The 115,343-nt window shown below is 44.6% G+C and carries 99 protein-coding genes, 9 tRNA genes and 1 riboswitch (1 of these 109 running past the window's edge); of the genes, 45 read left to right on the plus strand and 63 right to left on the minus strand.

Features of this window, described 5'->3' with window-relative positions; all coding sequences use genetic code 11:
- Positions 1-617: 617 nt before the first annotated feature.
- The 13 genes from AACS00_RS00590 to AACS00_RS00650 all read right to left on the minus strand — a co-directional run bounded on the left by AACS00_RS00590 (position 618) and on the right by AACS00_RS00650 (position 16,221).
- Positions 618-2,306 (minus strand): ATP-binding protein, encoded by a 1,689-nt coding sequence (locus AACS00_RS00590; protein ID WP_110168155.1) that lies wholly within the window; start codon positions 2,304-2,306, stop codon positions 618-620.
- Between the two features lie 31 nt (positions 2,307-2,337).
- Positions 2,338-3,651, minus strand: a complete 1,314-nt coding sequence (locus AACS00_RS00595; protein ID WP_219968435.1) for a DNA cytosine methyltransferase — start codon at positions 3,649-3,651, stop codon at positions 2,338-2,340.
- Between the two features lie 19 nt (positions 3,652-3,670).
- Entirely contained in the window at positions 3,671-4,045 is a 375-nt protein-coding gene (locus AACS00_RS00600) for a hypothetical protein (protein ID WP_110168156.1), read from the minus strand.
- A 177-nt stretch (positions 4,046-4,222) separates the two neighbouring features.
- Positions 4,223-5,824, minus strand: coding sequence for a Tn7-like element transposition protein TnsE (locus AACS00_RS00605; protein ID WP_110168157.1), 1,602 nt, complete (start codon positions 5,822-5,824; stop codon positions 4,223-4,225).
- On the minus strand, positions 5,782-7,329 hold the full coding sequence (locus tag AACS00_RS00610) for a TnsD family Tn7-like transposition protein (RefSeq protein ID WP_110168158.1): 1,548 nt from the start codon (positions 7,327-7,329) through the stop codon (positions 5,782-5,784). Before AACS00_RS00610 ends, AACS00_RS00605 begins: the two co-directional genes overlap by 43 nt.
- Positions 7,330-8,976 (minus strand): AAA family ATPase, encoded by a 1,647-nt coding sequence (locus AACS00_RS00615; RefSeq protein WP_110168159.1) that lies wholly within the window; start codon positions 8,974-8,976, stop codon positions 7,330-7,332.
- Positions 8,973-11,063 (minus strand): Mu transposase C-terminal domain-containing protein, encoded by a 2,091-nt coding sequence (locus tag AACS00_RS00620; protein ID WP_110168160.1) that lies wholly within the window; start codon positions 11,061-11,063, stop codon positions 8,973-8,975. Before AACS00_RS00620 ends, AACS00_RS00615 begins: the two co-directional genes overlap by 4 nt.
- Positions 11,047-11,874, minus strand: coding sequence for a TnsA endonuclease C-terminal domain-containing protein (locus AACS00_RS00625; RefSeq protein WP_110168161.1), 828 nt, complete (start codon positions 11,872-11,874; stop codon positions 11,047-11,049). The genes AACS00_RS00620 and AACS00_RS00625 overlap by 17 nt, the downstream gene beginning before the upstream one ends.
- Positions 11,875-11,967: 93 nt before the next feature.
- On the minus strand, positions 11,968-12,267 hold the full coding sequence (locus AACS00_RS00630; RefSeq protein WP_110168162.1) for a hypothetical protein: 300 nt from the start codon (positions 12,265-12,267) through the stop codon (positions 11,968-11,970).
- Between the two features lie 82 nt (positions 12,268-12,349).
- Positions 12,350-12,646 carry a hypothetical protein gene (locus AACS00_RS00635; protein WP_110168163.1) on the minus strand — a complete coding sequence of 99 codons (297 nt, stop codon included), beginning with the start codon at positions 12,644-12,646 and terminating at the stop codon, positions 12,350-12,352.
- Between the two features lie 46 nt (positions 12,647-12,692).
- Positions 12,693-13,367, minus strand: a complete 675-nt coding sequence (locus AACS00_RS00640) for a RipA family octameric membrane protein (RefSeq protein WP_219968437.1) — start codon at positions 13,365-13,367, stop codon at positions 12,693-12,695.
- A 176-nt stretch (positions 13,368-13,543) separates the two neighbouring features.
- The gene (gene glmS / locus AACS00_RS00645; protein ID WP_110168164.1) at positions 13,544-15,376 is read right to left on the minus strand and encodes a glutamine--fructose-6-phosphate transaminase (isomerizing); all 1,833 of its coding nucleotides are present in this window, start codon (positions 15,374-15,376) and stop codon (positions 13,544-13,546) included.
- Between the two features lie 83 nt (positions 15,377-15,459).
- On the minus strand, positions 15,460-16,221 hold the full coding sequence (locus AACS00_RS00650; protein WP_110168165.1) for a DeoR/GlpR family DNA-binding transcription regulator: 762 nt from the start codon (positions 16,219-16,221) through the stop codon (positions 15,460-15,462).
- Positions 16,222-16,650: 429 nt separating this feature from the next.
- Here AACS00_RS00650 and pykF point away from each other — a divergent pair, with 429 nt between their 5' ends.
- Entirely contained in the window at positions 16,651-18,063 is a 1,413-nt protein-coding gene (gene pykF, locus AACS00_RS00655; protein WP_072668992.1) for a pyruvate kinase PykF, read from the plus strand.
- Between the two features lie 106 nt (positions 18,064-18,169).
- On the opposite strand, the gene AACS00_RS00660 is transcribed toward pykF, so the two are convergent.
- The 3 genes from AACS00_RS00660 to AACS00_RS00670 all read right to left on the minus strand — a co-directional run bounded on the left by AACS00_RS00660 (position 18,170) and on the right by AACS00_RS00670 (position 21,876).
- Positions 18,170-20,011, minus strand: a complete 1,842-nt coding sequence (locus AACS00_RS00660) for a sensor domain-containing diguanylate cyclase (RefSeq protein ID WP_110168166.1) — start codon at positions 20,009-20,011, stop codon at positions 18,170-18,172.
- A 127-nt stretch (positions 20,012-20,138) separates the two neighbouring features.
- Entirely contained in the window at positions 20,139-20,837 is a 699-nt protein-coding gene (locus tag AACS00_RS00665) for an oxidative stress defense protein (RefSeq protein ID WP_072668994.1), read from the minus strand.
- A gap of 142 nt (positions 20,838-20,979) precedes the next feature.
- On the minus strand, positions 20,980-21,876 hold the full coding sequence (locus tag AACS00_RS00670; RefSeq protein WP_110168167.1) for a LysR family transcriptional regulator ArgP: 897 nt from the start codon (positions 21,874-21,876) through the stop codon (positions 20,980-20,982).
- 120 nt (positions 21,877-21,996) lie between these two features.
- On the opposite strand from AACS00_RS00670, the gene AACS00_RS00675 reads away from it, so the two are divergent.
- A complete protein-coding gene (locus AACS00_RS00675) occupies positions 21,997-22,626 on the plus strand; it encodes a LysE/ArgO family amino acid transporter (protein WP_110168168.1) in 630 nt (209 codons plus the stop codon).
- Between the two features lie 77 nt (positions 22,627-22,703).
- Here the strand turns inward: AACS00_RS00675 and mscS are convergent, their stop codons facing one another.
- The 5 genes from mscS to AACS00_RS00700 all read right to left on the minus strand — a co-directional run bounded on the left by mscS (position 22,704) and on the right by AACS00_RS00700 (position 29,433).
- The gene (mscS, locus tag AACS00_RS00680) at positions 22,704-23,567 is read right to left on the minus strand and encodes a small-conductance mechanosensitive channel MscS (RefSeq protein WP_110168169.1); all 864 of its coding nucleotides are present in this window, start codon (positions 23,565-23,567) and stop codon (positions 22,704-22,706) included.
- Positions 23,568-23,784: 217 nt separating this feature from the next.
- Entirely contained in the window at positions 23,785-24,861 is a 1,077-nt protein-coding gene (gene fbaA / locus AACS00_RS00685; protein WP_072668997.1) for a class II fructose-bisphosphate aldolase, read from the minus strand.
- Positions 24,862-25,013: 152 nt separating this feature from the next.
- Positions 25,014-26,177: a phosphoglycerate kinase gene (locus tag AACS00_RS00690; RefSeq protein WP_072668998.1), complete on the minus strand. Its 1,164-nt coding sequence runs from the start codon at positions 26,175-26,177 to the stop codon at positions 25,014-25,016.
- 149 nt (positions 26,178-26,326) lie between these two features.
- Positions 26,327-27,352: an erythrose-4-phosphate dehydrogenase gene (gene epd, locus AACS00_RS00695; RefSeq protein ID WP_072669068.1), complete on the minus strand. Its 1,026-nt coding sequence runs from the start codon at positions 27,350-27,352 to the stop codon at positions 26,327-26,329.
- Positions 27,353-27,477: 125 nt separating this feature from the next.
- The gene (locus AACS00_RS00700; protein WP_110168170.1) at positions 27,478-29,433 is read right to left on the minus strand and encodes a TonB-dependent receptor domain-containing protein; all 1,956 of its coding nucleotides are present in this window, start codon (positions 29,431-29,433) and stop codon (positions 27,478-27,480) included.
- Between the two features lie 142 nt (positions 29,434-29,575).
- Here AACS00_RS00700 and AACS00_RS00705 point away from each other — a divergent pair, with 142 nt between their 5' ends.
- Positions 29,576-30,478 (plus strand): LysR family transcriptional regulator, encoded by a 903-nt coding sequence (locus AACS00_RS00705; protein ID WP_110168171.1) that lies wholly within the window; start codon positions 29,576-29,578, stop codon positions 30,476-30,478.
- 46 nt (positions 30,479-30,524) lie between these two features.
- Here the strand turns inward: AACS00_RS00705 and tkt are convergent, their stop codons facing one another.
- A complete protein-coding gene (gene tkt, locus AACS00_RS00710) occupies positions 30,525-32,522 on the minus strand; it encodes a transketolase (protein ID WP_110168172.1) in 1,998 nt (665 codons plus the stop codon).
- A gap of 432 nt (positions 32,523-32,954) precedes the next feature.
- Between tkt and metK the strand changes: the two genes are divergently transcribed.
- The 7 genes from metK (at position 32,955) to ruvX (ending at position 38,533) form a co-directional block, all read left to right on the plus strand.
- The gene (gene metK / locus AACS00_RS00715) at positions 32,955-34,109 is read left to right on the plus strand and encodes a methionine adenosyltransferase (protein WP_110168173.1); all 1,155 of its coding nucleotides are present in this window, start codon (positions 32,955-32,957) and stop codon (positions 34,107-34,109) included.
- Positions 34,110-34,202: 93 nt separating this feature from the next.
- On the plus strand, positions 34,203-34,706 hold the full coding sequence (locus AACS00_RS00720) for a SprT family zinc-dependent metalloprotease (RefSeq protein ID WP_110168208.1): 504 nt from the start codon (positions 34,203-34,205) through the stop codon (positions 34,704-34,706).
- Between the two features lie 73 nt (positions 34,707-34,779).
- A complete protein-coding gene (locus AACS00_RS00725; RefSeq protein WP_110168174.1) occupies positions 34,780-35,481 on the plus strand; it encodes an endonuclease in 702 nt (233 codons plus the stop codon).
- Between the two features lie 260 nt (positions 35,482-35,741).
- Positions 35,742-36,473: a 16S rRNA (uracil(1498)-N(3))-methyltransferase gene (gene rsmE / locus AACS00_RS00730; RefSeq protein ID WP_110168175.1), complete on the plus strand. Its 732-nt coding sequence runs from the start codon at positions 35,742-35,744 to the stop codon at positions 36,471-36,473.
- Positions 36,474-36,487: 14 nt separating this feature from the next.
- Positions 36,488-37,444 (plus strand): glutathione synthase, encoded by a 957-nt coding sequence (gene gshB / locus AACS00_RS00735; RefSeq protein WP_072669005.1) that lies wholly within the window; start codon positions 36,488-36,490, stop codon positions 37,442-37,444.
- Between the two features lie 39 nt (positions 37,445-37,483).
- A complete protein-coding gene (locus AACS00_RS00740; protein ID WP_110168176.1) occupies positions 37,484-38,047 on the plus strand; it encodes a YqgE/AlgH family protein in 564 nt (187 codons plus the stop codon).
- Between the two features lie 60 nt (positions 38,048-38,107).
- Positions 38,108-38,533, plus strand: a complete 426-nt coding sequence (ruvX, locus tag AACS00_RS00745) for a Holliday junction resolvase RuvX (RefSeq protein ID WP_004396054.1) — start codon at positions 38,108-38,110, stop codon at positions 38,531-38,533.
- A gap of 2 nt (positions 38,534-38,535) precedes the next feature.
- Here the strand turns inward: ruvX and AACS00_RS00750 are convergent, their stop codons facing one another.
- A complete protein-coding gene (locus AACS00_RS00750) occupies positions 38,536-39,642 on the minus strand; it encodes a PilT/PilU family type 4a pilus ATPase (protein WP_110168177.1) in 1,107 nt (368 codons plus the stop codon).
- A gap of 10 nt (positions 39,643-39,652) precedes the next feature.
- On the minus strand, positions 39,653-40,690 hold the full coding sequence (locus AACS00_RS00755; protein WP_110168178.1) for a type IV pilus twitching motility protein PilT: 1,038 nt from the start codon (positions 40,688-40,690) through the stop codon (positions 39,653-39,655).
- Between the two features lie 27 nt (positions 40,691-40,717).
- Here AACS00_RS00755 and AACS00_RS00760 point away from each other — a divergent pair, with 27 nt between their 5' ends.
- From AACS00_RS00760 to hemW, 6 genes are all read left to right on the plus strand, one after another.
- Positions 40,718-41,431 carry a YggS family pyridoxal phosphate-dependent enzyme gene (locus tag AACS00_RS00760; RefSeq protein ID WP_110168179.1) on the plus strand — a complete coding sequence of 238 codons (714 nt, stop codon included), beginning with the start codon at positions 40,718-40,720 and terminating at the stop codon, positions 41,429-41,431.
- Positions 41,432-41,516: 85 nt separating this feature from the next.
- Positions 41,517-42,335 carry a pyrroline-5-carboxylate reductase gene (gene proC / locus AACS00_RS00765; protein ID WP_110168180.1) on the plus strand — a complete coding sequence of 273 codons (819 nt, stop codon included), beginning with the start codon at positions 41,517-41,519 and terminating at the stop codon, positions 42,333-42,335.
- 52 nt (positions 42,336-42,387) lie between these two features.
- Positions 42,388-42,945, plus strand: a complete 558-nt coding sequence (locus AACS00_RS00770) for a YggT family protein (RefSeq protein WP_072669012.1) — start codon at positions 42,388-42,390, stop codon at positions 42,943-42,945.
- Positions 42,945-43,238 (plus strand): DUF167 family protein YggU, encoded by a 294-nt coding sequence (yggU, locus tag AACS00_RS00775; RefSeq protein WP_110168181.1) that lies wholly within the window; start codon positions 42,945-42,947, stop codon positions 43,236-43,238. Before AACS00_RS00770 ends, yggU begins: the two co-directional genes overlap by 1 nt.
- 92 nt (positions 43,239-43,330) lie before the next feature.
- Positions 43,331-43,936 carry an XTP/dITP diphosphatase gene (locus AACS00_RS00780; RefSeq protein ID WP_072669013.1) on the plus strand — a complete coding sequence of 202 codons (606 nt, stop codon included), beginning with the start codon at positions 43,331-43,333 and terminating at the stop codon, positions 43,934-43,936.
- The gene (gene hemW, locus AACS00_RS00785) at positions 43,930-45,099 is read left to right on the plus strand and encodes a radical SAM family heme chaperone HemW (protein WP_110168182.1); all 1,170 of its coding nucleotides are present in this window, start codon (positions 43,930-43,932) and stop codon (positions 45,097-45,099) included. Before AACS00_RS00780 ends, hemW begins: the two co-directional genes overlap by 7 nt.
- A 57-nt stretch (positions 45,100-45,156) precedes the next feature.
- Here hemW and glsB read toward each other — a convergent pair whose 3' ends face one another.
- The gene (gene glsB / locus AACS00_RS00790) at positions 45,157-46,077 is read right to left on the minus strand and encodes a glutaminase B (RefSeq protein WP_072669015.1); all 921 of its coding nucleotides are present in this window, start codon (positions 46,075-46,077) and stop codon (positions 45,157-45,159) included.
- Between the two features lie 224 nt (positions 46,078-46,301).
- The gene (trmB, locus tag AACS00_RS00795) at positions 46,302-47,021 is read right to left on the minus strand and encodes a tRNA (guanosine(46)-N7)-methyltransferase TrmB (RefSeq protein ID WP_110168183.1); all 720 of its coding nucleotides are present in this window, start codon (positions 47,019-47,021) and stop codon (positions 46,302-46,304) included.
- 209 nt (positions 47,022-47,230) lie between these two features.
- On the opposite strand from trmB, the gene mutY reads away from it, so the two are divergent.
- The 12 genes from mutY (at position 47,231) to AACS00_RS00855 (ending at position 51,232) form a co-directional block, all read left to right on the plus strand.
- A complete protein-coding gene (mutY, locus tag AACS00_RS00800; RefSeq protein WP_110168184.1) occupies positions 47,231-48,286 on the plus strand; it encodes an A/G-specific adenine glycosylase in 1,056 nt (351 codons plus the stop codon).
- Between the two features lie 20 nt (positions 48,287-48,306).
- Positions 48,307-48,582, plus strand: a complete 276-nt coding sequence (locus AACS00_RS00805) for an oxidative damage protection protein (protein ID WP_004396066.1) — start codon at positions 48,307-48,309, stop codon at positions 48,580-48,582.
- A 95-nt stretch (positions 48,583-48,677) separates the two neighbouring features.
- Complete coding sequence (gene mltC, locus AACS00_RS00810) at positions 48,678-49,808, plus strand: membrane-bound lytic murein transglycosylase MltC (protein WP_072669018.1); 1,131 nt, start codon at positions 48,678-48,680, stop codon at positions 49,806-49,808.
- A gap of 109 nt (positions 49,809-49,917) precedes the next feature.
- Positions 49,918-49,993, plus strand: a tRNA-Phe gene (locus AACS00_RS00815).
- Positions 49,994-50,046: 53 nt separating this feature from the next.
- Positions 50,047-50,122, plus strand: a tRNA-Thr gene (locus tag AACS00_RS00820).
- Between the two features lie 6 nt (positions 50,123-50,128).
- Positions 50,129-50,204, plus strand: a tRNA-Phe gene (locus AACS00_RS00825).
- Positions 50,205-50,216: 12 nt separating this feature from the next.
- Positions 50,217-50,292 (plus strand) — tRNA-Asn (locus AACS00_RS00830).
- A gap of 439 nt (positions 50,293-50,731) precedes the next feature.
- Positions 50,732-50,807 (plus strand) — tRNA-Phe (locus AACS00_RS00835).
- A 53-nt stretch (positions 50,808-50,860) separates the two neighbouring features.
- Positions 50,861-50,936: transfer RNA gene (locus AACS00_RS00840), tRNA-Thr, on the plus strand.
- A 16-nt stretch (positions 50,937-50,952) separates the two neighbouring features.
- Positions 50,953-51,028 (plus strand) — tRNA-Asn (locus tag AACS00_RS00845).
- Between the two features lie 36 nt (positions 51,029-51,064).
- A tRNA-Thr gene (locus tag AACS00_RS00850) sits at positions 51,065-51,140 on the plus strand.
- A 16-nt stretch (positions 51,141-51,156) separates the two neighbouring features.
- Positions 51,157-51,232 (plus strand) — tRNA-Asn (locus tag AACS00_RS00855).
- A 134-nt stretch (positions 51,233-51,366) separates the two neighbouring features.
- On the opposite strand, the gene djlA is transcribed toward AACS00_RS00855, so the two are convergent.
- Positions 51,367-52,221 (minus strand): co-chaperone DjlA, encoded by an 855-nt coding sequence (djlA, locus tag AACS00_RS00860; RefSeq protein ID WP_072669019.1) that lies wholly within the window; start codon positions 52,219-52,221, stop codon positions 51,367-51,369.
- Positions 52,222-52,367: 146 nt separating this feature from the next.
- Between djlA and lptD the strand changes: the two genes are divergently transcribed.
- From lptD to apaH, 6 genes are all read left to right on the plus strand, one after another.
- Positions 52,368-54,725, plus strand: coding sequence for an LPS assembly protein LptD (gene lptD / locus AACS00_RS00865; protein WP_110168185.1), 2,358 nt, complete (start codon positions 52,368-52,370; stop codon positions 54,723-54,725).
- 103 nt (positions 54,726-54,828) lie between these two features.
- Complete coding sequence (gene surA, locus AACS00_RS00870) at positions 54,829-56,124, plus strand: peptidylprolyl isomerase SurA (RefSeq protein WP_110168186.1); 1,296 nt, start codon at positions 54,829-54,831, stop codon at positions 56,122-56,124.
- Positions 56,114-57,103 (plus strand): 4-hydroxythreonine-4-phosphate dehydrogenase PdxA, encoded by a 990-nt coding sequence (gene pdxA, locus AACS00_RS00875; RefSeq protein ID WP_110168187.1) that lies wholly within the window; start codon positions 56,114-56,116, stop codon positions 57,101-57,103. The genes surA and pdxA overlap by 11 nt, the downstream gene beginning before the upstream one ends.
- Positions 57,104-57,116: 13 nt before the next feature.
- On the plus strand, positions 57,117-57,932 hold the full coding sequence (gene rsmA / locus AACS00_RS00880) for a 16S rRNA (adenine(1518)-N(6)/adenine(1519)-N(6))-dimethyltransferase RsmA (RefSeq protein ID WP_110168188.1): 816 nt from the start codon (positions 57,117-57,119) through the stop codon (positions 57,930-57,932).
- A 67-nt stretch (positions 57,933-57,999) separates the two neighbouring features.
- Positions 58,000-58,380 (plus strand): Co2+/Mg2+ efflux protein ApaG, encoded by a 381-nt coding sequence (gene apaG, locus AACS00_RS00885; RefSeq protein ID WP_072669024.1) that lies wholly within the window; start codon positions 58,000-58,002, stop codon positions 58,378-58,380.
- Positions 58,381-58,390: 10 nt separating this feature from the next.
- Positions 58,391-59,206: a bis(5'-nucleosyl)-tetraphosphatase (symmetrical) ApaH gene (gene apaH / locus AACS00_RS00890; RefSeq protein ID WP_110168189.1), complete on the plus strand. Its 816-nt coding sequence runs from the start codon at positions 58,391-58,393 to the stop codon at positions 59,204-59,206.
- Here apaH and folA read toward each other — a convergent pair.
- The 6 genes from folA to rplU form a co-directional block, all read right to left on the minus strand.
- The gene (gene folA, locus AACS00_RS00895; RefSeq protein WP_110168190.1) at positions 59,203-59,703 is read right to left on the minus strand and encodes a type 3 dihydrofolate reductase; all 501 of its coding nucleotides are present in this window, start codon (positions 59,701-59,703) and stop codon (positions 59,203-59,205) included. The genes apaH and folA overlap by 4 nt on opposite strands.
- A 22-nt stretch (positions 59,704-59,725) precedes the next feature.
- Positions 59,726-60,199, minus strand: coding sequence for a threonine/serine exporter family protein (locus AACS00_RS00900; RefSeq protein ID WP_161425480.1), 474 nt, complete (start codon positions 60,197-60,199; stop codon positions 59,726-59,728).
- Positions 60,200-60,201: 2 nt separating this feature from the next.
- Positions 60,202-60,963 (minus strand): threonine/serine exporter family protein, encoded by a 762-nt coding sequence (locus AACS00_RS00905; RefSeq protein ID WP_110168192.1) that lies wholly within the window; start codon positions 60,961-60,963, stop codon positions 60,202-60,204.
- Positions 60,964-61,093: 130 nt separating this feature from the next.
- On the minus strand, positions 61,094-62,263 hold the full coding sequence (gene cgtA, locus AACS00_RS00910) for an Obg family GTPase CgtA (RefSeq protein ID WP_072669028.1): 1,170 nt from the start codon (positions 62,261-62,263) through the stop codon (positions 61,094-61,096).
- A gap of 214 nt (positions 62,264-62,477) precedes the next feature.
- Positions 62,478-62,735 (minus strand): 50S ribosomal protein L27, encoded by a 258-nt coding sequence (gene rpmA, locus AACS00_RS00915; RefSeq protein WP_072669029.1) that lies wholly within the window; start codon positions 62,733-62,735, stop codon positions 62,478-62,480.
- 20 nt (positions 62,736-62,755) lie between these two features.
- Positions 62,756-63,067, minus strand: coding sequence for a 50S ribosomal protein L21 (gene rplU / locus AACS00_RS00920; RefSeq protein WP_004396080.1), 312 nt, complete (start codon positions 63,065-63,067; stop codon positions 62,756-62,758).
- A gap of 272 nt (positions 63,068-63,339) precedes the next feature.
- Between rplU and ispB the strand changes: the two genes are divergently transcribed.
- Positions 63,340-64,311: an octaprenyl diphosphate synthase gene (gene ispB / locus AACS00_RS00925; protein WP_072669071.1), complete on the plus strand. Its 972-nt coding sequence runs from the start codon at positions 63,340-63,342 to the stop codon at positions 64,309-64,311.
- A 90-nt stretch (positions 64,312-64,401) separates the two neighbouring features.
- On the opposite strand, the gene AACS00_RS00930 is transcribed toward ispB, so the two are convergent.
- Both AACS00_RS00930 and mdh read right to left on the minus strand, forming a co-directional pair.
- Entirely contained in the window at positions 64,402-65,808 is a 1,407-nt protein-coding gene (locus AACS00_RS00930; RefSeq protein ID WP_110168193.1) for a basic amino acid/polyamine antiporter, read from the minus strand.
- Between the two features lie 534 nt (positions 65,809-66,342).
- A complete protein-coding gene (gene mdh / locus AACS00_RS00935; protein WP_072669031.1) occupies positions 66,343-67,275 on the minus strand; it encodes a malate dehydrogenase in 933 nt (310 codons plus the stop codon).
- 419 nt (positions 67,276-67,694) lie between these two features.
- Here mdh and argR point away from each other — a divergent pair, with 419 nt between their 5' ends.
- From argR to AACS00_RS00960, 5 genes are all read left to right on the plus strand, one after another.
- On the plus strand, positions 67,695-68,165 hold the full coding sequence (gene argR / locus AACS00_RS00940) for a transcriptional regulator ArgR (protein ID WP_072669032.1): 471 nt from the start codon (positions 67,695-67,697) through the stop codon (positions 68,163-68,165).
- Positions 68,166-68,544: 379 nt separating this feature from the next.
- Positions 68,545-69,513 carry a TAXI family TRAP transporter solute-binding subunit gene (locus AACS00_RS00945; protein WP_004396086.1) on the plus strand — a complete coding sequence of 323 codons (969 nt, stop codon included), beginning with the start codon at positions 68,545-68,547 and terminating at the stop codon, positions 69,511-69,513.
- Positions 69,514-69,824: 311 nt separating this feature from the next.
- Complete coding sequence (locus AACS00_RS00950) at positions 69,825-72,407, plus strand: TRAP transporter permease (protein ID WP_110168195.1); 2,583 nt, start codon at positions 69,825-69,827, stop codon at positions 72,405-72,407.
- Positions 72,408-72,475: 68 nt separating this feature from the next.
- Complete coding sequence (locus AACS00_RS00955; RefSeq protein WP_072669035.1) at positions 72,476-72,913, plus strand: universal stress protein; 438 nt, start codon at positions 72,476-72,478, stop codon at positions 72,911-72,913.
- A gap of 118 nt (positions 72,914-73,031) precedes the next feature.
- Positions 73,032-73,433 carry a DUF2061 domain-containing protein gene (locus AACS00_RS00960; RefSeq protein ID WP_004396088.1) on the plus strand — a complete coding sequence of 134 codons (402 nt, stop codon included), beginning with the start codon at positions 73,032-73,034 and terminating at the stop codon, positions 73,431-73,433.
- Between the two features lie 25 nt (positions 73,434-73,458).
- Here AACS00_RS00960 and AACS00_RS00965 read toward each other — a convergent pair whose 3' ends face one another.
- The 27 genes from AACS00_RS00965 to AACS00_RS01095 all read right to left on the minus strand — a co-directional run bounded on the left by AACS00_RS00965 (position 73,459) and on the right by AACS00_RS01095 (position 105,798).
- Positions 73,459-74,250: a glycosyl hydrolase 2 galactose-binding domain-containing protein gene (locus tag AACS00_RS00965; RefSeq protein WP_110168196.1), complete on the minus strand. Its 792-nt coding sequence runs from the start codon at positions 74,248-74,250 to the stop codon at positions 73,459-73,461.
- A gap of 136 nt (positions 74,251-74,386) precedes the next feature.
- Positions 74,387-74,809, minus strand: coding sequence for a ribonuclease E inhibitor RraB (gene rraB, locus AACS00_RS00970; protein ID WP_004396090.1), 423 nt, complete (start codon positions 74,807-74,809; stop codon positions 74,387-74,389).
- Positions 74,810-74,942: 133 nt separating this feature from the next.
- On the minus strand, positions 74,943-76,388 hold the full coding sequence (gene tldD, locus AACS00_RS00975; RefSeq protein ID WP_110168197.1) for a metalloprotease TldD: 1,446 nt from the start codon (positions 76,386-76,388) through the stop codon (positions 74,943-74,945).
- A complete protein-coding gene (locus AACS00_RS00980) occupies positions 76,385-77,218 on the minus strand; it encodes a carbon-nitrogen hydrolase family protein (RefSeq protein WP_110168198.1) in 834 nt (277 codons plus the stop codon). The genes tldD and AACS00_RS00980 overlap by 4 nt, the downstream gene beginning before the upstream one ends.
- Before the next feature lie 17 nt (positions 77,219-77,235).
- A complete protein-coding gene (locus AACS00_RS00985) occupies positions 77,236-81,102 on the minus strand; it encodes a YhdP family protein (RefSeq protein ID WP_110168199.1) in 3,867 nt (1,288 codons plus the stop codon).
- Between the two features lie 12 nt (positions 81,103-81,114).
- The gene (gene rng, locus AACS00_RS00990) at positions 81,115-82,584 is read right to left on the minus strand and encodes a ribonuclease G (protein WP_072669040.1); all 1,470 of its coding nucleotides are present in this window, start codon (positions 82,582-82,584) and stop codon (positions 81,115-81,117) included.
- Between the two features lie 22 nt (positions 82,585-82,606).
- Complete coding sequence (locus tag AACS00_RS00995; protein ID WP_110168200.1) at positions 82,607-83,173, minus strand: Maf family protein; 567 nt, start codon at positions 83,171-83,173, stop codon at positions 82,607-82,609.
- Entirely contained in the window at positions 83,170-83,658 is a 489-nt protein-coding gene (gene mreD, locus AACS00_RS01000) for a rod shape-determining protein MreD (RefSeq protein ID WP_072669042.1), read from the minus strand. The genes AACS00_RS00995 and mreD overlap by 4 nt, the downstream gene beginning before the upstream one ends.
- Positions 83,645-84,535, minus strand: a complete 891-nt coding sequence (mreC, locus tag AACS00_RS01005; RefSeq protein WP_110168201.1) for a rod shape-determining protein MreC — start codon at positions 84,533-84,535, stop codon at positions 83,645-83,647. The genes mreD and mreC overlap by 14 nt, the downstream gene beginning before the upstream one ends.
- Positions 84,536-84,712: 177 nt before the next feature.
- A complete protein-coding gene (locus tag AACS00_RS01010; protein ID WP_072669044.1) occupies positions 84,713-85,756 on the minus strand; it encodes a rod shape-determining protein in 1,044 nt (347 codons plus the stop codon).
- Between the two features lie 159 nt (positions 85,757-85,915).
- Positions 85,916-89,908, minus strand: a complete 3,993-nt coding sequence (locus AACS00_RS01015; protein WP_339373273.1) for a DUF6701 domain-containing protein — start codon at positions 89,906-89,908, stop codon at positions 85,916-85,918.
- A gap of 565 nt (positions 89,909-90,473) precedes the next feature.
- Positions 90,474-90,932, minus strand: a complete 459-nt coding sequence (locus AACS00_RS01020; RefSeq protein ID WP_110168210.1) for an MSHA biogenesis protein MshP — start codon at positions 90,930-90,932, stop codon at positions 90,474-90,476.
- Complete coding sequence (locus tag AACS00_RS01025) at positions 90,907-91,686, minus strand: type II secretion system protein (RefSeq protein WP_110168202.1); 780 nt, start codon at positions 91,684-91,686, stop codon at positions 90,907-90,909. Before AACS00_RS01025 ends, AACS00_RS01020 begins: the two co-directional genes overlap by 26 nt.
- Positions 91,686-92,261 (minus strand): prepilin-type N-terminal cleavage/methylation domain-containing protein, encoded by a 576-nt coding sequence (locus AACS00_RS01030; protein ID WP_110168203.1) that lies wholly within the window; start codon positions 92,259-92,261, stop codon positions 91,686-91,688. The genes AACS00_RS01025 and AACS00_RS01030 overlap by 1 nt, the downstream gene beginning before the upstream one ends.
- Positions 92,251-92,733, minus strand: coding sequence for a pilus assembly FimT family protein (locus AACS00_RS01035; RefSeq protein WP_110168204.1), 483 nt, complete (start codon positions 92,731-92,733; stop codon positions 92,251-92,253). Before AACS00_RS01035 ends, AACS00_RS01030 begins: the two co-directional genes overlap by 11 nt.
- Positions 92,734-92,850: 117 nt before the next feature.
- On the minus strand, positions 92,851-93,321 hold the full coding sequence (locus AACS00_RS01040; protein ID WP_072669049.1) for a type II secretion system protein: 471 nt from the start codon (positions 93,319-93,321) through the stop codon (positions 92,851-92,853).
- Positions 93,322-93,368: 47 nt separating this feature from the next.
- Positions 93,369-93,971 (minus strand): prepilin-type N-terminal cleavage/methylation domain-containing protein, encoded by a 603-nt coding sequence (locus AACS00_RS01045; RefSeq protein WP_072669073.1) that lies wholly within the window; start codon positions 93,969-93,971, stop codon positions 93,369-93,371.
- Positions 93,972-94,139: 168 nt separating this feature from the next.
- Positions 94,140-95,360 (minus strand): type II secretion system F family protein, encoded by a 1,221-nt coding sequence (locus AACS00_RS01050; protein ID WP_072669050.1) that lies wholly within the window; start codon positions 95,358-95,360, stop codon positions 94,140-94,142.
- A 15-nt stretch (positions 95,361-95,375) separates the two neighbouring features.
- Positions 95,376-97,100 (minus strand): GspE/PulE family protein, encoded by a 1,725-nt coding sequence (locus tag AACS00_RS01055; RefSeq protein ID WP_072669051.1) that lies wholly within the window; start codon positions 97,098-97,100, stop codon positions 95,376-95,378.
- The gene (locus AACS00_RS01060; protein WP_072669052.1) at positions 97,090-98,223 is read right to left on the minus strand and encodes a tetratricopeptide repeat protein; all 1,134 of its coding nucleotides are present in this window, start codon (positions 98,221-98,223) and stop codon (positions 97,090-97,092) included. The genes AACS00_RS01055 and AACS00_RS01060 overlap by 11 nt, the downstream gene beginning before the upstream one ends.
- Positions 98,220-99,065, minus strand: coding sequence for an ExeA family protein (locus AACS00_RS01065; RefSeq protein WP_072669053.1), 846 nt, complete (start codon positions 99,063-99,065; stop codon positions 98,220-98,222). Before AACS00_RS01065 ends, AACS00_RS01060 begins: the two co-directional genes overlap by 4 nt.
- A 45-nt stretch (positions 99,066-99,110) precedes the next feature.
- Positions 99,111-100,721 carry a pilus (MSHA type) biogenesis protein MshL gene (gene mshL / locus AACS00_RS01070; RefSeq protein ID WP_072669074.1) on the minus strand — a complete coding sequence of 537 codons (1,611 nt, stop codon included), beginning with the start codon at positions 100,719-100,721 and terminating at the stop codon, positions 99,111-99,113.
- 12 nt (positions 100,722-100,733) lie between these two features.
- Entirely contained in the window at positions 100,734-101,051 is a 318-nt protein-coding gene (locus AACS00_RS01075; RefSeq protein ID WP_240004038.1) for an MSHA biogenesis protein MshK, read from the minus strand.
- On the minus strand, positions 101,044-101,694 hold the full coding sequence (gene pilO / locus AACS00_RS01080; protein ID WP_072669054.1) for a type 4a pilus biogenesis protein PilO: 651 nt from the start codon (positions 101,692-101,694) through the stop codon (positions 101,044-101,046). The genes AACS00_RS01075 and pilO overlap by 8 nt, the downstream gene beginning before the upstream one ends.
- Positions 101,694-103,136 (minus strand): PilN domain-containing protein, encoded by a 1,443-nt coding sequence (locus tag AACS00_RS01085; protein ID WP_072669055.1) that lies wholly within the window; start codon positions 103,134-103,136, stop codon positions 101,694-101,696. The genes pilO and AACS00_RS01085 overlap by 1 nt, the downstream gene beginning before the upstream one ends.
- Positions 103,137-103,142: 6 nt before the next feature.
- Positions 103,143-105,134: an RNase E specificity factor CsrD gene (gene csrD, locus AACS00_RS01090; RefSeq protein ID WP_072669056.1), complete on the minus strand. Its 1,992-nt coding sequence runs from the start codon at positions 105,132-105,134 to the stop codon at positions 103,143-103,145.
- Between the two features lie 145 nt (positions 105,135-105,279).
- A complete protein-coding gene (locus AACS00_RS01095) occupies positions 105,280-105,798 on the minus strand; it encodes a single-stranded DNA-binding protein (protein ID WP_072669057.1) in 519 nt (172 codons plus the stop codon).
- A gap of 282 nt (positions 105,799-106,080) precedes the next feature.
- Here AACS00_RS01095 and AACS00_RS01100 point away from each other — a divergent pair, with 282 nt between their 5' ends.
- From AACS00_RS01100 to AACS00_RS01115, 4 genes are all read left to right on the plus strand, one after another.
- Positions 106,081-106,731, plus strand: coding sequence for a LuxR C-terminal-related transcriptional regulator (locus AACS00_RS01100; protein WP_072669058.1), 651 nt, complete (start codon positions 106,081-106,083; stop codon positions 106,729-106,731).
- Positions 106,732-106,928: 197 nt separating this feature from the next.
- Complete coding sequence (gene galU, locus AACS00_RS01105; protein ID WP_072669059.1) at positions 106,929-107,798, plus strand: UTP--glucose-1-phosphate uridylyltransferase GalU; 870 nt, start codon at positions 106,929-106,931, stop codon at positions 107,796-107,798.
- 144 nt (positions 107,799-107,942) lie between these two features.
- Positions 107,943-110,768, plus strand: a complete 2,826-nt coding sequence (uvrA, locus tag AACS00_RS01110; protein ID WP_072669060.1) for an excinuclease ABC subunit UvrA — start codon at positions 107,943-107,945, stop codon at positions 110,766-110,768.
- Between the two features lie 107 nt (positions 110,769-110,875).
- Complete coding sequence (locus AACS00_RS01115; RefSeq protein ID WP_110168205.1) at positions 110,876-112,648, plus strand: PglL family O-oligosaccharyltransferase; 1,773 nt, start codon at positions 110,876-110,878, stop codon at positions 112,646-112,648.
- A gap of 117 nt (positions 112,649-112,765) precedes the next feature.
- Here the strand turns inward: AACS00_RS01115 and AACS00_RS01120 are convergent, their stop codons facing one another.
- Positions 112,766-113,893, minus strand: a complete 1,128-nt coding sequence (locus AACS00_RS01120) for a pyridoxal-phosphate-dependent aminotransferase family protein (protein ID WP_072669062.1) — start codon at positions 113,891-113,893, stop codon at positions 112,766-112,768.
- Between the two features lie 221 nt (positions 113,894-114,114).
- Positions 114,115-114,291, plus strand: a riboswitch (Lysine riboswitch).
- Positions 114,292-114,401: 110 nt separating this feature from the next.
- Here AACS00_RS01120 and lysC point away from each other — a divergent pair.
- On the plus strand, positions 114,402-115,343 hold the 5' portion of the coding sequence (lysC, locus tag AACS00_RS01125) for a lysine-sensitive aspartokinase 3 (protein ID WP_072669063.1). The gene runs 408 nt beyond the window's last position; only the first 942 of its 1,350 coding nucleotides appear in the window; the start codon lies at positions 114,402-114,404; its stop codon lies beyond the right edge, outside the window.

A 115,343-nucleotide genomic window follows, 5' to 3' on the forward strand; every position in this document is an offset into this window, starting at 1 on the left:
GCTGTGATAAGACCCTGAGTTTCGCCTTCGATAGAGATATAACATGGAGTTGGCATTGCAAATTCCTTATTGTGTGAATAAACGCGACGCACATCGTCGCAATATGCAACACCAACAAAGCAAGGAGTATGCCAAAAATAAATTCGAACAATTTCAAACAGTTAAAAAACAGCCAATTTAAGCTGAGCAAGATCTTGCCCAGCTGGGCAACTTTTTGCTCGCCCGGGCAAGATCTTGCTTGCAGAAATGTAGAGAGATAACCATATTACCCAGTGTTATCTGACACTATACTTTGTATCCTTCCACATTAGCCAACTCACCCAAAAGGATATACCCTTCCTACTTGAAGCTTTATTCCTCTCCTACATCAGCTGTGGGAGTAGAATTAAGTATCATACTGATGGTTTTCTGAAGCCGCTATCTACAAGGGGCTTAAATCTTAGTATAGAAAATAAAGTTTCATACTAAATCAGTTTCAATACTTGTCCGGTTTAAAAATTTAAGTAATAAAGTTTCATACTAAACAATTCTTTTCTGCTTCTTCTTATCAAAATTGAGTAATAGATATTCGTATCTGACAGCCATGTCAAGACATTTAGCCGTTAGCAATTAGAGCTTTAATCGTTACCTGTATCCATTGTCCATTTAACTAACTCTTGGGTATTGATCAACAGCGTATCCAGTCTATCTTTAGTTGGCTTGCTGTGCCCATGGGAAGCAAGGTTCGTAATATCTATCAATTCATCATTAGACAATGTATTGAGAGATCTTCTTAAAGCTTTCCACCTTGACCCAGAAACTAAGTTTTGATTTGAATGTAGATATTTGAGTATCGCTGCAATGCCTTTTTCAGAAAAATTGTTAGTGTATATATCAGGATGGGAGACTTTTAATTTTTCATGAACAATTTTTTCCAACACGACTCGATAACAAAGAGCAAAAGACCACATTTTATCTATTAAATATAAATCAATAGCTTCTTTCGCTATATCCTCAATAATAATAGAGTTAGGAGTTTTTATAGTGTGAAGAATATCAACAGGCTGGGTATTTTTTGGATTTGAACTTTTAGTATCATTCTGTCCACTATTACCGGATTTATAAGGAGCTTTTGATTTTGTGTTTTTATTCTTACTAGATTTGATTTTTTCGTTCTTCATTTCAAGAAGTGTAGAGTCCACTTCATCCTTGGAAGAGCAAGCGATGACTTTGTTTTCCTCTTCATAAGTAGGTCTATGAGCCTCTGCTTGATCAATATAATTTTTTACTGTTGGGTGTGCTTTCAGAATTTGAAGAAGCCTCATTTCGTCAAAGTTGAACTTTCCTTTTGTATGTGAAATTTCTTGACCATCGAGGTGTAATTCCATATATATTTTTGATGGTGCAGCTTTATTCTGTGACCCCAACAAAAACTTTGGTCTGTACTCCTTCGTTGAACTTCCCTGAATAAGTCTATTATACCTAAACAAAGCCAAACCTGGATTACTAGTTTGACTTGCCTTATCTCTAACTGTAATAAAACCATTTACAGGCATTCCATTAAATTCAAATGAAATATTTTCTTTCCATACTTTAGATTCTCCATATTTAAAAGCAATAGTTTCAGTCGACCAAGAAGGTTTGGTTAGATAAGCCGTTGGATAGTCTAGTGGTTTAGGTTCAACTCGAGGAGTTTGATTCATTAAATCAGCAGAAGTATCATCTAAAGTAAATTTAATCTTAAGAATTTTTTCTCTATAGATAAAAATCTGATATGTATCATGTAATTGAGTACATGCCGATATTACTTCTTCCTGAGAGATATCTCTTAGTTTTCTTATTGAGATTACCACACCATTTTCATCATCTTTACCAGCTTTCTTTACTTCTACATCGACATTTTTTTTGTTTTTTTCAATAAGCTCATCTAAGTTGAAATCAAGACTATATACCTGATCTTCGCCAAATGGATAAGTTCTCAAATCCCACTCTCGTCCCAACCATACAGACGCAGCTTTCATACCAATACCAAACTCATGAAGGCTCTGCCGTTCAGGTTTGAAACCAGGCTTCATAGCTATTTGCAAACCTTTAGAAGTAATTCCAACGCCATTATCTTTTACTATTACATGTTGAGAGTGCTTATCTTTCAAAGAAATATTAATTTCAATTTTAAGGCAGCCAATATATTTTTTCACTTCTTCATCAGCGTCCAAATATGCCTGAAGAGAGTTATCTATATATTCTGATAAAGCACCCGCAAGATCATAAGGATAACTTCTCAATAAATTGTACATAGGCATATCTGGAGAAACATCAATTTTCATAGTTAATCCTCTATCCAATATCTGACATTATTTAAATTGCATATTTAATATTTAAATTTTTCGAAATTAATTCTACTACTTTGGCATTTACAGCATTACCTAATGCCTTAAATGATTTAACCATTGTAGAGGGTAAATTAGGTAATTCATGCAAGTTCTGCAACTTTGCAGCCTCAAGGGGTGACATATAGCGATTATACTTGGGTATAACAGGTATCTGAGTTGGGGTCATTGATATTAGAGATGGTGCAATATAAGGTTTTAACACTCGAATTCCTGAAGCTCTAAACTGCACAAGATGCTTGTAAACATCCAAGTTATCATGCTCTCCCCTCCACTCAAGTATCTGCCAACTATTGAATTCCTTGTTATTATTAGCAGTCCATTTATCGCATACGTTTTTATTTTCTAAGTACAGTTTTCTAGAATACTCAACCGATTGAACTAACCAACCTGAAACAGACTTATTCTTTCTCGTATAGCTTGGTAAAAGTTCTAGTACCTCTTTCCATGTTTTACATTCAGATAAGTCTGTTCCATATGCTCCTTTATATTTTTTTAATTCTTTAAGAGTTAGATTGCTAAAATCAAATGGATAAGTAGCCCCAAATTCAGGGGCAACAATCGATGTAGAAACCAATCTACTAATGTTTAGCTTAGACAGAAGACTCTGCCAATTTTCTAATAGCTCTACTTTTTTCTGCTCTAATTTTTTATGCTCAAGATTATTATCTAGTATATCTAATAATGAATCAGATTTTGAATTATTAACCTCGGGCCATTCAAAATCGCCTACATCTAAATCATGACGAACAGCTACAATAAATATTCTTTTACGGTTCTGAGGAATACCGATATCCACAGGAGAAATAACCTTGTGGTATAATACATAACCGATATTTTCAAATGACTCTGTTAAATGCTTCCAAAAGCTACCATCAGCTATAGTTATTACATTTGGTACGTTTTCAAGTACGATAAATTTGGGGCAGTGGTAGTTTGCAATTCTTATTACATGATCAATTAGCCGACCTGACTCCGGGCATTCTGCTCCTTTTTTCTTACCAGCAAGAGAGAAAGGCTGACACGGAAACCCTGCACAAATCACATCATGTGGCGGTATTTCTTCCTCGACAGCTTTGGTTATGTCACTATGAGGCACAATTCCATAGTTCTGCTCATATAGCTCTCTTAATGCTGGTTCTATCTCACAAGCAAACACACACTCATGCCCATTTTTAGCAAAACCAGTGTGAAATCCTCCCAGACCAGCAAATAAGTCTATAAATGTCATTTTCTTATTATGCAGAGATGAAAACTCATACTTATCTGAAATGCTCCCCATACGATGCTCCTTGTAATCCTTAAACTGACGCTATATTTGCAATATTGAGTAGTAATGATTTGATTTGATTTCTTAATTCCGGCCTATCAGTGGCCACCTTTTCTACTTTTTCAAACTCTTTTTCAAAATGCATAAACTTGATTTCAGATTCATAGGGTTCAACCCCTAAGAACTCGCAAAATTTTGCGACACGTGAATTGACAATCTTGAACTCACAGTTTTTTATCCGATAAACAAAATCTTTGTTAATTGCAGATAATAGACCTGAGTCTATCTCCCTGCCATATCGACGATTAAACCTTTCAACACAAAGTCTTAGCGTAAGTTTCTGTTCAGACATTGCAACACAGACATCCTTACTAATCTTTGCACAAGGACGAAATATTTTATCCATATTTGTCTCAAATTTATAAGAATACATTCATATTATTTCGCATAAAATTGAGACAGTCAATACAAAACAGACCAAAATACAAACAATAAGCGCAAAAAGTCAGCTCATATAAGCTGATTACTAGTTCATTTGGTTAGGCATAAGGAAGTGGTGTAATTTCTTGATAAAATGACAAAGTCAATCAAAATTGACTAGAAACAGACAGATTCGTCGGGCCCAAGAAGATCTACTTATCGGATCAATCTTCCCTCGATGCTTGGACTTCGGATGATTCACCCCGGAAAAGTTACCTTCCCCGCAGATTTCATGCAGATAGCTTTGAGGCCAGCGTAACGATCCTCTAAGCAATTGTTTTTCCAGTTCGATTACTTGCTCCTCCAATCGTGAAGCATCTTTCAGCCTGATAATCATGGTAGACAATGACTTCTCAGCATCCGAGGTATCCACTTCGAGGATATGGCAAGTATGTGCCTTATGCATAACTTCAATAACGGCCATGCATCGAGGATTCGCATCGTCGGCCAGCATATGCTTTTTACAGCGCGGCAATTTGGGCAACTTTCTTAAAGGGTAGCGTCGAACCTGACAACCATGTTCTGTTTCAAGCAAGTCGATCATCTGAAAGAAACAGGCAAACTTATTCTCATACAAATGTGCGTCATCGGTTTGGTCATCGACGATGCTCCATTCTGCTCCCGGCATCGTTCCGGTTACATCGCCGTCATTAGAAGAGAGTTCGGATGAAGCCTGGCTGGGCTGTCCATCATCCGGCTTACCATGAGGCGTTATTTTTACTTTGGATGGCAATCGGTTGGTCTTGAAGCCTGTTTTGAAGGACAGATAGACCATATCCGATTCCAGAGCCATTCGGCTCACATCCAGACTGGCACTTTCCAAATCATTCAACAGGTGTTCATCGGGACGTTCTGCTGACCGGCCATAACTTCCGCCACCTTTGCCACTGACTTGTCGTTCGAAGTCCGGATGATGAAAATCAATCTCCTCCGGCATCGCTGACGGCAAGTCATCTACCCGGAGAATTTCCCAGACAAAAAAGCTATTCGTTTTTCTATCATCCCAACCGGTCACCTGCAATCGGGTTCCGGCCAAAGATGGCGGCTGAAACGAAAAGTCCCAGAGCTGATATTGCCCCTGAACCCGATGCTCTTGCATCATTTGTCGGTGAATACTTTCGAAAGAATACCTAGCTTCAGGATCGATTAATATCCAGCTCAGAAACCGCCGGCACCGATCATCGTTAAACGACTCCAGCGGATAAGTTGCCGTCGGCATCACGTCGATCCGCCATTTTTCATCATCCTCTAGGACATTGAAATCAGAGGAAAGCACATCATGCTCCAAACTGATACGCGACAGATAGTTGTCGTGAAAAAACAAAACACGGGCCAGTTCGAACTGAGGCAGATAAAGCTGTTTCCCATCCGGCAGAATGATCTCAAAACACCATTGTTCCCGGTTTGCGACCGAATTCATCGCCTGAATCGCCGCACACTCGGAGAGCTGTTTTCTTTGCCACAATGTTGCATCTTCTATCGTAAACGACAGGCGTTTCCCTTTAGCAATATCATTCTGTAGCGAACTGAGCGGTTTAAAACGGCGGATCAACGGCGCACCGGTGATACTGACCGAAGGCCGCTCTGACTTCTTCGATAACGTCAGATTGATTCCCCAGTATTTATTCCGCTTTTTACGAAAGAGCGATCCGACCCCGAGCACTACCGCATCTTCGGGGATATGTTGAAATCGATATTCTCCCATAGACCTTCCGTTACTCCTTTTAGAAACCAACCTGCCAGAGGTGTTAACCGTTCTTCGCTGAGACCGGCAGAACGCAGCAACCGCCAACGCATCCAAGGGCGTTGCTGCCGGGACAAAGATAACGCCGCATTCGTCAATCGCCGAATCTGATACTCACCAACCGATTCGGTATACCCATTCAGAAACAACCTGGTACGGGGCAGTTTGTCCAAATGTTTTTCCAGCAAACTGGCCACCATTTTCGAACGATGGATGTAATACGCACGCGACAACCGGGGAACAGTTAAATCATCCCGGACATCCGGTAACAGCCTCATCAATTGGCGCACACAAACTTTATCCCGGAGTTGCCAGTCAACCCGTTGATTTACTGTTACATGGGAACGCTGGTAACGCCGGTTGATTCTGAGCAACCATGTTCGATCATGACGATACAACCACGCATACAAAGCACCACTATGGTGTTTTCTGGCCCGTTGACAGCCATCTGTCTTCAGCCGAATCAACCAGTCTTTGCGCCGCTCGCGGATATTGGCTTCTTCCTGTCGGTAAGTCGAAACAATCAATTGAGGTTTGAGCTGATACTGTTTCACCAGAACCAAGACCGATTCAGGATGAGGTTCTTCTCCCGACAACGCCGTGATCATGACCAGATGCTGTAGGAAACTGAACGACTTGCGATGTTTCCTCAGTATGGCCCGGCTCCAGGATGTATCGCTGCTCGTCAGTGCCAAACCATGCTTCTCCAGCCATTGAGGCGACCAATACCGGTTAACTCTGGCTGTTACATCCTGATGTAAAACATGGCTTCCCCGTCGGCAATCTGCCGAATGAGCCAAGTCCAGGTAAAAACAGCTCCATTGATAGCATGTCGGAGAAACCTGAGGATGAAGAGACAATAATGCTGAAGCAAATCTTGTCACGGCCTCAGATTCGGGCCGGTAGACTTCGCAGTCCCGATCCTCCGAATGAACTTCGGGTATCAAATAGGCATGTCGGTGTTGATGAGGCACCGTTCCGGAGACTCGCAAAGCTACCCCATGTTCGGGACAGATATCTGCACCACTAACCTGCCAGAGACGTTGCCAGTAGATTTCTCCGCAATGACGGGCCTGTTCGGCAACGCACTGAGGACAATAATGAAGCGTGCGCAGTGCTTTAACTCGCGAAGCCACCAAACCGAAAGCTGCATGAATAGCACCTTTCGATGCTCCCGACATCCATCTGATCCCGGACTGCCGTTTCGATTCCTCAATGAACGGCGCATAGAGTGGAAACAGTGTGTGCCGATAGATAAGAGAGACAACATCCAAGCTTAATGCTTCAGGATAATGCGCTGCGATTTGAGCAAGACGACAAGGTAAGTCAATGGTCGCAACAACTCGCCGATCACCATAGATTTCATCCAGCAACGCTTTCGGTGATTCGATACCATAGTGAAGTCCTGCTCTTGCCAGCAGGCTATAAATCAATTCTTCAGGATAGGGACATGGCAATCCGAGCATCTACACCGCCCATTTGTCCGGATGCTGCAAATCCAGCATTAAGCCATGATCCCGCACGGTCTGATACATCGTCGCCTGATCTTTCTGAGCATATAAATAGCGTAAGTCCTGACTTTCCAACGTATGCCAATCTTTGGCTTTGACCGGATTCACCTTATTTGCTTTGGGTGGTGTAGCAACCGGCTTTGGCCGCTCGTCATACCAAGCCAGAACCAACGGCATCATCTCCCGCAATGTCAGATCCGGCTTCTCCTGAAAGACTTTCTCAACCAGCGGGATCAGCAATTCGGACTGACAATCCATCTGGATCAACATCTGATAAAGTCGCATTGCCTGTTGATTCCGATTGAACGGAAGCTCGGCTTCTTCAGGCAATTGAATAATCTTACGATGTAGCGTCAGCAGCTGTTTATCGATATCTTCCACTCTCAAATCCGAATAGCGGGAAACCATTTCCGGATCACCCCGACGCATGGCATCCAGCATCGGATGAACCGGCTTTAACTCATCATTGTATACAGCCCGCAACAGCTTCACCGTAATGCGTTCCAGCCCGCTCGCTATTGCACGGAGCTGGGCAAGCACAAACAGTTTCACCACAATATCGAGTACGCCCTGAGAGAGTTCATACCAACAGTCACGGATCTCTTCGCTCAGAACCTCATACCGCCGTTGCAACCACTGATAACGCCATAACTTATTGGTGAAAGCCTCCCACTCGCTTTTACTGTTCGGCTGCTCTGAAAATTGCGGCATCGGCTGCCAGTACAGAGAGCCGAGCCCGGTACTTCGTCTTGCCGACTGAAGCTCAACCTCAAAGATTGGCCGGGCCTTCGGTGTTCCAATCAAAACAGCCGGAACCCCGACGGTATTGACCAGTTCGACGAAAAACTCCAGCATCTGCTCGCGCCCGCCGGAACGACGAATACTGAGCCGCTGAATTTCATCGATGACGAGAACGCCGATTGCCCGATGATTGGCAACCTGGCTCATCAATGCCAGCAACGTCGGAATACCGTGTCGCTTGAGGCCATAAGTCGATTCATAGTTGGTTCCGAGTACCCGATCAACTTCCCGGAAAAAGTTAAGACACAAGCTCTTGAGAGAGCCGTTATTCGGACATTCGATTTTCAGATAGGCAATCTGAAAGAAATTATGCTGCTCGTGATAAATCACCTGAGGATAGGTGGCAAGAATACGGGATAACGTCGAGCTTTTGCCACTCCCGGAACATCCGATCAATGACAAACAACTGGCCGTCGAACGAGCATCCTGAAACTTGAAACTCGTCATATCACCGGACATGATCCGCTCATAGCCGTTTTGCAGATGTTTGTTGAGTGAACCGTCCTGAAGATTTCTCCCGACATAACCACGGCGGATCATAATTGAGATCCGCTCTTCCAACAGTACATGCTGCGCCAATGGCTGAAAGAAATCATCCAACAGCGAAGCAACCCTATGCGCACGTTGACGAGGTGGCAGCAACGTATTTTCCGGCGAGAAGCTCACCGTTCCCTCAAGTCCCTTTTTAAGCTGCTTCAGCTCCATCAACGGCGGTAAAGCCTCAATGAACGGATTTCCCCGATAAGATGGGTTGCCCGTATCCCGATAAACTGCCGTCACGTATTTGTCAGGTAAACTCATTCCTGATCGTCCTCATCGTCAAACAGCTCACTGACAAAGCTGGGATACTGGTAATCTTCTTCCTCGACACCCGGCAAGTAAACGACATCGGCACGTTCCCGTGGTTGACTCGGTTCAGTCGGTTTCCGGTCTTCCCTCTCACTCTCCAATTCAGCTTTTCTGTTTGGCCGGATCGCTGCAATTCGTTCAGGCTTAGAAAACTCGGAAACATCCGGACTTCTTGCTTCGGCCTGCTGAATCTTGTCGATCACCCGACGTTCATGCGCCCGTTTTTTCTCATCCGAAACCACTTTTGATGTCGCCGTCACTGACTTCTGACGAGTCTGTATCTGCCAGACTTCCCAGAAAGAACAGTGAATAAATTCACGCGAACGATCAGAAAGCTTACCCACCCAGAATTCACTTTTCCCTTCCACCGGGAAAAGATAGATCTCATCGGCAATATTCGGATCGTAGGCTACCGTTACTTTCTCCGGGCGAGACGTCGCTTTGCCTCGGTGCATCCATCCGGCACTCATTGCTTCAGCACAAGTGTAATAGAGACCGAACAGGCAAATACCCAAGGGAGAAATCGTCGCTCTTGCTCGAGGCAGCAAACTCAGTCTCAACTCTCTTTCCGGCGCAGCACGCAAACGACCAGTCCGATGCTGAATTCCCCAACGCCAGAGTTCGATCGGCACCGAAGGCAAATCCACCGGCATATCGTCGGAACGGTCATACTTACTCAACACGGCAAACTGGTTGTGGTACAGAATGGAAGAGAGGATGATTTCTTTAAAGTCCGAGATGGATAGCTTTGCATCCAGACGGTAATCTCTGCCGCCCCGTTTCTTTACCGTCGTTCCTGTCACAACACCGGGAGCAAACGGCGTAAAATCGGCCTGTATGGTTTTGAAATTCCGCTCGACGATCCCTTTCGCATCGCCACGATAAGGCGGGGTATTTTCCACTCTGACCGAAAAGCTTTTCTCAAGACTTTCAATCTGACTGCCAAGCAACTCTCCCCGATCGGCAAGGATTGCATCCGGTAACCCAATGACTGGCCAGTCCTGCGCTTCAATCTCGATCCCATATTGATGACAGAGAGCAACCTTGTCCGTCATTGCCGTTTGCAATGCCTGAATCGCTGCTACATAAGACGGATTTTCAAAACCGATATACAGTCCGGCGATCAAGCGACTGAATACATCGACAACGACATAAACAACCGGGCGTCCGACAATCCAGCTCCGGTTGCTATCCGAGACCAGATAGATATCGGCAATGGTCGCATCGATTTCAAACCGGGAGCCGGGACCAAGCGCGTGTAGATTGGCCGTACCTTTAAGTGGCCGAATGTCTTTGTTGTAGATCTTCGGATGTGTCCGTTTGCGGATCATATCAACCTGAGTGAATTCCCGCTGATAGAAATACTTCATCTGCCAGTTGGTCGGAATCTCTGCTTCCGGGACATCCGGGAAATAGGTCTGATATATATCCTTGAAACGGCGGTGTGCATAGGGAAACGTGTACCCTTTGTCGTTCAGCAGATACTTTTGAATCGCTATCCGGAACAGACGCTCGGTAAACTCATCGACATTAACGCCGGCGCCAGGCATATACTTTCTGGGACGTCCGAGTTTCTTCTCCCCGGCCTGACGACGTTTCCCTTTTCCTCCCGAGTTTTTATAGTCGGGCAACAACGCATTAGCGATCTGACCACGCTGCCAGTATTGACGAATCAAACGGTACAAGGTCTGCTTGGTTGTCTTATGCTCTGCCATCACCGCATTGATCGCCTTCGCTCTCAGGTCAGACCGATAGTATGCTTCGCACTGGATAATCGGTTGAATCAAAGCATAATTCTTGTCTCGTTTAACCTGAGCGACACTGCCGTCTTCAGGAACTTCCAATGTCAGATAAACATACGGATCTTCAACCCGGAGTAATGTTTCATCCTCAATCCCCTGATAAAGCGTTTCCGTATCGACCAATACCGGAAAAGCCGATTGATCGTCGATAGAAATCCAGACCAGCTCATCTCCCAACAAGCTCAGAACCCGGAACCTTTCCCGTTCAAACTCAAGCACTTCATTGATTCGAAACATGCCGAGCTCCTATCAGGTGATTCATATTTTCAAGCTGGAGATCCTTGACGAGCAGGCGATGGAATTCCGTCGTCATATCGAAATGGAAACAGCGCTGAGAGAGAAGCTGCCTGATTTCATACAGAGACTGTCCTTCCGGAAGCCGGTAACTGACATCCAGATGCTTGCACAGATCGACAACTGTGCGGTTTGGGGACAACTCGAACTGCGCCGAATAATAAGCCGTTCTTTCCAGCAATAACTCATCGGTCAGCTCATCTCGTTGCGACGGATACAACCAGCCGATGTTTCGAACCATCACCGGTGAAATATCTTTCTCAGTGACCAGAAACCACGGGATTTTCTTCAGCACCCAGTAACGGCGTTCTATTTCCAGCTTTTCAACCACCCGAGGATCTTGCAACGCCTCGGCATATTTACCTTGAATAGCAAATTTAGGCAGTTTGGTATTGAGGCTATTGACCAGAAAATCGGAAGACATATACAGGTCAACACCGCTATCCGCCGGATGCCTGATCCCGTTTTCGTTGGCGATTTGCCGAGTCTCCGAGCGTTCCAAAGGAAACTGTTCGCGGATATCGGTAATTTGAGGGTTCCATTCGAGCGTAAAGAAAATGGCGAGTTCCAGATCGGAAAAAAGGTGATGGATTCGTTGTGTCTTATGACCGAAAACGCGATGAGAACGGCCTTCGGAAGGAACATCCCGAACAGTCAGCCAAGGCTGATAATCAACACCCCGGCCACTTCCCCGGCCTTCTTTGAGCCAGCGTCCATATCGGGTTTCCGACGCCGAATATTTATTTTTTGCCATAAAAAACCGCTATCCCATGCTGATAAAATAAGCATAAGGACAACGGATTGAGTATGCAACTCTATTACTTATCTTCTGTGAAGATCGATAGCATCAACCTTCTCGGTAATATTGATGCTTTCTCTTGGAGTTATGCTTCCAGCTTTTTGCCACATCATAAACATATGCCGGATAGTCGTCCCAGGGATTGGCCAGTGCTTTCCCACGAGCGGCACGAAACTTTACCGGATAACCTTTACATTCAACCAAATGCATGAAGTAAAAGCTTTTTTCTTGTTTGGTACTAAAGTGCTTGTGAGTACCGCTTCGGATACAGGGATAAAAATGCCACAACAAATAGTCCGCAGATTTTCTATCAACAGCGTGTTTGTACTGCTGTTTTAATTTTTTCATATACCCTCCAGGTTTACATTACCTAGAAGGGATCCTCAGCAAAGTAGTACATCTTCTTTCCTTCGGTTTGAACGCTACAGACCTACTCGTAGTCGCAATCTGGACCACCCCATTCGTTCCCTACGGGGCCGCCGAAAGCGCCTTGTAATTTTCTCTGTTTACACCAGGCAACCGCAATTTCATCGAATACATCAGCCGGGATTTCAGCCATAAGCTTCCCGAAAGCTTCCCCGTCGGCATTGGTTGTATAGTTGACTCTGAAATCAACCGGGTTTGCTATCTCAATGATCGCGGGATTATCATTATTCTTCTCAAGCGTCATTTCCTGATATAAACCAAATCCTTGCTCACTCTGATAAACCCATTCTTTGGTGCTCATGTGTTGATACTCCAACTAATCGTTTCTATTAGTGTAACATCAATATTCACTCTTTTATTTTTACATATCGGCCAATAACTATAGGATTTTGAGCTCTCTTATGAGTACGACCAAACTCAACCATTAACAAGCAGCAAATAGCAGCAAAAGTAATTACCACATAGTGAGCATATTCAATAATGTCACCAGAGATAAGGAAATATTTTGATAAAATAGATTTATATAGTGAAAAACCAACGAGAGACACCCAACAAAAAAGAACAAATACTGCTACCCATTGGTTAACTTTTGAAACAGAAATACTCGCAGGACCAGTAACCCATTTGTCAAAGAACGGCATTGGCTTTGGCCTTTCAAGTAAGGTCTTATACAATGGACCAGTGATAGAATTTTCTAGTAGAACCATATGGTTTTCCCAGTTTTCCTGCCAATATTTGCTTCCTCTGCAAGACAGGAACCATGCAAATGTAAAAACAAATCCAATTGAAGCTACAACAAGCGATAAAAAATACTTACTCTCTACCTTAGTTATTTCAGAAGATAAAATTGAAAAGTACCCTGCGAAAGCAACCACAATCAATGCCCAAAAATAAGCAGCTCGTTTCCAATATAATTCAATTTCAAATTTTCGAATATCACACACCTGAGCAAAAGCAGCCTGCAATTTTCTGGAATCCGGATTACCAACATCAAACGTTTTATCATATTGTTTCTGATCCATACTTCTCCACCCAACATAAGACATGAGACGCACATGGTATGATGATATAAAAATGGCAGCAACCATGTCGATTACCGCCATTTCAGGATGATACTTTAATACTTAGTATGAATCTCTATTACTTAGTATGAAACTTTATTCCTCTCCTACATCAGCTCAGCATCATCGAAGCATGATTATTCGACTGTCACTGCTTTGGCAAGGTTACGTGGTTGATCAACATCTGTCCCTTTGATCAAGGCGACGTGATAAGACAATAACTGCATCGGAATCGTGTAATAGATCGGCGCAGTAATAGTACTAACAGGCGGCATAGTGATGATTTTCATCGTCGCATCTTCAGCAAAACCAGCGTCTTGATCGGCAAAGACATACAACAAACCACCACGCGCTCGCACTTCTTCGATGTTTGATTTGAGCTTTTCAAGTAAATCATTACTTGGAGCCACAACAACGACTGGCATATCAGCATCAATCAGTGCGAGTGGCCCATGTTTTAACTCACCTGCCGCATAAGCTTCTGCGTGGATGTAAGAGATTTCTTTGAGTTTTAATGACGCCTCAACGGCAATAGGGTAAAACTCACCACGGCCTAAAAATAGCGTGTGGTGTTTATCGGCAAACTCTTCAGCAATCGCTTCAATCTGTTTTTCACAGCCAAGGGCTTGCTCTATTTGTCTTGGTAAGGCATGCAACGCTTGAACAATTTCAGCTTCTAACGCGCGGTTTATGACTTGCTTTTGTTTGCCCAATGCGGTGACAAGCATGAGTAAAGCAGCGAGCTGAGTGGTAAAAGCTTTGGTTGATGCAACGCCAATTTCTGTTCCAGCACGAGTCATAAAAGCAAAATCAGACTCGCGAACTAAAGATGAACCCGCCACGTTACAAATCGTCATCGCCGCCATGTAGCCTTTCTCTTTCGCTAGGCGCAACGCTGCCAGTGTATCGGCGGTTTCGCCTGATTGAGATAAGGTGATTAATAGGCTATTGGGGCGAGTAACAAATTTACGGTAGCGAAATTCAGAGGCAATTTCCACATCACAGCTCACGCCGGATAAAGCTTCAAACCAGTAACGAGCCGTCATACCTGCGTTGTACGACGTGCCACAGGCGACAATTTGGATGTGTTCGACTTGCGCTAAAATTTCCGCGGCATTGACGCCAATACTCTCGGTGATGACGCTATCGTGAGTGATGCGCCCTTCCATCGTATTGATCAGTGCTGTGGGTTGCTCGAAAATTTCTTTTTGCATAAAGTGGCGAAACTTACCTTTATCACCAGCATCGTGTTCAGCGTTCGACTCAATCACTTCCCGCATTACCTGCTCGCCATTGGCAGCAAAAATATTCACCTCACGGCGAGTCACTTCAGCAACATCGCCCTCTTCAAGGAACATAAAACGGCGAGTCACATTGAGTAACGCCAATTGATCAGAAGCCAAGAAGTTTTCACCCACACCTAAACCAATCACAATTGGGCTGCCTGAGCGAGCGACGACAACTCGGCTAGGATCGGTGCAATCGAGCACGACGGTACCGTACGCGCCTTCCAGCTGTTTAACCGTTTTTTGTACCGCTTCAAGCAAAGTGCTTGCAGAGCGACGCTCCCACTCAACCAAATGAGCAATAACCTCGGTATCGGTTTGTGATTCAAAAACATAGCCACGGTCTTGTAATACGGTTCGCAGTGATGCGTGGTTTTCAATAATGCCATTATGGACCACGGTAATCGTGCCCGATAGATGTGGATGAGCATTAATTTCTGACGGTTCACCATGAGTCGCCCAACGAGTATGGGCAATGCCTGTACCGCCAATGACTTTTTGCTGCTCGACCGCATCCGCTAATTCTTGCACTTTTCCTAAGCGACGTACGCGAGTGAGCGTATTCTCACTATCCACCACCGCAACGCCGGCAGAATCATAGCCTCGATATTCCAAACGACGTAAACCTTCGACTAAAATTTCCGCCACATCACGCTGCGCAACCGCGCCAACAATTCCACACATCTTCACACTCCATTTATTTCGATCTTTTTTCCACCAGTAGATCGCCCGTTAACAGCCATATACTGATGAGTAGATAATCATGTTTACGCTCGAATCACTCGCACACGATGCGATTCAATTTGTTTGAGATAGGCGTCGCTGAGATCGCTGTCCGTCACTAAGACATCAATACAATCCCAAGCCAGCTCTAAGTTGGGGATTTTTCGGCCAATCTTTTCTGATTCAATCATCACGATCACTTCGCGTGATACTTCCGCCATCACTTTGCTTAATCCGGTTAACTCATTGAACGTAGTCGTGCCACGATCAAGATCAACACCATCAGCACCAATAAATAACTGATCAAAGTCGTAAGAACGCAACACAGATTCAGCAACCTGACCTTGGAAAGATTCAGAATGAGTATCCCAAGTGCCACCGGTCATCAGTAGTGTCGGCTCACTTTCTAGCTCATTGAGGGTATTGGCGACATGCAATGAGTTGGTCATAACCACTAAGCCACGTTTATCGTTCAATTGCTGGATCAGTGCTGCCGTGGTACTGCCACTATCAATCACAATTCGATTATGATCTCTGATCAGCTTAGCGGCTTGTTTGGCTAGCTCCATCTTTCGAACCGAAACTTTTTCATTCAATTCATCTGCCATCACTTCTTTTGGCAAAGCGATCGCGCCACCATAACGTCTAAGTAATAGACCATTGGTTTCTAATGAGGCAAGATCCTTTCTAATCGTGACCTCTGAGGTGGAAAACTGCTGAGAAAGTGCTTCGACACTTACCTCGCCTTGTTGATTGACTAAACTGGCGATCGCGTGTCTTCGTAGCTGGGTATTTCGTTTCGACATGAGGTTTGACTTTTTAAGTTTCGATTCGAAACCAATTATAATCACTTCGAAACATTTTAGTCTATTTATTTCGATACAAAAAATTAATAATTAGCGCTAAAACCTTGTTCTAAGACAAGTCTTAAATCGTGATATTGGCAGCATTAGGTGATAGAATTCGCATCCGAAAAGAAAAAAAATTACAGAACTTGACGTAAATTTTTAACCACAATGGCTATTTGTAGACGTTGTGGCTTTGTTTGTGAAATTTCACCTCAGATAAGCAGTCATAAAATGACTAAATCTGTTGAAAGACTTTCAGCTTTAGAGTGAAACAGACTCGTGAAACCTAAGAGGCAAACGGAGACGCTTGCCATTACCGAGAACACTTTAAGGTTAAGCATTACCCTTTAAATTCATCTTAAATTTATTTACCGGAGAGCACTTTCCATGAAAAAGACCAAAATCGTTTGTACGATTGGCCCTAAAACTGAATCTGTAGAAAAACTGACTGAGCTAGTCAATGCGGGCATGAACGTCATGCGTCTTAACTTCTCTCACGGTGACTTCGTTGAGCACGGCACTCGTATCGCCAACTTCCGCAAGGTAATGGAAAACACCGGTAAGCAACTAGCGATTCTATTGGATACTAAAGGTCCTGAAATTCGCACTATCAAACTAGAAAATGGTGATGATGTTGATCTCGTTGCTGGTCAAGAGTTCACGTTTACTACCGATACTTCAGTTGTCGGTAACAAAGACATCGTTGCTGTAACTTACGCAGGTTTTGCTAAAGATCTTGCCGCTGGTAACACTATTTTAGTCGATGACGGCCTGATCGAAATGAAAGTGATTGCCACCACTGAGACTGAAGTGAAATGTAAAGTCCTTAACAACGGCGCACTGGGCGAAAATAAAGGCGTTAACCTACCTAACGTTTCAGTTAACCTACCAGCGCTTTCTGAAAAAGATAAAGCTGACCTAAAATTTGGTTGTGAGCAAGGTGTTGATTTCGTTGCGGCTTCTTTCATTCGTAAGGCAGATGACGTACGTGAAATTCGCGAACTGCTGACTGCCAACGGCGGCGCAGATATCCAAATTATCTCTAAAATTGAAAACCAAGAAGGCGTGGATAACTTCGACGAAATTCTTGAGCTTTCTGACGGTATCATGGTTGCTCGTGGTGACCTAGGTGTTGAGATCCCTGCTGAAGAAGTTATCTTTGCGCAAAAGATGATGATTGAGAAATGTAACCGCGCACGTAAAGTGGTGATTACAGCAACGCAAATGCTAGATTCAATGATCAAAAACCCACGTCCAACGCGCGCAGAAGCGGGTGACGTTGCCAACGCAATCATGGACGGTACTGACGCAGTCATGCTTTCTGGTGAAACTGCTAAAGGGAAATACCCAGTTGAAGCCGTCACTATCATGGCGCAAATCGCTAACCGTACTGATGCAGCATTAAAAGCTGAGCTTGGCTCTCGTTTAGATAGCCCACGTCTACGTATTACTGAAGCCGTTTGTAAGGGCGCGGTGGATACTGCTGAGAAACTAGCAGCACCATTAATTGTTGTGGCAACTGAAGCAGGTAAATCTGCACGTTCAGTACGTAAATATTTCCCAACCGCTAACATTATTGCGGTAACAACCAACAAGAAAACGGCCGCTCAACTCGTACTGAGCAAAGGCGTCACTCCTGTCGTGGTTGATGCGATTGAAAGCACTGATGATTTTTACCGTCTAGGAAAAGAGATTGCTCTAGAATCTGGCTTAGGTAAGAAAGGCGACATCGCGGTGATGGTTTCAGGTGCATTAGTTGCATCAGGTACAACCAATACCGCTTCTGTTCACGTTCTATAATCGTTGCTCGATACCGAGAAAGTGATCAACTAAACGCAAAACGGGGCTGAAATGCCCCGTTTTTTTATCTCGCTAATACCGACACCAAGATTATCTTAACCGATGATTAGCTCTCCTGACTTAAAACAGTCGACACCTGATTGCGCCCCGATTTTTTCGACTCATACAGAGCGATATCGGCGCACTTATAGGAACGTGTCGCATCAAGGGTTAAGTCAGTAATGCCAGCACTGACGGTCACGGATAAATGCGGTTCGGCTTCCACCGCCCCTCTTAATCGCTCAATAATCTGCTGCGCTTGCTCAATGCGGGTCGAGGGCATAATAACCGCGAACTCTTCACCACCAATTCGTGCGATAAAGTCATAACTGCGAAGATGTTGAGTCAGTAAACGCGCCACATCGATGATCACTCGATCACCTTGATCGTGACCTTGTTCATCATTAACACGCTTAAAGAAATCAATATCTAATAACACCAAACAGACAGGATAAGCATTGCCCTCAGCTTGAATACGCTCCACCTGATGAGTAAGCTCTAATTCAAACTTACGTCGATTCCATAGCTGCGTCAGGCTATCTTTCTCACTTAATTCACGCAGCTTATTCTCTAATAGTTTGCGCTCAGAGATATCAACAATTGAAGTAATATAATAACTTACTCGCCCAGCCTCGATAATTCCTTGAATACGTATCAACGTAGTCAACATATCACCTTGCGCAGTAGCGAACTCGACTTCCCCTTGCCAATAATGATCGCTGGTAATTCGCTCTAAGACACTTAATATAAATGGCATGCCGTTATGATAAAGCAAGGTTTTCAGTCCGTTACGGCCGATCGCCCACGCTTTTGGTAACCCCGTCATACGTTCGAATTCATTATTAACCATCATGATTTGATGATGTTTATCGGCGATCATCACCGCGGTCATACCATTTAGTGCTGCGCGTGCAAGCTTACTTTCTATATCGCGTCGATGGTAATGCAACACCATCGATAAGGTCGGTAAAGTAAAAAGCATCACCATGAGCAATACAAATAACCCTTCTTTGATTAGGTCATTTAAATCACGTTCGGCGCGCTGTGCTAATTCTTCCGGAGTTAAATGGACCATCAAATACATCGCTTGATCATCGGTTAATGAAATAGATGCAAAGGCAATTAAATGTCCCTGTTCAAGCTGATATCCCGTATTTGCGGTCTGCATACGTTGCCACGTCAGCGGAAAACGTTGTGCGAGATTATCGTCCAGTATAAAAGGCTTCATTAACGCGTGTTGTGATAACTTATGACTCAAGACAACCCCTTGGTCGGTGACGATTTCGGGTTGTAAATCGCGTTGTAAGCTATAACTGACTCGCTCGGCTAAACGCCAAAGATTAATATCCATCATGATATAGCCGTAACGCAACCCAAACACTTTAACGGGTGTGATGAGCTGCATCGATGGCATCGGATCGGGAGTATTCCATCCCCAAATCCCCACTTGCTCGTCACTGAGCAGCTCAGCAAGTGCAAGTCGTTCACTACTGAGTTGATTGTCCAGTGCATGACTGATCACTTTGCTCGACTCTGTAGCCGAGTACATCACCCCGACATTGGCTTGGCCTTCATTATCAAAAAAGACGATTGAGTTATACCATTTTTGATAATGAGCAACGGACGCAAAAGCCTCTTCGAGTAGACGCTGATTGTTCGGCTCAGGCGAGAAGGCATAGTCACAAGTCGTCTGACTATGACTGAGTAGATGAATGATAGAGAAAAGCTGATCTTGAATATTGGCGTACTCTCTCACACCATAAGAGAGTTGATGAAGCGCTTGCTGAGCGGCGTGATTAATATGATTTTGCTTAATATTTTGATAACGCTGAGCATAATAGAAAACGATGATTGAGGTGGTCAGAGCACAGGCAATGAGAAGAAAAGCAATCGTTCTAGAAAATCTCATAACCCTAATTTTATACACTCAGTCGTTTTAGAATGCGCATTATAACAGCATTTTCTTATTGCTGAACAAAAAACTAGCGAATGTCAATCAAGCGCACCACTGCAATCGGGTGCGCTTGAGGCAAAATTTAATGGGTCAATTTATAAATCACATCGACTCGATCACGGATAACAATGGTTGAATCTTGATAGCTCTGACTCACTTCTGCGCTATCGGCCATACTAACTGAACGCATCATCACCGGCTGAGGGGTGATTGAACTGTATTCAATACGCCATACAGGCCCCAACTTGCTTTGAAAACCAGCCGCTAATGAATTGGCTTTTTGTTTGGCATCTTCAATCGCTGCCATTCTCGCTTGCTGTTGGTATTTGGCTTGTTCACTGACTTTTAGCTGAACGTTATCGACCTGATTAATACCCAAAGCCAACGCTAAGTCTAAGTACTGATTCAAAGCACTGAGTTTTTCCACATCAACGGTGACACTTCTCTGCGCTCGATAGCCAACTAACTCAGGCTGTCCAGACTTTGGATAATGATACTGGGGAGTGAGATACAAATTTGAACTGGAGATATCTTCACTTTTTACGCCAGATTGCTTAAGACTATCGACAAAGTCCGCGACCACTTTATCTACCGTTGCTTTCGCTTGCTCAGCATTCATCGTGGTTTCAACTACCTTAACGGAAAACTGTGCTCTATCTGGTTGAGCAATCACTTCACCATAGCCGGAAGTCACGATATGAGGAAAGTTCATTTGCTGAGCTTGCACACTCACCGCCGTAAGACTGCATAAAACCATAAGCCATTGACGTAGCCATTTCATATTACTCATCCTTTATATGTTGGGAAAACACTGTGATACCTAAATTAACTTAAGTCACTGGACCATCATAAGCCAATATAGAACGATTCACTTGGTATTGCTGATAAACTGACACAGTTTTAACGTATTTATACAAGCATACTTACTGTGGCAAATGTGCCCGAGCATAATCAACAATGCCTGTTGATAACTGAGCTAAAATTCCCGTTTCTAATAGCCAATGATGCCAATAGATCACATTGGTTACGGTTTGCCCAGGCGTCACCTCAACCAGCTCGCCTTTTGCCAACTCATCCTCAATTTGTAAACGTGGAATTAAGCAATAAGCCAATCCTGCTTTTGCAAGGGCAACGAAAGCCTCTGAACTGCCGACTTTATGATTAATTCGCATCTCACTTTGCACAGCGAAATGTTGCTTTAAAAATTGTTTATGCTGGCTATCTTGCATATCAAATGACACCGATGGAGCATGGAGCAGAGTTTGTGCATTCACACCATTCGAAAAATAGCGCGTCATAAAGCTGGGGCTAGCGACACATAAGTAATCCATTTTGCCCAAGTATTCTGCTCGACAACCCGGTAACGGTTGATCATCTAAACTGATCGCTCCCACGACTTCGCCATTCTTCATTTTTTCTATCGAACGAGATTCATCAAGAATAGAGAATTGAAAAGCGACGTTTTCTTTACTCATGATCGGCCGTAAAGCAGGAATAACCCAACTGGCTAAACTGTCAGCATTAGTAGCAATTGATAAGGTGACCGGACGTGCTGAGGTATCATTTAATAACTCTGGCATGGTTTCTTGCTCAAGCAGAAGAACCCGCCGATACAACCCAAGCAATTTTTTGCCTATTAGGGTCGGCTTAGGGGGAGCACTACGCACCAGTGCTGGCTGCGCAATAAATTTCTCTAGTTGTTTGATACGCTGAGAAACAGCGGACTGAGAAATGAATAACTTTTCAGCCGCACGCTCAAAACTGCCATATTGTAAAACCGCATCCAGTGCTTCTATCCATTTGTAATCTAAGCCACGCATTCTTGTCTGTCCTACAGAAAATAAGCCAAACTTATTTTATATTAAAATCATTAATTATACTAATCAAATAACTCTGGGTATCTTGCGACCATTATTTGGCATTCTATTAATGAGACAACTGTGAACTTCTGGATTTTGCTACAAGGCTTCGGACTCGGGGCAACGATGATTATTCCCATCGGAGCACAAAACGCTTACGTTTTAAATCAAGGCATTAAACGTCATCACCACCTAACTACGGCAACCATCTGTAGTGTGTTAGATGTTATCTTTATCTCCTTGGGAATATTTGGTGGCGGCGCATTACTGTCACAAAATGAAAGCTTATTGATTGCAGTTACTTTAGGTGGAATCGCCTTTTTAACTGGTTATGGCTTGTTAGCATTAAAAAGTGCTTTTAAACCGTCGCGACAACAAGAATCATCTTCTGAGATCACGGCGCGAGGTAAACGAACCGTAATTCTTGGAGCATTAGCGGTCACGGTACTTAACCCACATCTATACTTAGATACGGTAGTGATTTTAGGATCGATTGGCGGTCAATTTGAAGGCCATGACAGGATTTCATTTGCCTTAGGAACGATGATCGCTTCCTTTGTGTGGTTTTATTCATTATCGATAGGCGCAGCCAAATTAGGGCCAACCTTATCCAAACCCGCCGTCAAAAAAGGCATCGATCTGGTGATCGCGGCAATGATGTTTACCATTGCTTTTCTATTGGCGAATAACCTTCAGCAATATTGGAACTAAAATAAAAACGGAGGCCAACACCTCCGTTTTTATTTTCTACTGTTCATCAATTTACTCAGCTCAACCAATAACGTCCGTTAGCTGATTTTATTCAAATGAACATCCATTTGTGGGAATGGAATTTCAATACCATTTTCATCGAGCGCTTCTTTAATCTTGTGGGTTAGTTCCCAATAAACGGGCCAGTAATCTGCACTCTCCACCCAAGGGCGAACGATAAAATTAATCGATGATTCACCAAGTTGATGTACTTCAACTCGAACAGCAGGATCTTTTAATACCCGAGGATCGCGCTCAACCACATCACGCAGTACCTGCTTGGTTTTATTCAGATCCGATTTATAAGATACGCCAATCAGTAAATCAACACGACGTGTAGCATGGCGTGAATAATTGACAATTGCGCCATTCACTACCGCTGAGTTAGGTAATACCACCATTTTGTTATCGGGTGTTTTTAAAATTGTCTGAAAAATATGGATAGAATCAACCGATCCAGCGGTTCCAGCCACTTCAATATAGTCACCGGATTTAAACGGACGGAAAGCAACGATTAACACTCCAGCAGCAAAGTTGGATAGCGAACCTTGCAGCGCTAAACCCACCGCTAAACCCGCCGCACCGATAATGGCCACAACGGACGCGGTTTGAACGCCAATACGACTTAATGCGGCAACCAATACAATAATGAATAGTGTGTAACGTACGATGCCTTGGATAAAATCGACAACCGCCTTATCCATCTCTTTTTTCATCAACACGTTTGCTACACTACCTGCAATCGTTTTAACAATCAGGTTACCAATAAACAAAATCAAAATGGCGGAAATAATATTCACACCGTATTGAATCAATAAATCTGAGTTATTGGTTAGCCAATTATTGACCTGATGTAAGCTTTCAACACCAGGAACTTCAAGTCCCACTGACTCATTCGCCATCTTGTATATCCTCTACAATCAATGATATCGATATTCTTTTGGTTTGATGTATACAAAGGAGTGACAACTGCTCTATGTAATATCTCCACACAAAGTATACTTATTTAAATCTCAGCAAACATAAGATTATTCTTTAAACTAGCAGATCTATTTCCTAATCACTAGCTATAAAAAAAGCCGCCCCAACAAGGGCGGCTAATGACTAACTAAACACTAATTACAGTACGTTAACGGCGTTAAGGTCTGCAAAAGCTTTCTCAAGACGAGCCACCATTGAAGTTTGGCCTGCACGTAGCCATACACGTGGATCGTAGTATTTTTTGTTTGGTGCAGCTTCACCAGTTGGGTTACCGATTTGGCCTTGTAGGTAATCGTGGTTTTCCGCTTCGTATTTACGGATACCATCCCATGTTGCCCACTGAGTATCAGTATCGATGTTCATTTTGATAACACCGTAGCTGATCGATTCTTTGATTTCTGCTTCAGACGAACCAGAACCACCGTGGAATACGAAGTTGAGAGAGTTCGCTGGAAGGCCAAATTTCTCAGAAACGTACGCTTGAGAATCACGTAGAATGGTTGGAGTTAATACCACGTTGCCCGCTTGGTAAACACCGTGAACGTTACCGAAAGAAGCAGCGATGGTGAAACGATGGCTGACTGCGCTGAGTTTTTCATAAGCGTAAGCCACGTCTTCTGGAGAAGTGTACAGCTCAGATGAATCCATATGAGAGTTATCAACGCCGTCTTCTTCACCGCCAGTACAACCAAGTTCGATTTCGATGGTCATACCCATTTTCGCCATACGCTCTAGGTATTTCGCACACGTTTCAACGTTTTCTTCTAGAGACTCTTCAGAAAGATCTAGCATGTGAGAAGAGAACAGAGGCTTACCTGTTTGAGCAAAGAACTCTTCGCCAGCATCAAGTAGACCATCGATCCAAGGCAGTAATTTCTTCGCAGCGTGGTCAGTGTGTAGAATCACTGGCACACCGTAAGTTTCAGCAACAGCGTGAACGTATTTTGCACCAGCCACGGCACCAAGGATTTGGGCACCTTGGCCTTCAAGTTTAACGCCTTTACCAACAAAGAAAGCAGCGCCACCGTTAGAGAACTGCACCACTACCGGTGCTTTCACTTTGGCCGCGGCTTCTAGTACTGCGTTGATAGAGTCAGTATTGACAACGTTAACAGCAGGTAGAGCAAAGTTATGCTCTTTCGCTACAGCAAATACTTTCTGTACGTCATCACCAGAAATCACACCAGGTTTTACGAAATCGAAGATCTTAGACATGGATTTGATCCTATTTTTTCTGTCGTTTAAAAATAAAACAGTTAAGTTTACATTCTTGCAAACGTTTGCTCACAACTGGCGCTATTCTAGCAGAATAAATACCCTCGTGCAGCAAACAAGAAAGCGGGAGTTACCCCCCGCTCTCATCGTCGTTATGCTTTCGCGCGTGCTTCTAGCATTTCTACTGCTGGTAATACTTTACCTTCCACAAACTCAAGGAAAGCACCGCCACCGGTTGAAATATAAGACACGTCAGCTTTGATACCAAACTTATCAATCGCCGCTAGCGTGTCACCGCCACCCGCTACTGAGAAGCCAGCCGATTTGGCGATCGCTTCAGAGATACCTTTGGTACCTGCTTCGAAGTTTTTGAACTCAAATACGCCGACTGGGCCATTCCACAAAATGGTTTTCGCGTTAGCAATGATTTCAGCCAATGCTGCGGTTGAATCTGGACCTAAGTCGAAAATCATGTCGTCATCTTGTACTTCAGACACATGTTTAATTTCTGCTGCGGCGTTTTCATCAAACGCTTTCGCACAAGCGACATCAGTCGCTACTGGAATAGAGCACTCTTTCATCAACTTCTGTGCAGTTCCAATCAGGTCCGCTTCGTATAGTGATTTACCCACATTGTGGCCTGCTGCCGCGATAAAGGTATTGGCAATACCACCACCCACCACTAATTGGTCGGCGATTTTAGAAAGGGATTCTAGTACAGTCAGCTTAGTCGATACTTTCGAGCCACCAACGATAGCTACTAATGGACGCTCTGGGTTATCCATCGCTTTACCCAATGCTTCAAGTTCTGCCGCCAATAGTGGGCCAGCACAAGCGATCGGTGCGAACATACCAACGCCATGCGTAGAAGCTTGAGCACGGTGCGCCGTACCAAATGCATCCATAACAAACACGTCACATAGAGCCGCGTATTTTTTCGATAATTCTTCTTCGTTTTTCTTTTCGCCCTTGTTAAAGCGAACGTTTTCAAGAACCACCAACTCGCCAGCGTTCAATTCCAAACCATCAAGATAATCTTTAGCAAGCTTAACGTCGCACTCAAGTGCGTCTTTTAAGTAGTTAACGACAGGAAGTAGAGAGAACTCTTCTGAGTATTCGCCTTCAGTAGGACGACCAAGGTGAGAAGTCACCATTACTTTAGCGCCAGCGGCTAAGCAGTGCTGAATCGTTGGTAAAGACGCAAGAATACGTGCATCCGAAGTCACTTTGCCATCTTTCACTGGTACGTTTAGGTCAGCACGAATAAATACGCGTTTACCTGCTAAATCCAGGTCAGTCATCTTGATTACAGACATGGTTTGTCCTCTCAAATATTGATAAATAAAGTTTTTTGGAAACCCGGCAACCCTGCCGAGCCTAATAATTCTTCAAACTGGTTATTGATATGGAGACCGTCACGATGTATTTCAAGCTCAATACCCGATGGTTCTCCATCATCCTGCTCCTACTCGGATGCTTGCATTGCGAGCGCCGTATCCAGCATGCGGTTCGCAAAGCCCCATTCGTTATCGCACCAAACGAGCATTTTCACCAGCTGCCCGTTGCTGACCCTTGTTTGTGAACCATCAACAATGGCACTGTGAGGATCATGGTTAAAATCGATGGATACCAATGGAGCTTCAGTATAGTCAACAATGCCATCTAATGTACACCGAGATGCGTGTATGATGGTTTGATTTACGTCATTAACTTTCACATTTGTATTTAATGTGACACTTAAATCCATCGCTGTGACATTAACTGTCGGTACACGCACTGAAATTGCCTCAAATTTGTTAGAAAATTTCGGAAAAATTCTTTCAATGCCTTTGTGTAATTTCGTATCAACGGGAATGATCGATTGGCTAGCAGAACGTGTGCGACGTAAATCGGTATGATAGGCATCAATAACGGGCTGATCATTCATCGCCGAATGAATGGTGGTGATGGTACCGGAATCAATACCAAAAGCCTCATCCAAAACTTTTATTATCGGCACAATGCAGTTGGTGGTACAAGAGCCATTTGACACCACGCGGTGCTCAGCAGTCAGCGTTTGATGGTTAACACCATAAATGATGGTGTTATCGAGATCATGACTCCCGGGATGGGAAAAGAGCACTTTCTTAGCACCCGCAGTAATATGGGCTAGGCCATCGGCTTTTGAGCCATAGACTCCGGTACAATCGAGAACAATATCAACCCCAAGATCACGCCAAGGCAGCAGTTTGATTTCGCTAAGATGAAGAATCCGAATCGAATCATAGACACTGGCCTCATGATGAACATAGATATGCTCTTGATCATTAGTAATTTTTTTACCAAATCGGCCATGACTCGTATCGTATTGTAGAAGGTGAGCCATCGCATCGGGTAATGCCAGCTCATTCACCGCCACGACTTTGATTTGCTGATTTTTTCCACTCTCATATATCGCGCGCAAAACATTGCGCCCGATACGCCCAAACCCATTGATCGCGACTTTAAGCATCATTCCATCGTCTTAATTGTTTTCGAGAGGAGGATAGTAACTGATAGCCTTTAAGAGCAACACCCCAACTCATCCATCGTCGATAAAAAAGGCTCACTAAATAAAGTGAGCCCAGTATAACGCTTTTAGAAACTGATATCCGCCCCTATCCAATAGCTGCGTCCATCCAGTACTTTGCCATGTTTATCTTGTGAAATATCGGTATCGGTTAGGTTATAGATACCAAACAGTAAACGTGTCTCTTTGTTGACTTGGTAATTGCCACCAATATCTAAGGTTTGGTAAGCATCGTATTTATCCCCAACAGCTCCGCCTCTGACAATTGCGTATTCGCTGCCTTTGTATTTCGCATGTGTCCAAAACGTGAGTTGCTCACTGGCATCCCAATCTAAGTTGATGGATGCTTGATGGCGTGGAGTTCGACTTAATGGATCACCACGATTCGCCCCACTGCGCTGCTCTGAGTCCGTAAACGTATAATTGGCTGATAGAGCGAGTTGTTCCATGACTGGAACTTTAAAACTGGTTTCTATCCCTTGAATCCGTGCTTTATCGACATTTTCTCGTTGCTGAATAAAATCATGCTGACTACCTGAAGGTGACACACATCCTCCACCGTTACTGGCATCATCACATAGAGTGGTTATCAACACTTTATCTTTAAAATCGGTATTAAATATACTGAGTGATGCCTGAAACCCTGTTGGTAGCTGATAAAAGACCGCAATTTCTTGGTTCAACGTTTTTTCAGGTTTGAGATCGGGGTTGCCTAAAATCACCCCATTACGACGCCCACCACCCGTCACTTGTCCCCAATCGCTAGAGACTTCACGTAACCCTGGAGCACTGAAGCCATTAGTCACGCCACCTTTGACCGTCCAGTGATCATTCAATTGCCAAACAGCATAAGCACGGGGAGTAATTTCGTTGCCATAATGCTGATCGCGATTAAAACGTGCCCCAAGCGTTAAGGCAAAGTCTTGTGTCATTTGCCACTCATCTTCAATGAAAAAGGCACCGCGCCAACGTTCTAATAAATTAACGTTAGGATTGTATTTATTACCTGCATCATCCAACGATTCGTTAAAGTATTGTCCACCAACAGTCACAAAATGATCGTCAAATGCACGTTGTAAACTAGCGTCAACCACTTGGTTGGTGATCGTCATTTGACGGCTTTCATTGTCCGTTTTTTCGTGACTGTAGCTCAATTGGCTGGTTGCAAACTCCCAACGTCCTTCGTGGGAAAGGGCATAATATGAACGTTCATAATCCCCTTGTGATGGACGTTCGGCACTTTTTTTAGAACTGTCCCGCTTTTGACGACTTTGATTAATATCGATGCGAATATCTTGTGTATCGGTCGGGGTGAGATCAAAACGGACATTGGCACTGTTCATCTCTTGTTCAGGGTAATAACCGATTTTGTCATCTTCAGCACGTCGAGAAACAGAACCAGAAAGCTGAACACCGAGTAAACCATCAATCAGAGGACCCGCGATAGTTGCACTGGCTTGCTGGCTATCACCAGCATAACCACGATCGCGCAGTTGGCTTTCTAGACGGAGTGAACCATTCCAAGTATCAGACACTTTTTTAGTGATAATATTAATCACCCCTCCCATTGCATCAGAACCATACAACGAAGACATTGGGCCACGTACGACCTCTATTCTTTCTATCATATTGAGTGGTGGGATCCAGCCTTGCTCGATGCCTGGTCCATCGCTGTTGGGGCGTGTCTGACGACTACCTTGTCTTTTTCCATCGACTAAAATCAGCGTATATTTAGCATCTAAACCACGAATACTAATGTCTTGACTTGCACCGCCACCAGAAATATAAATGCCCGGGACCGAGCGCAACGCATCGGTTAAATCTCTAAATGAGCCCTTGGCCATATCTTCAGCACTGATCACTGTGATACTGGCCGGCGCATTTCTCACCACCTGCTCAAAACCTGACGCGGTCACGACCAGTGTTTCATCAACTTGACGCTCTTGCTGAGCACTCACTGGTACCGATGCAAATAGACCAAACGCTACGGCAAAAGCGACGCGGGTTGGATTTAATCTAGACATTCACCACTCCATAAATGATAATGATTATTAATTTCGAAGTGGAATTATTCACAATTTGAATCATTGAGATAGACAGACAGATGGAATAGTCAGTCCCATATATGGAACAACAAGAGTATTGAATAACGAGGTCACTGTTATCATGCATGATTTAAGTGCCATCAAAGCCTTCCATGCACTCTGTCAGCATAAAAGCTTGACCGCTGCCGCTAAAGCGCTTGAGCAACCGAAATCGACACTAAGCCGACGACTTGCCATGTTGGAAAGTGATTTAGGGCAAGCGCTGATCACTCGCCAAGGTAACCGGCTCACCTTGACTAAAGCTGGACAAGTGTTTGCCGTTTATAGCGAGCAATTAGTTGAATTGGCATCAAAAGGTATTGAAGCTCTTCAAGAGCTGAACAATCAAATTAGTGGTCATTTGACGTTAGTCGTTCATCCTAACTTGGTTCGAGGTTGGATAAGTCACGTACTCGATGGATTTATGCTAGCTCATCCCGAAGTGACCATCCGAGTACACAGCCATTACGTAGCCGAAAATAGCTTATTAGAACCTGATTTGATGATTTGGATCGGGACCATCTCTCATTCAGGGTGGCGACGAGAGCTTCTCGGCAATTGGCATTATTCACCGTATGCCTCTCCAAGTTATTTAGCCACTTATCCCAAGCCTAATCATCCTGAGCAGCTGATAAATCATACTTGGATAGATTTTATTGCCTGTCGCCAAGAAGGGCTAACCTTAACTCATCCGACTCAAGGAGATTGGGTATTACCAGCACTAAAAAGTCGTTTACAAAGTGATAGCTTAGCGATGCAAGCCGATGCGATAGCGAAAGGAAGAGGTATTGGTTTATTACCAACATGGTTTGCAGAAGGTTTTGAACGCGCTCATCCGGGGAGCCTTGCTGCTTGCTTACCTGAGTGGCTATCTCCACCTAGTGAGGTAGCTTGTTACTATCCAGCGGGGCGTCACCCTTTACGGTTACGCTTATTTATCGATGCCTTGCGTCAAGCTTGCCCTCATGATTGGAAAACCGCCTAGTCGAAGATAGAAAAAAGCCCAGCCAATATAAGCTGGGCTTCAACGATTAGGCCAGCAATTCGTTGGCGGTTTTCACCACATTTTCAGTCGTAAAACCAAACATCTTGAATAACTGATCCGCTGGTGCAGATTCACCAAAGGTCGTCATACCGATGATCTTGCCGCCAAAACCAACGTATTTGTACCAGAAATCCGCAATGCCTGCTTCAATTGCAATACGCTTAGTGACGTCGGCAGGTAATACCGCTTCACGGTAAGCCGCATCTTGCTTATCAAAGGCATCGGTTGATGGCATTGAAACCACACGAACTTGCTTACCTTGTGCTTCAAGTTCAGCCGCTGCCTTCACCGCTAGCTCCACTTCAGAACCCGTTGCAATCAGAATAAGCTCAGGTTTGCCTGCGCAATCTTTAAGGATATAACCACCTTTAGCGATATCAGCCACTTGCTCTGCCGTGCGAGGCTGCTGCGCGAGGTTTTGACGCGAGAAGATCAGCGCCGATGGCCCATCTTTACGTTCAATCGCCAGTTTCCAGGCTACTGCGGATTCGACTTGGTCACAGGGACGCCATGTGCTCATATTCGGAGTTAAACGCAGTGAAGCGATTTGCTCAACCGGTTGGTGAGTCGGACCATCTTCACCCAAACCAATCGAGTCATGAGTGTAAACCTGAATGTTTTGGATCTTCATCAGCGCCGCCATACGCATTGCGTTACGCGCGTATTCCATAAACATTAAGAAGGTCGCGCCGTAAGGGACAAAGCCACCGTGCAATGCGATACCGTTCATAATGGCGGTCATACCAAATTCGCGTACGCCGTAATGGATATAGTTGCCAGAGAAATCTTCAGCAGTGAGTGATTTTGAGCCAGACCACATGGTCAGGTTTGATGGAGCTAGGTCTGCAGAGCCGCCCATAAATTCTGGTAATAATTTACCGAACGCTTCAAGAGCATTTTGCGACGCTTTACGTGACGCAATGTTGGCCGGGTTCGCTTGCAGATTGGCGATAATTTCGCTGGTGGCTGCTTCCCAATTCGCTGGCAATTCGCCTGCTACGCGGCGTTTGTATTCAGCTGCTTCAGCTGGGTACTCAGCGGCATAAGCGGCGAATTTCTCATCCCAAGCCGCTTCTTTAGCTTGGCCCGCTTCTTTTGCATCCCACTGAGCGTAAATATCAGCCGGAATTTCAAATGGACCGTGCTCCCAACCAAGGAATTCACGAGCTGCTTTAATCTCATCGTGGCCTAATGGTGCGCCGTGGCAATCATGAGAACCCGCTTTATTGGGTGAGCCAAAACCAATGATGGTTTTAGTACAAATCAACGTCGGGCGAGAGGTTTCTGCTTTGGCCGCTTCAATCGCCGCGTTGATCGCGTCTGCATCGTGACCATCAACCGCTGGGATCACATGCCAACCGTAAGCTTCAAAACGTTTTGGTGTGTCGTCTGAGAACCAGCCTTCAACGTGGCCGTCAATCGAGATGCCGTTGTCATCCCAGAACGCAATCAGCTTGCCAAGACCCAATGTACCCGCCAGTGAACAGGCTTCGTGCGAGATACCTTCCATCAAACAGCCGTCGCCCATAAACACATAAGTAAAGTGATCAACGATGTCGTGGCCGGGTTTATTGAACTGCGCCGCAAGCGCTTTCTCGGCAATTGCCATCCCTACCGCGTTAGTAATGCCTTGGCCTAATGGACCCGTCGTTGTTTCAATACCTGGCGCGTAACCGTATTCTGGATGACCTGGGGTTTTTGAATGCAACTGACGAAAGTTTTTCAGATCATCAATCGATAACTCATAACCACTTAGATGTAACAGTGAATAAATCAACATTGAGCCATGACCGTTCGACAAAACAAAACGGTCACGATCAGCCCATTGTGGATTTTGTGGGTTGTGATTGAGATGTGAGCGCCACAGCACTTCAGCGATATCCGCCATGCCCATTGGGGCTCCCGGATGTCCAGAGTTAGCTTGTTGAACACCATCCATGCTTAACGCACGGATTGCGTTAGCCAGTTGTTTACGCGAAGACATATCAGCTCCTAAAAAGCGATGAAATAAAAAGCGATCCCCAATTGACAGATGAGCGATAAGTGTTTTCGTCCCTATCAATAGCAACCCTGCTCTGGATAGAAGGAAAACCAAGTCACTGACCGCGACAACTTAAAGTGGGAAGGGTATAGAAAAAGTGTTCAATATTGTCGCAAAGCCCCTTGGCCTCTGCAAACCTTTTACTGCCTCTTGGGCTGATTTTTGTAATCGGTTACATAAATTTTCATCGTAATTATAAAAACATCACAAAATCAAGCAAACGTTTGGCCATGAGATAAACTAAAAAAGAGCTTGTAATTTGAGCATTGAAAACTAGAATAGACGTCTAGATGTAGAAACGCCTACATATTGAACAATTTTGCCGACGCGTTTATCGAATAACGGGTCGCTACTCATATGAAAATTGGAGCTATCATGGCTAAACATTTGTTTACTTCTGAATCTGTATCAGAAGGTCATCCTGATAAAATTGCCGACCAAATCTCTGACGCGGTTCTTGATGCCATTTTAGAACAAGACCCAAAAGCCCGTGTTGCCTGTGAAACCTATGTTAAAACAGGCATGGTGATGGTTGGTGGTGAAGTGACCACTTCAGCTTGGGTTGATATTGAAGAATTGACTCGCCAAACGGTACGTGAAATTGGTTATGTTAACTCTGAGATGGGCTTTGATGCCAACTCGTGTGCGGTACTCAATACCATTGGTAAACAGTCGCCAGATATCAACCAAGGCGTTGATAAAGCCGATCCTAAAGATCAAGGCGCTGGTGACCAAGGCATTATGTTTGGTTACGCTTGTAACGAAACCGAAGTCCTGATGCCCGCACCCATTACCTATGCACACCGTTTAATGCAGCGTCAAGCTGAAGTGCGTAAAAATGGTAGCCTAGCTTGGTTGCGTCCGGATGCAAAATCTCAGGTCACTTTCCAATATGACCAAGGTAAGATCGTTGGTATTGATGCTGTGGTACTGTCTACTCAGCATTGTGATTCCGTCTCTACCGCGGATCTGCGCGAAGGAGTGATGGAAGAAATTATCAAGCCAGTGTTACCTGCTGAATGGCTAACCAAAGACACCAAATACTTCATTAACCCAACTGGTCGTTTCGTGATTGGTGGTCCAATGGGTGACTGTGGCTTAACGGGTCGTAAAATTATCGTCGATACCTACGGCGGCGCAGCACGTCATGGTGGTGGTGCTTTCTCTGGTAAAGATCCATCAAAAGTTGACCGCTCTGCTGCTTATGCAGCGCGCTATGTTGCTAAAAACATTGTGGCTGCTGGCCTTGCTGATCGCTGTGAAATCCAACTGTCTTACGCCATTGGTGTCGCTGATCCAACGTCTATCATGGTGGAAACTTTCGGTAGCGAAAAAGTATCACACGATATTATTATTGCAGCCGTACGCCAGTTCTTCGATTTACGCCCATATGGCTTACAAGAAATGCTCAGCTTACTACAGCCTATCTACAAGAAGACTGCCGCGTATGGTCATTTTGGCCGTGAAGAGTTTCCTTGGGAAGCTACTGATAAAGCCGCACTATTGCGTGACTTTGCGGGTTTAAAATAGTCATTGATAGCCGAAATGGCTTACTCTCTAAAGAGTAGTAAGCCATAATTGGATAAACCTCAGATCCGTCTGAGGTTTTTTATTGGAGGTCCTTTGATCGATTTTGAATTGCATGACCGTGCCCTGCAGCAAATACAACGCTGTATTGAGCTTGCTTCAGAATACTTTAATATCCCTTTCTCCCTACCGAGCCTTAGCCTAAAGCTACGCGGCAAAACCGCAGGTAAAGCCTATTTACAACGCTGGGAAATTCGCTTAAATCCGATTTTATTGGCTGAAAATCCGCAAGCTTTTATCGATGAAGTGATCCCCCATGAAATAGCTCACCTGATCACTTATCAACGCTATGGGCGAGTACGTCCTCACGGTCGTGAATGGCAATCCGTTATGTCACAGGTGTTTAATCTGCCCCCCAGAACCACCCACAGCTTCGATGTAGGCTCTGTACAGGGAAAAACGTTTACTTATCGCTGCGCGTGTCAAGTGCACTCATTATCCATTCGTCGTCATAACAAGGTGTTACGTCAACAAAGTCTGTATCACTGTCGTCAATGCCAACAGCCATTAATTTTTATCGAACCAACGACCAACTCTTAACTTAGTCATCAATAGGCAAGTTGTTTTTTGAGTGCTAGACTGTGAAAAATCATACTTATCTCAGTCTTTTGCCATGTTTTATTTACGTTTGCTGTCCGTTTTAGGTTTATTTCTTTTTACCACCAATAGCCTCGCTGCTGCCCCGGCTTCTTTTGCTCAAGCGAAACGAATAGCGGTTAAACTTTACCAAGATCATCCCATCAGCTTCTATTGTGGCTGTGAGATCAGTTGGCAAGGCCAGCGAGGTATTCCTGATCTTGAAAGCTGTGGCTATGAAATTCGTAAACAAGCCACACGCGCCAATCGAATTGAATGGGATCACGTGGTTCCTGCTTGGCAGTTTGGTCATCAGTTACAATGTTGGCAAGAAGGCGGACGCAAACACTGTGCACGCCACGATGAGCAATTTCGCCAAATGGAGGCCGATTTACACAACCTCACTCCCGCGATTGGTGAAGTGAATGGCGATCGCTCTAACTTCAATTTTAGTCAATGGAATGGGATTGATGGCGCGACGTATGGCCGTTGTGAAATGCAAATTAACTTTGCTCAGCGTAAAGCGATGCCACCAGAAAGAGCACGAGGTGCAATCGCAAGAACTTACTTATACATGAGCCAACACTATGGCTTTAAGCTCTCCAAACAACAAGCTCAACTGATGCAAGTTTGGGATAATCAATACCCATCTGATGAATGGGAATGTGAACGCAACCGACGCATTACCGCCATTCAAGGTCATCCCAACCCATTTGTTGCCACACAATGCTCTGATTAAGTGTTCCTTTCCAGACTAACAAAACGATGCTCACTCACCTAGACCAGAAAACCGTTGAAGAAAAGCAATTTATCTTCAACCCAATGATCAGGTGAGCTATCATCAACTTATCGCTGTTCATCAACAATAGCACTGGATCAATACCGATACTCTCATCACTTGAAGTCATTCGTCCAAGGCCACATATCACCTCAGTGTCCTCATCAGACTTTAACTCAATTAGACAGTATCACTTTATCGTCAATTACTAGGAACTTGGCATGCGTATTCCTCGAATTTATCATCCCTCCCCTATCCACCAATTGGGCACGCTTGCCCTCAGTGACGACGCCGCCAATCATATCGGTAAAGTCCTGCGTATGCAGCCCGGTCAATCGGTGACGTTGTTTGATGGGAGTGATGCTGAATTTCCTGCGGTGATCAGTGAGATCAGCAAAAAACAGCTGACCGTTGACATTCAGCAACGCATTGAAAAAAGCATTGAATCGCCGCTCAATTTACATCTTGGGCAAGTCATTTCTCGCGGTGATAAAATGGAGTTTACTATTCAAAAATCGGTCGAACTTGGTGTCAATACGATCACGCCTTTGTTATCAGAGCGCTGCGGAGTAAAACTGGACCCGAAACGCTTTGAGAAAAAGCTCCAGCAATGGCAAAAAATCGCGATTGCCGCTTGTGAACAATGTGGCCGCAATATCGTTCCAGTTATCCGTCCAGTGATGGAATTAGAAGCTTGGTGCGCAGAGCCTAGCGAGGCACTGAAACTTAACTTACACCCTCGTGCATCTTATTCCATCAATACCTTACCTGAGCCGGTGAACAAAGTCCGTTTATTGATAGGCCCAGAAGGTGGCCTATCTGAGCAAGAAATTGCCATGACCGAACAATACCACTTTGCAGAAACATTGCTCGGTCCTCGCGTACTGCGCACCGAAACCGCAGCACTGACTGCTATTACAGCGCTACAAGTTCGTTTCGGCGATCTTGGCTAACTCGGAGAAATTCAATGATTAAACTTGGCATCGTGATGGATCCCATTTCATCAATTAATATTAAAAAAGATTCCAGCTTTGCCATGATGCTTGAAGCACAGCGTCGTGGTTATCAAATTCATTATATGGAAATGGCTGATCTGCACTTAGAACAAGGTGTGGCCATGGCGGATACTAAAGTGGTCAGCGTCAAAGAAGATCCTGCGGCTTGGTATCAATTTCAGTCTGAACAAACCATTCGTCTCGCGGATCTTGATGCCGTATTGATGCGCAAAGATCCCCCTTTTGATACCGAGTATATTTACGCAACCTATATTCTAGAAAGAGCAGAAGAAGAAGGAACCTTAATCGTTAACAAACCGCAAAGCCTGCGTGATTGTAATGAAAAATTATTTACTGCTTGGTTCCCTGAGTTAACTCCTATCACTATGGTGACTCGTAAAGCGGAAAAAATTAAAGCCTTTCGCGAGCAACACGGCGATGTGATTTTAAAACCGCTCGATGGTATGGGTGGCTCATCAATTTTTCGCATTAAACAAGGCGACCCTAACGTGTCGGTGATCATCGAAACGCTGACCAATCACGGACAAACCTACTGCATGGCACAAACGTTTGTCCCCGATATCAGTAACGGTGACAAACGGATCCTAGTCGTCGATGGTGAGCCAATGCCCTACTGCTTAGCACGTATTCCTGCTCAAGGTGAGACCCGTGGTAACTTAGCGGCTGGAGGAAGGGGAGAAGCTCGACCACTGAGTGAAACCGATAAAGCGATTGCGTTAGCCGTGGCACCAACATTAAAAGAAAAAGGCTTGATCTTTGTCGGTCTTGATGTGATTGGTGATAAACTCACCGAAATCAATGTCACTAGCCCAACCTGTATTCGTGAAATCGAAGCCGCTTTTGATATCTCGATTACTGGCAAGCTGATGGACGCGATTGAACGTCGTATTAAGGCCTTATCTATGTAGGAGCTTAACGCTCCTCAATACCAAAGGATTGAAGATTAGATGAATCTGACTAATCATTTTCTCGTTGCCATGCCCAGTATGCAAGATCCTTACTTCAAACGCAGCGTGATCTACGTCTGTGAACACAATGAAGAGGGTGCAATGGGGCTAATGATCAATGCTCCGATCGATATTACGGTCAGCGGAATGCTAAAACAGGTGGAGATAGAACCCGCTTATCCGCACTCTCGCGAGCAAAGCCTAAAGAAACCGGTCTTTAACGGTGGGCCGATTTCCGAAGATCGCGGATTCGTCTTGCATCGAATGAAAGATCATTATGAGTCGACGATGAAGATGACCGACGATATTGCCGTGACCACTTCGAAAGATATTCTCTGTGTGCTTGGTACGGAGGCAGAACCGAATGGTTATATTGTTGCATTAGGTTACTCTGGCTGGTCTCCAGGCCAATTAGAACAAGAGTTAACCGAAAACTCTTGGCTAACCATAGAAGCGGATGCCGATTTAATCTTTGATACGCCAGTTCATGAAAAATGGCAAAAAGCGATTCAAAAATTAGGCATTAATCCCGCCCAGCTGGCTCATCAATCAGGTCATGCCTAACTTAACCTTTAAGGCGCATTAACCATCAAGTTAATGCGCCACAGCAATGAGATGTCTATTATGTCACGTACCATTATGGCCTTTGATTTCGGCACTAAAAGTATCGGTAGTGCTATCGGTCAAGAAATTACCGGAACGGCCTCGCCATTAAAAGCCTTTAAAGCCAATGATGGCATCCCCAATTGGGATGAGATAGAAAAACAAATCAAAGAGTGGCAGCCCAATCTATTAGTGGTTGGCTTACCCACTGACTTACATGGCAAAGATTTAGATACCATCACTCCGCGGGCGAAAAAATTTGCTAACCGCTTACACGGGCGCTTTGGCTTACCCGTTGAGCTGCACGATGAACGCCTATCAACGGCAGAGGCTCGCTCCGAGCTGTTTGCTCATGGCGGCTACAAGGCGCTCAGTAAAGGCAATATAGACTGCCAATCAGCGGTCGTGATCTTAGAAAGCTGGTTTGAAAGACAATGGGCAAACTAGCCTCACTCCATATCAATCTTTATATTATCCAAGGCCCCAGAAGAGTAGCCCTCTCCACGCTGGGTTTTGAGCATAAGGCGTAAATCATTAGCTGAATCGGCGCTGTGTAGCGCATCTTGCTCCGTGATTTTGTCGTCAATTACCAATTGATACAGCGCTTGATCGAAGGTTTGCATCCCCACTTCGTTGGATTTGGCCATCGTAGCTTTGAGTTCATGTAAATCGCCACGGCGGATCAAATCCGCCATTCTTGGACTATTGAGCAAAATCTCGAACACGCCATGACGCCCTTTACCTTGTTTATCACGCAGCAGTTGCTGACCAATCACTCCTTTTAAATTCATCGATAAATCAAACAGAAACTGTTCTTTTTTCTCTTTCGGCATCAAATGTAAAATACGCTCTAAGGCTTGGTTAGCATTGTTGGCGTGTAAGGTTGCCATACATAAGTGCCCGGTTTCGGCAAAGGTCATCGCGTATTCCATGGTTTCACGACTGCGTATTTCACCAATCAGGATCATATCCGGCGCTTGGCGTAGTGAATTTTTCAATGCCACTTCATAGCTCTCAGTATCTAAGCCAACTTCACGCTGAGTCACAATACAGCCTTGATGAGGATGAACAAATTCAATCGGATCCTCAACTGTAAGAATGTGCCCGCGGGTTTTCAAATTACGATAACCGGTCATCGCGGCCATGGTGGTTGACTTTCCCGATCCGGTCGCGCCAACCACTAACACTAGTCCCCGCTTGGTCAACGCCAGCTCTTTCAGCACTTCCGGTAATTGTAAGTCATCAAAACTAGGGATTTTAGTTTCGATTCGGCGAATAACGGCACCCGGTAGCTCACGCTGAAAAAAGGCACTGACTCGGAAACGGCCAAAATCACGCACAATCGCAAAATTAGCCTCACGCGTTTGGTTAAACTCCGTTTGTCGATCGCTATCCATCATCCGTAATAGCAACCCTTTGACTTGAGCTTCGCTTAATGCTTCCCCTTGAGGTTGGAGATCGCCATTAACGCGATACAAAATTGGAGCCGCGACGGTGATGTAGAGATCGGACGCACCTTGGGTGAGCATTTCTTGTAGTATTTGATCCAATTGCATGATGCGTTCCTTAGAGTGATGAGCTATCTAGACCCAGTTTTTGTTGCACCTCAGGCAAATCCACCACACCTTGAGCCACCAACTGTTTAGCATGCTGTTCCATGGTTTGCATCCCATGCGCAGCGCCCGTTTGGATGATCGAATACATCTGTGCCACTTTATCTTCCCGGATCAAGTTACGAATCGCAGGAGTCGCGAGCATAATTTCGTGACACGCCACACGCCCTCCTCCGACTCGCTTAAACAGTTTTTGCGCAATCACCGCACGTAGCGATTCCGATAACATCGAACGCACCATATCTTTATCGCTACCCGGGAATACATCGATAATCCGATCTATGGTTTTAGCCGCCGAACTGGTGTGCAAAGTACCAAACACTAAATGTCCTGTTTCAGCCGCAGTTAACGCCAAACTGATCGTCTCTTGATCACGCAGCTCACCGACTAAGATCACATCAGGATCTTCTCGCAGTGCCGAACGTAACGCATTTTTAAAACTATGCGTATCGCGATGAACTTCACGCTGGTTAATCAAACACTTATTATTGCTATGCACAAATTCTATCGGATCTTCAATGGTCAAAATGTGTTTATTATGATGAGTATTGATATAATCAACCATTGCCGCTAACGTTGTCGATTTACCGGATCCGGTAGGGCCAGTAACGAGAACTAACCCTTTCTCATAGTTGGATATTTTTCGAAAAATCTCCGGAGCATTCAACTGATCCAAAGTTGGGATCACTGTGGGAATCGTTCGAAAGACGGCAGAGCTGCCGCGCGACTGATGAAAGGCATTGACCCGAAAACGTCCCACATTCGGTAGCTCAAAGGAAAAATCGACTTCGAGACGCTCTTCATATTCACTGCGCTGGGCATCATTCATGATGGCAAAGATTAATCGATGTACGTCGGCATGACTAAAAGCAGGCACTCCCAGCTTACGAACTTCCCCATCAATCCGAACCATCGGGGGAACCCCTGCAGAAAGATGTAGATCTGACGCATTATGCTTTACACTAAAATCCAGTAACTCTGAGATATCCATTTATTTTTTCCTTAATAAAGTCGAGCCATGAGTAGTATTCAACAAAACATTGAACAGATCACCTCACAGATTAAGAGCGCACAACAAAAGTGTGGTCGCTCTCCAAGCTCTGTGCAACTTTTAGCGGTCAGTAAAACTAAACCTGCCGAGGCAATTCTCGAAGCCGCCCTTGCTGGGCAACGTGCTTTTGGAGAAAACTACGTTCAGGAAGGGGTGAATAAAATTCGCTATTTTGCTGAGCATCATCCACAACTCGATTTAGAATGGCATTTTATTGGTCCATTGCAATCCAATAAAACTCGTCTTATTGCCGAACATTTTGACTGGATGCACACCCTAGATAGAGCAAAAATCGCTCAGCGACTGAGTGAGCAACGCCCGGCTCACAAAGCACCGTTACAGGTCTTGATTCAGGTAAACACCAGTGGTGAAACCTCAAAATCCGGTATTAATGAACAAGAGTTGTTCCCCTTAGCAGAGTTGATTTCTTGCCTACCGAACCTCACATTAAGAGGGCTGATGTCAATCCCAGAGAATGTTACTGATCATGCTGAGCAATTGGTTGCTTTTCAGCGCTTAGCTGACCTGCAAGCACGATTAATCGAACGCTATCCAGCACTGGATACTCTATCGATGGGAATGAGTGGTGATATGCAAGCGGCCATCGAAGCCGGCAGTACGATGGTACGCATAGGAACGGCGATTTTTGGTCAACGCGATTATTCTACTTCAGCGCAATAATAATCCTTGGTCAATATACGCTCACAATTCATCGAACAATGACTCGCTACCATCAAAGTAGCCAACGGTAGGATAAAACATCATTATGGAACAAAGAACGATTGCTTTTATAGGCGCAGGAAATATGGCTCATGCGATCATCGCTGGCCTGATTGCCAGTGGTTATCCAGCGCAGCGGATCATTGCCAGCGCACCGTCCCAGGCCAACTTAGCCTCGTTACATACTCAGTATGCGATTAAAACCACCAGCGATAATCTCGCCGCCGCTCAGCAAGCGGATGTCGTGGTGCTGGCGGTAAAGCCTCAATTAATGGCTGAAGTGTGTCAACCGATGCAAGCTATTGATTGGTCAAATAAGTTAGTGATTTCTATCGCCGCGGGGATTTCGGTAGCGCGCTTGCAACAATTACTCAATACTCAACCTGCATTAGTGCGAGTGATGCCGAATACGCCCTCATTGGTTAATCAAGGCATGGCAGGGTTATTTGCCGCTCCAGAGGCAAGTGACAATGACAAAAACTTTACTGAGCAATTGATGAGTTCGGTGGGTAAAACTTGCTGGGTGAGTGGGGAATCTGCCATCAATAGTATCATCGCCGCCGCAGGCAGCGCACCGGCCTACTTTTTTTTATTTATGGAAGCCATGCAAGCTGAGGCTATCGCTCAGGGATTTGATAAACAAACCGCACGCTTGCTGGTAGAGCAATCAGCGTTAGGCGCAGCGCAGATGGTCGCAGCAAACCCGCAGCTAGAACTGGCAACGTTACGTGAACAAGTGACCTCCAAAGGAGGAACCACGGCACAAGCCATCGCGACGTTTGAACAACATCAACTCGCTGAGATAGTGGCTAAAGCCATGCGAGCAGCAGTTAGTCACGCACAAGAGATGGAAAAACTATTTTAAATAGGCCGCCATTTCAGTACTCTATTCATCAATTTATCATAAGGGCTTTCTCATGAATGCTATGAGTTTTTTAATCTCCACCTTGTTTGATATCTATATCATGGTGGTTATTCTGCGTGTTTGGCTACAAGCTGCGCGCGCTGATTTTTATAATCCATTTTCACAATTTATTGTTAAAACCACTCAACCCGTGGTCGCACCATTACGTCGAATGATCCCCTCGGTAGGTAATATTGACCTTGCCACCATCCTTTTCGCTTATGCGTTATCGGTACTCAAATTCGTCGTCCTGATCCTGATGGTCTCTAAAGGTGCGATGGTCTTCAGTCTCGATTTCTTATGGTTTGGCTTACTATCACTAATCAAAGCCGCAGGTGGATTACTGTTTTGGATCTTACTGATCCGGGCGATTTTAAGCTGGGTCAGCCAAGGTCGTAGTCCGATAGAGTTTGTTTTCCATCAATTAACTGAACCTATGCTTAGTCCTATTCGCCGGATTATCCCTGCGATGGGTGGTTTCGATTTAAGCATTTTAGTGCTGTTTATTATCTTACAATTCGCTAACTTTTTAATGGGTGATTTTATTGGCCCAATTTGGTACCAGTTGTAATGTCAATCGCTTGGCTTGATGGGCAAGATCTTTGCCTGCGAATTTATGTCCAGCCTAAAGCCAGCCGCGATAGCTTAGTTGGTCAGCACGGTGATGAGCTCAAAATAGCCATCACTGCGCCGCCTGTTGATGGTAAAGCTAATACCCATTTAAGCCGCTATCTTGCCAAACTGTGTAAAGTATCGAAAAGCGCGGTTGAGATAGAAAAAGGCCAGCTAGGGCGGCATAAACAGGTACGCATCCTCTCTCCAACGGTGATCCCTGCCGAAATTCAAGCTCTGTTCCCCACTTAATGTGGGGAATTTTTTTCTCCGAACTGTTGTACAATAACCGTTAGCCATGACGACAAGTCTCGTCGAGCTCCCCATTCAGACGTGAGAGATTTATGAATAAGATTGTTTTAGCCACTGGCAACCGAGGAAAAGTGGCGGAAATGGCCGATTTATTGGCCGATTTTGGTTTTGAGGTTATCGCACAAAGTGAATTGAATGTGCCAGACGCTGATGAAACAGGCTTAACCTTTATTGAAAATGCCATCATCAAGGCACGTCATGCTGCCGCCTTAACAGGCCTGCCAGCCATTGCCGATGATTCCGGGCTTGAGGTAGATTACCTTAATGGTGCGCCAGGCATTTATTCTGCGCGCTATGCCGGAGCCAATGCCTCAGATAACGATAACCTACAAAAGTTATTGACCACCTTAGAAGGTGTGCCCAGTGAACAGAGAACCGCTCGCTTTCACTGCGTTTTAGTCTATCTGCGCCATGCTAACGACCCAACCCCTTTGGTTTGTCATGGTCAGTGGCAAGGTGAAATCTTAACTGAGCCTCGCGGTGAACATGGCTTTGGTTATGACCCGATTTTCTTTGTTCCTGAAGAAAACTGCGCTTCTGCCCAGTTACCTGCCGCACGTAAAAAGCAGCTCTCTCATCGCGCTAAGGCTCTACAATTACTGTTTCAAGCCTTAAAAGAGCAACGCGCCTCATGCTAGTACCGCCCAAGTTAAGCTTGTACGCCCATATCCCATGGTGCGTACAAAAATGCCCTTATTGTGATTTTAACTCTCACGCTCTAAAAGATGAGATCCCTGAAACGCAATATATCGCGGCACTACTGGAAGATCTGGATCGTGATATCGAGCGCTATCAGCTTGTTAACGATCCAAGGCGATTGCATTCGATCTTTATCGGCGGGGGGACGCCAAGCTTAATTTCACCACAAGGCATCCAAGATTTAATTGACGGTATTGCCGCACGCATTCCGTTTCAGCCAGAGATCGAAATCACCATGGAAGCCAACCCAGGTACGATTGAAGCTGAGCGTTTCGCGGCTTATCGCCTCGCGGGCGTCACTCGAATCTCGATTGGCGTCCAAAGCTTTGCTGCCGATAAATTAGCACGCTTAGGACGGATCCATGGCCAGCAAGAGGCGGTGCGCGCGGCCAAGCTAGCGCATACCATAGGTCTCAACAGCTTTAACTTGGATTTAATGCACGGCCTGCCCGATCAAAGCCTAGCGCAAGCCTTGGATGATTTAGACCAAGCGATAGCGTTAAATCCTCCTCACCTATCTTGGTATCAATTAACCATTGAGCCCAATACACTGTTTTATTCTAAACCTCCCACTTTGCCCGATGATGATGCACTGTGGGATATTTTTGAACTTGGTCATCAAAAACTCACTGAGGCTGGCTATGTGCAATATGAGATCTCTGGCTACAGCAAGCCTGGTTATCAATGCCAACATAACCTTAACTACTGGCGATTTGGTGACTATTTGGGCATTGGCTGTGGGGCGCACGGTAAATTAAGTTTTGCTGATGGTCGAATCATTCGCACCACTAAAGTCAAGCATCCTCGTGGTTACTTAGCCGCTTATCAGAATATGGTGAAGCCTTATTTGAGTGATGAACAGCTCGTTGCCGAAAGCGATCGCCCTTTTGAATTTTTCATGAACCGTTTTCGTTTGCTCGAAGCGTGCCCAAAACAAGACTTTATCACCACAACAGGATTAGAGTTAAGTGTGATTGAGCCGACTATCCAATGGGCGTGTGAGATGAATTATCTAACACAGGATGCCACCTCGTGGCAGATCACTGAACATGGTAAGTTATTTTTGAATGATTTACTGGCGGCATTTATGGCTGAAGAGTAACTCAATAACAACACGCTACTGACAGTGGAATGCTTGCCAGTAGCGTTTTATATCGCTTTAAAAAATCGAACGTCCAATACGCTCAGATAGCAGCTCCAGCGCTTTCGTCCCGGCTAATGAGTTGCCCGAAGGGTCAAGCTCTGGAGACCAAACCGCAATGGTCATCTCACCGGGCACAATAGCAATGATGCCACCACCGACTCCCGATTTACCCGGCATACCCACTCGATAAGCAAACTCACCCGCACCATCATAAAGACCACAGGTGGCTAATAACGCATTGATTTGCTTACTTTGCGTCACACTAACCACGCGCTGACCGGTATGCACCGATACCCCTTTATTGGCCAAATAGCTGAACGTTTTAGCCAATTCAACACAGCTCATTTTTAGCGCACAAGCGTGAAAATAGTTATTTAAAACCGGAATCACTTCATTTTCAAAATTACCAAACGAGCGCATTAAATAGGCAATCGAAGCATTACGATCACTGTGCATCATTTCCGACGCTGCCACCACTTTGTCATAGATGATCGCCTCTTCACCACTTAACTGACGCACAAATTCCAGCAAACGCTGGCGAGGGGCGGATAAGCGACTATAAAGCATATCCGCGATCACAATCGCTCCGGCATTAATAAATGGATTACGCGGGATGCCCTGCTCCATTTCTAACTGGATTAAGGAGTTAAATGCCTGACCAGAAGGCTCTTTGCCAACTCGTTGCCATAGCTCATCTGGCTGATATAAGCCCATCGCCAAGGTTAAACTTAACGCTTTGGAAATCGATTGGATGGAAAATCCCTCCTGCGCATCACCAGCAGCAAAGATCTCGCCTTGGTTCGTGTAAACCGCGATACCGAGTTTATCGCTCGCCACTTGGGCCAGAGCGGGAATGTAGTTAGCCACTTTACCTTGTCCGATTAACGGACGGACTTCATCGAGAATGGTCGCCAAAATAGCGGAGCTTGGTTTCATAGTCTGAGTTTACTTTTTTATTATTCCCATCCGCGGCAAGATTAACGCCCAATCGGCGTTGATCTTGCCAATCAAATGGGTGAATGATGTAGGGAAGAGTCAAAAAAGCCAACACGATGAACCATGTTGGCTAAGTTCTATACCCAAACAACAGAACGTTATTAGGCTATTAAGCAGTATCTTGCTCAGCTTGATACTTGTCCAGTATAAACTGGTAGGACAGGTTAATTCACTCGTTGGAATTTAATATCCCATACGCCATGGCCTAAGCGATGACCGCGCTGCTCAAACTTGGTTAACGGGCGCTCTTCTGGACGCGGAATATAATCCCCTTCCTGCGCGAGATTACGATAGCCTGGAGCTTGATTCATCACTTCAATCATATGCTCGGCGTAGTTTTCCCAGTCCGTTGCCATATGAAACACCCCTTCACCTGAGATCAGTTTTTGGCGCACCATTTCTGCAAACTCTAACTGGACAATACGGCGCTTATGGTGGCGTTTTTTATGCCAAGGATCCGGGAAAAACAGTTGTAGCGTCGCCAAGCTATTATCAGGGATCATGTTAGCAAAAACTTCAACCGCATCGTGGCACATTACTCGTAAATTAGTCACACCAGCATCGCGAGCAGAAGCTAAACAAGCGCCAACGCCAGGGCTATGCACTTCAATACCAATAAAGTTTTTATCGGGTGCATTTTTGGCCATCTCAACCAATGAGGCCCCCATACCAAACCCAATTTCTAACACCACTGGATTTTGATTACCAAACACCTGAGCCCAATCCAGTAACTCAGTTTGATAGTCAATACCCATGGTTGACCAGCAGGCTTTCATCGCCGCTTCTTGACCTTTGGTTAGTCGACCTTCACGACGAACAAAACTACGGATCCTACGTAGCACTTTGCCATCTTCTGTCAATTGATTGGTGGTAACTTCACTCATTGCGATTGCCTGTCTATTTTTTCGTCTTTACTCAAAGGGAGTGTGATTATCCAAAGAATTGCTTGCCATGCAAGTGTTATTATAGTCCAGCGCTTCACTAGAACGATCACCTGAAACCTTAAAGATACCCTTATAATTTATCGGTTGTACTCGACGGGCATTCTGTGGTGCAATTTTGATTCATTATTTTTATTATTACAGAGCATGTCGTGACTCCATTCGCTTCCGCAATTTTGACTTGGTATGACGCCTATGGGCGAAAAAATCTGCCTTGGCAGCAAAATAAAACGGCCTATACGGTATGGTTATCAGAAATCATGCTGCAGCAAACCCAAGTAACCACCGTGATCCCTTATTACCAGCGCTTTATTGAACGTTTTCCTAGTGTTGCTGACTTAGCAGCGGCTCAACAAGACGAAGTGCTGCACTATTGGACCGGTCTCGGCTACTACGCCCGAGCGAGGAACTTACATAAAACCGCAAAGATCATTGTCGATCAGTATCGAGGCCAGTTTCCAACTGAGCTGGAGGCGATGAATGCGTTACCCGGTGTTGGTCGCTCGACAGCGGCGGCGGTGCTCTCTTCGGTATTTAGAAAACCACATGCTATTTTAGATGGTAACGTTAAACGGACCTTAGCTCGCTGCTTTGCCGTTGAAGGGTGGCCGGGGAAAAAAACCGTTGAAAACCAGCTTTGGCAGCATGCGGAGCAACAGACTCCAAACGTCGATGTCGATAAGTACAATCAAGCGATGATGGATATGGGGGCGATGATCTGCACCCGTAGCAAACCAAAATGTACGCTGTGCCCAGTGGAATCCTTATGTATTGCTAAGCAACAAGGTAACCCTTTAGATTATCCTGGTAAAAAACCAAAAAGCGACAAACCAGTTAAGCAAACGTGGTTTGTCATTCTTTATCATCAGGGTCAAGTCTGGCTTGAACAACGCCCACAAGTCGGGATTTGGGGCGGGTTATACTGTTTTCCACAACATACCGATCAGCAGATTGAAGCAACGTTATCGCATCGTGCTGTACAAGATAACCACATTCAATCTCAGCGCACATTAATTGCCTTTCGGCATACTTTTAGTCATTACCATTTAGATATTACCCCGATTCTATTGGAACTGACTCATAAACCAGACATCATCATGGAAGGAACGAAAGGTCTTTGGTATAACTTACAGCAGCCTGAAGAAATCGGCTTAGCAGCCCCTGTGAAGCAGTTGTTGCACAGCTTACCCTTTGAAATTCATCCGTAAACGATTAAGAGGAAGTCATTATGAGCCGCACGGTATTTTGTGCTCGATTACAGAAAGAAGCTGACGGTTTGGATTTTCAGCTCTACCCCGGAGAGCTGGGTAAACGTATTTTTGATCATATTTGTAAGCAAGCTTGGGCAGAGTGGCAAACCAAACAAACTATGCTGATCAATGAAAAAAAACTTAATATGATGGATCCTGAACACCGCAAATTTCTCGAAAATGAAATGGTCAATTTCCTCTTCGAAGGTAAAGAGGTCCATATTGAAGGTTATACTCCACCAAGCCAAGCTTGAGTTTCACGGATAATCTCTAGACAATTTGATCTTGCAGCTGTTTATTTTCGCTGCAAGATCAAATCAGCAGGGAAATTGATTTGCCTAGGAAAGCGATGAAAAAATCACTGTACTGTTTAACCACACTCTTACTCTTAGTCGGCTGCAGTCGTGAGTTTGTTGAACGTTTCTATGCGGTGGATTATGAGCCAACCAACCGTTTTGCAAAAAATCTCGCTCAATTACCCGGGCAATTTGAAAAAGACACCGCCGCATTAGATAGTTTGATCCTCAGTTTCTCTGGCAATATCGAGCGCCGCTGGGGTAGCCGAGAAATCAAAATTGCTGGTAAAAGTAATTACGTAAAATACATCGATAATTACCTGAGCCGAACGGAAGTCAATTTTAGTGATGGTAAAATATTGGTTGAAACCATCTCCCCCACGGATCCTCAAGGGCACTTAAAAAGAGCGATCATCACCACGTTATTAACGCCTGACGATCCAGCTAGCGTCGATCTTTTCTCATCACAAAACATTGAATTAAAAGGACAACCTTTCTTATACCAGCAAGTTGTCGATCAAGATAAGCAACCCATTCAGTGGCGTTGGCGTGCCAACCGTTTTGCTGATTATCTGCTCGCTCATCACCTCAAAGTCAAACAAGTTGGTTTTAAGAAGGCTTACTACGTCGAAATTCCAATGGTCGCCGATCAAATGCAGATCCGTAGCTACCAATACGCCGACATTGTTCGCCGAGCTTCTCGTAAATATGGTATTCCAGAAGATCTTATCTACGCGATCATCAAAACAGAAAGTAGCTTTAACCCTTATGCGGTCAGTTGGGCTAACGCTTATGGTTTGATGCAAGTGGTGCCGAAAACCGCCGGACGTGATGTGTTTAACTTGGTAAAAAATAAACCCGGTGAACCAACGCCTGAATATCTCTTTAATCCCGAAAATAATATTGATACTGGTACCGCCTATTTTTATCTGCTCAAAAATCGTTATTTGAAAGATGTCCGCCACCCTCTTTCTCTTGAATACAGCATGATTTCTGCTTACAACGGAGGCGCTGGCGGTGTTCTGCGAACATTCCATCAAGATCGACAGCGAGCCATGAATAATTTAAATAGCCTACAACCTAATCAGGTGTATTGGGCTTTGACCAATCGTCACCCAAACGCAGAAGCACGACGCTACTTAGAAAAAGTAACTCAATTTAAACGAGAATTTAACGCGAAGTGATTTTTAACGCTGCACTTGCCTAAAATAGCGACACTTGAAACGGTTTTCTGGCTTTTTTAAAAATAGTGGTTGACGTAACGAGGGAAAATCCGTTTAATAGCGCTCCGTTGCCCGGATAGCTCAGTCGGTAGAGCAGAGGATTGAAAATCCTCGTGTCGGTGGTTCGATTCCGCCTCCGGGCACCACGAATTTTATTGTTGGTGCTGTGGTCAGTAACAACAAGCAATAAATTAAGTGCGCCGACTTAGCTCAGTAGGTAGAGCAACTGACTTGTAATCAGTAGGTCACCAGTTCGATTCCGGTAGTCGGCACCATTTATTGCCTCGATAGCTCAGTCGGTAGAGCAGAGGATTGAAAATCCTCGTGTCGGTGGTTCGATTCCGCCTCGAGGCACCATATTAAAGCTGTTCCTCCTTAGCTCAGTTGGTAGAGCGACGGACTGTTAATCCGCAGGTCGCTGGTTCGAGCCCAGCAGGAGGAGCCACTTTTCAAAGCCCAGTCAATGACTGGGCTTTTCTTTATCTAACGATTACCGATGACGCCCCTCTTCACCGCCTTTTTCAATGACACTTAAAGCATTTACAACAATCAATCGGAACTCCGTTCATCGCACAGATTACCGAGAAGATAAGCTCGTTGTGCTTTTCGTTCACTCAAAACACTTTTCTATCACACGGTATCTTACTTCGATAAGTAAACACGTCCGAATCTGAACCTAAGCAAGACGATAAAATCTTACGAGTTGCCAACACTATAATGATGTTAAGTAGGAAGGAATATCGGGTTGGGGCTCTGTTTCTGTTAGCTTTTCTAAACAAAAATGGATAAAAACAGCCCACTAAGTATAGAAAATCAGCAAACGAGTTTTTTTTTGCATTTTACTGTTGACGAAGGATCGGAAAACTCGTTTAATACACCCCGTTGCCTCGATAGCTCAGTCGGTAGAGCAGAGGATTGAAAATCCTCGTGTCGGTGGTTCGATTCCGCCTCGAGGCACCATATTTTGAAAGAGATTGGTGCAAGCGCAACCAGTATCTTAACTGATAAAGTGAGCCGGCTTAGCTCAGTTGGTAGAGCAACTGACTTGTAATCAGTAGGTCGCCAGTTCGACTCCGGCAGCCGGCACCATTATCAAAAAATCTGTTCCTCCTTAGCTCAGTTGGTAGAGCGACGGACTGTTAATCCGCAGGTCGCTGGTTCGAGCCCAGCAGGAGGAGCCACTATTTCTTACTGATGATACGTCATCAGTTATGAACGCCGACTTAGCTCAGTAGGTAGAGCAACTGACTTGTAATCAGTAGGTCACCAGTTCGATTCCGGTAGTCGGCACCATTATTAAAAAATCTGTTCCTCCTTAGCTCAGTTGGTAGAGCGACGGACTGTTAATCCGCAGGTCGCTGGTTCGAGCCCAGCAGGAGGAGCCAAATTTTCAAGCCCAGTCAATGACTGGGCTTTTTTTATAGCAAGATAAACCATAAATAAAAAGGCTTATCCCTTTATAAGATAAGCCTTGCTAGCACTAATCGTTACTGCCCTTCAATCAGCGTAAAAAACGCGCTTACTTAAACCCCTGCTCTTTCTTTATCAAATCATAAGCATGTTGGATCTCTTGTGATTTCTCTTTTGCCATGTTCATCATCTCAGGGGGTAAGCCTTTAGCCATCAATTTATCTGGATGATGCTCATTCATCAATTTACGATAGGCCCGTTTAATGGTTTGTACATCTGCATCTTGATTGACTCCCAGAACGGAAAAGGCATCCGCCAATCTATCTCGACTAGAGGGTTGCTGCCATTGACTTGAACCCGATGACCCGCCCTGCTGACCGGTAAAACCACCACTTTGCTGAAAACGAAATGCCGCTTCTTGCATACGTAATCGACGCTCTAGTTGATCGGATGAAAATCCAAGTCCCTGAGCAATTTTATGTAGAACCTGACGCTCACTAGGATGTAAATCACCATCAGCAAAGGCAGCAGAGATTTGTAACTCAAGGAAGAATTGCATTAAATCAAAACGACCACCCGTAAAAAAACGGACATTTTCTAATGTTTGCTGCAAAGGAAAATCCGCTTCTTTACCTTCTCGAAAAGCATCTTGGGCAGCGCGGCGCTGATCGCCATGCAAATTCATTCTGTCCATCATGATGCTGGCTAATTGAATCTCTTGCTGGGTGACTTGACCTTTAGCTTTGGCAACGTGTCCCATTACTGCGAAAGCAGATTTAAAGAATTCTTCTTGCCTTTCGGTTTGTGTTGGTCCTGAACTGAACTGCCCATTAGCAAACGGGTTTTGGCTTCGATAGCGAGCCTTATCAAACTGGTGGCCAAGAAATAGACCAAAGATTGCGCCCAATGGGCCGCCAAATAGCAGGCCAAAGAAAGCGCCAAGAATTTTGCCAAAAATATGCATTATGTGCTCTCAATCTATGAATTTTTTAGGTGTGCTGTGGTCTGATAGTGCCGGGAGCGTTATTTTCCTTTATGATAAGGAAGCATTTTATTGACTTAACACTCTTAAAGTCGGAATCAAACAGAACAACAGGATAGTACAACTCGATGTCACGTTTTTCCCGCACATTTTTAGCCGCTTCGATCAGCGCCGCGCTCTTTGCGCCACAGACTCAAGCAGAAGCAACGGTGGATAACAGTGTGCAGGAACTGCCCACTCTTGATCAATGCTTAGTGAATGAACCCGAGTCGGAAAATCCGAATCCACAGCCTATCAAGGTCAAAGCGGATAAGCTAGAAGCAATTAGTGGTCAACGCGCGACTTATTCTGGCGATGTCGTCGTTTTACAAGGACAAAAGCAGATCCGCGCTAACAATGTGACACTCCATCAACAAGAAAATATTGTTGTGGCTGAAGGCAATGTAACCTTTAGTGATGGTCAGGTAAAAGCAACCTCAGATAGAGTGACCAATCAACTCAATATTGATCAAATCACATTAGAAAACACCCAATACCAGTTTTTATGTCAACCTGGTCGTGGCCATGCGGCTTATATCGCTAAAACCGGTAAAGCTATTTACGAGATTGAAGATGGCTCCATCACCTCTTGTCCAGAAGGTGATAGCGCTTGGCGTTTGCGTGCTTCCAGTATTGACGTTGACCAGGACGCTGAACAAGCGACGTTTTATAACCCTCGTTTAGAGATCCAAAACGTCCCCGTTTTCTATTTACCTTATCTGACGGTACCGATTGGTGATACTCGTAAAACGGGTTTTCTCTATCCAGATATTTCCTATGGCTCACGTGATGGTTTTGAAATCTCTGTCCCTTTTTATTGGAATTTAGCACCTAACTACGATTTAGAAACCACTTTGCGGTATATGGATAATCGTGGAACTCAGTTAAATACGGTGTTTCGTTATCTCACCGAATTTGGTTCAGGTAGCCTTAAAGGCGAATTTTTACCTGATGATGAATTACATCCAGAACAAGGGAAACGTTGGGGTTTTCAATATCGCCATGATGGTATTTATCAACAAGCATGGAAGTTAGATCTGGATTACTCACGCGTTAGTGATGTCGAGTATTTTTCCGATTTAAGCTCAGGGATTGGTAATCGAGAAGACGGTCAACTGATGCAACAAGCACGAGTGACCTACCGCTCTGCGGCTTGGGATACCTCACTACTCGCGAGAGATTTTCAAGTATTAACCGATAGAGATAACCTTCCCTATCGATTGATGCCGCAAGTTGCCTTCAATTACTACGCACCAGAGCTGCTGCGCTATCTAGACTTGGACATAAAAAGCCATATTTCACGTTTTGAAACTGATGCGATAGGTAAGCCTTCAGCTACTCGCGCTCATATTGAACCCGGCATTACCATTCCACTTGGTAATACTTGGGGAACATGGACGACAGAAGCAAGACTGTTAGCGACCTATTACCAACAAGATTTATCTGGGGTAACCAGTAATGATTACCAAGACCTAGAAGAAAGTGTCTCAAGGGTTATTCCTGAATTCAGAACACATGCAGGTATCGTCTTAGAACGAGACACCACGTTATTTAATGGTTATACCCAAACGCTTGAACCACAAGTCCAGTACTTGTATGTTCCTAAAGAAAACCAACAAAATATCTCACGCTATGATACCACGTTGCTACAAACCGATTACTACGGTCTATTCAGAAGTAGAAAATACAGTGGCGTAGACTTTATCTCTGCCGCCAACCAAATTAGCTATGGCGCATCAACACGGTTTTTTGATGACCAATACAAAGAACGATTGAACATCGCCTTTGGACAGATCTTCTATATCGATAAAGGTTTAAAATCGAGTAATACCGATACGAGCCAAGTGGAAGATACGCAATCGAACTATTCCGCTTGGGCAGTGGAAATGGATTTCAATTATGATGATTTTCTCTTTTATCATGGCGGTATTCAGTACGATATCGATACTAGCGCAATGCAGCTGGCCAACAGTACACTGGAATACCGTTTTAACGGGGGTTACTTACAAACCAATTATCGTTATGTTACCAAAGAGTATATCGAAGACACGGTGGGCGATAGTATTCCGGTAAGCAGTATTACTCGGCGAGGAATATCTCAAGCAGGACTGCTTGGCGGCTATCAGCTTTCTGATAAATGGCATGTTACTGGACAATATTTTTACGACATGACCACCAATGAAGCATTGGAATGGCTGGTTGGGATTCGCTATACCTCCGATTGCTGGTACATGGGCTTTTCTTACAGTAATCAGTTAAAAGACTGGAAGCGAGCACCAAGTGACACTTATCTGGGTTTCGAAGATCCAAACTATGAAAATAACTTTAGCTTTAACATTGGTATTATCGGTTTTGGCACCAAAGTGAGTTCCAGTGAAAGCATGGCTGGAATTAAAAGTTCTGATAACTCCTTGGGTTATGGACGCCCATTTTTCTTAAATAACTAGGGCAGTATATTTGGGCACCTTAGCCCTAAAAATCTGAATTTTTCGCATAATAACCGTGACGTGATCAGCAATGATTAACGCTCGATAATGAATAGGATTTCTAATGAAACTGTGGACATTTGCTTTATATACATTAACCAGCTTAGTAAGCATTGCGACAGTGCAGGCTCAACCTGTTGAGCTTGATCGCGTAGCAGTGATTGTTAATAGTGGTGTGATTTTGCAAAGCGATATAGACAGTGCGCTATTAACGGTGAAAGCTAATGCAAGAACAAATCAACAAACTCTTCCACCCGAAAACATCTTGCGTGAACAAATCATTGAAAAGTTGATTGTCGATACTTTACAACAACAGGAAGCCGATCGTATCGGGGTACGTATTGATGATAATACCCTAAACGACGCGATTGCCGAAATTGCCCATAATAACCAACAGACACCAGAACAACTTCGCTTATCGATCGCTGAACAAGGATTAACTTACCCAGAGTTTCGCGAACAGATCAGAAAAGAGATCGCCGCGAGTGAAGCTCGTAACGCATTAGTACGCCGCCGTATTAACATTATCCCAGCCGAAGTCGATACCCTAGCGGAGTTACTCGCTCAAGAAACCAGCGCGACCGTACAGTATAAAATCAGTCATATTCAACTGCGTTTTAATGATGGGCAAGACAAATCCGAAGTTGAAGCACAAGCCAATAAATTAGTAGCAGAACTCAACCAAGGTGCCGATTTTAGTACCATGGCTATAACCTATTCAAAAGGCCCACGAGCATTACAAGGCGGTGACTGGGGTTGGATGCGTAAAGAAGAAATGCCGACGATCTTCGCCGATCAAATTAAGATGCAGAATAAAGGCAGCATTATTGGTCCATTTCGCAGTGGCGTTGGTTTCCACATTCTAAAAATCGATGACATCAAAGGCTTAGAAACCGTTGCGGTAACGGAGGTCAATGCACGTCATATTTTAATTAAACCAACCATCATTTTGAGTGATGAAGGCGCCAAAAATCAACTCAATGATTTAGTACGTCGCATCAATGCTGGCGAAGCGAGCTTTGCTGAATTAGCCCAACAATATAGCCAAGATCCCGGTTCTGCAGCGCAAAATGGCGAATTAGGTTATCAAACGCCTGAATTGTATGTCCCTGAGTTTAAACATCAAATTGAAACGCTTCCAATTGGAAGAATTAGTGAACCCTTTAAAACCGTACACGGCTGGCATATTGTCGAAGTCTTAGATCGCCGCGAAGTTGACCGTACTGATGCCGCGATGAAAAATCGGGCTTATCGCATTTTGTTTAACCGTAAATTCAATGAAGAAGCCAGTACTTGGTTACAAGAGCTGCGCGCCGGGGCTTTTGTTGAAATCCTACAGGACGATCAAGATGACGATTAAACGCATCGTCGTCACCGCCGGCGAGCCCGCTGGTATCGGCCCTGATTTAGTACTGGCATTATCACAAAATGATTGGCCACATCAATTAGTGATTTGCGCCGATAAACAGATGCTCGCAGAACGCGCCAAAGCATTGGGAATTGCAGTAAAGCTACTTGATTATCAGCCCGATCAAAAAGCCACACCGCAAAAGGCGGGGTATTTGTTGGTTGACTCCATTGCCGTATCAGAAAAGGTTATTGCTGGACAACTTAATCCAGCGAACGGACATTATGTATTAAAAACCTTAGAAAGAGCCGCATTAGGCTGTATGAATGGTGAATTTGATGCTATTGTCACCGGCCCAGTGCACAAGGGCGTAATTAATCGTTCAGGCGTCGCTTTTAGTGGTCATACCGAGTTTTTTGCCGAGCTATCCAATACCCCATTAGTGGTGATGATGCTGGCAACCGAAGGACTACGCGTCGCTCTAGTGACTACACATATTCCATTGGCTAAGGTCTCTGCCGCGGTGACTGGTGAACGTCTAGAAAGCATCATTCGTATTCTCCATCAAGATTTGGTGGAGAAATTTGCGATTGCTCAGCCAACGATTTATGTTTGCGGTCTTAATCCTCATGCAGGAGAAGACGGAGTACTGGGGCATGAAGAGATAGATACCATCGCTCCAAGCTTAGAAAAGCTTCGTCAGCAAGGTATCGACTTAGTAGGCCCTTTACCAGCAGATACCATCTTTAGCGAAAAATATTTGCAAAAAGCGGATGCCGTTTTAGGAATGTATCACGATCAAGTTCTTCCTGTATTAAAATATAAAGGCTTTGGTCGTTCGGTTAATATTACCTTAGGCTTACCTTTTATTCGAACCTCGGTGGATCATGGAACGGCGCTCGACTTAGCAGCAACGGGATTAGCCGACATGGGCAGCTTTAAAACCGCACTAGAACAAGCAATTGAATTAGTTGATAAAAAAACGCAATAACTTTGAGAACACTATGAGAAATGATGTCCATTTAGGGCACAAAGCGCGTAAACGTTTTGGTCAAAACTTTTTAAACGATCCTTATATTATTGATGGGATCGTGTCTGCTATTAATCCTCTGCCAGGACAGAATTTAGTAGAAATTGGTCCAGGTTTAGGAGCCATTACTGAGCCAGTAGGCCGTGAAGTCGATAAATTTACGGTAATCGAACTCGATCGTGATTTAGCCGAACGTTTGCGTAACCATCCCGAATTGTCGCATAAGCTGACCATTCACGAAGGTGATGCGATGCGTTTTGACTTTCAGCAATTGGTTAAACCCAATAATAAACTGCGTATTTTTGGCAACTTGCCGTATAATATCTCGACGCCATTAATGTTCCATCTATTTGAATTTCATAAAGAAATTCAAGATATGCACTTTATGCTGCAAAAAGAGGTAGTCAATCGCCTTTCTGCAGGGCCTGGTAGTAAAGCGTATGGTCGCTTGACCGTTATGGCACAATATTACTGTAAGGTTGTCCCAGTATTAGAAGTACCACCGAGTGCCTTCGTTCCACCACCAAAAGTTGATTCTGCTGTGGTTCGCTTACTGCCTTACGAGGAATTACCACATCCAGCAACGAGTTTAAAATGGTTGGATCGTGTCGTACGTGAAGGATTTAATCAACGCCGTAAAACGGTACGTAACTGCTATAAAGGGTTATTGGATGATGAAGCCTTTGCGCACCTTGCAATCGACTCAACGATGCGTCCAGAGAATCTGACATTAAAACAGTTCGTATCGATGGCAAATTGGCTTGATGCCCAGCATACTCAACCCGCATAAATAGAATAGGATGGCTCAAACGCCATCCTCTATTTTCTTCGTTTTGTCATCCGAATCAGGAGTATTTATGGATATTACTCATCCTTGCATCAAGATTCAGGTTCAAACTAAGTACGTGCCCGAACAATCCCATCCTGAAGCGCACCGCTACGTCTTTGCTTATCTTATTACTATAAAGAATCTCAGCACTGAAACCGTGCAGCTCATTAGTCGCTCTTGGTTAGTGACTGACGCTAACGGAAAGCAAATGAGGATTGAAGGGGAAGGTGTCGTCGGTGAACAACCGATTATTGCCGCTAATGATGAGTACACCTACACCAGTGGCACAGCATTAGAAACGCCCGTTGGCGTTATGCAAGGCCATTATGGAATGCTCAATAGCCTTGGCGAACCTTTTCTTGCTGAAATAGAACCCTTTCGTTTAGCGGTCCCCAACGTACTGAATTAACGGAGTTTGTGTGGCAAATTACATTGTTGGTGATATTCAAGGCTGTCTAGATGAGCTGCAGCTATTGCTTAAACAGGTCAACTTTCATCCCACCAGTGATACTTTATGGCTCGCCGGTGATTTGGTCGCTCGCGGACCAAAATCACTAGAAACACTGCGTTTTATTCGTGAATTAGGACCGGCGGCAAAAGCGGTGCTCGGCAATCATGATTTACATCTATTAGCTGTGTCACTAGGCATTCACCCTGCCAAGAACAAAGATAAAACCTTAACTATTTTTGCTGCGCCTGATGCAGATGAATTATTAGATTGGATTCGTCAGTGGCCACTCTTGTTAGAGCACCCCGAGTTTGTCCTTACTCATGCAGGGATCTCTCCTCAATGGGATTTGCAGACCGCTCGTAAAGCAGCCCAAGAGGTAGAAGCCATATTACGTAGCCAACGATGGTCATGGCTACTGACGAATATGTACGAGAATACTCCTGATCTGTGGAATGACGATTTACAAGGGATTGAGCGTTATCGCTATATCATCAATGCGTTCACTCGCATGCGCTTTTGCTTTTTTGATGGGCGTCTTGATATGGCGTGTAAACTTCCTCCCGCTCAAGTGAGTAGTCACGAGCTGATGCCTTGGTTTGCCCTACCCCAACGGATTGAATTAGAAAAAACGGTAATTTTTGGTCACTGGGCGGCACTTGAAGGATACTTTAGTCCGAAGGTAATTGGCTTAGACACTGGCTGCGTATGGGGCGGGCCGCTGACCATGTTACGTTGGGAAGATAAACAAGTCTTTCAGCAGCCGGCATTGGGTTCTAGGTTCTAGGTTCTAGGTTCTTCAGCCTCGCGTTCTAAGATAACAAAATCCATCGAATACACATTTTTGTCGTCTGCCGGGCAGTGCTCACGGTAACATTCACGCCAATTCGTTCCCCAATCAGGAAAGTGAGTATCACCTGCTAACTCTGCATCAATGAAAGTAAGATAAAGTTTATCCGCTTGCGCAAGGCATTTGGCATAAATACTACCACCACCAATAATCATCACTTCATCAACCTCCCCCGCCTTGACTAGAGCGGCTTCGACAGAAGCAACCACATCCACGCCATCGATGATCAGTGTAGGATCTCGGCTGATCACGATATTATGACGTCCAGGCAAGGGGCGTCCGATCGATTGATAGGTTTTACGCCCCATAATAACCGTTTTCCCCATAGTACAGCGTTTAAACCACACAAAGTCCGCCGGTAAATGCCACGGCATTTGGTTATCTTGGCCTATCACTCTCTCGTTTGCCATCGCGGCAATCATACTGATGATCATCTCTCTATTCCTGCTTCTGCTTCTAGACTATGGGTTTACGACGATAGAATAACAGCCCTGGTATCGCTAGGCCAACGGCTAATCCAGCAATGATAAACATCGCTTTTAAAAAATTCTCCATTAAACTCGCAAACAGCTCAGGTTTAAAACCTAGATGGTGAATTTCTACCATCGCAATCATTGCCTTATAAGCAAATACACCAGGCACCATGGGAATTAATGCAGCGACAGTAAACACTTTAGGATGAGCCAAAAACCGTCTCGACCACTGAACACCAATCATGCCAACAATCCCAGCAGCAAAGAGACTCGCCCATTCAATAGGAATACCAAAGTGCAACATGAGATAACGAGAGCCATGACCAATAGCTCCGCCTAAAGCGCAATACTTTAATGCTGGGACCGGGACATTAAAGATCAACGCAAACCCAACAGCAGGAATCGAGGCAAACAACATATCGTTGATTAACCCTAGTAATAAATCCCAACTCACCAGCTCTACCATCCCCACACTCCCGTCACGCTCATCGCGGCAATAATCCCTAAACTGGTTGCTAAGGTCAGTAAACTCGCCATCACAAAGCGAGCGATGCCCATATTAATATAACCTTTCAGCATATCAGAAACTGAGTTGATCAATGGGAAGCCCGGTACCAGCATTAATACTGAAGACGCCATTACGATGGTTGGCTTATTGCCAAGCTGGTAGATCACCGCTTGAGTAGAAATGAGTGACGTAACAAACGCTGTCGCCGCAAAATTAAGTAAAGGGTTAAATTGGCGATGACCGATCTCTTGGCGGACCATCATACCTATCGCCGAAGCGATAAAAGTCATGAAAAACACCATTCCATCACCACCAGCTAAACGACTGAATGCCGCACATGACAGGCCAATCATTATCACCACTAGCCAACGGTTATAACGCTCTGGCGTTATTCGTTCAAGTTTGTGCTGTGCCATCGAGTAATCTAATAATCCGCGCTCCATCAAAATACAAATACGTTGAATTTGGGTCACGACTCGCATGTTGATTCCTCGATCCGCACAGCGACGAGCTGTCGTAATACAATGCTGTTGATAAACGGTAGTCACCACTAATGAGCTCGCAGAGAGCGAAACTTCAACTTCATCCATGCCTGAAGCAAGCCCCATACGGCGCATAATATCGCCAACCAAAGTACTTTCTGCGCCATGCGCTAGTAGCATTTGTCCCGCTTGAGCAATCAAACGTGAAATTGCTCGTTGTTTGGATGTCATGATTCCATTCCTAACTACCTCAATTTACCGAAAGCCTAGTTTGCAACAAAATGTGTCGTTACGATATGATTTAGAATATAAAAAAGCCGCAATCAAGATTGCGGCTCACTAACTTTAAATATCAAGCAGATCATTCACGAACATAAATAACATGACCGTCGTCTTCTTCATCATCCCAATCGTCGTCATCGTCATCTTCGTCAATCACTTGCTGACCAGCCATGGCATCTTTGTGGTAATCATTCCACATAAATTCCACTTTTTGCTCTTCAGAGATCTCTTCTTGCTGACGAGGTAGGGTTTCCATAAAGTCAGCTAACTTCATGCATAGCTCTTTGGTACCCTGACGATTAATAGCAGAAATTTTAAAGTACTGATCTTCCCATCCCAATGCGTCCAAGACATTCTGAATCACTTCATTCGCTTCTTGCTCTGGCATTAGATCCGTTTTATTGAACACTAACCAGCGTGGTTTTTTCGCCAGTTTCTCGCTGTATTGCTCAAGTTCATCAAGGATCGTCAGTGCATTTTGCACTGGATCACTTTGATCCGCAGGCATGATATCGATCATATGCAGTAGCACTCGGCAACGCTCTAGATGTTTAAGAAAGCGAATACCTAGCCCAGCACCTTCCGCAGCACCTTCAATCAACCCTGGAATGTCAGCAACCACAAAACTTTTTTCAGGAACGACACTCACTACCCCTAAACTTGGGATCAAAGTGGTAAAAGGATAATCTGCCACTTTAGGTTTGGCCGCCGAAACAGCGCGAATAAAGGTTGATTTACCCGCATTAGGCAAACCCAACATACCGACATCCGCTAACAGAAGTAGCTCTAAACGCACTTCTCTGACTTCACCTTTGGTGCCCATACTTTTTTGACGAGGAGAACGGTTGACCGAAGATTTAAAACGAGCATTACCTAAACCGTGCCAACCACCTTTCGCGATCATCACCTTTTTACCATGCTCAGCAACTTCAGCGATCACCTCATTGGTATGGATATCGACCGCCCGCGTTCCAACAGGAACCCGTAGTACCTTATCTTTACCACGCTTGCCGGTACAGTTTGCGCCACGCCCATTTTCTCCGCGCTCAGCGTCATAGAAACGCTGAAAACGGTAGTCAATCAGTGTATTCAGGTTTTCATCAGCCAGTATATAAACGTCACCGCCGTCACCGCCGTCACCGCCGTCTGGACCACCGTTGGTAATGAATTTTTCACGCCAGAAACTGACGACGCCGTTGCCACCATCACCAGCCTGAACTTTTATTACCGCTTCATCAACGAATTTCATTTGTTACTCCGCACAATTTGCGTTGCAATACCATTATTAACTAACGGTATAAATTTTAGCAGAACTCATCACGAGATAAACGATCACGCCTTTCTGCTTTAGAACACATAACAAGTAGACCCATTAGTAAGGGATCACTGGTTATAAGCACTTTGCTGATAAATAAAAAACCCCACCAAACGGCAGGGCTTTTAAATTCAGCGAGAAACTAAACTTATTCAGCTTCGATGCTAACGAATTTACGGTTCTTAGGACCTTTCACTTCAAATTTCACTTTACCATCAGACAAAGCAAAAAGAGTGTGGTCTTTACCGATACCAACGTTACTACCAGCGTGGAACTTAGTACCACGTTGACGTACGATGATGTTGCCTGCTAATACAGCTTCACCACCAAAACGCTTAACACCAAGACGTTTACTTTCTGAATCGCGGCCGTTACGAGTAGAACCACCAGCTTTTTTGTGTGCCATTGTTAAACTCTCCTAATAACTTAAGCGTTGATACCAGTGATTTTCACTTCCGTGAACCACTGACGGTGACCTTGTTGCTTACGAGAGTGCTTACGACGACGGAACTTAACGATTTTGATTTTATCGCCACGACCATGTTGTACCACTTCAGCAGTCACTTTACCGCCCTCTACAAGAGGAGCACCAACTTGAATTGCTTCACCATTAGCGATCAGAAGAACTTTATCAAATTCAACTGTTGCGCCAGTTTCAACGTCTAATTTCTCTAAGCGAAGAGTTTGACCTTCGCTAACACGGTGTTGTTTACCACCAGATTGGAAAACAGCGTACATATTTTACTCCGCTCTTTCCGCACAGCCTATGCTAACATTTTTGAGCAAAAAGGGTGTGCGCTAAACTAATCATCAATAGGGCGCAGATTCTACGTGAATGGCGTCCCCATGACAAGCCATATTTAAAAAAAATTGGCGAAAAGCTAATCGCCAAACAAAAGTGCGGCAATCATGCCTTTAAGCCATGTATTAATCAATATTTTTTAGTGTATTATTCAACAACTCAAGCAGAACATAATGCCTTACAAGCTCTAACTTCAGCCGGATTTATGATGGATTTTAAAGCTATCCAAGCGCTTACTGCCGATGACATGGCAAAAGTGGATAAAACGATACTTGCTCAACTCAATTCTGACGTTTCCCTTATCAACCAACTGGGGTTTTATATCGTCAGTGGTGGCGGTAAACGCCTACGTCCATTACTGGCCATTTTGTCCGCCAAAGCCTTAGGTTACCAAGGTGAGGGCCACACCATGGCTGCCGCGTTTATTGAATTTATTCACACGGCAACTTTATTACACGATGATGTCGTTGATGAATCCGATATGCGCCGTGGTAAAGCCACTGCGAATGCAACGTTCGGTAACGCAGCTAGCGTACTGGTCGGCGATTTTATCTACACTCGCTCTTTTCAAATGATGACCGAGCTAGGATCAATGAAGATCCTCAAATTAATGAGTCATTCGGTCAACGTTATCGCTGAAGGTGAAGTTCTGCAATTAATGAACTGTAATGATCCGGAGACTACGGAAGAGAGTTATATGCAGGTCATTTATTCAAAAACTGCTCGATTGTTTGAAGCCGCTACGCAAATTGGAGCCATGTTATGTGATGCCCCTCCGGAAGTTGAAAAGGCTATGCAAAACTACGGTAAATATTTAGGTACTGCCTTCCAATTGATCGACGATGTTATGGATTACACCGCCGATGGCAAAGAAATGGGCAAAAACGTCGGCGATGATCTCGCAGAAGGAAAACCAACGCTACCTTTGCTGCATGCCATGCGTAATAGCCAAGGAGAGCAATCAGCGATGATTCGTGAAGCGATTGAAAAAGCCAATGGGATGGAGAAATTAACGGCGATTTTAGCGACAATGCAGCAAACCGGTTCATTAGAATACACCACCGCTAAAGCTCTACAAGAAGCCGATAAAGCAATTGCTGAATTAGCTATTATCCCCGACAGTGACTATAAACAAGCGCTGATTGCTTTGGCACATATGGCGGTAAAACGCAGTAAGTAATAAAAAACCTTAGGCTACGCCGTGATTATTGCTTCTTCACTTGTCGCTCTGAGTCAAACCAATAAAGCGACAAGTGAGTCCTTTTGTTAACTAAAACCACCCTTGCCACATTAAACCAAAGGCAAATAAAGCACAGAGAGTTAACGTACCAGCACCGAGTTTCTCTCGACCAAGAAAAGGCTGCACCCCCTGTTCTCGTTTGGCTTTAATATAAAAAGCGATACCAGGCAGATACAATAACGTCGAAAGTAATAAATAATGCAATCCAGAGGCATACAATAACCAAGCGCCATAGAGAGTCGCGCCGCACCCGATGAGTAAAATTTTTCCTTGTTTAGACTCATTAAGCGCCAGCTTCAGAGTATAAGCCCCTACCAAAAAGTACGGCACCAAGATCATTTCCGAAGCAAAGATCAATAAGGTGTCGTAGGTACTACCAGCAAACATCACGATGATCAGTGAGACTTGGATACAAACGTTGGTTAACGTCAACGCACTCGCGGGGCTACCTGCAGCGTTTTGTTTCGCCAACCGTGCTGGGAACATACCATCTTTTGCTCCCAAAAATGGCGCTTCCGAAGCCAATACCGTCCAGCTCAAAAATGCACCACACACAGAAATAATTAAACCAATCGCAATAATATACTGTCCCCAAGGACCCAATATCTCGGTTAGTACTCTGGCCATCGACGGATTCTGATAGCTGGCCAGTTCTACGGGAACAATCACCCCCATTGACAGCAATGTTACTAAGACATAAATGGCTAACGCGGTCAGTAAACCAAAAATCGTCGCTCGCCCAATATCGCGCCGTACTCGAGCCCGGTTAGAAACAACCACCGCACCCTCAACACCAATAAACACCCAAACCGTAATCAACATGGTCGCTTTGACTTGCGACCATAAATCGTGCTCAGATCCAAAGTGAAGTCCGGTAAAGTCAACCGTAAATGTCTGCCAACGAAAAGCAACCATGGCACATAAAATAAACAGCACCAACGGGATCATTTTCGCGCAAGTCGTCACTAAATTGATCAACGCTGCCGTTTGTACTCCGCGTAAAACAAGCCCGTGTACCAGCCAAAGAAGTACCGAAGCACCAGCAATCGAGATCAACGTATTACCATCACCAAAAATAACCCGATCAGGCGTATCAAACAACATGCCGAAAGTACTAAAGACAATCACTAGATAGGAAACATTAGCGACCATCGCACTGAACCAGTATCCCCAGGCCGAACAAAATCCGGCGAAATCACCAAAACCTGCCCGGGCATAACCAAACACACCGCTATTGATCTCTGGTTTATGTATCGCTAATTGTTGAAATGATAGAGCAAGGAAGATCATACCTATTCCGGTAATACCCCAACCAATCATCACCGCCAAAGGACTCGCCACTGCCGCCATATTTTGCGGTAAGCTAAATACCCCTGCCCCAATCATAGAGCCGATAACCAAGGCGGTTAAAGAGCCTAAACCCAATTTGTTATCCATGATGATTTCCAACCTGCTTCTGGAAAACGCTATAGTAGTCAGAAATGGCCTTTAATAGCAGACTCGACGTGATCCACTTCACTAACAAAGTCAAAGTTTTTCCACATTCATTGCCAACGATCAAATCTGCGTCAGATTGCGCCATAAAATCGCCTTAGCGACCATAAAAAAGGCCAGATAATACTATTTTTTCAGCATTAATGAATAAAAATTTAACTCTATACCAATTTTATGACTACTGAAATGGATAAAAAATTGAGACAATCAAATGGTTAATCATGACGAAGACAAAGAAAAAACGACTCAGAACATCGACCAGAGAACATCAAGAATGACATTGCCCTCTTAAGTCTATGGGAGGAGAAAGTAAGGATGGTTAATGGCAGCTTTAAATCATAGGAGCTTCACGCAGAAAAAATGCCGCTAAGTTAAACTGCGGCATTGTTGATGTCTTTTATGCTCTGCCATGACGACGACCAATACGTACACTGGATAAACGGCATGACAAATCAAATCATCTAACGATGGTTATTGTTATTTAACGAACTCAACACCGATCTCAATATCTTTATTGAGCGTTTCTAACATACCATCAAGTGCTGCTTTTTCGAAATCACTCAATGGTCCGTAGCTAAGCACTTCCTCGATACCATTTTTACCCAGTTTAATCGGTTGAGCAAAGAATGAAGCGTGTTCGCTGCCGCCTTCCACATAAGCATACTCAATCACTGATTCACCTTGTAATGCTTTCACCAAAGACAGTCCGAAACGGCAAGCAGCCTGTCCCATCGAGAGTGTCGCTGAACCGCCACCCGCTTTGGCTTCCACCACTTCAGTACCTGCATTTTGGATACGCTTAGTGAGCGCCGCGATTTCCTGCTCAGTAAATTCAACACCATCGACTTGTGATAGCAAAGGCAGAATCGTCACACCAGAGTGTCCCCCAATCACAGGAACGTGAACTTGGGTAGGATTTTTGCCTTTTAGTTCAGCAACAAACGTTTCCGAGCGAATGACGTCTAACGTCGTGACACCAAACAACTTGCGCTTGTCGTAAACGCCAGCTTTTTTCAATACTTCAGCCGCGATCGGCACTGTTGTATTGACTGGGTTAGTAATGATCCCGATGCAAGCCGTTGGACAAACATTGGCAATTCGTTCAGCGAGTGATTTGACGATCCCGGCGTTAACATTGAAAAGATCCGCACGATCCATTCCCGGCTTACGAGCCACACCTGCCGAAATTAGCACGACATCCGCTCCTTCTAATGCAGGAGTTGGATCTTCACCGCAATAACCTTTGATCGACACCGGCGTCGGGATATGGCTCAAATCCGCAGCCACACCCGGCGTCACTGGAGCGATGTCATACAGAGCAAGATCTGAACCAGCAGGAAGATGATTTTTTAATAACAGAGCTAGGGCTTGACCGATGCCGCCAGCGGCACCAATAACAGCGACTTTCATCGTAGTTCTCCTTGAGAGTAAATCTCTTATATATGTTTTGGTAGGGTATCTTTTTATCTGATTTATCCGATGTCAAAAAGCTATAGCAACTACATCTTGATTACAATCAATTAACCTCAGCTTTGCGACTTTGCGCAATTCCTCATGAATAGACCACAGTCAGTGAAGCATTATGCGAGGATTCATGAGGAATGACAAAGTATTAGCGACCATCTACGGAGCCAAATCACCTAGGATGACAATAGCCCGTCAGTAAGAGCGTAACCTGTATTGCAGAAGCGGCAAAGTAAGAAGGATATAAACGTAAATACGGTATTTTTACAGTGACCATTTAGACACTTTTCGACGATAATTTGCCTCTCTGTCGTGAGCTATGTGACAATAGCCATTAATGGTTGAACAGCAAAAGAAAATCCACAATGCGCCCTACAGATAAACAAGATAACTTAGTTCGTGTTTTTAAAGCCTTATTGAAGGAAGAACGCTTTGGCTCACAAAGCGATATTGTCGATGCTTTAAAGAATGAAGGATTCGATAACATCAATCAGTCCAAAGTATCGCGTATGCTAACCAAGTTTGGTGCCGTTCGCACGCGCAATGCCAAAATGGAGATGGTGTATTGCTTGCCTGCCGAGCTTGGAGTACCAACAGTTTCCAGCTCTCTCAGAGAACTCGTTCTCGATGTCGATCATAACAACGCATTAGTCGTGATACATACAGGCCCAGGGGCAGCGCAATTGATTGCTCGTTTACTTGACTCTCTTGGTAAATCAGAAGGTATCCTCGGCGTCGTTGCTGGCGATGATACGATATTCATTACCCCGACAATGAATATCACGACTAAACAGTTATTTATTTCCGTGTGCGAGCTATTCGAATACGCAGGCTAAAGCGCATTAATAACGGGTTACATTGTTAAATTAATGTGACCCAATTCACATCTCACGTATCTTACCATCATCCACAAACCATACATTAAACTAATAATTATCAATCAATTAACCTCAATTAATAACATCCCTAGCCACTAAACAGCGAGCTTTAGCCGATGATAAATTTTTACAATTCTATAATTTATTAAGCATTTTTTGTTATTATCACTCGGCACTTTTTCTGCTTTTCAGCAGAACCAGCGCCAATTGCTAGACCCAAACGACTTGCCGAGGGCACTTACCGTGCAATAACCTCTAGTCATCAGGGGGCAAGGAATCATACCCCCGACAACCGTTCAAGCTCTTTGGGAATAATAAATAAAAGGAAGGGATATTCATGCTATTGAACAAGATCATCAAAGTAGGTGCTATCGCTGCGGCTGTTATGGGAGCGAGTGCGGTTCACGCTCAGGAATTTATTACCATTGGTACTGGAGCCGTAACCGGCGTTTACTATCCGACTGGCGGTGCTATTTGTCGCTTAGTGAATCGCGACCGCCAAGAGCACAATATTCGTTGTTCCGTGGAATCGACCGGAGGATCCATTTACAACGTCAACACCATGCGTAATGGTGAGCTCGATTTTGCTATCGTCCAATCGGACTGGCAATACCACGGTTATAATGGCACCAGTCAGTTTTCTGAACTCGGCCCTTACAAAAAGCTACGCGCGATGTTCTCTTTGCATACAGAACCTTTTAACATCATCACTCGCGCAGACTCCGGCATCAATAATGTAAAAGATCTTGAAGGGAAACGCGTTAATATCGGTAACCCAGGTTCTGGTGATCGTGCCACCATGCAAGTGGTAATGGACGCGTTTGGCTGGACTAATAGCAGCTTCAGACTTGCCTCTGAACTGAGAGGATCCGAGCGTTCACAAGCGTTGTGTGATAATCGTATTGATGCCTTTATCTATATGGTCGGACATCCAAACGGTGCCATCCAAGAAGCGACCACTTCTTGTAACGCTAAACTGGTTTCAGCAACCGGGCCAGAAGTGACGAAAATTGTTGCCGAGCGTCCTTACTACGCCTACAGCACCATTCCTGCAGGAATGTACCGTGGAACCGATAACGAAGTAACAAGCTTTGGAGTTGCCGCAACACTGGTAACCAGCGCTGATGTCTCCGATGAAGTGGCTTACAACGTTGCCAAAGCGGTGTTTGAAAACTTTGATACCTTTACTCGTCTTCATCCTGCCTTTGCCACGTTGAAAAAAGAAGACATGGTTAAAGCTGGTCTTTCTATTCCGCTCCATCCTGGCGCTGAAAAATATTACAAAGAGGTCGGTTTACTAAAATAAATCATGACCCATTGTAGGTAGGCAATCAATCCCCATTTGCTTGGGGGTTGATTGATAAGTCCTACGCATAACATTTTTATATTCGCTATCGACTCTTCCCTCTGCAATCGTACCAATATGGCAAGCTTTACTGAGCACTCGCGTTGTTTTGGGCAGACATTGGATAATTTTTTATTTGCACCGCACCTTCTTCTATTCGCTTTTCAGCGAACATAGTCAAGCTAATACTAAGCTTTGCAGGACCGTTCACTGAGTAGACGTTAGTTAGACAATAGAAAAGGTATGAACCATCAATATTAAGGATAACGTACATGACGCAGGCAACAACTCCGTCGCAGGATGTGCAAGAGATGGTTGCACAAGCAGATACTGGCGCTAGGAATCCACAAGGTTTTTCTGGGCGAATTTTGTGGTTTGTACCACTGTGCTGGTCTCTTTTCCAACTTTGGTATGCTTCACCACTGCCATTTATTTTTAACTTTGCGATTTTAAATGATACCGAAGCTCGCGCTATCCATTTGAGCTTTGCCGTTTTTCTTGCTTTTACCGCTTATCCGGCGTTAAAACATTCTCCCCGTGACCGTATTCCTGCTGTGGATTGGCTCTTGGCCCTTGCGGGCAGTTTCTCGGCAGCTTATATCCATCTTTTTTATACTTCTTTATCCGGTCGCTCAGGCGCACCCACCGATACTGACATCATTGTCGCTGGTATGGGCATGCTGCTGTTACTGGAAGCTACGCGTCGTGCATTAGGCCCGCCGTTAATGTGTGTGGCCGGACTCTTTTTACTCTACACCTTTGCTGGGCCACATATGCCCGACGTCATCGCGCACAAAGGGGCAAGCTTTAATAAAGCCATGTCTCATCTATGGCTAACTACTGAAGGCGTATTTGGTATCGCTTTAGGAGTCTCGACTTCTTTTGTGTTCTTATTTGTACTCTTTGGAGCAATGCTAGAACGGGCCGGAGCCGGGGCTTATTTTATCAAGGTGGCCTTTTCTTTACTCGGTCACATGCGTGGCGGACCGGCGAAAGCGGCTGTTGTCGCCTCAGGACTGTCCGGTTTGGTCTCCGGCTCGTCGATAGCCAACGTAGTCACAACCGGAACTTTTACTATTCCGCTAATGAAGCGCGTTGGCTTTTCTGGCACGAAAGCCGGTGCTATCGAAGTTGCCGCTTCAACCAATGGCCAGCTTACGCCACCAATCATGGGCGCTGCGGCCTTTTTGATGGTCGAATACGTGGGAATCTCTTATGTCGAAGTGATCCGAGCGGCACTGCTGCCTGCGCTTATCTCGTACATAGCGCTTATCTATATTGTCCACCTAGAAGCTTGTAAAGCCGGCATGACTGGCCTACCTCGTCGTCGACCTTCAACGTTACTCAACAGTTTGCTCTCTTTCACTGGCACCATTTTAGGGTTATGTGTCTTGAGTGCGTTGGTCTATTACGGGGTCGGTTGGACGAAGGACGTGTTTGGCGCGGCAGCAACACCTATAGTCACACTCGTACTGTTAGTCTGTTATTTCTTACTGTTGAAAGTCTCTGCTCAGTATACTCACGAGCGTGAATTTAGTTTGGATGAAAACATTCAGGAAATCCCAGACGTTGGCCCGACAGTTAAGTCTGGGCTGCATTACTTACTGCCGATCGTGGTCTTAGTCTGGTGTTTGACCGTTGAGCGCTTTTCGCCGGGTTTATCTGCCTTCTGGGCCAGCGTGTTTATGATTTTTATTTTATTAACTCAAAGGCCAATGATCGCTTGGTTTAATCGCACTAACGATGCCGCTCAACAAGCCAAAGCTGGCGTTACAGACTTACTCGAAAGTTTAGTGTCTGGTGCACGCAATATGATTGGGATTGGTGTCGCGACTGCAGCCGCTGGTACCGTGGTTGGTGTGGTTACCTTAACGGGTATTGGCTTAGTGATGACCGACTTTGTCGAGTTTATCTCTGGCGGTAACATTATGTTGATGTTGCTGTTTACTGCCGTGATCAGCTTACTTTTAGGTATGGGGTTACCAACCACCGCCAACTATATCGTCGTATCGACATTGATGGCTCCGGTGATCGTTACCTTAGGTGCACAGAATGGTTTGATCATCCCATTGATTGCCGTACACCTATTTGTGTTTTATTTCGGTATCTTAGCAGACGATACACCACCTGTCGGTCTAGCTGCATTTGCCGCTGCGGCGATTGCCAAATCAGACCCCATTCGTACTGGTATTCAAGGATTTACCTACGATATTCGAACCGCCATTCTGCCATTTATGTTTATTTTTAATACCCAATTATTACTGATGGGTATTGAGTCATGGTGGCACTTAGCATTAACGGTTGGATCCTCAATCATCGCTATGCTGTTATTTTCAGCGGCGACTCAAGGCTGGTGGTTTACCAAAGCAAAATGGTGGGAAGTGCTGTTATTGTTGCTACTAACCTTTAGCTTTTTACGACCCGGTTTTTGGTGGGATAAAATTTACCCAGCTAAGTATCAATACCCAGGCACAGACTTAGCCTACATCGTCGATAAAGCACCAGTAGGTCAACCAATTGTGATGATCGTCGCCGGGGAAACCTTAATGGGTGATTATGTGTCGAAAACCGTGCAACTGCCGTTTGATGATCGAGCATTAACGGCGAAAGAACGGATTCGTTCGATGGGGCTTACCGTGAATAAGATCAATAATCGAATGTTGATTGACGCTGTTGAATTTCGTAGCCCAGCTGAAGCGGCAGGGATCGATTTTGATTGGGAGGTCCGTACGGTAGTCGTAGATAGTGATCGTCCAATGAAAGAGTGGGTCTTTGTCCCTGCACTGTTGCTGACCTTACTGCTTGGCTGGAATCAAAGACGTCGAGCTCTCAGAAAAACGGCGGTACAACCTTAAACCATCATGACTTTGCTTTCCTCTGCTTATCGAATCAGTAGGGGAAAGCCATACAGAGATCAAAAACTATGTATAAACATATCTTAGTACCCGTAGATTTAAATGAACAAGGCTTTGCTGATAAAGCCGCGCAAAGTGCAGTATGGCAAGCGAGGCACAGTGGTGCTCAAGTACACCTTTTAACGGTACTGCCCGGTATTCATATGTCGATGGTCGCAACTTATTTCCCACGTGATGCAGCCAATAAAATGAAACAAGATGTCGCGCAACGCTTACAAGCGTTTGCTCAGCAGTATCTGCCTGAAGATATTCATTATCAGTTACATGTCGCTGAAGGTAAGCCCTACACGACCATTCTTGAATATGCAGAAAAGCTCGAGGCAGAGTTAATTGTCATGCCCAGCCATAAGCGCTCGCGAATGGATAAAGTGATGCTTGGTTCGGTAGCCAGCAAGGTCGTCGAGAACGCCCCCATCCCCGTTTTAGTCATCAAACCGCAAGGTTAATCACCAAAAGGAAGACTCATCGATTTTACCGATGAGATTAATTGTTCGATTCCCCTTTTCTTTTTGAGAATAATTATCAATAATGTTTACATCAAGAAGAAATAGGTGGGATCGGATCATGAAAAAAACACTCAGCTTTGCTGCTATTCACTTTACCATCGCTTTTACTATCGCTTACCTACTGACGGGCGATATCATTCTCGGTAGTTTAATCGCTATGCTGGAACCGATGGTCAATACTGTCGCTTTTTATTTCCATGAACGAGTATGGACTCAACATCCAGCACTGCAACGTTACGCAGGCAAGACTCGGATAAAAACCGCCAGCTTCGCCGTTATCCACTTTAGCGTTGCTTTTGGTATCGCTTATTTGCTCACTGGTAGCTGGTTAATTGGCGGTATTATGGCAATGATTGAACCTAGCTTTAATACTTGTGCTTACTACTTTCATGAGAAAGTATGGCAAAGTCTGCATCCACAGAAAAAAGGCACCGACAAACATTTTGGCTGTGCGCACTAGATAATGATCGGCTCCGCCAATAGCGTTATAACGGAAAATGAGTGACACACAAAGTGTCACTCAATGCCAGTTTAACGGAGGCTTGTTGTCCATCTAACTCAACATCAATCGTATAAAGATCTTCAGGATTCGGTTTTTCTGCGTCGTAATACCGAGGAGCATCGACTTGGAAAATAGCCGTTACATGATCACTACGTACATCTATCGGTAAATGGTAAGTCATACCATCAAAACGAACTGCCGCCGACACTAAACCAGTCGCGTAGGTAGTAAAGTAAAGATTCACTAACAGCTCACAACCACCACCATGATGCCAGATTTGCTCTGTCGTTAGATGCTCAAGGCGTAAGTGAGAAATAGCCTGTAAATAAGGCGCTCGCCAAATACCAATCCTCGAGTCATATGCAACTCGCTTTTCTTCACCAAGCGGACAAATCGGCTCTTCAATCAACCAATCGTCTTCCTGATGTAAGAATAAAATTTCAAACCGATTTAGGCCTAACTTAAGTAGCGAACGGATCTCTTTTTTATAACGATGTTGCGTTCCGTCACAATCAAAGATAGCGGCTCCATTAAGGCGCACTTCGGCTGGATAATCGATGCCTTCTATCACGACATCAATAGCAGCAAACGCTAAGAGATGGTCATCGACTTCAATATCATGCATTAAATGCCACTCTTGCTGCGCTAATTCATGCTCAGCGAATTCACTTGGCAAGGCGCAACTGAATGGATTAGGAAAATAAAGATCAACTTGAGGAATGGATACGTCTGTCAGAGGAGAAAGCTGCCATGGACCAGAAAGAGAAAACTGCATTGTCATCGATTGTCTTGAGCAAATTTATTTCATATATACCTGAGCGGGATCAAAAATACCAGCCGGTTGACTGGTATTTACTATGACAAATTAATTGCTCACAGTGGCAACATTAACGGATAACGGCCACTGAGTATTAGGCTTGTTCTTCGTCTTCGTCATCTTCTTCTGGATAAAGGGCATCTTCACCTTCGTAATACGTCCCCCAACCATCGTAGATAACATCAAACTTTTCAGCTAACTCGACTAATTTTGCGACTTGCTGATCGATCGCTTGAGGGTCCAAAACCGATTGCATGGTCGCATCAAAGCAGAACAGTTTATGACCATCTTCATCTTCAGTCTCTTCAGCTTCTAATACTTCAAAACCCAGTTTAAAAGCTTCAACAGCAGCCTTTTCTAAGATTTCAAAATCTTCAGCAAACAAGTGATGCTCAATATCGTACAAGGCTTCTGGATCACTGCCGTCGTCGAGTAGCGCTTGAATAATATCGCGAGTCTCTTCTTTTTGCATTTCAATAAAGGCTTCAACAGAGAGATATTCATCTTCATGAGACATAATGGTGACTCCAGAGTTTATAAATAGGCTCAAAAAATTAGCGCGAAATATCGCACGGATCGTCAATAATTACTACCGAGAAAAGCCGCTTTACCCCAACTTCTCGTGTAAGCGGCCGATTTTATTCCGTCAATTATTCTGTCCCACCTACGGTTAAGGCATCCAACTTTAACGTTGGCTGGCCGACACCGACTGGAACACTTTGCCCCGCTTTACCACAGACACCCACACCGCGATCAATACTCAGATCATTGCCAACCATTGAGACTTGCTGCATCGCTTCAATACCAGAGCCAATTAATGTTGCTCCCTTGATCGGACGTGTCACTTTGCCATTTTCAATCAAATACGCCTCAGAGGCCGAGAAGACAAATTTTCCAGAGGTAATGTCCACTTGACCACCACCAAAATTAGGCGCGTAAATCCCCTTCTTGACACTGGCAATGATCTCTTCTGGAGTATGCTCACCGGGTAACATATAGGTATTGGTCATGCGAGGCATCGGCAAATGAGCATAGGATTCACGGCGACCATTCCCCGTGGGGGCAACACCCATTAGATGCGCATTATGCTTATCTTGCATGTAACCTTTAAGAACGCCTTTTTCAATCAGCACATTGTATTGGCCGTGAACCCCTTCATCATCGACATTCAATGAACCACGTAAATCTTTTAACGTGCCATCATCGACAATCGTGCACAGTTTAGAGGTCACTTGCTGCCCGATTTTTCCAGAGAAAACAGAAGAACCTTTACGATTAAAGTCCCCTTCTAAACCATGCCCTACCGCTTCATGCAGTAAGACACCTGGCCAGCCAGAGCCCAATACTACAGGCATGGTGCCAGCAGGAGCAGCCACCGCTTCTAAATTCACCAACGCTTGGCGAATGGCCTCATCGGCATAAGCAAAAGCAATTTTTTGGCCGTTTTCTTCATTTAAAAAGTAATCATAATTAAATCGACCACCGCCCCCTGCACTGCCACGCTCACGACGGTCGCCTTTTTTAGCTAACACGGAGATCGATAAACGCACCAACGGACGAATATCACCAGCATAAGTGCCATCGGTTGCTGCCACCAGCATCTGTTCATGAACCCCACTCAGGCTCACCGAGACTTCTTGAATCAAAGGTTCTTTGGTTCGAATATAAGCATCGAGCTGTTGCAGTAGCTCGGTTTTTTTCTGTTTTTGCCAATTTTCTAATGGATTATCCGCCGCATAATACGCTTGGTTATCATGGCGTCGGAATGCTTGCACTTGACCATTTTTGGCTTGAGTCGCAATGCCTCGAGCTGCAATCGCACTTTGTTTTAATCCATCAAGTTGAATTTGATCCGAGTAAGCAAAACCGGTTTTTTCACCACTGATCGCCCGTACGCCAACCCCGCAATCGATATTAAATGAGCCATCTTTAATAATGCTATCTTCTAAAACCAGAGATTCATGCCAGCTCGATTGAAAATAAAGATCAGCATAATCAATATCACGAGTCATGATACTGGCTAGCGTATCAGCAACATCCTGTTCAGTCAGGCCCGTTGGGGCGAGTAACGCTTGTTCAATACGGGTAATACTCATAGCGGATTCTTTTTCTCTATAAATTGATGATGAAAACGTGTGTGCTCAAGCACCGGCATGTTTTGACGAATAGTTTGCAGCGAGCGTAAATCAATATCGACCAAAAGATTATCGGCTTCATGACCGAGAAAAGCGGTGATCTCCCCCCAAGGATTGACCACCATCGAATGTCCCCAAGTCTGTCTTCCGCCGGAGTGCTGGCCTGTTTGTCCAACGGCGATGACCCAGCACTGGGTTTCAATCGCTCTCGCTCGTAATAACAGTTCCCAGTGAGCTTGACCAGTCACCGCAGTAAACGCAGCCGGGATCAGCAAAATTTGTGCACCTTTTCGGCGTAGCTCACTGTATAACGTAGCAAAGCGCAGATCATAACAAATCGATAAGCCTAAATTAGCTAATCCCGTGTTCGCTACCACTACGCGCTGACCTGCGCAAAATAGCGCAGATTCGCGATAACAACGATGCTGATCAGCAACATCAACGTCGAATAAGTGTAGCTTATCATAGTCTGCCAGCCATTCGCCTTGAGGTCCGAATAAAATCGAGGTACTGGTAAGGCCATTTGAGCGCCGAATGGGTAAACTACCCAGCAATAAATACACCTGATGCTGTTTAGCCAATCGAGAAAAATGCTGCTGAATTGGTCCAGTCATTAATGGCTCGGCATTTTGCTGATATTGGTCGTGACTGGCAAATAAGGCTGCGTTTTCCGGGGTAACAATCAATTGCGCGCCTTGATCCACCAGTTTTATCACCTGCTGTTCAATGTAATTTAGATTATCATCAACAACATGATTGGACGTCATTTGTATTAATCCGACTCGCAACATGATCCTCTCTCCTTGAGTTATTTTTTTAGCCGTTCAGGCAGCTTAAATTCCCCTTTACGGCGCGATATTTCACGCACATTCGGTGCATTCAAAGGCCCTTTAACTTCATAATTAACTTGAGTAAAGACCTCAACGACTGGTGATATCACCGTAGTGATCGCTAACACATATAAGGCCGTCACTGGAGTCACGGCAAACGCTGTCATGACAGGAATTCCTGATGTCAGATCGGGGACAAAGTTCACTTGTGCATCCACCATCTGAGTATTGAGGTCCGCCATACCACGGATGGTCATTTCACCAGCAATCGCATCCATTTTGATATTATTGGTCACAAATATACCTTGCTCGATTTCTCCACTACCCGTTATACGGTTGAACGCCATCCCTTTGTCAAAAATATCGCTAAAATCGAGCTGCATTTTACGAATGATCGAATCGAGACTGAATAATCCAAGCAGATTCGCTGCCCCACTGACATTAGAAATAACCCCTTTACCTAATTCAGTTTCTACCGTGCCCTGTAAGGTATTAATCCGCATCGACCATGGCGCACCGTCCCATTCGCTACGACTTTTCAGCGAAAACGGGGCTCGTTGTATACCAGAGGTGATCCCAAAGCGCTCCATAAGATCGCTGTTATTTTCACCTTGCATATCAATATTCATCACGGTGTGACTACTCTCATCGGTGAGCGTCCACTCACCATTAATATTGATTTGATTGGTACCGCTGACAATGTCAATTTTTTTCCAAGCTAAAGTATCGCCTTGGCGCTGAAAATCCATATTCAACTTACCGACGCTGTATCCTTGTAACCAAAAATCATCAATCACTAAGGTAAGATTAGGCACTAACTGATGAAAGCGGCGATCAAACTCTGAAATCAGTGGCGCATCTTGCTTTTCTCTATCAATCAACAGGCTATGCCCTTGATGTTGATCGAGTTGCGGCAGATAGATATGGAGACGTTGTAAAGCCACCGTCAAATCATAAGGCTGAATATAACTGGCTTGGCCTTGCACCTCTTGGCTATTGACCGTAGCAGACCAACCAAGATTTTTTTGGCGAGCGCTGAATTCCACATCGTGCCACTCTAAACCAGCAAAGGTAAGCTCTTGGACATCAATATCGACTCGTTCTGGTATAGGTAAGCTTGGCGTTTGTAACTCCGCCAATACACTAGGTGCAGGGCTATCGGTTTGCTGATCAATAACATCCAACCATTGATCAAGGTTAAATCTCTCGCTGCGAATCTGAACATCATGCCCAGCAACTGGGCTCAGTTTAAAGCTGCCTTGCCCCAGTAACAGATAACTTGCCGTTAAGCGTGGTACTGGCTGAGTAATATCAATCTCCGTTTGGTACTTCGCATCAGGCAGTTGTAAACGAGCAGATACCGCTTGCTGATTACCAGAGGCTTGCAAACGCGCTGTCCCTTGATGGTTGGCAGGTTTAGCTAAAGGATAGGGATAAGCACTCGCGATAGACTGTAAATTAGCCTGTGCATCAATTTGATACGTAAAGCCAACATCATTGAGCTGAATATTGACCCCCATTTGCCAAGGTGCATGACCAGTGACAGGCGCCAGCCAGTGCTCACCGACATAGGGCGCTAAAGGAGCAATATCCCAATCACCCACTAAATCAATGCCAACATGATAACCTTGCGCTGCACTCTCACCTTTAAAATCAAAAGAAATCGGCTGTGTGAGTAACTCACCCGTTAGTCCTGCGGCCGAGACCTGATCGTTATCAAAATGAATTCGTCCCGATACGCCATTTAATGTCATTGGCGGCGTGTTGATCTCAACCTGATTATTCGTCAAATCCGCCCACCCCCACGCTCGAACATCATGACCATGCGCAAAAGGAATCGCTAATTGGAACTGAGAGTTGACCAGCCCACGTACATCAATAGCGGTTAATGCAGCGCCAACGGAATCGACTAATGGGCTTGCGGTCATATAATCCCGTACCGCATTACCTTGAGCTTTTACTGTAGCACTGAGTTCTAGCCAGCCATCTTCAGACAAATGAGCAATTTGCCCAACAATACGCTCCGCTTTAGCCTCCATTAATGTCGCCGAACGAGAATCAAGGTACATGGATTCATTTTCAAACAGCAGATCAAGCTGTAAATCGGTGATCGCTGGCCACGCGGTATCGAAGCTGAATGTCGCGTCTTTTAATCCAACCCAAGCTTGGAAAATACCGTTGTTATCCTGATAAGGAAACGCGGCTAGCTCGCCATACCAAAGTAATTTAGCGGTATCAACGTGACCGCCCTGAATCGACGTCGATAAGTAATCGGTAAGAGACTGGCCCAGTGCTCTCGTAGGTAAATAACGCCACGTTTCGCCCGCATTGTAGAGATCGGCTTCGGCATAAAAAGATAAGAAGGGCTCTCCTTGGACCGGAAAATCAAGTCGAAAAGCCCCTAATACTTTCAGATCCGCATTGTCAGCGCTTACTTTATCGGCCCATAAACGCCAACCGCTTTCATCACGCTGCCACACTAGATCAATCGATCCTTGACGCAGAGACAGTGGCGCTTGGAAAACATCACCATAAGGCAGGGTTTCATCAACTAAGCTCGCATGTATAACGGCGCTCTCTGTCGAACCTCGGACTGTTGCCTGTAGATTCTCGATTCCGGGCAACAAATCCCACTGCTTGATACCGCCTTGATTCAGTCGAACAGAGTACTGGATACCATGATCTTGATTCACCGACAGCCGTACATCCTCCAACAAACCATGGGGTTCTAAATGTGCAAGCCAGCTTTGCGCCGTTTGTGAATTTGGTATCAACCTAACTAATGGCGTTAAAGTGGGTAGCGCCAATTGAGAGACATTCAAGCGCCAACCTTGTGGTTGCCAATCTAAAGCAAAATCCAATTCCGGCCATGGGTTATCATCGGTACGCAATTTGAGAGAGTGGGCACTAACTTGCCAACCATTTTCGGTAGGAAGTAACTGAACAATGCCTGACTCCAAGAGTAACTCATGTCGCTCTGTATCGTGCCACGCAAGCTCTGAAGGTTTGAGCTCAACATAACCATCAATAGGCTGATTATGCTCTAATGAGATCCAAGCATTAAAGCTGATTAAGCCACGTTCAATCCCTGTTGCATCAGCTAAATAACGCGTCAACCATGGACGAACCCGCAGTTTATCGGCACTGATATAAAATTGCCCAGAAACATCCCGTAATGAACCGTGGTCTTTAAAGTGAGCACTTACTTTTAATGAGTTAATTTCGCTATCCGCTAAACTGATGATCCCTTCCGCAATGTGCTGGCGTCCACGGTTCTTCCAATGCAGTTTTTCAACATCTAATTGACGAAAGTCGCCCGCCATCGTTTGATAGAGGATGGTCGAATCCTGAATAGAAAAATCATCGAGCTGACGTAAGAATAAATCGTCTAAGCGCTGTAAAATACGGCCTTGATCGCCAGTTTGGCTTGATGGCTGATCCGATGCTTGATTGATTGCCAACCAATCAACCGAACGAATATCCAGATTTAATTGATGAATGACGAGATTAGCTACCACTGGCGCTCGCTGTCTGAAGCTTTCTAGTAAATCAAACTCGACATCAATCCGCGCGGTTTCCAGTTGTATTTGACTGCCATCAGGCAGGTTCGCCTGAACCCCTTGCAGAGCAAGCGAAGGGTGGGTATTACGCCAAAAGCCACGCACATCGGCAATGGTAATTTGAATTTGGGTTTGTTCGCCAACCCACTGTTGAATCTCGCCTTTAAAACGATTCATTTCTGGTAAGACGATACGTAAAGTGGTGATGACCAAGGCCAGCACCACTAACAGACTTACCAGTAACCACAACACTATCCGCCTAAGGCGAGTTAATATCGAAAGCACTCACAATCCTACTTACATCATGACAACATCAAATTGCTCTTGTACATACAAAGGTTCCGCTTGAATACGGACTTGCTTACCGATAAACACTTCTAATTCAGCGAGTGAGTGAGACTCTTCGCCTTGTAAAGTATCCGCTACTGCTGGTGAGGCATAAACGACAAACTTATCGGCGTCATAAGCACGATTCACTCGAGTAATTTCACGTAAAATTTCAAAACAGACCGTCTCAACGGTTTTTACGCTGCCACGTCCTTCACAAGTTGGACAAGTCGAACACAGAACATGTTCAATACTTTCGCGAGTTCGTTTACGGGTCATTTCCACTAAGCCTAATTGAGTAAACCCGTTAATATTGGTTTTCACTCGATCTTTGCTTAACGCCGCTTCAAGAGAAGCCAATACACGCTTACGGTGGTCATCTGAAATCATATCGATAAAATCAATGATGATGATCCCACCAAGATTACGCAGTCGAAGCTGACGAGCAATGGCTTGAGTGGCTTCAACATTGGTATTAAAAATCGTTTCTTCTAGGTTTCGACGCCCAACAAAAGCTCCGGTATTAATATCAACGGTCGTCATTGCTTCTGTTTGATCAATGATCAGGTAACCACCGGATTTCAATTCAACTTTTCGTTCTAACGAGCGCTGAATCTCATTCTCGGTGTCATACATATCAAAAATCGGTTTATCGCCTTCATACAAACTTAATTTATCAGTCAGTTCAGGCACATATTCAGAGGTAAATTCAAGTAGATTATCGAATTCAGTTCGCGAATCGACCAAGATTTTAGTTAAATCGGTACCAACAAAATCACGTAAAATTCGCTGCGCTAGGCCTAGTTCACCATACAACGTGGTGCGGGTTTTGTATTTCGCACGTCGCTCCATGATTTTAGTCCATAACCGCTTTAAAAACGCGGCATCTTGCGCTAACTCTTTTTCATTCGCACCTTCGGCTGCGGTGCGAATAATAAAACCACCGTGTTCATCGCAATATTGACCAACAACACTTTTTAAACGATTTCGCTCTCGTTCACTTTCAATTCGTTGCGAAACACCGACATGAATGGCACCCGGCATATACACTAAATAACGTGAAGGAAGCGTAATATCCGTGGTCAAGCGCGCGCCTTTGGTGCCTAATGGGTCTTTGACCACTTGCACCACAATATCTTGCCCTTGGCGCACGAGCTCAGAAATATCGCGCACCTTGAACTGTTGCTTTTCATTCTCAGCAACACATTCAGTGTGAGGAACAATATCAGAAGCATGCAAAAATGCCGCTTTATCTAAACCAATATCAACAAACGCCGCCTGCATACCGGGTAAGACACGACTGACTTTGCCTTTATAAATATTCCCGACAATACCGCGTTTAGCTTCACGTTCTATGTGGATCTCTTGCAGCACTCCACCTTCAATCATCGCCACCCGAGTTTCACTTGGGGTAACGTTTAACAACAACTCCGCACTCATGAGCGCACCTCAATGATGTAAGTTATAAAAATTCGTGCAAGAGCTGGTCCGTTTCATAAAGAGGCAAGCCGACCACAGCGTAATAACTGCCTTCTATTCGAGTGACAAAGCGTCCCCCTAATCCTTGAATGGCATAACTGCCCGCTTTATCGCAAGGTTCACCCGTTTGCCAATAATGCTCAATTTCTCGTTCAGATAATGCTTTAAACCACACATCAGTGGTGACTAATAGAGAGTGGTGGCGCTCGGCATCGACGACGGTGACCGCGGTCATCACTTGATGGTTAGTATTAGAGAGCTGTAACAACATTCGTCGAGCATCAGCAAAATCTTGCGGCTTTTCCAGCACTTGTTCATCCAAGACAACGATCGTATCCGATCCGAGTACAACGGCGTCGGACTCTGTCATCGCCAATCCAGCTCGCGCTTTATCTTGTGAAAGGCGTAAAACATAGTCTTGAGCTGATTCAGTGACTTGACGCTGTTCTTGCACATTAGGAACGACAATATCAAAATCGTATCCCAACTGAGCCAATAGCTCACGTCGCCTCGGAGAGCCGGAGGCGAGCAGTAATTTTTTATGGTTCATTTTATATTCCAATGGCGACGAACGCGACGCAGTAATAAAAACATCCATGGCCAAAGTATACAGCTAATCACGCCACTCCAGAGTGACAAAGGGTTAAAGGTGACATCTTGTATTAAAAACTCACCACAAAAAATCAGTACCTCTAATCCCATGGCTAATAAAGCAATCACAATCGCTTGCTGCCAGAGTGCCATATTACGTAGCAACAAAAAGTTAACAGCGACAAGGTAAATCACGATAGACATCATCATGCCACGGATACCCAGCGTGGAACCGAGTAAAAGATCCCACAACAAGCCCATCGTAAATGCAGTACCAACATTGACTCGATGAGGTAAGGCCATTACCCAATAACAGATCACTAACAGCAACCAAGAAGGACGTAGTAGGTCTAATGTCCCCGGCCAAGGAATAGTTTGTACAATCAGCGCTAATAAAAATGATCCCCAAATCACCAAGCGGCTTGACCAATCATTGCGATCCATCTCGAGCCTCCTTTAGCATATGTTGAGGCATGGCCTGTAGTACCTTTTGCTGTCTATCTTCGTTCGGCCAAATCAACAATAAGTAACGTAAACGAGTAAAATCGACTACCGGAGTGGCTTTGATCACCGCAAATTCCCGTCGAGTATCTTTATCCACTTCAGCAATGTAAGCGACTGGATAGCCTTCTGGATAAATGCCTCCCAATCCAGAGGTCACTAACATATCTCCTACATTCATGTCAGTGCTGGTAGCGATATGCTCAAGTTGAATTTCATCGGTTTGCCCATTACCGGAAGCGATAACACGAATATCGTTACGGATATTCTGCACTGGTATAGCGCTATTAGAATCAATCAATAATAGGACTCGGCTATTATGTGCTGCAACAAACGTCACCTGACCGACAATCCCTTTTTCATTAATGACGGGTTGCCCCTCATAAACACCATCCACCCGACCTTTATCGATCACCACTTGATGACGATAAGGTGATGTGTCCACTCCCATCACTTCGGCAACCACTTTTTTCTCATCACGGACAAACGACGATCCAAGCAATTTGCGTAGACGTTGATTCTCTTCACGATATTGATCCAATAAAATGAGGTCACTTTTAAGGATTAATACCTCACGTTTCAAACCATGATTGCTCTCCATCAATTGCTGGCGAGAGCTGAACCGATCATAAAAGCCATCAAACATACTGCGTGGTAAATCGGCAGCGTATTGAATAGGAGCCACAGCACTGTTTAAGAGAAAACGGACCTGAGAGAAGGCATCTAAACGACTGTCAGCCAACATTAAGCTGGCTGAAGCGATCACGGCAAAAAAGAGACGTTGCTGTAAAGAGGGTCCTCGACCGAATATTGGCTTCATGTTAAATAATCCCAAATTTTGATTCAGGTATCAGGCGATACCTGTACCCAAACAACTTGGCGTTGCAGTAACAACACGGGTAGACAAACCCCAACACCTAGCGAAACACTGTGTGTTGGGGTTTGCTAACTTAGTCAATTCCACTCACGCTGCAAGCAGGTAGGGCATTATTCACCATTACTCGTCACTGAACAGATCGCCGCCGTGCATATCAATCATTTCTAGTGCTTTACCGCCGCCGCGGGCAACACAGGTTAACGGGTCATCGGCAATCACTACTGGAATCCCTGTTTCTTCGGTTAACAAACGGTCGAGTTCTTTCAGTAATGCTCCCCCCCCTGTCAATACCATGCCATTTTCAGAGATATCTGAAGCGAGCTCTGGCGGACACTGCTCTAAAGCCACCATCACCGCAGAAACAATTCCGCTTAACGGCTCTTGCAGCGCTTCCAGAATTTCATTGGAATTAAGAGTAAAACTGCGAGGAACCCCTTCCGCTAAGTTTCGACCACGGACTTCAATTTCAAGCACTTGATCGCCTGGGTAAGCAGAGCCAATCTCATGTTTGATCTTCTCTGCGGTTGCCTCACCAATCAAGCTGCCATAATTACGACGCACATAGTTAATGATCGCTTCATCAAAACGGTCACCACCAATACGCACGGAAGAAGAATAAACAACGCCGTTCAGTGAGATAACGGCCACTTCGGTAGTACCACCACCGATATCGATCACCATCGAGCCCGTTGGCTCAGAAACGCGCAAACCGGCGCCAATCGCGGCCGCCATCGGCTCATCAATCAAATACACTTCACGCGCACCAGCGCCAAGCGCTGATTCACGAATTGCGCGGCGCTCAACTTGAGTCGAACCACAAGGCACGCACACTAACACGCGTGGGCTTGGTTTTAATACACTGTTGTCATGCACTTGACGAATAAAATGCTGCAGCATTTTCTCAGTAACATAGAAATCAGCAATAACGCCATCTTTCATTGGGCGAATAGCAGAAATATTACCCGGCGTACGGCCAAGCATTTGTTTCGCTGCATGCCCTACGGCAGCAACTGTTTTTCCACCACGACCTTTGTCTTGGCGAATAGCAACTACAGAAGGCTCATCAAGAACAATCCCTTGTCCTTTTACATAAATAAGTGTGTTGGCAGTACCTAAATCTATTGATAGGTCATTGGAAAACATGCCACGAAGTTTCTTAAACATAATCTTCGTTCGTCCTGCGAGGTGAATAAAAATAAAATTGCACTAAATGTACCAACGCCTTGCAGTCACAGCAAGGCGTTGATCCATAAACATGAAGGAAAACCCATAATTTCTGACGATTCCCTAACTTAACGGTTAAATTAACCCACAATAAGTGACTTAATTTGACTCACGCCACCAAATCACTCGGTTACTGCCACTATAGATTCCAAACTGAGCCTGCCCAGCAACACTATCGTCCCAAGTTCCATTTTGAGGATTATAACGGCGTAACCAAGGTAGTCCATGCTGTTCTAAATCGAGTAACGCTTTTATTACACCGCGATTGCCTACCCCCGGCGCGGTATAGTTTAAACTTCTCACCCCTTGGTCTAAAGTAAATGGGCTTGTATCTGGCAGCATGGTTACAGTAATGGGAGGAGGTATTGGCCCACTTTGGTTAACACTAAAATCGTCCGATTCAAACTCAAAAACGCTTAGCGGAGGTAACTCAGTACAGCTATCATGAGTGTTGGTCACAAATCCGGCTGAGGTATAATACTCACTGAGTATTTTTTGCTGTAAGCCTTGTGTTTCAGGACCATCAACATCTTCAATGGTTAAACGTCCGCAATACAGTGGCATGGTTTGGTCGATATTTTCAAAGGTATAATCTAAGCAAGGCCCTGAGTAAGACGTTCGATAACAGACATCATCACTATCTGTTAGGTCATTGCTTGACAAGTGTAAGTTAAAGTCTGCATTGAACGGAACAATCGGCTCTATAGGTTTTTGATAACTAAGCTGCTCTCCATTGAGTATTACACCACTGGTTGATGCGGCTTGACGCGTCACCGGCTCGTCCACTTGGTTAGTGAAAACAATCGTGAGGTCATCAACAAGATCATGATAAGCTCTCTCCAACCATTGGTTGTTATAACGCCACCAATCGCCAATTAAATAATTAAGCGTATCAGAACCACTACCCGATTTAGGCTGTAAATAGAGACCAGGATTGTTGGCATAAGCAAACGGCTGACCTAGATAGGTAAAAGCCTTTTCATCGCTGTTGCAAGCTGCGGCTAATGAGACCGTCATCGGTGAGACGTCAAAATAAGCCGGGATAAAGCGGCCTATCGGCCCTGTGGAAGCAACAGCGATCGGCAAACCAGCTTCAATTAAATTGAGGCCAAGATAAGAAGTAGGTGGCTCTAATGAAAAATCAAACACTCCGACTTCGCTCACACTCTGCTGGACCGTAGTAGAACTGCCCAATTCGTGATGGTAATTGAGTGTGCCTATCGACCCCTTATGACCATTGGAAGGTTGAACGAGCGTATGATTGAGAATAATCGACGGTTGCTGATAATTAATGACTCCCAAGTTATTGGTAAAGTCATTATCTTCATTCGGTTCAGCCGCTACCGCTTTGATATTAAGATTAAATCCTTCCCCTGCTCTTGCAAAAACCAAACAGCTTAAGTCAGCAACAGAGCACTTGCCATCGGGATGAGCAGAGTTGTACGAGTGATTAGTACTAAGCACTAATGCACGCGGCACCCGAATAAAATTCGCTTGTCCAGTCAATTGCAAGTCTTGCTCATCGCCACTGCCATTAAAACGGGCGTGCAAAGCTAAGCTTCCCGCTTCGCGATAGGTAAGTTCAAATTCCGCTTGACCATTTTGATCAAAATACAGGCTACGATGACTTGGGGCTGCGCTATTATTGCTAATGGCTGAACCATCCACGACAACATTCATTGCTGAAAACCCTTGTCCTCCCGAAGGGATAAGATATTCACTCCACAATGAAACATCTTTATTTACACCGGCAAAATTGGGGACACATTGTTCAGGATTATCTCCTTTACTTAATGCAGTGATAGTTCCAGTAACTAATTGATTGGCATAAGCATGAGGCACCTGTATCTCAAATCCACTATCCACAAAATCAACATAGCAGGCCGTTGATGAATAAACACCACCACCACGACGACAGAGCGTTGGATTAAATGCGATTGCCGTAGGATTGGAACCAGAGATACCAACATTGACCCGATTTGTTGAACTGATGCTATTTTTTCTTAACTGAGAAATACCAACACCATTAGTTAACGCAAGACTTGGACCATTAAGCCAACCACCAGAAGCACTAGGCGCTGAGTTTGGAGTTAAAAAAGCGGTCACAGGATCGGTAAATTTTTCACTACAGTTACTATTAGCACAAGCGGTAACCGTTACTTCTGATGCCTTGCAAGTTAATCCTTGAATTGGTAAATCCATCCGAAAATGATCAATCTGTTGACCAACAGGGCGAGAGTTTAGAGCACAAACTTCAAAATTATCAATCTCATGATTATTCGTGACCGAGCCAGTTGATCCGGTAATCGACATAAAAAGTTCATTGGGTACATTTTCTTGTCCTGACAAAGACATCACATTAATAGGACCAATTAAGTCTACCCAGCTACTGGTCCCGACCTTACGGCTAACGGTCACAAATGACGTTGAGGGTTGAGTTGAATCGATTACGATACGATAACGGTGTTGAGGATTACCATTCGTATTATCAACTTTGGGACTTAAACAATCGCTATTGATATTGGTTGAACCGTTATTACAAGTTCCAGCTAAATAGTTATAGCCTGAATATCCCGCCCCAGAACCTCTTAATACAACCGCTTGACGCCTTCTACTATTGACACTATTACCGCCCCCTTCTACAGAATAATTACCATACTCATCTAAGCCAATGCCTAACCAGCCTCCTGCAAACCCTGGCTGCTGTTCGGCAACTTTATAGCCGTATCCTAAAGGCCCACCAAAAGCGCCGACTTGGGGTGTTACTGTAGCATCAGAAAAGACGATCGCTACACCATCGGCTCCTGTCCCACCATAAGCAAAATAATCAAACTCCACTTCAACACGATTATTTGCCGCTGGAAAAATTCGTTGAAAGGTTGAAGCCGTCGCTTGATTTTGCACCGCTTGGGTTAATCGTAAGCGGTTATTACCGTTCACGATGACTTTTGAGGGCGTAAACGCCCCACTACTGCGGAAGACCCGCCACTGATCGCTTAAAGGCTGATTTTCAAAATCATCAGAAAAACATTGTAGCCCCACATCCCCTTCACACAAATGACGAGACTGATACTCAGCCCATACTTGCTCATCGAGCAGTCCTTGACCATATATAGTTACTTCATCAATATAACCATCAAAAGCACGGCCTGAAGTATTTTGATCTTGAGCTATTTGTAATGGACGAGTATTGGTTAGCAAACTTTCATTGTGATTAGATGAGATATTTAATTGACCATTAATAAAAATCGATTGCCGCTGATTGCTCCGATTCTTATCATAACGAATAGTAATATGCGACCATTGATTTAAAGGTATAGATACGTTTGAAGTTAATGTTCTACTACCACCTATTACTCTTTCCCAATACCAATGCACTCGGCCTGAACTATCTAAATGAAATTCATAATTTCCATCTTTTGACACAATACTCATTAAACCAGAACCACTTGGGTAACTTTTTGGATATATCCATGCAGATACAGTGACAGCATCTTCAAAATCTAAATAGGATGAATCAGGAACTTCTACATACTGGTTATTAGACTTATTAAATATGCCATAAGCACAGCTTCCATAGTTGTTAGCATCATTTGGTATCGCTGGTAATAATCTCCCTGTTGTAGATCCATTAAAAGCTCTACCATGTAAAAAATCACCAAATGAATTTCTTACTTCATTAGCATTACCAGTCCAAGTAGACTCATCAAAATGGTATTTAGCAGCAGGTCTAGGGTGGCAAGCATTAGCTGGGTTTGAAATAGGTAAGCACTGTCCGACAATATAACTATTTGATATATTCACCCGGCTATAAGATGGTGCAACAAAATCCCCATAACCAGTTGTATTATTTAGATTTATTTCATTAGCACTGGTATTGATATTGACAGGTGAATTAGGAGTGCCTAGTTGGCTATTATTTGATGTAAATACACTTGAACCAGCGACTTGCCCAGACACCATATTAACAGAGTTGAATACCACAGGGTTAGCTGAAGTTAATTGAATGTTACCGCTATAAGTCCCTCCAGTGATAGTTAGACCCGAATGTGCCTGAATATTTCCTTGGGCATTAGTATTGATAAGAGTCACACTATTACTCAAGGTGGATATTGAACCAGCAATCGAAGAGTCTGATATATTTATATTTCCTGAGTTTGCAGTTATATTACCTGTTATATTTACATAAGATAGGTTTATAGTATTATTATTTGATGTAACACTACCGAAAACCTCGGCCTGAGATAAATTAATAACACCTCCAGTTATTACGTCACCATAAATACTTACATTAACACCATTAACATTAGTGCTATTACCCTGAAAATTCCCATAAATAACACTCTGACCAGAATAAATATTAATTTCCCCATGATTAGACTCAAGGTTAATTTTAGTAGAACTCATTCCTACAACATTATTATTCAAAGAAAAACCAGCCTCAGCAAAAATTATTGATGGTTGATCAGAAATAATTATATCACCATCATTTAATGTTACTCGACCATTCCCTCCTGTACAGGTATATGTATTACCTGATACCTGCCAGTTATTATTACATGGTGGATACTGCCCATTCGATAAATTATATTGCTGAGCAGCAACCTTAAAAGGTGATAACAAAACAACCAACATTAGTAGAAGTAGACCTAATAATTTATTCACCCCTCACCCCCACTTGAATTGTCCGTTGCCATGACCAGCCGCCACTGCTGCATTGTCCGTCGCTGGTAATTTGCAGTACCGTTTGCTGATTATCTAATACACCGATATATTCACAGCTGATTTGCGCCGTACATTGCGCTAAGCCATCACCCTGAAATTCAATATTACGTGCAATAGGGGAATAATCCGGTGTTGAAAGCTGAGCTTGTGATTCAGCCACGCGGCAGCTACTTTGTGCATTATCTTGATAATAGCGGCTAATGGCGATTTCTGCCGCCGAACGGGCGGCCATTTCGGTGCGAGTACCCATCACCATAGAGACCAACTGCTGACTATTACGTTGCTGATTACGATTAGCGACCGCGGCGACAAACCCCACCACGACGATAATAAAAATAACGATCACCAAGCCGCTGCCTTGCTGGCTACGGCGTGTTGTAGATAAGCGCATCATGATCAAACCTCACCTCTTCACCGCGATCAGCAAAGGTTAACTCAATTTTAATTAGGCCATTACGTTGTAAACTAGCCACATCAACGACAAAGTTAGCCCTGCTAATATTCTCAGCCATCAAGACGCCAGAGCCTAATTGAGCTGGCGCTAATTGACTGCGAGTTAATGGATAACCTTGATAGCGATAGATTCGTTGTTCACTACTGATGTAACAATAGGCCACCGGATCACGATACAGATACACCCGCCTTGCTGGCGATTGTAGAGGGAATAAGGTTTCACGAGTTAATTCCACCTCAATTTCCTCTCTATTTTCATTAGCGATTGATACGTTACTCTTTAACTGAGCGACTTGCCTTGGCGTAGCAGAATCGCTTAGCGACTGGCGTAGCGGCTGCGCTTGAGTTGGAAACACCACCAGTCGATCACCTTGTAGCAGGTTCTGTTTTTTGAGAGGCAAAAATTTCAGCTGGTCAGTGTTACTGGCCAGTTGGCTATAAATGCCGCTATTAATGATCGGTAAAAACTCAACACAGTTATTCTCGACGATGACACTATTTGGTACTGCTTCACGCAGTTCGCGACTCAACCGCTCTGTAATAAATCGCCCTTGCTGAATTAACGCTTCACGAGACGAGCTGGTCGATGCAATACCCATTGCTTGACCAGCGACATTGCCCAAAAACAAGCCAACAATGCCGAGTAAAATAATCGCAATCACCATTTCCATTAAGGTAAAACCACGCGCCATCAGTAGTTCCCCTTAATGGCGGCAAACGGGTAGCGATTGCCTTGTGAATCAATAATCACCACCTCGATGCGTTTATAATGAGTGCGCTGATTAGCATTAACGCCAGTAAACTGACCACTATTATCCTGTTCGTAAAAGACATTAATGGTGACATTAAAATTGCGATAACTAGTATCAAGAGTTTGACCAAGCACATCTTGAATCGGTCTTGGTGTAGTGATGATAAAATCATCCACATCGTTATACAGCGTTCGGTCGCTTTGTTCAGCCGTAGTGTCAGGCCCAAATGAGGTAGGAACTGTGCACAGCGTGCGGCCAGTAGTCGCAACTAATACGCACTCTGGCAAGCCGCCATTAGGGCCTGAATTGTGATCAAACTGACGACCTAAAATTTCATCTAATACTGCTCTGCCCAGCTCAGCGGCTTTGACCGCAATCACCTGCTCGGCGCTCTGCTGCGAACGCGGGTAAAGGGCCGCCGCCAAGCCAGTAATCGCAATCGCGGTGATGGTGATGACAATGATCATTTCCACCAGGGTAAAACCGCGCGTTCGGTTAATTAACTTAACAGGCATAGATATAACCCTCAGTATTAATGCATACTTGGCGCTGATCGCTTGCACTGGAAATCATTACGGTACAGGGTGAAGCGCTGCATTGAGCCGCGTGGCCTAGAGAGTCAAAATCAAGATAACCGTTAGGTGTAGAAAGGCTTAACGTTACACCACTTGGCGCCTCAACCCGAGAAATGTCGTTATCAACAGCAGCAAAGATGCTGCTGCAACTTCCAGCTACAGCCTGTGGTGATATTTGACCAGCTTGATTAGCGGTGACTAACCAGCGGTTACAATAACCCGTGCGCTGCATGGCGCGGTTTTGGGTTAAACGCAGTGAAGCAAGAATTTCTTGTTGAGTGGTGAGCGCAGCGACCGAGCTGGTACCCGAATAGCGGCTCGCCGCATAGGCAGACAGAATACCGAGCAAGAGAATAACCACGATCAGCTCGACTAAGGTAAAGCCCAATGTTCGACGAAGGGATTTGCGCATCGTTGTCTCACCGAAGTGGGAATATCATGGATGATAAAATCGATTTATTAATCAGTTATAAATTAATAGCCATTAAGCAACTTATTTTCACTGCTTAATGGCTAAGGTAATCAATTTTTATTTACAGGTTACAACTGTAATGGTTGGCTCAGAAAAAGATACTGCTGGGGTCACGTCATATCTTACAAAACATTTAGCAGCATCATTTACACCAGATTTGAATGTATAAGCAATCGAGTTTGTAGTATCTGAACCCGATACTACCTTCCAATCACTTTCTAAACCTGTAACTACTCGACCAATACCAGTTTCGCTGGCTGCGGGATAACCCCATACTAAACTCACGGCTCCAGAGACTCCATCAATAGTTACGGCTCCAGAAGCACTAGCTTCATTACCAGATATAGCAGCACGACCATAAACTATCCCTGCCGCCCCTTGCATTGCGCCTTTTAGACCTTGCAGTGAAGCGTCACGCGCATCACCTTGTAAGTTTAAAAACCGTGGGGCTGCAGTGACGGCTAAGATCCCCAAAATTACGATCACCACCACCAATTCAATTAGGGTAAAACCGCCTTGTTTTTTCATTATGACTCTCTCTCTATTCTGCATTTAATTAACAAATTATGATCGGGTTAATTTAAGGTCACCGTCACTCGTCCGGTAGTAATTTCATACACAAATTGGTGTGCGGTTTTTCCCTCTTGCTGGACATAAACACACTGCCACTCTGCACTATTCGCTCGCGCTAGATAACGCAAATTATTACTTTCCCCCGCCTGAGATGCGCTGGCCACGGGCGGTGGGTTTTGTAATAAATTTTCCATCAAATCGACACAGATTTGATCGGTTAAGCCAGAAGGAAAGCTGCCGTTATTATTGACCGCGATGGGATAGCCATCTCGAAAACCCGTTGCATTACCGCTGCTGTCTTGGGCACGCGTGAGCCAAAACTGCACGCCATCGTAATCAATACGGTTTTGATTTTGCTCACCGGAGGCGACACTCGGTCGCGATTTCGCTTCCCATTGCGCTCTGGCAGATAACACCCCAGTCGCAAAGCCACCGGCAACACCTTCAATACTGGCTTTTTTCGCTTCATCAGTGACATCAAGAAATTTCGGTAATGCCGCGACGGCTAATAGGCCAATAATTACAATCACGATCACTAATTCGACGAGAGAGAACCCCTGCTCTGACGGTCGCGTTATACGATGCTGATGAGCCACGTTAGGCATCACCGTGAAGGTTGCAATCTGCATCCATAACCTCTGTGATACTTTATCTATGCTAATGATTATAGAATGAAATACAGTAATAAACTGTGCTCAGTAGATAAATTTTTACATCGTCTTAAAAATAAGACTAATAATAACGCACGTTCATTTCATCACCGCTGCATAACATTAACCTTTCAGAGCATCGAGCATGCCCCACATTGGTAAGAAAATGCCAAGGGCAAGCACCAACACCATGCCCGCGACCAAGGTTAATAAAATTGGTTCAATTCGTGCGGTGAGGGTTTTTAATTCATAATCGACTTCACGATCATAAAAATCAGCGACTTCAAGTAATAACTCATCAATCCGTCCCGTTTCTTCACCCACCGCAATCATCTGCAGCACTAACGGAGTAAAAATATTGGCATTAGCCGCCGTTACCGAAACACTGGTCCCCGCCTCGATATCACTTTTCATTTTTAAAATTCGATTCTCTAAAAATTTGTTTTCCAACGCTTCAGCCGATAAAGAGAGCGACTGATTAAGCGGCACCCCTGCTTTAAGCATTAAGGAAAAAGTCCGCGAAAAACGGGCTAATTGTGCTCGATTGACGATTCCACCCACAATCGGCATCCGTAAACGAAATTTATCCCATTTTTCAGCGCCACGACGAGTACCGGTCCAAGCCCGAAAGGCAAACAGCAAAGCGACCATCACTCCTATCATTACCATCCAGTAATTAACGAAAAAATTCGACATGCCAATTAAAATTCGGGTTGGTAGAGGCAGTTCAACCCCGAAACGGCTGAACATAGTGGTAAATTGAGGGATCACTTTTAGGTTAAGGATAAACATCGCCAAGGTGATAAAACTGATCACAAAGGTTGGATAACGCATGGCGGTTTTAATTCGCTTACGGGTTTCTACTTCCTGCTCATAATAGTTCGCCAATTGCAGTAGCGCCTGATCCAGACGACCGGTATTTTCCCCAACATTGATCATTGAGACAAACAGCGGGCTGAAAACTCGACTGTGCATTTGCATTGCCGCCGATAAACTGCGGCCATTGGTCAGCTCTCGACCAACCTCTTCTAATGCCTGCTGCAATTGTTTGTTGGAACAGTTTTGGGTTAAGCCACGCATCGAGCGTAAAATCGGTACTCCTGCTTTTGTTAAGCTGTAGAGCTGACGACAGAAAATCACCAGAACCTCAAGTGGCAGCGAAGGCATAAACCAAGCTTGCCAATCAATCGACGGAGTTTGACTGGATGATTTAGCAGTAATCGTTGTCGGAATAATACCTTTATTGAGCAAGCTTTCGGCGGCCAAATTTTCTGTCGCCGCTTCAACGGTTCCCGAAGCTTTACTGCCATCAGCATGTCGTCCGGTATAATGGTATCTCGGCATAGTCTATTCGCTCTCCTAGAGATGAATCGGCTGATTAAGGCCAGAAATATCCCCCTCACCCAGCGCCATCACTTCATCTAAGCTCACAATGCCTTGTAAAGCCAGATCCATCGCGGAAGCCAATAAAGGCTTGTATCCCGCTGAAGCGCGAGCCGCTTCCGCAAAACCTACTGCGTCGTTTGACCGCAAAGCATCCATCATATGCGCCTCTAATTCCAACATTTCAAACACCCCGATCCGTCCTCGGTATCCGGTTAGATTGCAGCTTTGACAACCTCGTCCATGCATAAACGTCGCCGAGACTTGATTAGGAAAACGCACATTCAACCATTGCTGGCGAGCATCATCGAGTATCTCTTCGGTTTTGCAATCTGGGCAAACTTTACGGATCAAACGCTGCGCGACCACGGCACGCACGGCACTGGCCACAAGGTAACCGGGAGCGCCCATATCAATCAAACGTAGTGCACTATCGATGGCATCATTGGTATGCAGCGTACTTAACACTAAGTGCCCCGTTAACGAGGCACGTAAACCGATTTCAACCGTTTCTTGATCACGCATCTCACCGACCAAAATAATATCTGGGTCTTGACGTAAAAACGTTCGCAGTAAGGTTGAAAAATCTAAGCCAATTTTGGGATTCACTTGCACTTGATTCAGGCGAGGGATGCGATACTCAACGGGATCTTCTGCCGTCAGGATCTTTTTACCCGCTTCATTAAGTTCTGATAATGCACCATACAAAGTGGTGGTTTTACCCGACCCCGTCGGGCCGGTAACTAAAATCATTCCGTAAGAACGTTTGAGTTGCTTACGTAAGCGTAGGAGTAAATCATCCGGTAAACCAGACTCTTCCAGTTTACGTACGCCACTGGTTTGGTTAAGCAAACGCATCACCACCGATTCACCATATTGCACCGGCATGGTCGACAAACGAATATCCACCGATTGTCCCTTGGTACGGATATTAAATCGACCATCTTGTGGCAGGCGTTTTTCTGAGATATCTAAATTGGCCATCAGTTTAAGACGCAAAACTAAGGCGGAAGCGATATTGACTTCATTAAGCAGCGTTTCGTGTAATACCCCATCAATTCGCTGCCGAATACGCAAAATATTGGCATCAGGCTCAATATGAATGTCGGATGCACCAACTTGAATCGCATCTTCAAACAGGGAGTTAATCAGTTTAACAACCGTGACATCCTCGGTCTCCTCACCAGAAACGGCATAATCAAAGGCGTCATTTTCTTGGTGTTCCGCTTGCAACCGTTCAGCAAATGAAGCGATTTCCTTAGTCCGGCGATAATAGCGATCAAAAGCTTCAACCAATTGCTTTTCTGGCGCAATCGCAAACTCAAATTGATAATCAGCCAATTGATTAAGTAGTGCTTCTTGCGCGAACAGATCCGCAGGATCACTCATCACTACCCGCAATACATTACCTTGTCTGCCCATCACCAACGCTCGTAAACGTCGAGCGTGAACTTCGGGGAGGATTTGCACCGCATCAATGTCTACATGAGCGCGATTGAGATCAATCAGTGGGATAAACAGTTGCTGAGATAAAAAGCTGAGCATTTGTTGCTCGGTTACAAAACCAAGCTCAATTAAGGTTGCGCCTAATTTACTGCCTGTCTGCTTTTGGGCCGCCAGTGCTTGTTGTACTTGTTGCTCAGTAATGATCCCTTCTTCAACTAAGAGATCCCCAAGACGCTTTCTAAGTTTAATTTGCAAGATTCGTCTCCTCGCTATGAGTCAGCGCTTGTAAACGTTCACGAATAAACTGGTGAGATTGAGAAGATAACCCGATGTTCTTCAACGCTTGCTGATAAGCATACTTGGCTTCACTCCATTGCGCTAAACGCTCTTGAGTAATCGCTAACCCGAGCCACCAACGTCCATTACTCGGTTCTTGCTCCGTTAATAATTGATAACTTTGCAAAGCAATATCATCAACCCGATTACGCTGAGCAACTGCCGCTCGCAGCGATAAATACTCAATCGATGGGTTAGCGGGTAAATACGCGAGTGGAGTTAGCGCCGCTTGGTTTTGCTCCTCTTTGAGTAGCATCCGAGCAAGCGCAATTCGTAACGTTTCCCCTTCCTGATTCAGTTGCATACCACGTTGTAATAAATCAAACGCTTTTCTTAATTCACCTTTGCCATAATAGAGAGCGGCCAATTGTTGACGCACTACTTCATCTAAAGGGGTGTGACGTAACGCTTCACTGTAACCATTCACGGCTTGGTTAAAATCATTCTGTACCATTGCTCGCTCCGCACGAGCAATGGCTTTGCGAGCGAGTTGTTCAGGGCTTAATTCAACTTGTTCAATCGACAATTGAGAGGCACCAATATTAGGCACATTGGTGGCGGTCGTTACAGGGGGTTGCGCGGTTTTTACCACACCAACCGCTGGCGCGTTGTGCTCTTGCAGAGCGGGTAAATGGGCCAATGGTGCAGTAACCGTCTGCTGTGCTGATTTTTTTTCTTTGGTTTTAGATTGAGAAGATTCCGTCGATGTCGTTCCTGTCACCGAAGCCACTCGGTAAACGGGAACGGTGGACATCTGAGTATTTTGAGTCGGTGAACGCGGCGTTGAGAGTTCAAGATGATTCTCAGCCAACCGTGGGGATGCGGTGACCGACAGAGAATGTTGTCCATAAGAGGCATCCAATGAAGTAGCCTGCCAAGATACCGCCCAACCACCGACAGCAACACTGACAGCAAACCCCGCCAATGCCCATACCCAAGCTGGACGAGCAGCGACCGGAGCGACCTTAGCTCGCTCTATACCCGCTAAGGAATTCGGTTGCTTAGTCACCAATTGCGATAACGCTTTATTAATCACACTCACTGCTGACTCCATCCCCAAAACAGCGGGATTTTAAATTTAGGTTTACAGGTATCAAACGTATCATGAATCGCATCAAAGACATGGTCATTGGAAACGGCTGGTTGCTGAGCATAATACGCCAATAATAATGCCTTATGGCTTACCTGATTTAATAAGCGAGGAATGCCGTGACAGGCTTTCCATAACGCTTTTTTTTGTTGATGAGTAAACAGGGATCGCTGACAACCGGATTTGAATAGGCGATTATCAATATAAGCCACTGACTCAGATAATGATAATGGTCGCAAATGAGCACTAAAAGTGATCCGCTGGCGAAACTGTCTTAAGTGATGTTCAGCCAATCGACGATCAAGTTCAGGTTGTCCTAGCAAGACGATTTGTAACAGCTTACTCTGCTCAGTTTCTAGATTGCCAAGCAATCTTAAGGTTTCGAGCCCTTCATCTTGCAAAGCCTGAGCTTCATCAACAATAACCACCACTCGTTGCCCTTGCTGATGACACGCCAATAACCGAGTTTGAATAGCTTCAATCAGTTGCAACTCTGGCACGTCAGGCAGTTGTAATTCATTGGCAATAGCGCGGCGTAATTCCGCGCCGGTTAACAACGGATTCGGCAAATAGAGCCACAGAATATCATCACCCATATGAGTTAAGAGCATCCGACAAACCATGGTTTTCCCTGTGCCGACTTCTCCGGTTACTTTGACGATCCCTTCTCCCATCGTCAACGCACCACTGACGGTTTGAATCGCTTCATAATGAGGCGCTAACCCCAAAAACAACTGCGTATCTGGGGTGAGATGAAACGGTAGCTGCTCAAAACCAAAGTGTGCTAAATACACGGCTGATTTATCCCCCTGATGAAGACGACGTGTTGTGACCAACCACTATTGGGAATCAGGAAACCATTCTTGCAATAAGTCTCGTGAACGTTCTAACTCTTTTTGCCAGGTGTTCACCCCAACCACCGTCGGCTTGAGTAAAATCACTAACTCCGTTTTTTGGGTCACATTAGAAGTTTGGCGGAACAGATGCCCCAACAGGGGAATATCACCAAAAAACGGTACTTTAGAGGTTTGATTCGTAGTATTCGATTTCATTAACCCACCAATCACGACCACATCGCCATCTTGCGCTCGAATCACTGAATCAGACTCACGAATTGAACTCCGCGCTAACGGCAAAGTAATCGTTCGATCATTAAACTGCACCGATTTCTTCTGCTCTTCCACTTCAATCACCGAAGGGTGAACATGCAAAAAGACATACCCATCATCATCAATTTGTGGCGTCACATCGAGTGAAATACCCGAGAAAAATGGGGTTAATTGAATATTGGGAGCGACGTTGGCGTTATCACCAGTACCGACTTCACTAGTCAGGTCAGTCACATAGTATTCATCGGTACCAACTTTAATCACCGCTTTTTGGTTATTGGCAGCCGTGACTCGCGGGCTAGACAGGACATTAAGATCGCCTTGAGTAGCCATAAAGTTTAACACGGCATCAAAACTGCCGCTTTGGATCACCAAATTAGTCTGTCCTCCCAATAAAGTACCAATCGCGTCCATCCCCGGTAAACGGGGCGTAGGTGCAGGAATAACCCCCTGACCTAGCTGATAATTAGTCCCATTAGATGAAAAAGTTTTTGACCAATTGATCCCTTGTTGGAAACCATCATTTAATGTCACTTCAAGAATTTTCGCTTCAAGGATCACTTGACGCTGAATCCGTAAATGAGACGTATCGAGAAACTGGCGAACCTCACGAATTTCATCTGGATAAGCGCGCACGGTGATCACTGACGCTTGTGGTGTGACCATCACGCTCTGACCACTGCCCGACCCAATTAATCGACCAATGGTAATTTCTAACTGCTGCCAAAAATTACTTTCACTGATGGTTTCAATTTCCGTCCCCCCACGAGAAGCATTATTATTGCTTGAACCAGTATTGTTACCTGAACTATTGGATGAAGTAGGATTAGTCACCGTTCCGGTACTGATTGACGTAATGGAGCGTCCACTACGTTGAAATTGCAAATAGTCCACCGGAATCGTGACAGTTCGTAGCCCAGCAGGATAGACTTGTAGCACTCTGCCGACTTTTTCGACTTCAAAGCCATACAAATCTCGAACTACCGTCAGTACCTCATCTAAAGTAACATTGCTTAGATTTAAGGTAATTTGTCCAGAAACAGCAGGATGAATGGCAACGCTATACTCACTGCCTTTGACTAAACTGGTAAAAAAAGCCGCCGCATCAACTTGGTTAGCTTGCACTCGAAAACGAGCAACATTCAGCGGCTGATCACGACTTCTATCGACTAATTCGGGCATTAAATCCGCTTCAACAGAAGCCGGTAACTGTTGTAGTTGACGGCTATTGGCCTCATTAATCGCTTCGTTCAAGGCTTGCTTGATTTCCACCGGATCTCGGTGCCCCATAGCACAGCCCGCTAAAGTGGTAACCATTACTGCGATAACAACTTGACGCATCATTTTTATACCCTACTCTTTGATATCCAGCGAAAATAACTGCAGTTGCCAAGTCTGCTGCCCTTTAGTTAACGTCACTTGCTCTTCACTGACTTGCTTAACACGATAACCATCAATCTCATCACCTCTAGACAGTACTTGTTGATTAAGCGTCGCGTAACACACTTGCTGACACACGATACTCTGTAATTCCGGTAAGGCAGTAGCCACTGATGACACCGTACCAGTGTTAGAAACCCGCCCTCCTAGAGGCGCTGTCGGATCTTGGGCGGCGACGGCACAAGTGCTCATCAACACCATCAGCACTGCACTATATGGAATGTTAGCCACCAATAAACTCCTTCTGCGTACCGAGCGTGTACACTTCCAGTAATAGTCTCGCTTGTGGATGCTCGCCTACTTGATAGTGAAAACGTCGCCAATAATAACGAACCGGTAAGTTCTCTAACGCCTGTAAATAATCACGAATCGCAAAATAGTTGCCGGTTAGTTCGATACGCACCGGATGAACAAAATAACCCCCAGCCCCCTCGACAGGCTCTTGCAGAACGATCGGCTCTGCGGGTAATGAAATTAAACTTTCCAATTTCAATCGCTGGCTTTTTTCTAATACCTCTTGCAATAGTGAGGCCATTTGTGACGGGGAGACTAAGCTGCCGACTTTTTCCGCTAACTGCTCTGTTAATTGATGGTGATAAACTTGTAATTGAGCAAGCTCAATATCAATATCTGCATCCGGATTGGTACTGAGTTGATGTTGTAATTGTTGAATAGTGTTTTGCATACTTTGCTGATGAGTTTGCAAACTCAGCAAACGATGAGTTTGCCTTTGATGCTGAGCAAGCAAAGGATCAACCAGCCAAGTTTGTATTGATAATACAATGATCACCAATCCACACAGACTGATGAGTCCCTTTTCACTGTTTTTTCGCTCAGCAAATAGACGACTGAGCGTTTGCCAATATTGACTCATTATCTCGCTCCTTGCTGAGTTTTCAGTTCAAATGTCACCAGATCTTGCTCATTGCGACCCATGGTTAAACGTTCAAAATTGCGACCGACTAACGGCGCTTGCTGTTTAAATTGACCAATCCAGTACGGAATAACTCGAGCCTCAGTAGCCACACCTTGAATATCTAACCGATTGGGCGAAATCTCGATATGAGTCAGCGAAATATCACGATGAGCAACGTTCGCTAAGGCATTCATGATAGCGGAGTAGCCTTCTTGCTGGCTGTATGTAAATTGATCCATTGCCCTTAGCGCCGCTTGCTGACCTGCAATCTGCCGCTTGACCCGTTCGATAGCCGCCATTTTTCCTGCCGAAGGACGATGTTTGGCTTGTTGCTGCTGAAGTTCTGTCAACTGTTGATTCAAACGATCCGTTTGTTGCTGAGCCAACGCAACCTGATCATCCAATTGAGTGATTTGATAAGTGTAGAAACCAGCCACTGCTAACATGATCAGCGTGACAAAACTTAATGCTACGATCACATTACGTAGGGAAAAGTGATCGGTCTTAGGATGTAAGTGCCGCGGATAAAAGTTTAATGTTGGTCGAGTCATTAAAGGCAAGTGGTGGGCTAATACCTGCCCAGATAACGAAAGCTCTTGTTCTTCAGATAAAGGACTCGCTTTAACATTCAGCCGTTCATTCAGTGCAGCCACTAACTGGTGATGATCTTCATCGTCACAGCACACTTTAAGTTGATTAAGCGCGACGCCTTTTAATTGTGAAGAGAGATAATCAATTGAGCGTTGGAGTTCAAGCGCTAAGCCATCCAATTGCAATGCTGGACTCGTTTCTCCAGTCACCGGTGCAATCACACCACGTAAAGTTCGCTGAAAATAACAACGCTGATCAACAAAGGCATCTAACTTAAATTGACCTTCTCTGCTGCGCTGTAATAACAAAAAGTGTGGTACTGGAACACTATTCGCCCAAATTTCTTGCTCTGGGATCACTTGCCCTAATTGGTAGCCAATGTTTTGTAATGCTTGGGCGAGATCTAAAATAACCTTAATACTGATCACATAAGCTTGGATTTTGTTACTACCAGTTAACTCATAAGCATCAGCGACAATCTCAGTGGGTTTTTCACTGATCAAATCTTTGAGCAAAAAAGGCAGCGCACCAGACCACTCTTCGCGTGGTACTGCTGGTTTATCCATTTGATAACATTGATACAGTTGAGCGTGCAATACCACGTCAACGATATCCCCCTTAACAGGGTTAGCTTGCAGTGCTTGACACAGCGAGGTTAACCAAGCTCCGTCACTAAGCGGATAACGCGTCGTAGCCGGTGAGTCTTGAGTAGCAGAGAAATAAATCGCGTCCGGCTGTACAACCGCAAATAATTTTCGGTCTTGCTGCGCTCGACGCGTGATTTTATGAAACAGCGTATTAATCTTCATTTATCTCTACTTAGTCCGCCATCGATTTCTTTTGCCCGGCTTGACAGAGGGCGGTTCAATATCAGGGGCCGTGATCCAAGGTTGCTCTGCCGCAAACCATCGACCTTGTCCACCATGAATGCCAAGGGCAATCAACGTTTGCCATTCGGCTTGAGTTTCTACACCGACGGCAATCACTCGGGTGCTTGTTCCCCCACAAACTCCAATCATACTGCGCACAAATAGTTGATTCTCGTGCCGCTGATCAATATTTTTAATTAAGCTGCGATGTAATTTAAGGTAATTAATTCGTAAATCTTTAATGTAATGAGTAGCAACAATCGTTCGTCCCGCTTGCCCAACCACCAATTGACATCCCAATCCGGCAATCATTCTTAGTACTGGGCGCATATAATCTAAATGTTGAACTAAGCGCCCCTCAGCAAACTCAAAAGACAACCGGGTGCGTAAAGCATAAGGTAACTGCATGATTTCATGGCGAAACCAACGCCAATAGTGTTTATCGGCAAAGGGAACAACATGTAAATTAATCGAGTAATGATCTGTAGATGCTTGGTTTTTCAATAATTGTAGTACACGGATGAAGACTGCGCGATCAAGCATCGCTTCGTAACCAACGGTTTCTAAAGCAGAATTAAAACGCGAGGCCTTGAGCATGCCTTGAACAGGATCATAAATGCGGACAAACAACTCATCATGAATCAATGTTAATTGATTCTTTTCGCTAATTAAATAACACGCCTGCCGGAATAAACGGATTTTCTCAGGAGTGAGACTCTGCTCAAACAAGGTTCGCCAACGTACGCTACCGCGCTCCTCATCGACCGTAACTAATTTCTTAAATCGACTCCAAGCATTACACCCTTGCATCTGAGCACTGCGTAACGCGGTTTCTGTTTCATCAATGATTCGCCCACGTCGTTCTCCTTCTTGATACATACTCATCCCAATATGAAACCAATTTTCTCGTTCTAAAGGATAAGGCGGGCTTAAACGCTCAAGCAACTTAAGGCATTGACTTGCTACATAACTGACATCTTTAGAGGTTTGGTGAGGCATAAAAATCGCGAAGACAGAGTCATAATAGCGTGACAGAACCACATCGGGGTAACGGGCAATGACATTTGCAATACATTCACCCACTTCAACGATAAAATCATCAATGATGACTTTGCCTTGCTGCTCACGCGCGGTATCCAGTTCATCGAGTCGGATCATGATGACCCCACCACGAGCACCACTTTCCAGTAAAGCTGATTCTAGTTTGCTATCAAACAGAACTCGATTAGCGGCACCAGTTAATTGATCAAGAAAGGTTTGACTACGAATAAAGCTATCAAATCGACTTCGCTCTTGACGAGCATCTTGTAGCTCTTCAATCAGTACATCGATAGCTTCACTCGCCGTATAAGGCCACTCTCGTTCATCTCCTTTGGCATACTGCTCAACACGTCCAGCTAAGATCATCCGTCCGCGCTCTTCCAATAACTCAGATCCTAATAACTGTTCACGCAACCATTTTGTCGCTCGGACCAAACAAAAAATGACCACTCCAATTGCTAAAGTGATCGACCACATGGCACCAAAAGAGTAGTTATAACCTAGATAAGGCGGGACCGCTTTAAAATGAATGACGTAACTAGGATGACTGGGCAATGAGAAGCTCATCTGAGTCAAGCGATCGACTGTAATTCTCGACGTTTTATCGTAAAACCGATAAACAACCTCGGATGAAGTCATCAATTCTAGCTCAACAATACTCGATGCCTGCAAGATTTTAGGCATCCAATCGGGCATTGAGTTTGCCGCTTGAGGATCGTGTAACTCTTGATCGACAACGTCAACAATCCCACTTAAGTAGTGTTTGAGGTAATCTTGTCCCATGCGCTGAAACGAGAGTGCACCACCAATAAATAAGATGAACATAGCACTAGTAACAATTAAGGTCACAAAAGCGACTAAACGTGTGCTCAATTTAAGTGTTGGTGTATACCGCATGAAGCTGAATTCCTTTCTTAATTCATCGGCTATAAAAGTGAAATTGGGGTGTCCTAAATTTCTTTAAGTCACTCAATCAGTTGTGCTTAGTCTTAACTATATAAAAAAGCCGCGAACTTCGCGGCTTTTTTTGAAAATCAAATTGCTAGAACGGGATATCGTCATCAAAATCCATCGGCGGCTCATTATATTGTGGCTGAGCTTGCTGAGGTGCAGACGGCTTCGCTGATTGCTGTGCTGAGGGTTGTTGTGGCTGTCCCCAATTACTTTGTTGACCTTGAGGAGCACCTTGTCCAGGCATTGCGCCTTGCTGACGACCGCCCAACATTTGCATTATGCCATTATAACCTTGCACTACAACTTCGGTGGTATAACGATCTTGGCCGCTCTGATCTTGCCATTTACGAGTTTGTAATTGACCTTCGATATAAACCTGCGATCCCTTACGTAAATATTCACCCGCAACTTCAGCGAGTTTGCCATATAAGGCTACGCGATGCCATTCCGTTCTTTCACGTTGCTCGCCGGTGGTTTTATCACGCCAGCTTTCTGAGGTTGCCAGAGTGATATTTGCTACCGCAGCACCACTTGCCATATAGCGAACTTCAGGGTCAGCCCCTAAGTTACCGACCAAAATTACTTTATTTACGCCACGGGTTGCCATGTTCTGCTCCGTCATCAAATTTGGTTTTTTAATATAGTGCTAAAGAATAACACGCTTTGTGACTACTACCAATCTCCGCACTTAATCTGTTATCAGCAAAAGAGAAAATCCAGACACGCTGATCATTTTTTCGATCCTTGTCGTTATTTCAAGTTTTGACAATAGTATCATTTACTTAGCTCATGGATATGTTACGCAAAGCGTTGATTAACCGTTCGTATCGTCACTGATATTCCGGCATGCTGAACAAACCGTGTTTGTATATCAATCAGGATGAATCCTATGCCCAAATCGAGTTATGCGCGCACCATCTACTATCTGACGACAGACGTAAATCAAGCAACACCGAGCCAGCTACAGAAAGCATTTCATCAACTTGCCATTCCAATAGAAAAGGTCGAACCTGAACCATTGGTTCAACAATATCGGCATAGTAAGCACAAGATACTCCTGCTTGATTATCAAGATCATCGCGCGATTCGTCATCGACTTGGTCCTTTAAAACTGACCACTCACTATCTGGAAACCATTTTGTTCAATGTCGACAAACGATTACCCACAGATTTATTAATCAGCTTTGGTAATTTAAAGGGGCTCTTTTACCAAACCGATAGCGCGGAGCAACTTTCCCATGGCTTGGCGCAGATCATTAATGGCCAAAATTGGTTGCCTCGTCATGTTTCGAACCAATTATTACATCATTTTCGTTACGCATTTCATGAGCAACATACCAAAGCCACTCTCGATCTTACGGTTCGGGAAATACAGATTTTACGCTGTTTGCAAGCACAAGCTTCCAACGATGATATTGCGAAAAACCTATTTATCAGCGAACTGACCGTAAAATCTCATCTGTACCAAATTTATAAAAAGCTCGCGGTAAAAAACCGAGCGCAAGCGATATCTTGGGCCAATCACCACATTTTTCAGTAATGATATCGGGCTGTTAGAATGTTATCGATAATAGGCAGCGTTGCACATTTTCGATAACCCAACACAGAATGTGCTCAATCACACGATCAGAACATGGTAAAGTTAGCCTATTGTTGCGCATTAAGCTTATCAAGAAAGATCAACAGTCTTTATGGGCTTATAGCGACTGCACTTTAATAACAATAGGGTTTTGACTAATGATTAATAAATGCCTTTTCCCCGCAGCTGGCTATGGTACTCGCTTTTTACCTGCGACCAAGTCAATGCCAAAAGAGATGATGCCAGTGGTGAATAAACCACTGATCGAATATGGGGTTGAAGAAGCGATTCAAGCTGGTATGACTGGAATGTGTATTGTTACCGGACGCGGCAAACACGCAATCATGGATCACTTCGATATGAACTATGAGTTGGAACACCAAATTCGTGGTACCAACAAAGAAGAATTGCTGATCGATATTCGACAAATCATTGATACTGCTCACTTTACCTACATTCGTCAACGTGAAATGAAAGGCTTAGGGCATGCAATCTTAACAGGCCGTGAACTCGTCGGTGATGAACCTTTTGCTGTAGTTCTCGCCGATGATTTATGTGTCAATGCCGAGCAAGGGGTCTTAGCACAAATGGTCGCGCTGTATAAGCAATTCCGCTGCTCAATTGTTGCCGTGCAAGAAGTGCCTGCTGAAGAAACACATAAGTATGGTGTGATTGCTGGAGAGATGATCAAAGACGATCTGTTCCGTGTCGACAACATGGTTGAAAAACCAGAGCCGGGGACAGCGCCGAGCAATTTAGCCATTATTGGGCGTTATATTTTAACTCCTGATATTTTTGATTTAATTGAGCAAACCGAGCCTGGTAAAGGTGGCGAAATTCAAATTACCGATGCACTGCTCAAACAAGCTCAATCTGGCTGTGTATTGGCTTATAAATTTAAAGGTCAACGTTTTGATTGCGGCAGTGTCGAAGGCTATATCCAAGCAACCAATTACTGCTTTGAACATTTATATCAACAGAATGAACAAAAAGTAGCTCTAGCCAAGCAATCAACCACTAAAGGTTGATGATTCAGCTTTTCTAAATACGTTATTGACCGAGCCATCATGATGATGGCTTATTTTTTACTGTTTTTTTATCCAGTGAATATTTGCACAAATCTCACTCTATGTAATACTGACCCTACTTGATATTACGGTAGACTTTCTCGGATGGACAAAATCGAAGTACGTGGGGCGCGTACCCACAACCTGAAAAACATTAACCTGACGATTCCCCGCGATAAATTGATTGTGATCACAGGCCTTTCCGGCTCTGGGAAATCTTCGCTGGCTTTCGATACCCTCTATGCAGAAGGGCAACGTCGTTATGTAGAGTCGTTATCCGCTTATGCTCGGCAGTTTCTGTCATTGATGGAGAAACCCGATGTTGATCATATTGAAGGCTTATCGCCTGCTATTTCGATTGAACAAAAATCTACCTCGCATAACCCTCGTTCGACTGTCGGTACCATTACCGAAGTGTATGATTATCTACGCCTACTTTATGCACGAGTGGGTGAACCGCGTTGCCCTGAGCATCAAGTGCCATTAACAGCACAAACCATCAGTCAGATGGTTGATAAAGTACTCGAAATGCCCGAAGGCAGTAAGTTGATGCTACTGGCGCCAATCATTAAAGAACGCAAAGGTGAACATGTTAAGACGCTGGAAAATCTCGCTGCACAAGGTTTTATTCGTGCCCGTATTGACGGCGAGACCTGTGATCTTTCCGATCCACCAACGTTAGAACTGCATAAAAAACATACCATTGAAGTCGTAGTCGATCGGTTTAAAGTGCGTAGCGATCTTCAACAACGCTTAGCCGAATCGTTCGAAACTGCCTTAGAGCTTTCTGGAGGGATTGTCGTCATTGCGCCGATGGATCAACCAGGTGAGGAACAAGTATTTTCCGCTAACTTTGCTTGTCCACACTGTGGGTATAGCATGCGTGAGTTAGAACCTCGGATGTTCTCATTTAACAATCCAGCAGGCGCTTGTCCAACGTGTGATGGTTTAGGGGTGCAGCAGTATTTTGACCCGAGCCGAGTGATCCAAGATGCTAATTTAAGTTTAGCGCAAGGTGCTATCCGCGGTTGGGACCAAAAGAACTATTACTATTTCCAAATGCTGAATGCATTAGCAGAACATTACGATTTTGATCTCCATCGCCCATTTAATCAACTCCCTAAACGCATTCAAGAAGTGGTATTGCATGGCTCTGGACGAAGTGAAATCGAGTTTAAATACATTAATGATCGTGGTGATATTCGCGTAAAACGCCATCCTTTTGAAGGTATCTTACATAATTTAGAGCGCCGTTACCGCGATACCGAATCTAATTCGGTTCGGGAAGAACTGGTTAAATATATCTCAACCAAGCCGTGCAGTAGTTGTCATGGTACTCGCTTACGTCTTGAATCTCGTCATGTATTTATTAACGACACGACGTTGCCGCAGATCGTCGAGCTCAGTATCGCCGACGCCTTAGATTTTTTTGCTAATATGCAACTCGAAGGTCAGCGAGCGCAAATCGCCGACAAAGTCATGAAAGAGATTAATGACCGCTTACAGTTTTTGGTCAATGTCGGGCTTAATTATCTCAATTTATCACGCAGTGCCGAAACACTCTCCGGCGGTGAGGCACAGCGTATTCGCTTAGCCAGTCAAATTGGTGCCGGACTGGTTGGCGTGATGTATGTATTGGATGAGCCGTCGATTGGTTTACATCAACGAGACAATGAACGATTGCTAAAAACGCTGACCCATTTACGCGACTTAGGCAATACTGTACTGGTCGTCGAGCATGATGAAGATGCGATTCGTATGGCCGATCATGTGATTGATATCGGCCCCGGAGCTGGAGTACATGGTGGAACCATCGTTGCCGAAGGTCATGTGGAGCAGATCATCGCCAACCCACATTCATTGACTGGTCAGTATCTCAGTGGCGTAAAAAAAATTGCCATTCCGACTCAGCGAGTACCTCGAGATCCGAGTAAAACAGTAGAGCTGCTTGGCGCGTCTGGTAATAACTTAAAAAATGTCGATCTTTCTCTGCCTGTCGGACTTTTTACCTGCGTCACTGGTGTTTCTGGCTCTGGTAAATCAACGTTAATCAACGATACTTTCTTCAGCATTGCCCATACTGCTTTAAATGGCGCAACGACGGCAACACCCGCACCTTATAAAGCAATTAAAGGCCTTGAACATTTTGATAAGGTGATCGATATCGATCAAAGCCCGATTGGTAGAACGCCGCGTTCTAACCCCGCAACCTATACCGGTATTTTTACGCCTATTCGTGAGCTATTTTCAGGTACTCAAGAGTCTCGTTCACGAGGCTATAAACCCGGCCGATTCAGTTTTAACGTTCGTGGCGGACGTTGTGAGGCGTGTCAAGGCGATGGCGTCATCAAGGTTGAAATGCATTTTTTACCGGATGTTTATGTCCCTTGTGATGCATGTAAAGGTAAACGTTACAACCGTGAAACCTTAGAAGTTCGTTACAAGGGAAAAAGTATTGATGAAGTACTGCAGATGACCATTGAAGAAGCCCATGCGTTTTTTGAACCTGTCCCTGTGATTGCACGTAAGCTACAAACGCTGATCGATGTTGGCTTATCTTATATTCGCTTAGGACAATCAGCCACGACCTTATCCGGAGGCGAAGCTCAGCGCGTCAAGCTGGCACGTGAATTATCCAAACGTGATACCGGTAAAACGTTGTATATTCTTGATGAGCCAACCACTGGACTCCATTTTCATGATATTCAGCAATTACTGGCCGTACTACATCGTTTGCGTGATCGCGGCAATACCGTCGTGGTTATTGAACACAACCTTGATGTGATTAAAACGGCTGACTGGATCGTCGATTTGGGTCCAGAAGGAGGTCAAGGCGGTGGCTTAATTATTGCCGAAGGTACTCCAGAAGAAGTGGCACAAGTCACTCATTCACATACTGCACGTTTTTTAAAGCCCCTACTGAATCAATAAGGCTATATTGCCGTACCAAAAAACGCTAAAGTAACGCAACCAGTCACTTATGGCTGGTTGCATTTAAGCAAGAATGGATTGATGTTCAACAATAGATTGTGAGAGTTATGGCGACTTTGCTACTCAGTGGTACTCAACTGCAACCGACGATTCCGAGAGCCCCTTTAAATAAAGCTTTCCTGATAGCCCTTGGCGCCGTGTATTTACTCGCAATGCATTTTTTTATGCCCAATCCAGGTGGTTCAGGGTTAGCCTTATCGTTTAATCCGACTACGTGGATAGCCGTCAGTATCACCATCGCCATTGGTTGGTATCAAATCGCACTGAATCAAAACCTACGTTATTCTAAATTAACGGTCGTTTTTTTTGTTAGTTGTTGCATTTTAAGCACACCACTATTGTATGGAAACGCCTATTTCGCAGGGACGGTTGGACGGCTAACAGGATTGTGGGCTGGCTTAGCGTTATTTATCTGCTTACAACAGTTCTATTGGAGTAATAAACATAAACAACGTTTACTATGGTATATCTTACTCGCGGTTCTTATTCAGACATTATTTGGGCTGTATCAATATTTACTGTTAAGCCCCAATAACTGGTTTGGTTATAACACAATAGCGAATCGACCTTACGGCATTTTCCAGCAACCGAATGTCATGGCCAGTTTTATGGCAACGGGACTGATCGTATCAGGCTATTTATTGGCTCGCCAACCTAAAAAATATCACACCAAACTATTTGAAATTGGTCTGCTCTATCTTACGCCGCTACTGACTCTGCCTCTATTAGTTGTATTAGCCTCACGCACTGGCTGGTTATCAGCGGTATTAGGGACGATGATGATTTTGCCTTATCTTTATCGATTTGCGCCCCGTCGCCGATGGATTTATTGGCTCAGCGCCAGCCTTGCGGGAGTGTTACTCGGATTTGTAGCTATGTACAGCCAAAGTACCAGTGATATGGTGACCAGTAAAGCCGACCTTGAGAGTCCAAGACGCTATATCTTTCCCCAAACCGTAGACATGCTGATTGAAAAACCATTTACTGGTTATGGCTATGGTAATTTTGAAACCGAATATTTGCTGTACACCGCGCGTCAACATCAACTCAATCCGAATTATCCTGCGGGATTACCCGCGATGGATCATCCACATAATGAGCTACTTTTTTGGGGCGTTGAAGGTGGATTGTTACCCCTACTAGGAATGGCGATTGCTGCTGGATTTGTACTACTGAAAGTCCGCACTGCGAAAAAAGGCACTCGCCTCGCGATGCTTGCACTTCTCGTATCTATTGTTGTACATAGTCAATTGGAGTACCCATTTTATCACTCGGCGATTCACTGGATTAGCTTTGTGGTTTTGCTGTATTGGATTGATCAGCGAGTTGCTCGATATCGCACTTTATCTTTTAGCCAGCTCAGTGGTTCGTTACTACGTATCCTAAGCTTAGTGCTCCCCATCATCACTAGCTTATATATGCTAACGTCACTGCACAGTAATTATGTACTGACTCAATTCGAAAAATCGAATCCACCTAATCCTGATATTTTACACAAGGTCACCAATCCATTGGTATGGCGAGATCGCTTCGACTGGAATATTTACAGTACCTATCTCAATCTAGGCTTGCATCAGCAACGAGCTGATTATATCCAGCCTTATATCGATTGGTCGTTATCGATTATTCAGCATAAACCAAGGCCCGCTTTTTATCGTAACCTGATCTTGGCCTACCAAGGTTTAGGTGATGACAGTCGTGCAGCGCAAATCCGTTCAGAAGCGCAGTTTCTCTTCCCAACGCTCGATTTCACTTCGCCAAATACTTCTCTAGCACCATCAGACGTTGTGAGTAACCCAGCCTCTAGCGAGAGATTGTGATTGAACGATCCGCTCACCTCTCAAGTAAAAGTTGTCTTTAAAATAAGGTAAAAATCCCCTATAAACATTCATGAATTTAGGGGAAATTGAGCGGTTTAAAACACTATACATTCAGACTTATCGCTGTAAAGCGAGTCCATCTTCCAATGCCTTGAGACACAAGGCGATGTTTTCTGGGCGAGCAGCGTATCCCATCAAGCCAATTCGCCATGCTTTACCGGCTAACGCCCCTAATCCAGCACCTATCTCTAAGTTGTAGTGCTTGAGTAAATGCTCACGTAGTGCTGCATCATCCACACCTTGAGGAATATACACAGCATTCAATTGAGGCAGACGGCTTGCTTCATCAACCACAAAGGTGAGCCCTAGTTTTTCTAAGCCTTGCTTTAAAACATTATGCATTCGGCGATGGCGCTCCCACGCATTCTCCAATCCTTCTTGTTGCAGTAATAGCAATGCTTCATGTAAAGCGTATAAACTATTGACGGGGGCCGTATGATGATAGCTACGTTTGCTCGCTCCACTCCAATACCCAAGGACTAAGCTTTGATCAAGAAACCAACTTTGAGGTGCTGTAGTACGTGCATGTATTTTATCAATCGCAGCGGGAGAAAAAGTTAATGGTGATAAACCTGGCACACAAGATAGGCATTTCTGACTTCCAGAATACACCGCATCCAGTTGCCACTCATCGACCAATAGCGGTACACCACCCAGTGATGTAACTGCATCAACAATTGTCAACATGCCGTATTGCTTGGCTAACTGGCCGAGAGATTGTGCATCACTACAAGCCCCTGTTGACGTCTCTGCATGCACAAAAGCCAAAATTTTTGCATCGCTGTGCGCTGCTAACGTGGCAGCGACTTTATCAACTGAAACTGGCTTCCCCCACTCATCATCAATCACAATCACTTGTGCGCCACAACGAACGGCATTTTCACGCATTCGTTCACCAAACACACCATTACGACAGACAATCACTTTATCGCCGGGCTCAACTAAATTAACGAAACAAGCTTCCATGCCCGCACTACCCGGTGCTGATACCGCAATGGTAAATTCGTTGTTAGTTTGAAAGGCGTATTGTAATAACTGCTTTAGTTCATCCATCATGGCGATAAATAATGGGTCAAGATGACCAACGGTTGGTCGACTCAACGCTTGTAATACTTGCGGGGCAATATCTGAAGGACCTGGTCCCATCAATATCCGACGAGGTGGAATAAAACTGCTAATAGCCATGGTTGCTCCTTGCTGTTTCGATGGCGAGAGTGGTTGAGGTTAATGCAAATTATCTCGTATCACAATGCGACCGAAGTCTAGTGATCGAACCATATTCACATTCTGATCATTTTTATTTGCATTAGTGACAACATTTGCAATTGACATTAATGCAACAAAACCGTTCAATGAATGCGCTATCTATATCAAACAGACCAACAAAGTACATTAAGTCTCGAAGGTATAGCAGAAGAGGAGCACTGCCCAGGCAGATCATTTGTGGAGCCTCAACTCCAATACAAACGATCCATGGGGAGCAGTGCCGAGGTAAAACAAAGGTGAGGCTTTGATTTACCGGTTGCATGGGCTGAATCCCTGTGACTGTCACCAGACGAAACTGGTGAAGAGCTTCTGAGGACATCGATTAACCGTTATCCCTCTTTATTTGCTCTCAGTTCACACTCTTCAAAACATTGGACGTTGGATTACCAACCATTTTTCATTTATAGGAAGTCTTGGGAGACATGCTGTGAACGCATTCAATGTCGCTAAATTTGGCGGAACAAGTGTTGCTAATTTTCAAGCGATGAGCTGCAGTGCAGCGATCATCGAAAATAATCCCACCACTAAATTGGTGGTGATCAGTGCCTGTTCAGGAGTGACCAATCTGCTGGTTGAATTGGCAAACGGAGTACAAGATAGCCAACAGCGCGCGATGATTATTCAACAATTAGCGGATATTCACTACGCTATTATTGAGTCTTTAAGCGCTCCGCAAAAGGTCAGTACTGAGATAGATGTCATCTTAGAGACCGTTCGCCGAGCAGCGGATGCCGCCGCATTTGAAGTCAGCAAAAAATTGACTGATCATCTTGTCGCTTGCGGGGAGTTAATGTCCACTTATTTACTCACTCAAATCCTTTGTGAGCGTGGTGTCGATGCCGTGCGCTTTGACGTTCGTCAAGTGATGCGTACTGATGATCATTATGGTCGAGCCGAACCACAGCTAGCCGAGTTACAAGCTTTAGTGACCGAAAAATTACAGCCACTCTGCCAACAACACGTTGTCGTCACTCAAGGTTTCATTGGTGCCGACCAAGATGGAAATACCACCACCCTTGGTCGAGGAGGCAGTGATTATTCCGCAGCGTTAATCGCCGAAGCAATGCAAGCGTGCGGCCTAGAAATTTGGACCGATGTACCGGGAATGTATACTACCGATCCTCGGATTGTCGCCAAAGCGGCTCCGATTGCTGAAATTAGTTTTAGTGAAGCATCAGAAATGGCCAATTTTGGTGCTAAAATTCTTCACCCTTCAACTCTAGTACCTGCGATTCGTCATGGTATTCCTGTCTTTGTGGGCTCGTCCAAAGCACCACAAAAGGGAGGCACTTGGATCCGCCAACAGGTCGACAGTACCCCACTATTTCGAGCCCTCGCACTACGCTGTAATCAAACGATGGTCACTTTG

It is taken from the genome of Vibrio sp. 11986-1-5 (assembly GCF_963878025.1).
Classification (GTDB): domain Bacteria; phylum Pseudomonadota; class Gammaproteobacteria; order Enterobacterales; family Vibrionaceae; genus Vibrio; species Vibrio injensis.

Coding starts and splice junctions, on each gene's coding strand:
- AACS00_RS00950 (WP_110168195.1), top strand. CDS start 69,825: ATGACGCAGGCAACAACTCCGTCGCAGGATGTGCAAGAGATGGTTGCA.
- AACS00_RS00805 (WP_004396066.1), top strand. CDS start 48,307: ATGAGCCGCACGGTATTTTGTGCTCGATTACAGAAAGAAGCTGACGGT.
- pykF (WP_072668992.1), top strand. CDS start 16,651: ATGAAAAAGACCAAAATCGTTTGTACGATTGGCCCTAAAACTGAATCT.
- ispB (WP_072669071.1), top strand. CDS start 63,340: ATGGATTTTAAAGCTATCCAAGCGCTTACTGCCGATGACATGGCAAAA.
- fbaA (WP_072668997.1), bottom strand. CDS start 24,861: ATGTCTAAGATCTTCGATTTCGTAAAACCTGGTGTGATTTCTGGTGAT.
- lptD (WP_110168185.1), top strand. CDS start 52,368: ATGTCACGTTTTTCCCGCACATTTTTAGCCGCTTCGATCAGCGCCGCG.
- glsB (WP_072669015.1), bottom strand. CDS start 46,077: ATGAAACCAAGCTCCGCTATTTTGGCGACCATTCTCGATGAAGTCCGT.
- AACS00_RS00590 (WP_110168155.1), bottom strand. CDS start 2,306: ATGAAAATTGATGTTTCTCCAGATATGCCTATGTACAATTTATTGAGA.
- AACS00_RS00620 (WP_110168160.1), bottom strand. CDS start 11,063: ATGTTTCGAATCAATGAAGTGCTTGAGTTTGAACGGGAAAGGTTCCGG.
- csrD (WP_072669056.1), bottom strand. CDS start 105,134: ATGCGGTATACACCAACACTTAAATTGAGCACACGTTTAGTCGCTTTT.
- AACS00_RS01100 (WP_072669058.1), top strand. CDS start 106,081: ATGCCCAAATCGAGTTATGCGCGCACCATCTACTATCTGACGACAGAC.
- uvrA (WP_072669060.1), top strand. CDS start 107,943: ATGGACAAAATCGAAGTACGTGGGGCGCGTACCCACAACCTGAAAAAC.
- AACS00_RS00755 (WP_110168178.1), bottom strand. CDS start 40,690: ATGGATATCTCAGAGTTACTGGATTTTAGTGTAAAGCATAATGCGTCA.
- surA (WP_110168186.1), top strand. CDS start 54,829: ATGAAACTGTGGACATTTGCTTTATATACATTAACCAGCTTAGTAAGC.
- AACS00_RS01010 (WP_072669044.1), bottom strand. CDS start 85,756: ATGTTTAAGAAACTTCGTGGCATGTTTTCCAATGACCTATCAATAGAT.
- epd (WP_072669068.1), bottom strand. CDS start 27,352: ATGCTTAAAGTCGCGATCAATGGGTTTGGGCGTATCGGGCGCAATGTT.
- AACS00_RS00605 (WP_110168157.1), bottom strand. CDS start 5,824: ATGGGAGAATATCGATTTCAACATATCCCCGAAGATGCGGTAGTGCTC.
- rng (WP_072669040.1), bottom strand. CDS start 82,584: ATGAGTGCGGAGTTGTTGTTAAACGTTACCCCAAGTGAAACTCGGGTG.
- hemW (WP_110168182.1), top strand. CDS start 43,930: ATGCTAGTACCGCCCAAGTTAAGCTTGTACGCCCATATCCCATGGTGC.
- AACS00_RS00650 (WP_110168165.1), bottom strand. CDS start 16,221: ATGTCGAAACGAAATACCCAGCTACGAAGACACGCGATCGCCAGTTTA.
- AACS00_RS00955 (WP_072669035.1), top strand. CDS start 72,476: ATGTATAAACATATCTTAGTACCCGTAGATTTAAATGAACAAGGCTTT.
- AACS00_RS00600 (WP_110168156.1), bottom strand. CDS start 4,045: ATGGATAAAATATTTCGTCCTTGTGCAAAGATTAGTAAGGATGTCTGT.
- AACS00_RS01095 (WP_072669057.1), bottom strand. CDS start 105,798: ATGGCAACCCGTGGCGTAAATAAAGTAATTTTGGTCGGTAACTTAGGG.
- AACS00_RS00610 (WP_110168158.1), bottom strand. CDS start 7,329: ATGCTCGGATTGCCATGTCCCTATCCTGAAGAATTGATTTATAGCCTG.
- cgtA (WP_072669028.1), bottom strand. CDS start 62,263: ATGAAATTCGTTGATGAAGCGGTAATAAAAGTTCAGGCTGGTGATGGT.
- mdh (WP_072669031.1), bottom strand. CDS start 67,275: ATGAAAGTCGCTGTTATTGGTGCCGCTGGCGGCATCGGTCAAGCCCTA.
- rpmA (WP_072669029.1), bottom strand. CDS start 62,735: ATGGCACACAAAAAAGCTGGTGGTTCTACTCGTAACGGCCGCGATTCA.
- pdxA (WP_110168187.1), top strand. CDS start 56,114: ATGACGATTAAACGCATCGTCGTCACCGCCGGCGAGCCCGCTGGTATC.
- AACS00_RS01025 (WP_110168202.1), bottom strand. CDS start 91,686: ATGGCGCGTGGTTTTACCTTAATGGAAATGGTGATTGCGATTATTTTA.
- AACS00_RS00760 (WP_110168179.1), top strand. CDS start 40,718: ATGAGTAGTATTCAACAAAACATTGAACAGATCACCTCACAGATTAAG.
- proC (WP_110168180.1), top strand. CDS start 41,517: ATGGAACAAAGAACGATTGCTTTTATAGGCGCAGGAAATATGGCTCAT.
- AACS00_RS00595 (WP_219968435.1), bottom strand. CDS start 3,651: ATGGGGAGCATTTCAGATAAGTATGAGTTTTCATCTCTGCATAATAAG.
- AACS00_RS00615 (WP_110168159.1), bottom strand. CDS start 8,976: ATGAGTTTACCTGACAAATACGTGACGGCAGTTTATCGGGATACGGGC.
- AACS00_RS00625 (WP_110168161.1), bottom strand. CDS start 11,874: ATGGCAAAAAATAAATATTCGGCGTCGGAAACCCGATATGGACGCTGG.
- AACS00_RS00930 (WP_110168193.1), bottom strand. CDS start 65,808: ATGGATAACAAATTGGGTTTAGGCTCTTTAACCGCCTTGGTTATCGGC.
- rraB (WP_004396090.1), bottom strand. CDS start 74,809: ATGTCTCATGAAGATGAATATCTCTCTGTTGAAGCCTTTATTGAAATG.
- AACS00_RS00740 (WP_110168176.1), top strand. CDS start 37,484: ATGAATCTGACTAATCATTTTCTCGTTGCCATGCCCAGTATGCAAGAT.
- AACS00_RS01030 (WP_110168203.1), bottom strand. CDS start 92,261: ATGCCTGTTAAGTTAATTAACCGAACGCGCGGTTTTACCCTGGTGGAA.
- AACS00_RS00665 (WP_072668994.1), bottom strand. CDS start 20,837: ATGAAATGGCTACGTCAATGGCTTATGGTTTTATGCAGTCTTACGGCG.
- mltC (WP_072669018.1), top strand. CDS start 48,678: ATGAAAAAATCACTGTACTGTTTAACCACACTCTTACTCTTAGTCGGC.
- rplU (WP_004396080.1), bottom strand. CDS start 63,067: ATGTACGCTGTTTTCCAATCTGGTGGTAAACAACACCGTGTTAGCGAA.
- tldD (WP_110168197.1), bottom strand. CDS start 76,388: ATGAGTATTACCCGTATTGAACAAGCGTTACTCGCCCCAACGGGCCTG.
- rsmE (WP_110168175.1), top strand. CDS start 35,742: ATGCGTATTCCTCGAATTTATCATCCCTCCCCTATCCACCAATTGGGC.
- apaG (WP_072669024.1), top strand. CDS start 58,000: ATGGATATTACTCATCCTTGCATCAAGATTCAGGTTCAAACTAAGTAC.
- AACS00_RS00725 (WP_110168174.1), top strand. CDS start 34,780: ATGTTTTATTTACGTTTGCTGTCCGTTTTAGGTTTATTTCTTTTTACC.
- argR (WP_072669032.1), top strand. CDS start 67,695: ATGCGCCCTACAGATAAACAAGATAACTTAGTTCGTGTTTTTAAAGCC.
- AACS00_RS01050 (WP_072669050.1), bottom strand. CDS start 95,360: ATGCCGAGATACCATTATACCGGACGACATGCTGATGGCAGTAAAGCT.
- AACS00_RS01085 (WP_072669055.1), bottom strand. CDS start 103,136: ATGAAGATTAATACGCTGTTTCATAAAATCACGCGTCGAGCGCAGCAA.
- glmS (WP_110168164.1), bottom strand. CDS start 15,376: ATGTGTGGAATTGTTGGCGCGGTTGCGCAGCGTGATGTGGCGGAAATT.
- AACS00_RS00635 (WP_110168163.1), bottom strand. CDS start 12,646: ATGAGCACCAAAGAATGGGTTTATCAGAGTGAGCAAGGATTTGGTTTA.
- AACS00_RS00670 (WP_110168167.1), bottom strand. CDS start 21,876: ATGCGTGGCTTAGATTACAAATGGATAGAAGCACTGGATGCGGTTTTA.
- AACS00_RS01035 (WP_110168204.1), bottom strand. CDS start 92,733: ATGCGCAAATCCCTTCGTCGAACATTGGGCTTTACCTTAGTCGAGCTG.
- AACS00_RS01045 (WP_072669073.1), bottom strand. CDS start 93,971: ATGCCTAACGTGGCTCATCAGCATCGTATAACGCGACCGTCAGAGCAG.
- trmB (WP_110168183.1), bottom strand. CDS start 47,021: ATGAGTGAAGTTACCACCAATCAATTGACAGAAGATGGCAAAGTGCTA.
- AACS00_RS00750 (WP_110168177.1), bottom strand. CDS start 39,642: ATGCAATTGGATCAAATACTACAAGAAATGCTCACCCAAGGTGCGTCC.
- AACS00_RS00995 (WP_110168200.1), bottom strand. CDS start 83,173: ATGAACCATAAAAAATTACTGCTCGCCTCCGGCTCTCCGAGGCGACGT.
- metK (WP_110168173.1), top strand. CDS start 32,955: ATGGCTAAACATTTGTTTACTTCTGAATCTGTATCAGAAGGTCATCCT.
- mreD (WP_072669042.1), bottom strand. CDS start 83,658: ATGGATCGCAATGATTGGTCAAGCCGCTTGGTGATTTGGGGATCATTT.
- AACS00_RS00700 (WP_110168170.1), bottom strand. CDS start 29,433: ATGTCTAGATTAAATCCAACCCGCGTCGCTTTTGCCGTAGCGTTTGGT.
- AACS00_RS00690 (WP_072668998.1), bottom strand. CDS start 26,177: ATGTCTGTAATCAAGATGACTGACCTGGATTTAGCAGGTAAACGCGTA.
- AACS00_RS01020 (WP_110168210.1), bottom strand. CDS start 90,932: ATGCGCTTATCTACAACACGCCGTAGCCAGCAAGGCAGCGGCTTGGTG.
- AACS00_RS01120 (WP_072669062.1), bottom strand. CDS start 113,893: ATGGCTATTAGCAGTTTTATTCCACCTCGTCGGATATTGATGGGACCA.
- AACS00_RS00945 (WP_004396086.1), top strand. CDS start 68,545: ATGCTATTGAACAAGATCATCAAAGTAGGTGCTATCGCTGCGGCTGTT.
- AACS00_RS00770 (WP_072669012.1), top strand. CDS start 42,388: ATGAATGCTATGAGTTTTTTAATCTCCACCTTGTTTGATATCTATATC.
- AACS00_RS00705 (WP_110168171.1), top strand. CDS start 29,576: ATGCATGATTTAAGTGCCATCAAAGCCTTCCATGCACTCTGTCAGCAT.
- AACS00_RS00640 (WP_219968437.1), bottom strand. CDS start 13,367: ATGGATCAGAAACAATATGATAAAACGTTTGATGTTGGTAATCCGGAT.
- ruvX (WP_004396054.1), top strand. CDS start 38,108: ATGTCACGTACCATTATGGCCTTTGATTTCGGCACTAAAAGTATCGGT.
- galU (WP_072669059.1), top strand. CDS start 106,929: ATGATTAATAAATGCCTTTTCCCCGCAGCTGGCTATGGTACTCGCTTT.
- folA (WP_110168190.1), bottom strand. CDS start 59,703: ATGATCATCAGTATGATTGCCGCGATGGCAAACGAGAGAGTGATAGGC.
- AACS00_RS00630 (WP_110168162.1), bottom strand. CDS start 12,267: ATGAAAAAATTAAAACAGCAGTACAAACACGCTGTTGATAGAAAATCT.
- AACS00_RS00965 (WP_110168196.1), bottom strand. CDS start 74,250: ATGCAGTTTTCTCTTTCTGGTCCATGGCAGCTTTCTCCTCTGACAGAC.
- pilO (WP_072669054.1), bottom strand. CDS start 101,694: ATGAGTCAATATTGGCAAACGCTCAGTCGTCTATTTGCTGAGCGAAAA.
- tkt (WP_110168172.1), bottom strand. CDS start 32,522: ATGTCTTCGCGTAAACAACTGGCTAACGCAATCCGTGCGTTAAGCATG.
- mscS (WP_110168169.1), bottom strand. CDS start 23,567: ATGGCGAATGAGTCAGTGGGACTTGAAGTTCCTGGTGTTGAAAGCTTA.
- gshB (WP_072669005.1), top strand. CDS start 36,488: ATGATTAAACTTGGCATCGTGATGGATCCCATTTCATCAATTAATATT.
- AACS00_RS00660 (WP_110168166.1), bottom strand. CDS start 20,011: ATGAGATTTTCTAGAACGATTGCTTTTCTTCTCATTGCCTGTGCTCTG.
- djlA (WP_072669019.1), bottom strand. CDS start 52,221: ATGCATATTTTTGGCAAAATTCTTGGCGCTTTCTTTGGCCTGCTATTT.
- yggU (WP_110168181.1), top strand. CDS start 42,945: ATGTCAATCGCTTGGCTTGATGGGCAAGATCTTTGCCTGCGAATTTAT.
- rsmA (WP_110168188.1), top strand. CDS start 57,117: ATGAGAAATGATGTCCATTTAGGGCACAAAGCGCGTAAACGTTTTGGT.
- AACS00_RS00960 (WP_004396088.1), top strand. CDS start 73,032: ATGAAAAAAACACTCAGCTTTGCTGCTATTCACTTTACCATCGCTTTT.
- mshL (WP_072669074.1), bottom strand. CDS start 100,721: ATGCGTCAAGTTGTTATCGCAGTAATGGTTACCACTTTAGCGGGCTGT.
- AACS00_RS01115 (WP_110168205.1), top strand. CDS start 110,876: ATGGCGACTTTGCTACTCAGTGGTACTCAACTGCAACCGACGATTCCG.
- AACS00_RS00780 (WP_072669013.1), top strand. CDS start 43,331: ATGAATAAGATTGTTTTAGCCACTGGCAACCGAGGAAAAGTGGCGGAA.
- AACS00_RS01040 (WP_072669049.1), bottom strand. CDS start 93,321: ATGAAAAAACAAGGCGGTTTTACCCTAATTGAATTGGTGGTGGTGATC.
- AACS00_RS00980 (WP_110168198.1), bottom strand. CDS start 77,218: ATGTTGCGAGTCGGATTAATACAAATGACGTCCAATCATGTTGTTGAT.
- AACS00_RS00905 (WP_110168192.1), bottom strand. CDS start 60,963: ATGACATCCAAACAACGAGCAATTTCACGTTTGATTGCTCAAGCGGGA.
- mreC (WP_110168201.1), bottom strand. CDS start 84,535: ATGAAGCCAATATTCGGTCGAGGACCCTCTTTACAGCAACGTCTCTTT.